Origin of the sequence: Mesorhizobium sp. M0184 (assembly GCF_040322215.1) — a bacterium.
GTDB lineage: Bacteria > Pseudomonadota > Alphaproteobacteria > Rhizobiales > Rhizobiaceae > Mesorhizobium.
The window spans coordinates 217997-333339 of the sequence record NZ_JAMYSZ010000003.1; the positions used below are offsets into that span (position 1 = coordinate 217997).

Here is a 115343-nt window from a genome sequence, read left to right on the forward strand (position 1 = left end):
GCTGGCGAGCATGACGGGTGAGCCGGAGGAGGCGCGGGCAAAGGCGGCGGCAAGCTTTTGCGGCGACAGCGCGGCTTTGGCCACCACGTCGTCGAAGCTCGATTGCCGCGACGCATCAGCGACAAGCGGCACGGTATTGCGCTTGAGACGGGCCGATTTTCCCTGGTGAACGAAGTTCGACGCCGACCGCAGGCAGTTGGCATCGCATCCGTGCTGCAGCAGCTTGGCCGACAGCGCCGCGTTTGCTGCGGCCCACGTCGGGGCCTGCGCCTTTGCAAGGCTGCGGCGAGGATCGGCGAGCGCGATAGTGCGCGGCGCGAGCAGGCTTTGCGGGAGACCGTTGGAAGCGGCGGTGAGCGAGGTTCCCATCGAATAAAGGCCGGCCAGGGTCGCCACCGACCATAAAGCAATGGCTGCGCCGACGGCCGGAACCGCGACCCAGCGCAGGCCGGGCCTCATCGAAGTCAATCCAGTTGCAGGACTGTCACCCCGGGTTTTCGCACTTACAAACGCCATTCAACCACTCTCAATCGGCCGATGCCGGCTAGCGGATTTCGCAGCCGTGACATTCACAGTTCGCCTGGTGCCCCCAGCACGCTTCGCGTCTGTTGCCGATTGATTCAAAAGATGGACAAAGTTGGTTAACCAATCCCTCTACCGACCGCCGATTGGGCGACGGTCACACCGAAAAACGCCCTCCAAAACCTGCATAGTTGGCAAAACTGCCCTCCAATGATGACTTTGCTGCCCGTTTTTGTCGGCCGAGTCAAGAAAGCGAAATGACTAGACCTTGCTGGGCGGAGTCGGCCATGGCTGCGAAAGTGAAGCCGGGCCGACCAGAATCTTGCGGCCGGCAGCCGCCGCCATCAAGCCCCGGCGATCGGTCAAACCGGCGATTATCGACCTGGCACTTGTCGACCTGCCACTCGGGCGAATGAACGTTAACGTCTGAGAATTCGGGATAGCGGCAAGATGTTTGCCGCACAGCAGCTGAATGTCGCCAAGTGCCGGAGCGGGATGTCCAAGACCTAGGCCACAGCCACCACTATGTGAGCCTGGATTTTGGCAGCAACCTCGCCGCTGCCATGCCTGTCTGCAATGGCGGCTGCGGCGTAGTCGGTTGCAGCGTCCAGTTTTCCCGCCTCTCTGGCCTCGATTTCATTGCGAAGGAGAGTGCCCTGGCAATAAGCAACGGCCGGAAGGCGCGGCGAGGAGGCACGGCTTTGTTCGGCCCTCGTCTCGATCACCACACCGGAAAAACCTGCGTCCTCCAGTTCGCTACGGATCAGTGCCGTATCGTGGTAGCCATGCGGCGTGCGTGCCAGAAAGCGCGGCGGATCGTTCGGAAAAATCCTTGCGAGAGCATTCGTCACATCGTCCGCAAATACATTCTCTTCGATGCGATCCCATACGCTGAATAGAAAATGTCCTCCGGGCTTCAGGACTCGCCGGGCTTCGCGATAGGCAGATGAGCGGTTGGGAAAGAACATCGCGCCGAACTGACAACAAACGAGATCGAAGGCCGCATTTTCAAACGGTAGCGCCAGAGCATCCGCCTGACGCCATTTGATGCGATCGTCGGGAGCTTGCCGCGAAGCGGCGTGGTCGAGCATCGGCTGGTTGAGGTCGGTTACGACATAGCTTGCACCGGGCGACAGTTTTGGCGCCAATGCGCGGGTGACAACCCCGGTGCCCGCGGCGGTTTCCAAAACGGCGCTCGGCGACAAGGACGCTGCTCGTCGTGCAAGATCTGCGGCGAACGGCTCGAAAATCAACGGCACCATATAGCGGTCGTAGTTTTCCGGAATTGAGCCAGCGAATACCTTGTCCGTTTCCAACATTGCTATCCCCCGTCGCCCGTTTGATGGCTCGCCAGCATAGCATGGAATTGTTTGCTGTTCGGTCGCATTCGACCGGGAGGCGGTTCGCTCCCGGAAGCTCCGAAACGCCGTGCTGCAATTATCTGCATATGTGTTAATATATTGTGGTCATGCGCATTGGTGCGTGGCCAAACATAAAATGGGAGGATGCGATGAAAACCATAAATCGCAGGTCTGCAATCGCGCTCGGCGTGACGGCGGCAGCGGTAACGCCTTTGTTCACGCTGGCGGCTGCTGCAAAGGTCAAGAAATACGGCCCGAAGGAAGGCAAGGAGATAGCCCCCGGCGTCAGATTGGTCGAGGTCGGCACCGGCAATTCCGATATCCCCGCTTACAAGAGCATCTCAATTGTCGATATAGTCTTTCAGCCCGGAGCAGCCGCCCCTCAAATGGTGATGGACAACGACATGGTCTGCACCATTGCTGCCGGTGAATTCACGATCAAGAAGGCGGACAAGGAATTCAAGCTCAAGGAAGGTGACGTGTACACCTGCTCCAAGGGCAAGACCGACGAGGCAGCCAACACCAGCAAGGTGGTCGGCATCCACCGCATCGCCGTCTTGATACCTGCCTAGGGCATGCCGCCGAAAATCGGGCCCGCGTCCTCCATCAGGGACGCGGGCCTTTTGATGACGTGCGTGGCCTTGAGCGGTTCATCGTTTCACCGCTTCGACCCGGTCGACTTCGTCCAAGTGTGGTGAGGCTCATGCTGTTCATGGTTTTCCTCCGATTTTTACTTATGAGCGGTTCTCCCTCCGCCCGCTTTGAAAGGGTGCGATTATATTAGAGATCGCGCAGGTTTCCGGCTGACTGCTGCATTGGCGGAGTGGCAATCGGCAGCGCGCTGAGCGTTTTGGAGTTCACGAAATGGCCCGGTGCTCTTCCCGAGCTGCCTCCCAGACCTCGCGCGCCGCGTCTGCATTCAGTGCCGCGATTCCCAGGCCGACGATCAGATCCGGCCACGCCGAGCGCCACAGGAAGGCCGTCACCAATCCGGCCAGTATGATCGCAACATTGGCGACCGCATCGTTGCGGGCCGAGAGGAATGCCGCCCTGGTAAGACTGCCGCTGTGATGGCGGTAGCGCGCCAGCATGTAGGCGCATGACAGATTGACCGCGAGAGCGCCCAACCCCGCCAGCGTCAGCGCCGTTGGATGCGGCGGCACCGGCATGTTGAACTTTTCCCACGCGGTCCACAGCGTCGCTAGGCCCGGCACCAGCAGGATAAGCGCCAGCGCCATGCCGACCCGCGAGCGGGCACGCAGCGACCATCCCATGGCGAGCAGTATGAGGAGATTGACCGAGGCATCTTCCAGAAAATCGACGCTGTCGGCGAACAGCGACACCGAGCCAATCGCCAGCGCGACGGCGAATTCAATGCCGAAATAACCCAGGTTCAGCAGTGCGACGACAAGCACCACCCGGCGAAGGCCGTCCGACGCAATGGCTTGCTGCATGGTCTGCCCTAACACGATGCCGTTGTCGCTCTTACCAGCCGCTCTTCCAACGCAACAGCCGCATGGCATTGGCCGTCACCAACACCGTCGCCCCGGTGTCCGCGAGAATGGCGGGCCAGAGGCCGGTGATGCCGGCGATCGTCGTCACCAGGAACACTGCCTTCAGGCCCAACGCAATGGTGACGTTCTGCTTGATGTTGGCCATGGTTGCTTGGGACAGCCTGATCATGGCCGCAACGTCGCCGATGCGTCCATGCAGCACCGCTGCGTCAGCCGTTTCAAGAGCCACATCGGTGCCGCCGCCCATGGCAATGCCGACATCGGCCGAGGCAAGTGCCGGCGCATCGTTGATGCCGTCGCCGACCTTGGCTACCCTAAGCCCCTGCCCCTTCAACTCGCCGAGGATGCGCTGCTTGTCCTCCGGGAGCAGTTCGGCGCGCACCTCGATGCCGAGCTGTTTGCCAATGGCAGCCGCCGTGCGCTTATTGTCGCCGGTTAGCATGACTGTCCTGATGCCTGCATTGGTCAGCGCCTTTAGCCCGGCGAAAGCATCCGGCCGGGGTTCGTCGCGCATGGCAATGAAGCCGGCCAGCGCATTGTCTACAAGCAGCACCGCCACTGACTTGCCTTCATCGTTCAATGCCACGATGCGTGCCGCCTGGTCTGCTGGCAGCAGGTTTATCTCGCCCGCCGCGACTGGCGAGCCCAGAAACAGGTTCTTGCCGCCGACACGACCGATAACCCCTTTACCGCCGATCGCTTTGGCTTCGGCGGCAGGCGGCACGGGAATGTTGCCGGCTTTGGCCCTTTGGAGGATGGCCAAAGCGAGGGGATGGCTCGAGCCGATCTCAAGCGCTGCCGCGAGTGAAAGGATGTCGCGTTCACTGGCACCCACCGCAACGACATCGGTGACCTGTGGCTTGCCGAGCGTCAGCGTGCCGGTCTTGTCGAGCGCCACGGCGTTGATGGTCGCGAGCCCTTCCAGCACCGCCCCACCTTTCATCAGCAGGCCGCGCCGGGCTCCGGCCGAAAGCGACGCCGCGATCGCCGCCGGAACTGAAATGACCAGCGCGCACGGGCAACCGATGAGCAGCAGCGCCAGCCCCTTGTATATCCATTCGTTCCAATCGCCGCCCAAGAGCAGCGGCGGTGTGGTGGCCACGAGCGCCGCGACGGCGACAACGCCGGGCATGTACCAGCGCGAAAAGCGATCGATGAAGCGCTCGGTCGGCGCCTTGTTTTCCTGCGCCTCCTCGACCAGCTTGATCACGCGTGCAATCGTGTTGTCTGCGGCGGTCGCCGTCACCTTGACGCGCAGCACGCCGTCGCCGTTGATAGTGCCGGCAAAGACCGTGTCGCCGACGTCCTTGCGCACCGGCACGCTTTCACCGGAGACGGGTGATTCATCGATGGCGCTCCCGCCTTCGGTGATCTCGCCGTCAGCCGGAATCCGGTCGCCCGGCCGCACGAGGATGATGGCGCCCACAACCAGGCTTTCGGCCGGCACCTCGCGGGTCTGGCCGTCTTTCTCGACGAACGCGGTTTTGGGAACGAGGGCCGTGAGCGCTTGAATACTGGACCGTGCCTTGCCGGCCGCAACCCCTTCGAGCAACTCGCCGATCAGGAACAAGAAGACCACCGTCGCCGCTTCCTCGCCGGCACCGATGATGACGGCCCCGGCCGCCGCCACAGTCATCAGCATTTCGATTGTGAACGGAATGCCTGCCGCTGCGGCCATGGCCGCTCGGCGCGCGATCGGAGCCAGGCCGAGCAGCATTGCGGCGATGAAGGCCCACGGGCCGGTCGCGGGCCAGGCGTAATCAATCGCGAAAGCCACGGCCAAGGCGACCCCGCTGGCGATGGCCAGGCGACCCTTGGCGCTGTCCCACCATAGCTCCGACGCCGGCGCATCATCGTTATCATGTAACCGCGCTACGTTCTCGTCGTGATTGCGCCTTCCGTCGGCATGGTTGTCGGCGGATTGATCGGACGCCGGCGTCCCAGACTTGGAGGTCAGCGGAGCGACGGCGTAGCCGAGGCCGGTGACCTTCCTCTCGATCGCGCCGAGATTGCTTTCGGGAGTATGAGTGACCGTCAGAGTGCCCGCCGAAACGGATACGTTGATGTCCTGAACACCAGGCATCCGCCGCACGGCCGTATCGATTTTGCTGGCGCAACCGGCGCAATCCATGCCTTCCACGCGGTAGCGGGTCTGTTGTTTGGTCGCAGCCATGATGAACCTCTTGTATCTTCGACCGCGACGCTACATCCTCTAGCGACTAGAGGAGCAAGCGAAAATGCCAGCAGGTATGACCATCGGTGAAGCGGCCCGACACAGCGGCGTGAAGGTTCCAACCATCCGCTACTATGAGCAGATCGAGTTGCTTCCTGCCCCTGCCCGCAGCGAAGCCAATCGCCGGCAGTATGAAGCGGCAGACTTGCGCCGGCTCGCCTTCATCAGGCACGCGCGCGAGTTGGGGTTCGGGATCGAAGCCATCAGGGCGCTGCTGACGCTGCAGGATAATCCCAGCCAGCCTTGTGCGACCGCCGACGCCATTGCCCAGGCGCGTCTGGCCGACGTGGTTCAGCGGATACGCAGCCTTACAGCATTGAAAGCCGAGCTGGAGCATATGGTCGAAGGCTGCCGGCACGGAAAAGTCTGCGAATGCCGTGTCATCGAGGTGCTGGCGGATCACGATAAATGCGAGCATGCCCGGCACTGATTGGCTCCCCTTGGTCGCTATGTCACAGCATTGGCACTTGCAAAAACCGTACTTTGCGGTCAGCCTGAGCAGATGTTGGCTCGGCTGTCGCCAAAACATATGCTTGTCACGCTGCTCGCGGTCTTCCTGACCGTGGGGCTCAGCCTGTCCGGTGCACAGGCCAGCATCATGTCGGCAACGATGACGGCCGGCATGGCTGCCGGCGATGGCATGACCATGCCTGCGGGGCCCGGCATGGACAAGATGGCCGATGCCGCCATGAAGGGTGACTGCAAGGGGTGCCTCAAGGGTGCCGGCGGTGACGGCAAGGGGATATACTGCCCGCCGACCTGCATTGCGCCGGCGCTTGCATTGCTGCCGCAGAAGCTCGACATGACGACGACCCCGCTGCCGTCGCAAATATCGCCGCGGCCGGCGCCGTTCCTGCACGGGCGAAGTTCCCTGCCCGACCCATACCCTCCCAGACCCAGCGCTCTCGTCTGACGCCGTTTCAGCCGTCCCACGGCTGATGTCCGGCGTCCGGTCGCCCGCTCGCGTTGATGCGCGACGGGCGCGGACAAGCAATCAGTCGACGCTCGCCGTCGATCGAGATCGCAAGGAACGTAAGGGTGAATAGCAATTCCAGTCTTTTCCTGTCGCGCCGCGGGTTCCTGCTTGCGGCGGCGGGCGTCGCCGTCTCGACGTCGATGCGCCCGGCGCGGGCAGCCGCAGTTGATGAGCGCCGTATCAAGGTCGCGCCGGCCCATGTCCGGTTAATCGACGCAGGTGGCCCGCAAACCACGGTATGGGCCTATGACGGCACAATTCCCGGCCCGACGCTGCGCCTGCGGCAAGGCCAGCCGGTCCGCATCACTGTCGAGAACGGTCTCGACGAGGATACGACCGTCCACTGGCACGGCATTCGCCTGGCAAACGCCATGGACGGCGTGCCGGGCCTGACCCAGAAGCCGATCGGGCCGGGGCAAAGTTTCATCTATGAATTCACCCCGCCCGATGCCGGCACCTTCTGGTATCACCCGCACGCCAACAGCCTGGTCCAGCTCGGCCGTGGCCTTGCCGGCGCACTGGTCGTCGAGGAGGTCGAGCCGGTCGCCGTCGACCGTGACATTCTGTGGCTGCTGCAGGACTGGCGGCTTGCGGCCGATGGGCAGATCGCCGGCGGCTTCGGCAGTGCCATGGATGCCTCGATGTCGGGCCGCGTCGGCAATGTCGTCACCGTCAACGGCACGGGGCCAGGCGATCGGAGCGTGAAGGCCGGCGAGCGCGTCAGGCTGCGGCTCGCCAATGCCTCGCTTGCCCGCATGATGGCGCTGCGCTTCGAAGGCCACCGTCCGGTCGTCGTCGCCATCGACGGCCAGCCCTGCGATCCGCATGAACCGGAGGGCGGTCGCCTGGTGCTGGCGCCCGCCATGCGCATCGACATCGTGCTCGACATGCAGGGCCACCCCGGCAGCCGCCACGCGGTGATCGACGATTTCTACGACGGCCTCGCCTATACGCTGACCACGCTGGCCTATGACGCAGCGCCGCCGCTGAGAACCCATCCGCTCGACACGCCTGTCGGCCTGCCGCGCAACCCTCTGCCCCAGCCCGACCTCGCTGGCGCCGAGCGCCAGGAGATCGTCCTGCAGGGCGGCATGATGGGCGGCGGCAAGCTCAAGGGCGTCGGCGGCATGATGGGCATGGGGATGATGGGCATGAACGGCGGTGCGGCCTGGGCGATCAACGGCATGTCGATGACCGGCGACGGCCATGCCGGCATGGCGCCGCAGTTCACGCTGAAACGCGGTGTGACCTGCCATCTCACCATGCGCAACGAAACCGCCTGGTGGCACCCGATGCATGTCCACGGCTTCAGCCTGTCGGTCATCTCGCGCAACGGTTCGCCGGTGCCGCACCGCCAATGGCAGGACACGGTGCTGCTCGCCCCCAAGGATGTGATCGAATGCGCCTTCGTCGCCGACAATCCCGGCGACTGGATGCTGCACTGCCATGTCGCCGACCACCAGATGGCGGGTCTGATGACAGTGTTCCGCGTGACCTGAAACTTTTTATCCAACCAAGGAGAACTGCAATGAAACTGACCTACCGCCTCGCCGCCCTGTCCCTGCTGATCGCAACGCCGCTGCCCGCCTTCGCCGCAACGATCAACGCCGTCATGTACAAGAACCCGCAATGCAGCTGCTGCGAGTCCTACGCCAACTATCTCGAGCACAACGGCTTCAAGGTCGACATCAAGCCGGTCAACAATCTCTCCCAGATCAGCAGCGATGCCGGCGTGCCGGCCGACCTCGAAGGCTGCCACACGCTGATGGTCGACGGCTATATCGTCGATGGCCTGGTGCCGGTCGAGATCGTCAAGAAGCTTTTGACCGAGCGCCCTGCCATCACCGGCATAACGCTCGCCGGCATGCCGGCCGGCGCCCCAGGCATGGGTGGTGAGAAGCAAGGCCCCTTCGTCGTCTACGCCTTCACCAAGGACGGCAAGGCGCCCACCGTCTACGCGACCGAGTGAGGACATTGTGAGCAAACTGGCCATGGTCCTGGTTGGCATGCTGCTGGCGTTTTCGCGGCCGGTATCAGCCGCTGAGCCGCCGCAGAACTTTGCCGTTCACGAGGCGCCCGTCCCCGTGCCGGAAATCAGCTTCGAGGATGGCAATGGCAAGCCGAAAATGCTTGCGGATTTCCACGGCAAGGTCGTGCTGCTTAACGTCTGGGCGACATGGTGCGCGCCCTGCCGCAAGGAGATGCCGACGCTCGATCGCCTACAGGCCAAACTCGGCGGTCCGGATTTCGAGGTCGTCGCGCTGTCCATGGACCGCGCCGGTCCTGAGATTGTGAAGAAGTTCTTCGCCGACATCGGCATCAAGCACCTCGCCCTCAACATCGACGTCTCGGGCAGGGCCATGTTCGCCATCGGAAGCGTCGGCCTTCCGGCAACCCTGCTGGTCGACCGCGACGGCAAGGAGATCGGCCGGCTGATTGGGCCGGCCGAATGGGACGCCCCCGACATGGTCGACTTCATCCGCAGCCGTATCGCCGCCAAGTGAGAAAGGGACAGATATGTTCGGGCTAAAGGCTCGCTGCGTTGCATCGGCTTTGAACGAATGGAGGTGCTTGCTGCTAAGCGTAATTGCCATTGCGGCGCTGACGGCGGGCTTTTCGTATCAGGCGCAAGCCCACTCGCTCGAAGAAATCGACGCCACGCTTGAGGCCGACGAGAAATATTTCCAGCCGATCGACAAGCCGGCGCCTGATTTCACGCTGCACACCGCCGACGGGCGTGTCGTGCGGACGGCCGATCTGCGCGGCAAGGTGGTCGTCCTCCACTTCATCTACACGTCGTGCCCGGATGTGTGCCCCCTTCATGCCGAGAAGATCGCCGAGATCCAGAAAATGGTGAACGGCACGCCGATGAAGGACCGGGTCAGCTTTGTGACCATCACCACCGACCCGACCAGGGACACGCCGGACGTGCTCAGCAAATACGGGCCGGCGCACGGGCTCGATCCCGTGAATTGGCTGTTCCTGACCACGATGGAGGATCAGCCGGAGGATGCGACCCGCAGACTGGCGGAGGCCTTCGGCCACAAGTTCACGCTGACGGATGATGGTTATCAGATGCATGGCACCATCACCCATGTGATCGACAAGGAGGGCCGCTGGCGGGCGAATTTCCATGGCCTGGATTTCGCGTCGGTCAATCTCGTCACATTCGTCAATGCGCTTACCAACAATGTCGAGCGCCCGCACCATGAGCCGGAAACGGGATGGTGGGCGAAAATCAAGGGCATGTTCTGAGGCATCATTTGCACGTGCCGGCGGTCCGGCGAAACAGAGGGAAGGAGAACCCTGTGACCCACAAGTCCAATCCATTGAGCGGAGCCGTCGGCAAAATGGCCCGTGCCGTCATGCTGGCCGGCGCGACGATCTGGCTCGCGCTCGGTCTCCACAATCAGGCGATCGCCGCGGGCGAGATGTCCCAGGACCAGTTCGACCAGCGCATTCACGACTACATTCTTGCGCATCCCGAGGTGCTCGTGCAGTCGCTGCAGAGCCTCGACGCCCGCCAGCGCGAGGCTGCCGCAAAAGAGGCGAAAGCCGCTTTGACGGACAAGGCGGACGAGATTTTCCGGGACCCGGCGAGCCCGGTCGGCGGCAACGCCGAAGGCGACGTCACCGTGGTCGAGTTCTTCGACTACAACTGCCCCTATTGCCGGCAGGTTGCGCCGATCATGGCGCAAGCAATGGCCGACGATCCGCAGCTCAAGATCGTCTACAAGGAATTCCCGATCCTCAGCACGGATTCCGTATTTGCTTCCAAGGCGGCTCTCGCCGCAGTGCGCCAGGGCAAATACATGGCATTCCACAAGGCCTTGTATGCGGTGAAGACGCGGGTGACCGAAGCGGTCGTGCTGAAGGTGGCTGCCGACGTCGGTCTCGATGTGGCTAAACTGAAGACCGACATGCAGCAGCCCGATATCCAGGCGTCGATCGACCGGAATACGCAACTGGCCCAGGCGCTGAAGATCAGCGGAACGCCAAGCTTCGTCGTTGGCGAGCAGATTTTCCCCGGCGCGACCGACCTCGTAACGATGAAGAAACTGATCGAGCAGGCGAGGACCAGCAAATGAGCCGAATATTTTGCCCAAACCGACGGACGGTTGTTCTGGGGAGCGCCTTTGGCGCCGCTGCGGTCGTGAGCCTGCTCAAGGGGCCGGATTTGGCGATCGCCGCTGAGGATCCCGATCTGGCACGCCGTTTCAGATATCTCAGCCAGAACGGCAACAGCACGTGTTCGACCAAGTTCACGGAATCGATCGCGATCATGCCGGCAATGTCGCGGATCACGGGCTCGTGCTGCAGCCCGATGGAGACGAAGCGCTATGCCGAGCAGGTGAGCGGCCTGGCCAGGTACCGCGAGATTGCGATGATCCCAAGCGATCCGTACGATATTCCGGCCGGCATCGCACAGAAGATGATGCCCTACTACGATGTGAAGCTCTCCGGCGATGAGCAGCAGGCCTACGACTACGCGATGGCCAATTCCAACGAGAAAGGCCCATGCTGCTGTCAATGCTGGCGCTGGAAAGTGTATGGCGGGCTGGCGAAGTTCCTGATCCGCGAGCACGGTTTCACCGGCAAGCAGGTCGTCGACGTCTGGGATCTCTCCGACGGCTGCGGCGGTGGAGAGTAGAGCCGGGCGACGCCTCGGATGCGGTTCAACAAGCGCTCTCAACCTGTTCTAGCTTCTTGAAAGGAGCGCTTGACCTTCCGGTGGCTGGAACGGTTAGGCTCATTGCCAACTTCCTGAGATCGTCCAATGGCGGACCGAACCATGAATTTCGAAAGGCAGCTACTGGCCCTGTTCAGAGAGGCATATCGGCAAGGCAGATCAGATGTCGCGGAGCATTTGCTGCGAGCGCTGGAGGCACTGGATCAAAGCCCTGCCGTTCCCGAGTTACCGCACGGCCAGCATGTTTTGGCCGAAGCCTACTATGAACTCGTTCGTCGATAGCATTGAACATGCCCTGATTGACCGGCAAGCCACCGCCTTCGTGGGCTGATCGAGTTGATCGAGTTCGCCTTGACGGGCGTACATGGCGAACTAATTCCCCTCGCAATCGCCGGTGGCAGCGGCGGCGGGAGGGATGATTGTAATGATGATGGACGGTTCAATGTGGATGATGGGCGGCATGGCGCTCATTTGGGTCCTGGTGCTTGTCACCCTCGTGCTCGCGATCGCGGCGCTGGTCAAATATTTGCGAACCTGACGGCATAGGCAGTCGGGGTCAAAAGAGCAAAAAGGACGGAAAGTTGTAGGCGTCACCGGAAGCAGCAGCGTCATCGGGTCGGCGTCGGAACTGGTCCGGCCCTTCGGCTCTTAACATCTGTCGCCTTCGGCCCTCTCAGGAGTGGCAAATCGCCGGCTATGAGGTCTGGATGGCGAAGCGCAAAGACACGGTTATTGTTACCGGCAGCACCGGCTTCATCGGCTCGGCTCTGGTCAACAGCTTCGCCGACCGGTTTGCTCTCGTCGGCCTCGACCGGGCGGCGACGCGTCAGCCGCCGCCGGCCGCGGAGTGCGTCTGCATCGACCTGACATCGGAGGACGCCGTAGCAGCCGGCTTGGCGCGCGTGCGGACGGCCTATGGCGCCCGCCTCGCCTCGGTGATCCATCTTGCCGCCTATTTCGATCTCACAGGAGAACGGAACCCGCTCTACGAAAAGATTACGGTTGGCGGCACCGAGAAGCTCCTGCGCGCCCTGAAACAATTTGAGGTCGAACAGTTCGTCTTCATGAGTTCGATGCTGGCGCACAAGGCTGGCCGACCGGGCGACATCATCGATGAGGATTGGCCGCTCGAATCGAACCTACCCTACCGCACCTCGAAGATCGAGACCGAGCGCCTGATCCATGAGCAGCACGGGGCGATCCCTGTCGTCTATGCCAGGCCGGCCGGCGTCTATGATGATCTCGGCCGTAACGCATTCCTCGCCAATCAGATTGCGCGTATCTACGAAGAGGATCCGACCGGGCATGTATATCCGGGTGACCTGCGCACCGGGCAGTCGTTCCTGCATCTGGAAGACCTCACCGATGCGGTGGCGCGCCTTATAGATCGGCGGAAGAAACTTCCCACGGAGCTGGCGCTGCTTCTCGGCGAGCCTGAGGTCATGGGCTACGGCGAACTTCAAGCCGAGATTGGTCGGTTGATCCGTGGCGAGAACTGGGAGACACGGGAGGTGCCGAAGGCGCTCGCCAAGGCGGGTGCCTGGGTCCAACAGGACGTGCTGGGCGAAGAATCATTCGTTCGTCCCTGGATGGTCGATATCGCCGACGACCACTACGCGATCGATATCAGCCGTGCCCGCAATGTCCTCGGCTGGCAGCCCCGGCATTCCCTGCGCGAGACGTTGCCGCGGATCGTCGACGCGCTCAAGGCAGATCCCGCCGGCTGGTATCGGGCCAACAAGCTCAACGCCGCCAAGGTGGCCGGCAGCGGAACAAAAGCGCGAGAGAAAGACAAGGCGTTCGAGGCCAAACACGACAAGATGAAACCCGAACACGTGGCCGAGATGGCGGGGATGGGCAAGCAGATGCTCTGGGCTCATTTCCTGGTCATCACGCTTGGCGTGTGGCTCCTCACCAGCCCGCTTCAGTTCGCGCTGTTCGATCCGGCGGCGGCCGGCACTGTGCGTGACGTCACGCAAGAGCGTGGACTGTGGGAACCGGTGCTGCGCAACGCGCTCACCGGCTGGAGCGACATTGTCTCGGGCTTGCTGCTGATGCTGTTTGGCGGGCTCGCACTGTCGCCGCGTTTTTCCTGGGCGCAATGGGGCATGACGATCGCCGGCCTGTGGCTGCTGTTCGCGCCGCTGTTCTTCTGGACGCCGAGCGCCGCCGCCACCATGAACGACACGATCGTCGGCGCGCTGGCCATCGCTTTCTCGGTGCTCGTCCCGATGATGCCGGGCATGAGCCACGAAGGGATGATGGACGAGAGCACCGTTCCGCCTGGCTGGACCTACTCGCCGTCATCCTGGCTGCAGCGCCTGCCGATCATCGCGCTCGGTTTCTTCGGTTTCCTCATCGCCCGCTATCTCACTGCCTACCAGCTCGGCCATGTGGGTGCTGTCTGGGAGCCGTTCTTCCCCGGCGGAGACGGCAGGAACGGCACGGAATTCATCATCACATCCGACGTTTCTCGAGCCTGGCCAGTCGCTGATGCCGGGCTTGGCGCCGTGGCCTATATGATCGAAACCCTGATGGGCGCGATGGGCACGGCGACCCGCTGGCGCACCATGCCCTGGATGGTGACCTTCTTCTTCATCCTGGTGGTGCCGCTCGGCGGCGTCTCGATCTTCTTCATCATCATCCAGCCGATCATGATCGGCACCTATTGCACACTGTGCCTCATCGCGGCGGCGGCCATGCTGGTCATGATCCCGCTGACGCTGGACGAGGTGGTCGCCATGGGCCAGTACATGCTGCGCAGCGTGCGGGCAGACCGTCCGTTCTGGCGCACCTTTTTCCAAGGCGGGCCGGAGCCGAACGGCGAGGCGGACAAGAACGATCCCGGCTTTTCCGCCGCGCTTGCTGCACAGTCCGCCGCAGCCATTCGCGGTGTCACGTTTCCATGGACGCTGGTCGCATGCTGTATCGTCGGCGGTTGGCTGATGGTCTCGCGGCTGGTCTTCGGCACAGCCGGCGCCATTGCAAACAGCGATCACCTCTCGGGCGCCATGATCATCACGATCGCGGTCTGCGCCATGGCCGAGGTGGCACGGCCGTTGCGTTTCCTCAACCTGCCGTTCGGGTTATGGCTGATCGCAGCGCCCTGGCTGCTCGACGGCGCGACCAGAGGTTCGACATTGAACAATGCCGTTGCAGGGCTAGTTGTGATCGGCCTCAGCCTGCCTCGGGGGCTCCGAAGCAAGGAGCACTACGGCTCATGGGACCGCTATGTCGCCTAGACGAAGCCTGGAACCGGCTTGGTCTTGCCGCTCAGTTGCGCGCCCAGCGTCAGTGCCTGCGGGAAATTCCGGACGATCGCCGCCATCAAGGTGGCGCTGCCGGGGCGAAGGGCAATTCCGGCAACGGCCGCGGCGGCGTAGACCCGGGTCGAAAACAGTCTTTTCCAGGCCGCCTCGTAGCGTCTGGCGGCAGCCTCGCGCCCTGCTCGGCCACTTGGCGCGCATTCGAGTTCGCAAGCCAGCAGCCAGCCGGACTGAAGCGCCATCGAGATGCCCTCGGCGATGACAGGATGAGACTCTCCGGCTGCATTGCCGACGCGGAAGATGTCCCCTTCGTAGCACGAGCGAATTCCCGGCCGGATCGGACCTGCGGCAAGCCACGGACCGTCGAGGAGAGCCGGTTCCAGGGCGTCCCGCACGCCCCGGCATGAATTCAGGAGATGCCGGGAGACCGCATCGGCGGCCGACACGTGGCTCCGTTGTTTGGGGCCATATTGTTTACGCAGCCGCGCGAGCATATCGCGCCGGATGCAGCACGAGATCGACAACCGGCCATGATCCGCCGAAACCATGCCGCCATAGCCGCCGGGGAAGGCCAGCAGAGGCATCAAATCCGGCGCCAGGGACGACCCGGTGAAATGCGCCTTGAAGCCGAGTAGGTCCGACGGGCGATTGGCCTTTCCGAGCTGGCTGGGCAATGGTCCCGGTTCCCAGGAGCCGTGAGCGGCGACAATCACCGGCGCACGCAACATCGCCGCTTCATCCCCGGCCTGAATTCGCACCCTTTGCATCTCACCGTCCGGCTCGATGGCGACGGCGCGGCAGGGTTGAAAGATTTCGACACCCGCCGATCGCGCCGCTTGCAAAAGCAGAGAGTCGAGAATGTCCCGGCCGAGCGCCCGGCCGAAGCTGTCTTTCCCACGAGGCCCAGCTCCTGCACGTGGCATTGCCGCCTCGACGCAGGTCTCGCCGGAAAACAGGCCGACGCGGCGGATTTCGGGGCCGGCATTGGCACGCCAGGCATCGCCGATCTCGAGCCGGTCGAGAAGCGCAAGATTGCTTGCCGAGATGTATTCGCCGCAGACCTTGCGGCGCGGAAATGCGCTTTTTTCCACAATTGCCACGGCCCATCCGCGCCGGCCAGCGTGAGCGCGACGGAGGTGCCCGCCGGGCCGGCACCAATGACAATCGCGTCATGAGTCGACAATCGCGTCATGACTCGACACTGGCACTGGCGCCGACGAAGATGTGGGAAAACAGGCCGGCGCGCCGCTCCTCGACCGGTTTGCCGTTGGCCGCAAGCCAGAGACGGGAAAGCTCGCTGCCGCGAAAGCCGGCACGCACGCTTTGCGCCGCGTCGTTTCGTGTGACGTCGTTGGCGCCGATTGCCGGCAGAAGACGGGTCGCGGCCAGCGGCAGTTTCGCCCGCAGCGGCTCTGTCGCGATGAGCAACGGGGCTTTCGGCCTGATCAGCGAAAACAGACGCACGAGCTGCGCATTGTCGAGGTGATGCAGGAACAGATTGACGGTGACGGCGTCGAACGGCGCACCCTCGATCTTTCCTGCCCAGTCGAAGACATCGGCGGTGACGCCTTCGGCCTTCCATCCCAGCCTGTCAAAATCACCGCGCAATTGCGCGGTGACGAGGCCGACGCGGTCGAGCATTACCAGTTCGACCCCGGGCCAATGCGTGGCCATGCGCCGCGCCACCGCCAGCATGAAGGAGCCGTCGCCGGCGCCGATCTCCAGGATGCGGCGTGGCGGCGTTGGCACGAACCTCCTGAGCAACGACGTCATGATCGGCACCTGAAACATCAGCATATTGATGCGCCGAAGGTCGCGGCGCGCGGCCAGCGCTCGCGGATCTTCGGCCGCAAGTCCCTCGAGGATTTCCGGCGCGAGCTGCCGGTGCTCCAGGCCGCTCATGACACCGTTCGAAAGAGCATGGTTTCGGCCGTCAGCCCGGGTCCGAACGACATGCCGCAGCCGAGCAGGCCGGGTGGCGCCTTCAACATCTCCTTCATCACGAACATGACGGTCGCCGACGACATGTTCCCATACTGGCGCAACACCGCGCGCGATGGTTCCAGCGCAGTGGGCTCCAGTTCCAGAGCCCTTTCGACGGCATCGAGAACCGAACGTCCACCCGGGTGCACGGCCCAAAGGTCGATGTCTTTCGCCGATCGGCCTCCGAGGATGGCGGCCTGGCTGTTCCGCAACGCTTCATGAATCGCTGCCGGCACCTGGCCGGAAAGAACCATTTCGAAGCCGTGGTCGCGAATGTTCCAGCGCATCAGGTCCCGCCGTTCCCTCGCCACCAGACAGTGAAAGCTATCGAGCTCGATGCCGGCCGGCTCGGCGGTGACGAGCGTGGCCGCGCAGCCGTCGCCCCAGAGGCAGAACGACAGCAGTTTTTCCAGTTCGGTGGTTTCGCGCAGATGCATCGTGCAGAGCTCGATATTGACCAGCAGGACCTTGGCCTGCTGGTCGGAGCGGACGATGTGGCGGGCCAGCTTGAGCCCGTTGATCGCCGCGTAGCAACCCATGAAACCGATCATCGTGCGTTCGACACTGTCGGGAAGCCCGCAACGCGCGATCAGCTCCAGATCGATGCCCGGCGCCGAAAAGCCAGTGCAGGTGGTGACGATAAGATGGGTGATGCGGGAAGCGTCGTCGCCAAGCTGCAATCCGTCGATGCCCTTTTGCGCCAGAACAGGTGCGGCATCGTCGAACATCGCCATTCTCATGGCCGTTCCGGGAAACGCGCCCCGGATGAAGGTCCCGGCCAGGTCGGCAGTTGGTCCTTCGGGGTCGCACGCCGGCGCAAAGCAGGAATAGCGGTGCTCGATGCCGGCAAGATCGGCCATGCGTTCGAAGATCCTCCGGCGATCGGCCGCGAGCATAGAGGCCGCGAAACGCAGGTAGAATTGATGAACCTCGTGCTCCGGCACCGCCGTCGCGATCCGGTTGATATAGGCGTTGACGGGCATATTCTGTCTCCTCGGCGGGTGCACGGTGTAACGTGCCGCCGGAGGGTCCTTGCTCATCGTTACCCGGTGTCGAACACCGGGTTTTGAGCGCTGTTCGATAAACGTTTCCGAAAACTGATTTCTTCCCGACGGTTCAGTGTGCGCTGTTGGCAGGGAAACGGTTGGAGCGGGCGGGCGGTTGCGTCGGGCATCCAAAATCGCCACATCATGTTGACCTTCCATCTACTGGAAGGTCTATTCCTCCGACAAAGGAGATTTCCGCCATGAACATCGGTATCGCATCCGAAAAATCCGGCCTGCCGGCCAAGACGATCCGTTATTACGAGGACATCGGGCTCTTGCATCCGGCTCGGACAGACAATGGCTATCGCGATTACTCGACGGCCGATATTCACCGGCTGCGCTTCCTGCAGCGCTCGCGAAGCCTGGGGTTTTCGGTCGACGAATGCCGCCAGCTGCTGTCGCTGTACCAGGACAGGGAACGTGACAGCGCCGACGTGAAGGCGATCGCGAAAGCCAAGCTGGTGGAGATCGACAGGAAGATCGCTGAACTGGTCGGATTGCGCGGCTTGCTCCACCATCTGGTCAGTCACTGCCACGGCGACGAGCGGCCGGATTGCCCGATCATCGACGAGCTGGCAGGACAAGGCGTCGCCCAGTGAGGTGGATTGAAAATCGGAGCGGCTGACGTGCAAACTTCGCTGTCATGCCGGCTTGTGCTGCCGCACGACCTTCCATTCATGCCAGATCAGCACCATGACGACAGCATCGAATACGGTCAGGACAAGCAGGCCGAACGAATGGGTGTAGGAGTAGCGGTAGACTTGATAGAACATAAATGCGCCCAGCGCCGCAAGCGATGCCGGATACGACCACAGCTTGCCTCTCAAAAGCCCGACAACGAGCAGCAGTTTTATCAGGCCGTGGCTAAGCAGGTAGAAGGCATAAAACTCCTTGCTGGCGACGGAAAAGTGGCTTGCCATCTGCGACAGATAGCCAGCTATGAAATCGTTCGGATCTTCGATCAATTCCTCTTGGGTGAATGTATTGACCCAGGAGGCAATGGCGTCGGTGGTGACGACATAAAGTAGGATCCCGCCCACGCATTCGATCAGGGCATGCGCCCCTTTAAGCCAGATGCTGAGCTCGAAAATCTGATGGATGCGGCGTTCGTCTACTGCTTTCACAAAATTCACCTTGTGATCGACAACAGCGGAAACGAGAAACGATGGATGCAGCCCTAACCCACTGGATCAACGCGGCAGCCGGGACCAGCCCTTTTCTTGATAAGGCAATGATCGCCGTCTCACAAATCGGCGTTCCGCTGATGGTGCTGGCTGTTGCCCTGCAATGGTGGGCAAAGGCCGACCGCTACCATGTGCGCCATGCTGCCTTGTCCGCCGGCTTGGCGTTCCTGCTCGGTCTGGCGATCAATCAGTTCATTTTGCTATTCGTCCACCGGCTGCGGCCCTACGATGCCGGCGTGACGCATCTGCTGATTGCGCCCAGCGCCGACTGGTCGTTTCCCTCCGACCACGCGACAGCCAGCTTTGCGGTTGTTGCGGCTCTTGCAATGCAAGGTCTGCCGCGCCGGACGCTGGCCCTCTCCATCATGGCATTGCTGATCTGCTGGTCGAGAATTTATATCGGCACTCACTATCTCACCGACGTGATAGGCGGTGCCATCACTGGCGTCTTAGGTGCCGTTGTGGTCCGATTGGCCTATCGCGAGAACTCCCGACTGGACAGTCTGGTCACAAGAATTCTCTAGCTCCTTATGTGCCAACGATGAGACGAGCAGCTATCATAGCGGTCCTGTCGCTTGCCTGCGTCTCTGTCGTGCTCGCCGCCGCCCATTCGGGTCGTGATGCGGTCATCCAGGCTCGCCAGGCCTCGATGAAGGAAATGGCCGCGGCGGCAAAGGCGATCGCTGGGATGTTCGACGGCAAGCAGGCGTACGACGCCGCGGCCTTCAAGGCGGCGGCCGAGACCATCCGCGCCCGCACCGGCCCTGCCCTGATTGCCGAATTCCCAAGCGCGACATTGGGTGCGCCGTCAGGCGCCAGGCCGGATATCGACCCCGCCCGCGCGGAGTTCGAAGAGCTGGCTCGCCACATCGGGACGCTGGCCAGCGCCTTGGCCTCCGACGCCGAGCGGGCGCCGCCGTTTATCACCGACGACATGAGAATGGGTTCCGGCCTGGCGATGGGCGGTGGCAGCCTGCTTGGCAAGCGACCATCACTCGCGGAAGCCGATCCCACTAAATTGCCGGCGGAGCACCTCCTGCATCTCATCTTGCAGGATTGCTCGAGCTGCCATTCGAAGTTCAGGCAAAAGGTCGAGTGATAGCGTCAGCTTCGCTGCAGCTGACCCGCCATGAAATTGCGCCAGCCGCCGAAATGCGAAATCTCCTTTGCATCGGTGAGGCCGGCACTTTCGACGAGGAAGCCTTTCGGCGAAGTTCCGTCATCGAGCAGAAGCGTGCCGATGCCGAGCGGCGGCGGGATCGCGGCGACAAAACGGCCGAAGGCTTGTGGCGAGAGCCGCCAGACTTCGACCTCGATCGCTGTCCCCTTGCCGTTGCAGATCCGTTCGAGCCCCGGTCGCGGCACCGACTGGCCGGCGAGCGCGTAAAGCCGATAGAGCGGCGCCGTTCTTGCAGCCCGGGCGAACATTGCGCCGAGCTGCTGCAGCTGGCTGTTCAGCGCCATCCCCGACAGATGCGCGCCGACCACCGCCAGCTCGATCGTGCCCTCGTCCACGTCGACGCGAACGTCGCCACGCGGCAGCGGCCAGCCTGTAGCGCCCAGCGCAAGGCCGCTTGCCGCATGGACATCGCGCGCAAGCGACGCCGGCAGATGGTCCTTGCCCGCCGCGGCAAGCAAGGTGACGCTCATCGGCAGACCGTCGCTGCGGGTTCCGCTCGGCACGGCAATGCCGCACATGTCGAGCAGATTGACGAAATTGGTGTAGGTGCCGAGCCGGCTGTTGGTGACGATCGGATCGGCCAGCACCGCTTCGACTGTGTAGTGCGTCGGCGCGGTCGGCACGCAGAAAACGTCGACCGAGGCGATGACCGGCGCAAGCCTGGCCTTATAGCCTTGCAGGGCATAGAGCCCGTTGAAAGCGTCCGCGGCGGAAAGTTTTCGCGCACCGCCGATGATCTGCCGCGTCACCGGATGCATGGCGGCCTCGTTGGCATCCATGAAGTCCCTGATCGCGGCGTAACGCTCGGCTACCCAGGCGCCTTCGTAAAGCAGGTTGGCGGTGGCGTAGAAATCGGCGAACGGGATTTCCACCAGCTGGCAGCCCAGCGTCTCCAGCGAGGCAAGGGCGGCCTCGAAACCCGCCTGCATCGCCTGGTCTCCGAAAAAGGTCCAGTCGGCCCTGGCCGGCACGCCAACCGTCAGCACCGGCGGGCGCGCGGCAAGAGCCTGAATGCAGAGGTCGCGCGAATAGGGATCCGCGTCGTCCTTTGCCGCCGCGACCTCGAACACGCTGTAGGCGTCATCGACGGTGAGCGCGAAGACCGAGACGCAGTCGAGCGTGCGGCAGGCCGGCACGACGCCGGCGGCTGATAGCGCGCCGACGCTCGGCTTCAGCCCGACGATGTTGTTGAGGCCGGCGGGTATGCGCCCAGAACCGGCGGTGTCGGTGCCGAGCGCGAACGAGACGATGCCGCGCGCGGTTGCGACGGCCGAGCCGCATGAGGAGCCGCCCGGCACCAGTTTCGGGTCGATCGCATTCCTCGGGATCGGATAGGGCGTGCGCACACCGACCAGGCCGGTGGCGAACTGGTCGAGGTTGGTCTTGCCGACGACCAGTGCGCCGGCGGCCTTGAGCCGCGCGACGACGGTGGCGTCTTTCGCCGGCAAGTAGGCATATTCCGCACAAGCCGCCGTGGTCGGCATGCCGGCAACATCGATGTTGTCCTTGACCGCGAACGGTACGCCCCACAGCGGCTTTGCCACGGGATCGAACGGGCCGAGCTTTTCCGCCTCGGCAAGCAACTCCGCCCTGCTCGCCAGATGGATGAAGATGCCGGGGTCATCGGCCGCCGCGAGCCGCGCATCGACCGCATCGATCATCTCGCCGATGCTGACGCCGGCCTGATAGGCAGCGTGCAGGCTCGCTATGTCGAAGCGGATGTCGCTCATTTGGCCTCGCCCAGAATGACTACCGGCAGGTTCCACTGGATGAGCACCACGCAGCCATCCTTCGTCCACACCGAATGCTCGGTTCCGACCGGGTTCAGGATCACGCTGCCCGCGGCATGATCGCCGTTCTCGTCGCTCTGTGTGCCTTCCAGCACAAGGATCGTTTCCAGCCCGGCATGGCGATGGCGCGGCACGCCGGCGCCGGGCCGGTAGTTCAGGATGGCGACCGACGGTTCCGTCGGTCCGCCCTTGAGCAGCCAATGCGCCGTAATGCCATCGCGGAAAGGCTCGAACGGCAGACCGCGCCAGCCACCATTGAGGAGGCCGGCAAAGGCAAGGTTAGGCATTGGCAATCCCCTCGAGCACCTGGTCCGTCGTTGCCGTCCAGCCGACGATGGCGCCCTGCGCCCTGATCATGGCAAGGGCTGCCGCCTTGAACTCCGGAAAATAGCTCTCAGTGGCATCCTCCGCCAGAAGGCATTCATAGCCGCGGTCGTTGGCCTCGCGCATCGTCGTCTGCACGCAGACCTCCGTCGTCACCCCGGCAAAGACCAGTTGCTGTGCGCCAAGCCGCTTGAGGTCGTCGCCGAAGCTGGTGGCATAGAACGCGCCCTTGCCGGGTTTTTCGATGACGATCTCGCCAGGCAGTGGGGCAAGTTCATCGAGGATCGCCGTTCCCGGCTCCCCGACGATCAGCACACGACCCATTGGCCCGACATCGCCGATCCTGATCGACGGATTGCCGCGATTGCGCTTGGCCGGCGGCAGATCCGAAAGGTCTGCCTTGTGGCACTCCATCGTGTGGATCACCGGCAGGCCAGCGGCGCGAAACCCCTCGATCAGCCTCTTCACCGTCGGCACGATGGCCGTGACCCGGCTGACGTCATTGCCGAGGCTGGCGCCGAAGCCGCCGGGTTCGGCAAAGTCGCGCTGCATGTCGATGACGACCAGCGCCATCGCCTCAGGCTTGAACACAAACGGAAACGGCAGCGCCTCGATCCCAGCCATCAGTGATGTCCCGCCATGTGCTCGCCGATCGTCTGCACGCTCGCCTGCGCGATCGGCGTCTCGTAGACCAGCGCGCCGTCCGACATGACGAAGATGCGGTCCGAGAGCTCGAGCAGCTCATCAAGGTCCTCCGACATAAGGAGCACCGCGGCGCCGGCATTGCGCGCCTTCATGATGCGGGCGCGTATTTCGGCGACGGCGGAGAAGTCGAGGCCGAAGCAGGGGTTCGACACGATGAGCAAATCGACCTCGCCTGTCAGCTCGCGCGCCAGCACGGCGCGCTGCACATTGCCGCCTGACAGCGACGAAATCGGCGAAGCGAGCGAGGCCGTCTTGACCTTGAACTGTTCGACCAGGCGGGCCGCGTAGTCCCTGATGGCACTCATCCTGATCCAGTTGATCGGCTTGCCGGCTTCGTTCAGGTCGAAGGTGCGGAAAGCCATGTTTTCCGCCACCGTCATCCGCGGCGCGCAAGCGTTGCGCAACGGTTCCTCCGGAATGAAGCGGACATTGAGCGTGCGTGCCTCGCTGCGGCTGGCGCCATAGGGCGAGCCCTTCACCAGAACGTCGCCGGCATTGCGTGCCCGCTGTCCGGCAAGGACCTCGAGAAACTCCTTCTGGCCGTTGCCGGAGATGCCGGCAATGCCGACGATCTCGCCGGACTTCACATCGAGTTCGCCGATGTCGATGGTTTTCAGCCCCGTTCGGTCGGGCGCCTTCAGCGATTTCACCGTCAGAACCTGCCGGGCTCCGGCCGGCACCGGAGCACGACTGTCGAGCGCTGCAATCGGCTGGTCGCCGATCATCATCGCCGCCATCTGCTTGTGGGAGAGTTCCGAGACCTTCCCCGTTCCGGTCAGCTTGCCTTTGCGCAGCACCGTGATGTCGTCGGCAAACGCCGTCACCTCATGAAATTTATGCGAGATCATCAGCACCGTAAGGTCGCCGCTCCTTGTCATGTCGCGCACTAGGCCAAGCACCTCCTGCGCCTCGCCGGGAGTGAGCACGGAGGTCGGCTCGTCGAGCACCAGGAAACTGCGGCCGAGATAGAGCTGCTTGATGATTTCGAGCTTCTGCTTCTCACCGGCGGCAAGTTCCGCCACCTTGACATCGAGCGGCAGCTTGAACGGCATCCGCTGCATGAATTGCGCAAGTGCGGCGCGCTCCTTGCGCCAGTCGATGACGCCGGGCACCTTCTCGCGCGAAATGACCAGGTTTTCCGCACCGGTCAGCGACGGGACCAGGGTAAAGTGCTGGTAGACCATGCCCAGGCCGAGCGCTGACGCATCCTTCGGGCTGGCGATCGCGACCTCGCGGCCATCGACCAGCATGTCGCCGGAGGTCGGGTGGTAAAAACCCATCATGCATTTGACCAGCGTCGACTTGCCGGCGCCGTTTTCGCCGAGCAGCGCATGGAACGATCCCGCCGGCACCTTGATCGAGACGTCGTCCAGCGCGGTGAAGGCGCCGAAGCGCATGGCCATGCCGATGGTCTCGACGCCGACGGCTTTCTTGCCGGGGGTTCCGCTCAAAATCGTCTCCTCACGGCAGTTGCGCGACGAAGGACGCCGAGTTCGATACTGCGCCGAACACGCCGCCCTGCATCTTGATCATCTTGATTGCAGCGAGATGGTTGCCATAGTCGGTCGCGCCGCAGCAATCCTCCAGCATCACGCATTCGAAACCGCGATCGTTGGCCTCGCGCATCGTCGTGTGAACGCAGACATCGGTGGTGATGCCGGTCAGCACGATGTTTTCGATGCCACGCTGGCGGAGGATCAGCTCCAGGTCGGTAGCACAGAACGAGCCCTTGCCCGGCTTGTCGATGATCGGTTCGCCCACGACCGGATAGAGGTCGTGGATGATATCCCAGCCCGGTTCGCCGCGCACCAGGATGCGCCCGCAAGGTCCGGGGTCGCCGATGCCGGCATTGATACGGCGTGAGCGCCAGCGCTTATTGGCCGGCAGGTCGGCGAGATCGGGCCGGTGGCCTTCGCGCGTGTGAATGATGGTGTAGCCCTTGGCCCGCATGGCTGCGAGCACCGACTTGATCGGCTCGATCGGCGCCCGCACCAGCGAAAGATCGTAGCCCATATGATCGACATAGCCGCCCGGCCCGCAGAAATCGGTTTGCATGTCGATGATGATCAACGCCGTATTGTCCGGCCGCAGCTCGCCATTATAGGGCCACGGATAGGGGTCGGCGTCGATGTAGCGCTGGGTGATCTCGGCTCTGGCGTTCATCGCAAAAACTCCAGTCATTTGGTGATCGACAACTCGCCTGGCGCGCCGGCAAGCGAGCGGCTCGGCGACGAGGTGGCGATCATGATGATGAGCGTGAGGATGTAAGGTGCGGCGTAGAAGAGATAGTAGCCCTGCGTGACCCCCACCGATTGCAATGCGGGGCCGAGCGCCCCGGCGCCGCCGAACAAAAGCGCCGCGGCAAAGCAGCCAAGCGGGTTCCAGCGCGCGAAGATGACCAGCGCCACCGCCATCAGCCCCTGCCCCGACGAGATGCGTTCGGTCCAGCTGCCGGGATAATAGAGCGACAGATAAGCGCCGCCGATGCCGGCGAGCGCGCCGCCGATGCCTGTCGCAAGCAGGCGCACAGTGTTCGGATTGAGGCCCATGGCGCGCGCCGCATCGGAGCTGTCGCCGACGACGCGCACGATCAGGCCGGCGCGGGTGTTGCGGAAGGCCCACCACAGGAACAGCGCAAGTGCCGCGCCGATCAGGAACAGGACGTTGACGTTGAGCGCGGCCTGCACCTGCGGAATGTTCGACCAGCCACCGAAGGCGATGGCCGGCAGGTTGGGCGCCGAGGGCTGGATGAACGGCTTGCCGAAGAAGAAGGCGAGACCGGAGCCGAACAGCATCAGCGCTATGCCGATGGCGATGTCGTTCACGCCGCGGAATTTGCAGATCCAGCCATGGAACAGGCCGAAGCAAAGACCGGCACCTGCGGCAGCCAGCAGGCCGAGCCATGGCGAGCCGGTCATCACCGCTACCGCATAGGCGGTCATTGCGCCGAAGACAAGCGTGCCTTCGAGGCCGAGATTGATGCGGCCGGAGCGCTCGGTGATGGCTTCGCCCAGCGACACGAAGATGAACGGCGTCGAGACGCGGATGGCGCCGCCAAGAATGGCGAGCGGCACGCCCCACAGACCGATCTCGGTCGCCTCCATCAGCCAGTCCCCTTCATGACGTAGCCCCCTTCAAGAGATCGGGCCTCTTCCACAGATCCGGATTGAAGACCTTGAAGCGGCCGTAAAAAGTTTCGCTGAACAGGATGACGACGAAGAGCATGCCTTGCAGCACCAGCACGGTGGCATCGGGCAAGTCCATGCGGCGCTGGATCAGCCCGCCGGAAGCGCCGACGCCGCCGAGCAGGACGGCGACCGGGATGATGGCGAGCGGATTGTGGCGGGCGAGGAAGGCGACGAGGATGCCGGTATAGCCGTAGCCGGCGGCGAGCGAGGCGTTGGCGCTGCCTTGCACGGCGCCGACTTCCAGCATGCCGGCTAACCCGGCAAAGCCGCCGGCCAGCCCGGTGAAGCCGACGATCAGCGGTCCGACGGCAAGCCCTTGCACCTGGGCCGCCCTGACATTGCCGCCGGCAATGCGAGCGGCAAACCCCCAGCGAGTCTTTTCGATCAACAGCCAGGACAGGACGCAGGCGACGATGCCGACGACGAGGCCCCAGTGCACGTCCATGCCTGGAATGTTGCCGATGCGGTAGGCATCCGCCAGCGGCTCAGTCGAGGGTTTGTTGAGCGAGGCTGGATCGCGCAGCGGTCCTTCGACCAGATGATTCATCAGCGCGATGGCGATATAGGCCATCAGCAGGCTGGAGATGGTTTCGTTGACGGCGCGGTAGTGGCGGAGCGCGCCGACGGCGCCGATCCAGATGCCGCCGGCGACCATGCCCGCCACGCCCATCAGCAGGATGACCAGAAAAGCCGGCGCGCCATTCACTGCGACGCCGATGGCGGCGGCGGCAACGCCGCCCAGCACGATCGCGCCTTCGCCGCCGATGACGACGAGGCCGAGCCGGGCCGGCAGCGCAACGCAAAGCGCTGCCAGCAAAAGCGGCGCTGCCCGCGACAGCGAATTCTGGATCGAGAACCACGAGCCGAAGCCGCCGCGCCACATCGTTTCATAGAGCTGCACCGGCGACTTGCCGACCAGCGCAATGAACAGGCTGAACAGCGCCATGCCGACGATCAGTGCCGCGAGCGGTATGACGAAGGCTTCCGCCCGCCGCGCCACCCATTCGAGCGCCGCCGGATAATTCTTGGCGCCAAACAGCGCCGGTGCGCCCGCAGTGCTGACCGTGTCTGCCATGGCCCCGTCTCCGATCCGGTTCAGGCGGTCGAACCGACGACGCCCTCGACGAGGTAGTCCATGCTTTCGAGCTCGATCGCGGTCTCGGCGAAGGTCTGGCCTTCGGTCGCGACAACAACGCCCTTGTTGCTCTTCAACGGACCCTTGATGACGGAAAACCCGCCTTTCATCATTTCGGCAAGCGTGCCGTCGAACTGCTTGCGGGCGGCATCGCCGACGGCGGGGCCGAGCGGGCTCATCTTGACGAAGCCGTCGGCAAGGCCGCCGCGCGTGAAATTGGGCAGCGGCGTGCCCGCCACCAGATCGTCGACGAACATCTTGTAGACCTTGGCCCAGTTCCATTCCGCGCCGGTCAGGTATTTTTCCGGCGCCAGCGGGCTCTGGTTGGCATGATAGCCGCAGACGAAGGCGCCACGGCCGGCCGCCGTCTCGACCACCACCTTGGGGCTGTCGACATGGCAGGTGATGACGTCGGCACCCTGGTCGACCAGCGCATTGGTGGCCTCGGCCTCCTTGACCGCCAGCGACCACTCGCCGGTGAAGATCACCTGGCAGGTGATGGTCGGGTCGACCGAGCGCGCGCCGAGCAGGAAGGAATTGATGTTGAGCAACACCTGCGGGATCGGCTTTGCCGCGACGAAGCCGAGCTTCTTGGTTTTGCTGGTGTGACCGGCGACGACGCCGTTCAGATACTGGCCCATGCCGATATAGCCGAAATAGGAACCGGCATTCATCGGATGCTTGTCCTTGTTCCACATGCCACCGCAATGGCGGAACTGCACGTCGGAGAATTTCGCGCACATGGCCAGCATATGCGGATCGAAATAGCCGAACGAGGTCGGAAAGATCAGCGACGCGCCGTCGAGATTGATCATCGATTCCATCGTCTTCTGGACGTCAACCGTCTCCGGCACGTTCTCCTCTTCGACGACGGAAATGCCTTCGATCCCCTTCAGCGTGGCGGCGCCTTCGGCATGCGCCTGGTTGTATCCGTAGTCGTCCTTTGGCCCGACATAGATGAAGCCGACGGTGGCCGTCGCGGCGAAGGCCCTGCTGATCGGAAACGATGCGGACGCAAGGCCGAGCGCCGCTCCGGCGGCGGAGGTTTTGAGCAGGTCGCGGCGGCTAAGCATGAATCTCTCGGACATTGAATGCTCCCTCTGTGGGGCCTTTGGGGCCGGTTAACACCTCAATGAAAGAAGTGTATGCAATCAGCATGCCAGTTTCAGAAATGAGATTTATTCAGCAATATCAATGAGTGTGCCGGTGTGGACTGCACAAAGCCGTAGCAATTGCATACACTTTTTGCCTCCAAAACCGCCAATTTGACATGAAGGCTAAAACATAGGCATACAGAGATGCGGAGGAATCGAAGCCGGTGAGTGGCTTACGGCTGCGCGAAAAGACTGGACGGAGGAGACGTGTCGGGAAAGCGCAATTTGATCAGGTCGGGCACGACCGTCGATCAGATGGTGAGGGCGATCAGCGACCGGATCGTCACCGGTTTCCTGCGCCCGGGCGAAAAGCTCGACGAGGCCTCGCTCGCCGCCCGCTTCGACGTCTCACGCACGCCGATCAGGGAAGCGCTCAGCCGGCTCAGCGCCATGGGGCTGGTCGAAAGGCGGCCGAACCGCGGCGCCACCGTCGCCGTGGTGACGCAGGAGCACCTCGCCTCGATGTTCGAAAGCATGGCCGAGCTTGAAGCGATCTGCGCGCGGTTCTCGGCCGAGCGCATGACCGCTGGCGAGCGCCGCACGCTGGAGGCCGAGCACCAGGCCTCGGCGCGCTTCGTGCAGCTCGGTGCCGAAGAAGAGTATGAGCTTTTCAACACCGAATTCCACACCCGGCTCTATCGCGGCGCCCACAGCAAGCACATTTATGAACTGACCGTCATGACCCGCGGCCGCCTGGCGCCGTTCCGGCGCGCGCAATTCATGCTGCCCGGGCGGCTGGCCCAGTCCTGGCAAGAACATGACGCCATCGTCACCGCAATCATGCGCGGCGACAGTGCGGCGGCCGGAACAGCCGCCAAGGATCATGTCTCGATCGTCAGCGAGGCGAGCGCCGTCTTTGCGATCGGCGATCGCCCCAAAGGCAGGACCGAGCCGTTCCCGACATCGGCTTCCTAACCGTCAATCGACCAGCACGGCGACCACGGCAGCGCAGTCGCCGGCCTTGACCAGCCCCGGAAAATGCCGCGCCGCCAACAGACCGGACATTTTGGCCCGGATCTCCTGCGGAGCGCCGCCGGTGCGGCCTATGGAATGGATACGTGCCAGCACCTGGTTCTCTGCCACCGGCTCGCCGAGATCGATCATGGTTTCGATCATCCCGTCGTCCTCGGCGAACGAGAAGCAATCGCCGGACGGCATGTCGAGCCAGCGGGTTGGCTGCATCTCGACCGCGCCGGCGACGATGCCGGCATGGCGCAGCACATTGAGCACGCCGCGACGTGCGATCCGCACCGTTTCCGCGCGCGAAGTCCCGCCGCCGCCAAGCTCGGTGGTGATGAACAGCTTGCCCATCTCTTCGGCGGCAGTGTCGAACATGCCGACCGCGTCGATCTCCAGCATTTTCATCGACCATGGTGCGGAGAAGGCTTCAACCGCAGCGAAACCCTTCGCTTCCAGCACCTTGTCGGGCCGGACGTGGGCGGCGCAGAACGGCACGAAGTCGAGCGTCTTGCCGCCGGAGTGGAAGTCGAGCGCGATGTCTGTACGGGGCAGAAGCTCGCGCTGGAAATAATCAGCGATCTTCTCGGTCACCGTGCCGTCGGGCCGGCCGGGAAAGCTGCGGTTGAGATTGCCCTTGTCGATCGGCGAGGTGCGCGTGCCGGCGCGGAACGCCGGATAGTTCATCGCCGGCACGATGATGATCGTGCCGCTGACTTGCTTCGGGTCGAGCGTACGGGCGAGGTCATAGAGCGCCAGCGGCCCCTCGTACTCGTCGCCATGATTGCCGCCGGTGAGCAATGCGCTCGGCCCCTTGCCGTTGCGGATGACGCAGATCGGGATCATCACCGACCCCCAGGCGGAATCGTCGCGGCTGTAAGGCAGGCGCAGGAAACCGTGCTGCACGCCGTCGCGCTCGAAATCGACGGTCGGCGTGATCGGTGACGGGCGAAGGCTGGACATCGGACTCAATTCTTCACCACCAGTTTGCGCGGCACATTCGCCAGGCACTCGACGCCCGTCTCGGTGATCAGGATGGATTCGGTGATTTCCAGCCCCATCGTCTCAAGCCACAAGCCGGTCATGAAATGGAAGGTCATACCGGGCTTCAACTCGGTGCGGTCGCCTGGACGCAGGCTCATCGTGCGCTCGCCCCAGTCAGGCGGATAGGAAAGCCCGATCGGGTACCCGGTGCGGTTGTCCTTGACGATGCCGTACCGCTTCAGCACCGCGAAGAAGGCGTTGGCGATGTCCTCGCATGTGTTGCCGGGCTTGGCGGCGGCAAGTCCCGCCTCCATGCCTTCCAGCGTCGCCTTTTCTGCATCGAGGAATTCCGGCGTCGGTTTACCAAGGAACACGGTCCGCGACAGCGGGCAGTGATAGCGGTTGTAGCAGCCGGCGATCTCGAAGAAGGTGCCCTCGCCCGATTTCATCGGCCGGTCGTCCCAGGTCAGATGCGGCGCCGATGCGTCGGCGCCTGACGGCAGCAGCGGCACGATCGCCGGATAGTCGCCGCCGATGCCGTCGACGCCGCGCGTGCCGGCATCGTAGATCTCGGCGACCAGGTCGCATTTGCGCATGCCGACCTCGATCTTATCGACGATGCGCTGGTGCATCGCTTCGACGATGCGGGCGGCCTTGCGCATGTAGTCGATTTCGGTCGGGCTCTTCACCGCGCGCTGCCAGTTGACGAGTGCCGTGGCGTCGACGAAGCGGGCATTGGGTAAGTGCTTCTGCAGCGCTGCGAAGGCAGCGGCCGAGAACCAGTAATTGTCCATCTCGACGCCGATGCTGAGCTTGCCCCAGCCGCGATCGGAGAGCACGCTGGACAGAAAATCCATCGGATGGCGCTCGGTCGACTGCACATAGTGGTCGGCATAGCCGATGATGTTGTCGTGCGCGAGATAGGCGGTGCGCTTGGCGCCGTTGGCGTCCTGGCCGCGCCCGTACCACACCGGCTCGCCCGACGGCGGCACGATGACAGCCTGGTGCACGTAGAACGACCAGCCGTCGTAGCCGGTCAGCCAGGCCATGTTGGACGGATCGCTGACGATCAATAGATCGACGCCCTTGGCCTCCATGACCTTCCGCGTTTTGGCGAGGCGCTCCGCATATTCGCCGCGCGAGAATTTCAAATTGGGCTGCATTGTTCTTGGTCCTCGTTTGTTGGGCCTTGCGGCCAGCATCAGCTTTCGAAAATCGTACCGGTCTTGGCTGCACGCGCACGGTCGCGGGCGAGCGTGGCGATCGCCGTGTCCTGCACGCCGGTGCCGGTCAGGTCGGCAATGGTGATGTCGCTGTCCGAGCGCCGGCCATGCCTTTCGCCGGCGATGATGTGGCCAAGCTCGGTGATTTCGGCATCGGACGCCATCACGCCCGCCGCGATAGCATGGTGCAGTTCGCCCAGCCGGCGCGTCTGTTTGGCGCTATCGGCGACGTAGAGATCGGCCATGCGCAGGATCGCCGGCGCGATCTCGTTCTTGTGCTCGGCATCCGAGCCCATGGCAGTGATATGCTGGCCGGCGGAGACGAAGCCGGCCTTGATCAGCGGCTCGGTCGACGGCGTCGTGGTGACGATGATGTCGGCATCGGCCGCAGCCTTTGCCGCGTCGGGCTCGGCGTGAACGGCGATGCCCAGTCTTTCGGACAATGCGTCGGCCGCGGTCTCGGCCTTGGCGGCATCCCTTGCCCAGATGCGAGCCTCGGTGATTGGCCGCACCAGCATCAGCGCCTCGAGCTGCAGTCCGGCCTGAACACCGGCGCCGAAGATCGCGGCAACGGAGGAGTCCGGCCGCGACAGATGTTTGGCGGCGACCGCACCGGCGGCGGCCGTGCGGATGTCGGTGAGATAGCCATTGTCGAGCAGCAGCGCTTCGACCAATCCGGTTTTCGCCGACAGCAGCACCATCATGCCGTTGACGCTGGGCAAGCCGAGCTTGGGATTATCGAAAAAGCCGGGGCTGATCTTGATCGCAAAACCGTCGATACCCGGTACATAGGCGGTCTTGACGTCGACCTCGCCGCGATGCTCTGGAATGTCCAGCCGCAGGATCGGCGGCATCGCCACCGGCAAGGTAGCGAGCGCCCGGAACGCGTTCTCGACGCAGGCGATGGCATCAAGATCGAGCTTCACGATCTCGCGCAATTCAGCTTCGGTGAGGATCGTCATCCGGCTCATGCTGCGCTCTCCGCAATTGCTTCGCCGCAGATGATCTTGCGGTGCAGTGTCATATCGATGTTGCGGCCGGACAGCACGAGCACCGTCGGGCCGCTCGCCCTGACCTTGCCGGCAAGCACGGCTGCGATGCCGACCGCGCCGGCGCCTTCGACGATCTCGCGCTCCTGTTCATAGGCATGGCGGATGCCGGTGGCGATCTCGCCCTCGCTGAGCAGGATCACATCGTCGAGCAGGTCGCGGCACATGGAAAAGGTCAGCCGGTTGTCGAGGCCTATGCCGCCGCCGAGGGAATCGGCCAGTGTCGGCAGTTCCTCGACCAAAACCGGATGTCCGGCGTCGAGGCTCGCCTTCATCGCCGCACCGCGCGCCATTGAAACGCCCATCACCTTCGTCGCCGGGCTGACGCCCTTCACGGCAGCAGCTACGCCAGCCGCCAGCCCACCGCCGGAAAGCGGCACCAGCACCAAGGCGGCGTCCGGAACCTGTTCGATGATCTCCAGCCCGAGCGTGCCTTGCCCGGCGACAATGGCAGGATGGTCGAAGGGCGGCAGCATGATCAGCCCCTCTTCCGCGACCAGCCGTTCGACCTCCCGCTGCGCATCGTCCTGGCTGTTGCCGACGATGCGGATCTCGGCGCCGAGCCGACGGATCTCGTCCAGCTTGTTCTGCGGCACCAGCCGCGACATGCAGATCGTCGCGTCGATACCTTGCAGTCGAGCGGCATAAGCCAGCGCCCGGCCGTGGTTGCCGGTCGAGGCAGCGACGACGCCGCGCGCCTTCTCCTCTTCTGTCAGCGAAGCGATAGCGTTCGAGGCACCGCGCAGCTTGAAGGCGCCGGTGGTCTGCCGGTGTTCGAGCTTGAGATAAACAGGAGCGTCCAAGTGCTGGGAAAGACTCCGGGAAGTGACGGTCGGCGTACGCTCGACCTTGTCTGCGATGCGCTCGCGCGCGGCGTGGATATCGGAGAGGCTTATCCTGGACGTGGTCATGGCTTATCAATCAGTTCAGCGGCAGCGTCATCAGACGGCCGAATTCAGGGCGCGGCTCGTCGTCGTCGCAAAGCCGCAGGCAATTCCAGGCTGTCGCCTGGTTGCTGGTGACGACAGGACGGCCGATGGCTTCTTCCATGCCGACAACTGCCGCCGCGGACCGCAGTGCCGTGCAGGAGACAAACAGCGCGTCCGAGTGTTCGGCCATCGCCTCGCGAGCCAGATCGACCAAGGATTTCGGCGCAATCCGCGCCATCTCGCGATCATCCTCGAAGCCGAGGCAAGTGAAGCTAGCGATCTCGAAACCATGCTCGGTGAAATAGGCCGCCATCGGCCGGCTGGTCTCGACCGTATAGGGCGTGAGGATGCTGATCGTCTTGGCGCCCAGCGCCTTCAGGCCGCGCACCCCGGCCATCGGCGGCGTGACCACCGGCACGCCGGGCTTGGCGGCCTGCACCGCCGCCTCGATTTCGGCATCGCCGATCACGACGGAAGCTGAGGTGCAGGAATAGCAGATCGCATCGAGCGGCTCGTCGGGCAGGATCAGGGCCGCGGCCGCCGTCAGTGACGGCTGCATCTTGCGCAAATTGTCCGGCGTCGTCGGGTTGGCGTAGGGGATGCGCGCGACATAGACGCCGATACGATCGCTTGCCACCATGCGGTGAAAATCCGGTTCGCTCGTATGGTCGGTGGCAAGGATGATCAGGCCGACCCGCTTTTCCAGCGGACGCGCATCGAGCGGCGGCCGGGCCGGGCGCAGGCGGATTTCGGGTGCAGCGCTCATCTTTCGATCCGCCCATAACGGTGTTCCAGCCAGCGCAGCAGCACCACCGAGAACAGGCTGATGGCGAGGAAGAAGGCGCCGACCAGCGTGATCGGCTCGATATACCGATAATAAGTATTGGCGACGCTCTTGGCCTGGTTCATCAGTTCCAGCACGGTGATCGCCGACAGCAGCGGCGTCTCTTTGAACATGGCGATGAAATAATTGGCAAGCGCCGGGATCATAGGCGGGATCGCCTGCGGAATGATGATGTGCGTCCAGGTCTGGGTGGCGTTCAGATTGCAGGCCTTGGCCGCTTCCCACTGGCCGCGGGGCACATTGTCTATGCCGGCGCGGTACACCTCGGCCGTGTAAGTGCCGTAATGCAGCCCGAGACCGATGACGCCCGCCACCAGCGGCGGCAACAGGATGCCGAAATCCGGCAGCACGTAGAAGATGAAATAGAGCTGCACCAACAGCGGCGTGCCACGGATGAACTCGGCAAGGAAACCGACGGTGCGCGACAGAGCCCTGTTCGGCGACCGGCGCGCCAACGCGATGCCCAGCCCAACGATGGCCGCCAGCACCGAGCCGAGCAGCGTCGCCAGGATGGTGATCTTCACCCCCTCGATCAGCGTCGGCAGGATCTGCCGGACAAAATCCCAATCCCATTCCATTAGCAGGGACGATCCATCATACGCGCACCCCGTCGAGGCCACGCGCCATGCGGCGTTCCAGCGACCGCACGCCCCAGGAGATGAGCAGCGCCAGGACGAAATAGATGACGAGGATGGTGCTGAACGGCACCAGAGTATTGCCGGTCTGCGAGCGTACCACCTGCGCCTGGAAGGTCAGGTCGGCGAGCGAGATTAGCGAAACGACGGCGGTGGCCTTGAGCAATTCAATGGCGTTGTTGCCAAAGGTTGGCAGCATCACCAGAAGCGCCTGCGGCAGTATGATATGGCGCATGGCTTGCCAGCGGCCGAGATTGAGGGCGGTGCAGGCCTCATATTGTTCGCGGCCGATAGACTTGACGGCGCCACGCACCACTTCCGCCGCATAGGCGCCGACATTGAGGCCCAGCGCCAGCACGCCGGCCTGCAGCGGCGTCAGCGAAATGCCGGCAAAAGGCAGCACGAAATAAGCCCAGAACAGCTGCACGAAAATCGAGGTGCCGCGGAAGAACTCGATATACGCGGTGGCCAGCGCGCGTAGCACGAAAAACCGCGACAGCCGCCCCAGTCCGGCAAGAAAGGCCATGACCAAGGCCAGCACCGACCCCATCAGCGTCAGCTCGATGGTGACAAGCGCTCCTTGCAATATCAGGCCGAAATAGCCGGACCATTGGGTCATTGGGTCGAAAGTTTCCGCGTTGAATGTCTAGCGACACGTTGGTTCCAGCGTCCTTCTCCCCGTTCACGGGGAGAAGATGCCGGCAGGCAGATGAGGGGCAGCGCGAACCAACCGGAGTATGGCGCCGCCCCTCATCCGGCCCTTCGGGCCACCTTCTCCCCGTGAACGGGGAGAAGGAAGAACGCACCTACTTCGCCGAGCAGAGCTTGTCGCGGCTCGTCGACATTGCCGCCGCCGCCGAGAAGCCGTAAGGCTCGATGATCTTGGCGAACTCGCCGGACTTCTTCAGTTTCGCCAGCTCGACATCATAGGCGTCGCGCAGCGCTTCGTCGCCCTTCTTGAAGGCCGCGCCGTCGCAATAGACCGGCGCACCGACCACCGGCGCGATGACTTCGAGGTTCGGATCATTGGCTTTCTTGACCAGGTCGTTGATCGACAGCACGGGCAGCGAATAAGCATCGATGCGGCCGTCCTGCAGCATCTTCAGGCCGCTCTGGCCGTCCGGCACGACGATGACGCGCTCGCGCGGCACACCTGCGGTGAGCGCAAGCTTCTCTTCGGTGCCGCCACCCGGTGCGCCGATCGTGGCGCTCGCGTCCTTCGCGACGTCCTCGTAGCTCTTGAAACCCTTCGGGTTGCCCTTCTTCACCAGCATCGCCTCGGCGTCGCACAGCACCGGTTCCGAATAGGCGACCGCAGCACAACGTTCCGGCTTCATGAACAATCCGGCGGTGACGACGTCGAAACGGCCGGCCTGCAGGCCGGGAATCATCGCGCCATATTCCGAGATCGAGGCGACGATATCGTTGACGCCAAGGCGCTTGAAGATTTCACGGGCAACGTCAGGCGCCGCACCCGAAACCTTGCCGTCGGCAGCGACCGCCGTATAGGGCGGCTCGTTGGCGATGGCGACGCGGGCAAAGCCTTGCGCCTTGAGCTCTTCGAGCTTGCTGTCGTCGGCCGAGCCGGCCGTCGAGGCGGCCAGCACCGCCGTCAGCGTAATACCGGCGACGCCGGCCAAAATGGCAAATTTCTTCATTGTTCCCAACTCCTTGTTTGTCTGTCTTCTTGGCTTGTTTGAGGCGTCGCCGCCTCGCATGGCAGTCAGACCCGATGTCCGGCCGCAATGATCTTCTTCAGGAAACCTTGCGTGCGCTCCTGTTTGGGATGGCGGAAAATCTCGTCGGGCTTGCCCTCCTCGACTATTCTGCCGCGATCGAAAAACAGCACCCGGTCGGCGAAGTCATGGGCGAAACCCATCTCGTGGGTGACCAGCAGCATGGTCATGTCGGTCTCGGCGGCGAGCTTGCGCATGACGTTGAGCACCTCGTCGACGAGTTCCGGGTCGAGCGCCGAGGTGACCTCGTCGAACAGCATGATCTTCGGCGACAGCGCCAGCGCCCGCGCAATCGCGACGCGCTGCTTCTGGCCGCCTGAAAGCTGCGCCGGCATCGCCTTGGCCTTGTCGACCATGCCGACCATGTCGAGCAGTTCCATCGCCCGCTTTTCGGCGGCGGCCCGCGGCACGCCTTTGGTCAGCATCGGTGCCAGCGTCACATTGTCGATGACGCATTTGTGCGGAAACAGATTGAACAGTTGGAAGACCATGCCGATCTTCTGGCGCATCTTTGCCAAATGTCGTTCATCGGCCGTCAGCAGCCGGCCGTTACGCTCCATGTGGTACAACTGTTCGCCGTCGACTTGGATGTGGCCGCTGTCGATACGCTCTAGCGTCATCAGGATACGCAGGATCGTCGTCTTGCCCGAACCAGACGGGCCGATTAGTGCCAGCTTCTCGCCGGGCATGACTTGCATCGAGAGGCCGTCCAGCACCTTGAAGGTGCCGAAGCTTTTCGAAATATCGTCGATCTTGATGATGGGCGCCGACAATGAATTTCCCGTGCTGGAGAAGCTATGCCTTTAACGATGCGGATCGCGGCAAATCATGTCAATCAAGAAAATAATATCATGACAATATTTCGGATTCCGCACAATTTCCCGCCATTTGTCGCCTAGATCGCAAGCAGGAGATGCTCGGGATCGCCGAGCAGAAGCTTGGTGACAACGCCGAGACCGGCACGCAGTTCCCCCTCCGTGGTCGAGCCCAGCGAAATCCGTACGGCTGGATGCCAAGGCATCTGCGAAATGCGAAACGACGTGCCGGGCGCGATCGCCACGCCCTGCAGGCGGGCCTGGGAAACAAAGCTTTCCTCACCGCGGTCATCGGGCAGTTGCAGCCAGACATGCAGCCCGTCGCGATGAGCGCGATAGTCCACTCCGGCAAGCACCTCGGCGGCTATGTCCAGACGCCGCCGCAAAGCCAGGCGCTGCCATCGCACGAGTTCCATCGCGGTGCCGTCGGTCACCCATTTGGTGGCGATCTCGGCCACCAACGGCGTCGCCATCCAGTTCGAGACGAGATGGCGGTTGGCGACCGCGGCGACATAACGATCGGGCGCCGCGAGATAGCCGATGCGCAGGCCCGGCACCACGATCTTGGTGAAGGAGGTGACGTAGAGCGTGCGCTCGGGCGCGAAGGCGGCTACCGGCGGCGGCCGGTCCTCGACCAACGGGCCGAGGACGTCGTTTTCGATAATGGCGATGTCATGCCTGCGCGCAACGGCGGCAATCTGTTCGCGCCGGCCGGCATCCATCAGGGTGGCCGTAGGGTTGATCACCGACGGCTGCACGAACACGGCGCGGATGTCCGACAGCCGGCAGGCCTCGTCCAGCGCTTCCGGGATCAGCCCATTGTCGTCGATCGGCAAACCCTCAAGGTTGAAGCCGAGATAACGCGCCAGCGGGATCAGCGTGTGGTGACCGATCGCCTCGGTGGCGACGGTCGAGCCGGGCGGCGCCACGCTCATCAGCGCCACTGTCATCCCTGCGGTGGCACCGTTGGTCAGGCTGATGTTCTGCGGCGACGCGTCGAGGCCACAGAGGCGTAGCCACTCGACACCCACCGCGCGGTGGCGCGGGAACACCATGTTCGGCCTGAACGACAGTGCCGAGCTCGACGGCAGGTTTTCGGCGAGCCAGCCCAGCGCCTGCCTCAGCCGCTCCAGATGCATCGGTTCGCAGACCGGCTTCAGGATGGAGAGATCGATGACCTCGCCCAGCCGCTCCGGCAGATAGGGGGGCTCCGGCTCGCGGCGCTGTGTCTGCACGAAGCTGCCGCGGCCGACCTCGCCGGACACCAGCCCGCGGCGGATCAGCTCCTCATAGGCGCGGCTGACCGTCTGCACGGAAAGTTGCAGATCGTCAGCCAACTGCCGGTGCGTAGGCAACCGAGCGCCATTGGCCAGGCGCCCGTCATGGATGGCGCGCGCGAACTGGTCGGCGAGCGATTGATAGGCCGGCCGCCGGATAAGAGCGGGATCTGGTCGCCAAAATGTCATGACTTATTAGAGATCAAAATCAGTGCAATTGACAATCGAAATAATGCGCCGTCATGGTGTCCGGCACTGGAAGTGGGCGATCATGGCTGCAGCGAAACTCGATCCGATCGATCTGAAAATCCTCGACGCCATCCAGCGCGACGGGCGCATCACCAAGCTGGCGCTGGCCGAGAAAGTCGGCCTGTCGCCGACGCCTTGCTGGATGCGGCTGCGCAAGCTGGAAAAGGCCGGCATCGTCTGCGGCTATCATGCCAGGATCGCCATGCGCGCCATCGCGCCGGTCGCTACCGTGCTGATGGAGGTGACGCTGGCTAGCCACCGCCAGGCCGATTTCGACCGTTTCGAGCGCGTCATCCGCAACATTCCCGAGATCGTCGCGTGCTGGTCTGTCGGCGGCGGCGTCGATTACCTGCTGAAAGTCATGGCGCGCGACATCGACGCCTATCAGCGGCTGGTCGACACTCTGCTCGAGCGCGAGATCGGCATCGACCGCTATTTCACCTATATCGTCACCAAGACGGTGAAGGAGGAGAGTGTGCTGCCGGTGGCGGACCTGTTGCCGGCATCTTCCTGATACCGGAGAGATCGTCTGGCTGGGCAGGGCAATAGAGACAATCTCTCTACGTGCAGGCACGCAAACAGCCTCTCTGTTTGCGCGGCAGAGATAGTCTTGCGGCATCACCCGAACCGGGAGCCCGATGATGTCCGCACATTTTGCCCGCTCGCACCGCCATGAAGCACTTGATCGCCTTGCCGACCGGCGGCTGCTGCGCGAACTCGCCTATGTCGCTGGCCACTGGACGGCGAGCGAGACCGCGGAGAGTTTCGAGGTGACCGATCCGGCCACCGGATCCACCGTCGCTTTCGTTGCCGCGCTCGATGCCCGGCAGACCACATTGGCGATCGATGCGGCATCGCGCGCCTTTCCTGCCTGGCGCGCATTGCTGCCGCAGGAACGGTCGAAAATCTTGCGAAAATGGTTCGATCTGATCGTCGCCGCCAAAAATGACCTGGCCCTGCTGATGACGCTAGAGCAAGGCAAGCCGCTGAAGGAATCGCGCGGCGAGATCGACTACGCAGCCTCTTTTGTCGAATGGTATGCCGAGGAGGCCAAACGTCTCAACGCCGAAAGCGTCACCAGCCATCTGCCAAATGCCGAGATGGTGGTGCGACGCGAACCGCTTGGTGTCGTCGGCGTTGTCACGCCGTGGAATTTTCCCACGGCCATGCTGACCCGCAAGGCGGCGGCCGCGCTCGCCGCCGGCTGCACCATCGTCGCGCATCCTTCCTCGGAAACGCCGCTGTCGGCACTGGCGCTAGCCGAACTTGGCGAGCGCGCTGGCGTGCCGGCTGGCGTGTTCAACGTTCTCACCGGCAAGGCTTCGACCATCGTCGGGCGGATGTGCGAAGACCCGCGCGTTCGCGCCATGAGCTTCACCGGCTCGACCGAGATCGGCAGGTTGATCGCCGCGCAAAGTGCGCCGACGATGAAGCGTCTGGTCATGGAGCTTGGCGGTCATGCGCCTCTGATCGTCTTCGCCGACGCCGATCTCGACAAGGCTGTGACCATCGCCGTCGACGCTAAATTCGCGACCTCCGGCCAGGACTGCCTCGCCGCCAACCGCATCTATGTCCAGCGTCCGATATACGATCGGTTCTGCGCTGCTTTCGCTAAACGCGTCGAGGCATTGCGGGCCGGCAATGGCCTCGCTGACGACACCGAAATCGGACCCTTGATGCACGAACGCGCCGTCAAGAAGGTCGAGGAGCAGGTGGCCGATGCGCTCGCCAAAGGCGCGCGTTGCCTGACCGGCGGCAAGCGCCATCCTGCCGGGCCGCTGTTCTACCAGCCGACCCTGCTCGCCGACGTTGGAGACGACGCTTTGATCATGCGCGAGGAGACCTTCGGTCCGGTTGCGGCAGTGACGCCTTTCGACAGCGAAGAGGAAGTCGTCGCCCGCGCCAATGCGACAGAGTACGGCCTGGTCGCCTATGTCGTGACTGAGAATGGCGGTAGGCAATTGCGCATCGGCCGCGCGCTCGACTATGGCATGGTCGCCATCAACCGCGTCAAGATCACCGGCGCGCCGGTCCCGTTCGGCGGCGTCAAGCAGTCCGGCATCGGTCGCGAGGGCTCGCGTCACGGGCTCGAAGCCTTTACCGACTTCAAATATCTCTGCCTCGACGTGGCGTAACGCCCCGTCAGGCTTTTGCTTTCAAGGAGTAAAAAATGCTCGACCAGTCCAACGAACTCGCCGCCTGGGATCGCGATCATTTCTTCCATCCCTCGACCCATATGGGCACGCACGCACGCGGTGAATCTCCGACGCGGGTGATCGCCGGTGGCGAAGGCGTCACCATCTGGGACAATAACGGCAAGAAGAGCATCGATGCCTTCGCCGGGCTCTACTGCGTCAATGTCGGCTATGGCCGCCAGAAGATCGCCGACGCGATCGCCGCGCAGGCCAAGAATCTCGCCTATTACCACGCCTATGTCGGGCACGGCACCGAGGCATCGATCACCCTTTCCAAGATGATCATCGACCGCGCGCCCGAGGGCATGTCGAGGGTCTATTTCGGCCTCTCCGGTTCCGATGCCAACGAAACCAACATTAAGCTGATCTGGTACTACAACAACGTGCTCGGCCGGCCGGAGAAGAAGAAGATCATCTCGCGCTGGCGCGGCTATCACGGCTCCGGCATCATGACCGGATCGCTGACCGGCCTCGACCTGTTCCACAACGCCTTCGACCTGCCGCGTGCGCCGGTCCTGCACACCGAGGCGCCCTACTACTTCCGCCGCGCCGACCGCTCGCTGAGCGAGGAGCAGTTTTCGCAATACTGTGCCGACAAGCTCGAGGAGATGATTCTCGCCGAAGGGCCGGAGACGGTCGCCGCGTTCATCGGTGAGCCTATCCTCGGCACCGGCGGCATCGTGCCGCCGCCGGCCGGCTACTGGGAGAAGATCCAGGCGGTGCTGAAGAAGTACGACGTGCTTCTGGTTGCCGACGAGGTCGTCACCGGCTTCGGCCGGCTGGGCACCATGTTCGGCTCCGACCATTACGGCATCAAGCCCGACCTGATCACGATCGCCAAGGGCCTGACCTCGGCCTATGCGCCGCTGTCGGGCGTCATCGTCTCAGACAAGGTCTGGCAGGTGCTGGTGCAGGGTTCAGACAAGCTCGGCTCGCTCGGTCATGGCTGGACCTATTCGGCGCATCCGATCTGCGTGGCCGCCGGCGTCGCCAACCTGGAACTGATCGACGAGATGGACCTGGTGCGGAACGCCGGCGAGACCGGCGCCTATCTCCGCGCCGAGCTGACGAAAGCCGTCGGTGGCCACAAAAATGTCGGCGAGGTACGCGGCGACGGCATGCTGGCGGCAATCGAGTTCGTCGCCGACCGGGACGACCGCGTGTTCTTCGACGCCTCGCAAAAAATCGGGCCGCAGGTCGCGACCACCCTTGCGGAAAGCGGCATCATCGGCCGCGCCATGCCGCAGGGCGACATTCTCGGTTTCGCGCCGCCGCTCTGCCTCACCCGCGAAGAGGCCGACATCGTCGTGTCGAAGACGGCCGATGCGGTGAAAAGCGTGTTTGCCAACATCTGAAGAACCGACATGAATGCCATGACCAAGACCCTCCCCGCCAGCATGGCCGCCGTGCAGCTGATCGGTCACGGCGGACCGGAAAAGCTCGTCTACCGCACCGATGTGAAAGTGCCCTCGCCCGCCCGGGGCGAGGTGCTGGTCAAGGTCACCGCTTGCGGCATGAACAACACCGACGTCTGGGTGCGCCAGGGCGCCTATGGAACGGAGGAGGATGCCGCCGCTGTGTCGACCTGGCGTCGTCAGGGCAATACGCTGAGCTTCCCGCGCATCCAGGGCACCGACACGGTCGGCAACATCGTTGCCGTCGGCGACGGCGTTTCGCCAACCCGTATCGGCGAGCGAGTGATGGTCGATTTCTCGATCTACAACCGTGACGACGATTCACTCGCCGACATCGACTATATGGGCCACGGCCGCGACGGCGGCTATGCCGAATATCAGGCGGTGCCGGCAGAGAATGCCCATGTCGTCGACACCGATCTGAGCGATGTCGAGCTTGCCACTTTCTGCTGCGCCTATCTCACCGGCGAGCAGATGTTGGAACGCGCCGCATTGAAAGCCGGCGAGCGTGTGCTGGTCACCGGCGCCTCGGGCGGCGTCGGCTCGGGCATCGTGCAGCTGGCGCGGGCGCGCGGCGCCATTCCCTATGCGGTTGCCGGCAAGGGCAAGGAACAGGCCGTGCGTGACATCGGCGCCGAGGCGGTGATCACCCGTGGCGTTGCCGATCTGCCGGCCGCCGTCAGCGCGGCGACCGGCGGCCAGCCGATCGACGTGGTAGCCGATCTGGTCGGCGGCGCGATCTTCAACGACCTCCTGCGCATCTTGAGGCCGGAAGGCCGCTATACCACGGCCGGCGCGATTGCCGGCCCGGTCGTGCAGCTCGATCTGCGCACCATGTACCTGAAACAGCTGCAACTGCATGGCTCGAGCCAGGGCACACGCGCGGATTTCCGCCGCATCGTGCGCTACATCGAGGACAAGAAGATCCGGCCGCTGGTCGGCGGCGTCTACAAGCTGTCCGATTTCCATCGCGCCCAGGCGGATTTCATCGCCAAGGATTTCGTCGGCAAGCTGGTGGTCGTTCCGGATGCGGCCGCCAAAATAGCGCGTCGACCACAAACGCCTATGACAGGCTCGGGCCGTTCGTGGACGCGGTGAGGTCGAGCGCCACATCCAAGCAGCGTTTTCGTGATGGCTTTGTTTATCTGAATGAGCAAAACCCATTCTGATTTGGCTGCACGCCGGCAACAAGGATTCCTGACCTCTCCTGCGGCGTTATAAGGTTTTCGCGATTTTCTTATAACCCCCGCTTGCGTCCCTTGAGGTCATGGCGCTATAAGAGAACCGCATTTTTCTTATAACCGGAGCCGCCCGACATGAAGACGGTCGACCTCGTTTACCGCACGATGTATGCGGAACTCGTCCAGCGATCCTTGGACGCAGCCTTCGAAACGGATTTCCCTACGACGGGCAATCTCGTCAAGGTGCCCGTCAAGGGCAAGGTATACTGGTATTTCGAGGAAACGCAGCCGACGAAGACGCGACGGTATGTCGGGCCTGACAGCGATCCCGAGATTGCAAAACGCGTTGAATCCTTCCGTCAGATCAAGGACGACCTCCGCGCCCGCAGGAAGCTGGTATCCACGCTCGTGCGCGAGGCAGGGCTGACAGAACCCGAAAGGTTCACCGGGGATGTCGTCGAGGCGCTGGGGAAGGCTGGCATCTTCCGCTTGCGCGGCGTCCTGGTCGGCACAGTCGCCTTTCAGTCCTACGCGGGCTATCTGGGCGTGAAGCTGCCCGGTGCAGCGTTGCAGACGGGCGATGCAGACTTCGCCCTATTCCATTCCGTGTCGGCCGCGGTCGAGGACAGCCTGCCGCCCATCCTCGAAATCTTGAGGGAGATCGACCCAACCTTCAGGGAAATCCCTTACAGATCAGATCCCGGACACGCGACGCAATTCGAGAACGCAGTCCGATACAAGGTCGAGTTCCTTACACCGAACACGGGCAGCGATGACTACGCCGATCATGCAACCTCGATGCCGTCTTTGGGCGGTGCATCCGCGCAGCCTCTTCGGTTTCTCGATTTCCTGATCCACGAACCAATCAGAACTGTGCTGCTGCATCGATCGGGAGTGCCTGTCGTGGTACCGTCGCCCGGACGATATGCGGTTCACAAGCTGATCGTTGCCTCGCGCCGACAGAACAACGCAAACGGCGTGGGCAAGCGGGAAAAGGATGTCCGCCAGGCAGCACTTCTGGTCGAGGCACTGGAAGCTACCCGTCGCCAGGACGATCTCGCCGTCGCGTTTTCGGAAGCGTGGGACAGGGGGAAACATTGGCGTGAAGCGATACAAAAAGGACTTGGCTTGATTCCCCAGAAACAGCGTGGCGACGTCGAGGCGACGATCGTCAACGCACTTTCAGGAATCGGCGAGGAACTGGAAGGATTCAGCGGCTCATCTGCGAAAACAAAGCACGGAGACTAAACGGCAGCAACGGGTGTGGAGGGTAACCTTCTGCCAGCCGTCGCCGAGGCGTTTTTGTTTTCAGGTTTCAAAATCGACTTTGCCTATTCAGCTCTGCGATCGGACCTGCTTGGCGGCAGCCTCGAGCGACCGTTCAAACGCGTCGATCACCTGGTCGACCTGCGGCTCGGTGATGATCAGCGGCGGGCAGAAAGCCAGCGCATCGCCCATATTGCGCGAGATGACGCCGTTCTGCTGCATGAAGCCGTTGACGAGCCCGCCCAGCGCGCCGGCCGTCTCCCACGGCGTCTTGTTCGCCTTGTCGCTGACCAGCTCGACCGCCGCGATCAGGCCGACGCCGCGCACCTCGCCGACAAGCGGGTGCGAAGCGAGCGTGCGCAGCCGCTTCTGCAAATGCGCGCCGACCGCACGTGCATTGCCGACAAGGTCGCGCTCCTCGATCAGCTTCAGGTTCTCGAGCGCGACCGCTGCCGCAACAGGATGGCCGCCGCCGGTGAAACCGTGGCCGAAGGTGCCGATACGGTTGCTCTCGTCGGCGATCGGCTCGAATACCTTGTCATTGATCAGCAGGGCTGAGATCGGCAGGTAGGACGAAGAGATCTGTTTCGACAACACCATGATGTCGGGCCTGATGCCGAAGGTCTGCGAGCCGAACATCTCACCTGTTCGGCCAAAGCCGCAGATCACCTCGTCGGCGATGAGCAGGATGTCGTATCTCGATAGCACCGCCTGTATCTTCTCCCAGTAGCCGGCCGGCGGAACGATGACGCCGCCGGCGCCCATGATCGGTTCGCCGAAAAAGGCGGCGATGGTTTCCGGTCCTTCGGCGAGGATCAGCTTTTCCAGCTCGTCGGCGAGCCGCGTCGAAAACAGCTCTTCGCTTTCACCCGGCAGCGCCTCGCGCCAATGGTGCGGCGTCGAGGTATGCAGCACATTGGCAATCGGCAGGTCAAAGGAAGTGTGGTTGTTGGGCAGTCCGGTCAGACTTGCCGAGGCGATGGTGACGCCGTGATAGCCCTTCTTGCGGCTGATGATCTTCTTGCGCGCCGGCTGGCCGAGCGCATTCGACCGGTACCAGATCATCTTCATGGCCGAATCGTTGGCCTCGGAGCCGGAATTGGTGAAATACGCCTTGCTCATCGGCACCGGCGCCATCTGCACCAGTCTCTCGGCGAGATCGATCAGCGGCGAATGCGATTTGGAGCCGAAATCGTGATAGTAAGGCAGCTTCGACATTTGCCGTACTGCCGCATCGACCAGCCGCTTCTCCGAAAAACCGACCGCGACGCTCCAAAGCCCGGCCATCGCCTCGATATAACGGTTGCCGGCGAGGTCCTCGACATAGATGCCGTCGCCCTTCTCGATAATGAGCGGCCCCGATTCCTGATGCCTGCGCGCATTCGTATAGCCATGCATGTGAAAGCTTATGTCGCGGGCTTCGGGAGAATTCGGTCGTGCGTCCATGATGGCTCCTGTGCTACACGCGGAAACAGTCCCGCCGCCGGTCCGCCTCGGCAGGTCCCCGTGCATTATGCCGTTTGATGCATCTTTCTCGAACGGTATAGTGTCAAGCGCTTTCGACAGGGCCAGCGGATGGATGGACGCATGCAGAACTTCGGCTTGACCTGACCGTGGACCATGTCGACTGCATTGTCGCCGGCGCCGGCGTTGTTGGCCTGGCGATCGCGCGAGAGATGGCGCAGCGCGGCATCGATACGCTGGTCCTGGAAGCCGAGAGCGCTATCGGCACCGGGACAAGTTCGCGCAATTCCGAGGTCATCCATGCCGGCCTCCATTATCCGGTTGGATCGCTGAAAGCCCGGTTCTGCGTGGCCGGCCGGGAAAGACTCTATCGCTATTGCGAGGAGCGGGCGATCCCGCACGCGCGCTGCGGCAAGCTCATCGTTGCCACAAATGCCGAACAGGAGCCGGTGCTCGCCTCAATCCGGGCCAATGCACGCGCTTGCGGCGCCGGCGACCTGTTGCGCTTGAGCGAAGCCGAGGCGCATACGCTGGAGCCCAGCCTTAAGTGCACGGCGGCGCTGCTGTCGCCCGCCACCGGCATCATCGACAGCCATGCCCTGATGCTCGCCCTGTTGGGCGACGCCGAGGAGCACGGGGCGGCACTTAGTCTCAACACGCGCATCGCCTCCGGCCGCATCGAAGCAGGCCGCGTCGTGCTCGAGACGGTGGACGCTGCCGGCGGCGAGCGCTTCGAGATCGCCACTCCGCGTTTCGTCAATGCCGCCGGGCTTGGCGCCGCAGCACTTGCCGGTTCGCTTGAAGGGCTCAATCAGCAATTCGTGCCAAAGCTCCATTATGCCAAGGGCAATTATTTTTCGGTGGCCGGCCGGGCGCCGTTCTCGCGATTGGTCTATCCGGTGCCCGAACCCGGCGGGCTCGGTGTTCATCTGACACTCGACTTTGATGGCGTCGCCCGCTTCGGGCCGGACGTCGAATGGACCGATCAACTCGACTATCGCGTCGACCCGGCTCGTGGCGAGCGCTTCTACAGCGAGATCCGCAAATACTGGCCGGACCTGGCCGATGGCAGCCTGCAACCCGCTTACAGCGGCATCCGGCCAAAACTGTCCGGTCCCGGTGAGGCCAATGCCGACTTCGTCGTCCAGGACGTGGCGGTGCACGGCGTGGATAGCCTGGTCAACCTGTTCGGCATCGAAAGCCCCGGCCTGACCTCCTGCCTGACGATTGCCGACCATGTCGCGCAGTGCCTCGCGCCGAAGTTGTAGCGTGCGGCGCCCCGCACCGCGATCTGCACTGTATCAAGGCGCATTGCGTGAACTTTCAGACGCAAGTCGCCTATGAGGCACATCGCGCACTTGCAGCACGCTCCGCGCTCTGATTCCCTGCATTCTGGGCTGTCCTGATTCGCACTGCCCGGTTCAGAGTTTTCGCAGTGCGCCCGGGACAAGCTTCCAGCGACCACTCGGCGTATCCAGGGAGAACGGCAATGAACACCGCGACGAGGCCGGTAATCTCGGAGATGAGGCCCAAGATCACCGTCGTCGGGGTCGGCGGCGGCGGCGGCAACGCCGTCAACAACATGATCGCCGAAGGCCTGCAGGGCGCGGAATTCATCGTTGCCAACACCGATGCCCAGGCCCTTGCCATGTCGAAGGCAACGAGGCTGATCCAGTTGGGGGCTCATATCACCGAAGGTCTCGGCGCCGGGTCCCTGCCCGAGGTCGGCCGTGCCGCAGCCGTGGAATCCATCGACGAGATCATGGATCACCTTGCTGGAACGCATATGTGCTTCGTGACCGCCGGCATGGGAGGCGGAACCGGCACTGGTGCCGCGCCTGTTATAGCGCAGGCAGCGCGGGCAGCCGGAATACTGACCGTTGCCGTCGTCACCAAGCCATTCGTCTTCGAAGGCAGGCGCCGCATGTACGCTGCCGATGAGGGCATCGAGCGCCTGCGCGAAAGCGCCGATACCGTCATCGTCATTCCCAACCAGAACCTGTTCAGGATCGCCGACGCCAGAACCACGTTCGCCGACGCCTTCGCCATGGCCGACCGGGTCCTCTATGCGGGTGTCGGCTGCATCACCGATCTGATCGTCAAGGAAGGCCTGATCAATCTCGACTTCGCCGATGTGAAGTCGGTGATGCGCGACATGGGCCGCGCCATGATGGGAACCGGCGAAGCCGCCGGAGAAGGCCGCGCCAAGAAGGCAGCGGAAGCGGCAATCGCCAACCCGCTGCTCGACGAAGCTTCGATGATGGGCGCCAAGGGCGTCCTTGTCTCGATCTCGGGCGGCATGGACATGACGCTGTTCGAGGTCGACGAAGCCGCTACCCGCATCCGCGAGGAGGTCGACAACGATGCCGACATCATCGTCGGCGCCATCTTCGACAAGGCACTCGCCGGAAAATTCAGGGTGTCGGTCGTGGCGACCGGCTTGCGGCGTGGCTTGGAGATTCCACTGCTTGCCGAACCGGAAGTTCGCATGAACTGAACGCGTATCGCTGCAACTCGCTCAGCCGACTGCCAGCCTCGCGTCACCAGGTCCGCGCGCCGTCGATGACTTCGATGGCGCGTGCAGCAAAACGGCCGGCCAGCGGTGCCACGTCGGCCGCATCGGCCGCAACCGCGCTGCCGGCCAGCACGCGGTCGGCGATGCCGACGAAGATCACGGCAAAGCGGAACATGGCAAACACCAGATGGAACCGCTGCAGCGGCGCCGTCGGCACGGCGTGGGCGAAGTAATGATCGAGGAATTCGCGCTGTGTCGGAATCCCGAGGGCTGCCTGATCAAGGCCGAGGATGCCGCCATATTCGTCCGATGAGGAATGCCAGGGCATCGAGCAGAAGCCGAGATCAGCAAGCGGATGGCCGAGGGTCGATAACTCCCAGTCGAGTATGCCGATCACCTCGGGCCGCTCGGGATGGAAGATGAGATTGCCGAGACGGAAATCGCCATGCGCGATCGAAACGTGGCCGTCATCTGGCGGAAGATGTCGCGGCAGCCATTCGGCGACGGCTTCGAGCGCGGCAATGCGCTCGCTCGGCGATTCCCGCAACTGTCTGGTCCAGCGCGCGATCTGTCGCTCAAAATAGTTCCCGGGACGGCCGTAGTCGCCGAGCCCGACCTCTTCCGGCCGGACTGCGTGCAGCTTTGCCAGCGCCTCGGCCATGCCGAAATAGATGCCGCGCCGCTCGTCCGGCGCCAGTCCCGGCAACGAGCCATCGTGGAACACCCGGCCGTCGAGCCGCTGCATCAGATAGAACGGCGTGCCGAGCGGCTCGTCGCCGTCGTGATAGAGCACCGGCCGCGGCACCGGCACCTTTGTCGATGCTAGCGCCTCGATCACCCGGTACTCGCGATCGACCGCATGAGCGCCGCGCAGGATCGGTCCCGGAGGTTTCTTGCGCAGAACCATGCGGCGGCCGCCATAGTCGACGAAATAGGTCGGGTTGGATTGGCCGCCGACGATCCGCTCAAGCGACATTTGGCCATCGCCAAAATGCGCTCTCAGAAAATCCTCCAGGCGTACCGGATCGAAATCCATCCTCATTGCCGGCTCAGCGGTTCCCGCCGCGACCTGTTTCGTCTTGTCTGCCGGCTTCGACATGCCAGCGCCAGAAGCCCGCACCTTCCTCATTGAGAAAGCGGTTGAGCACCATCTTGTGGACCTCGTCGGCGCCGTCGACCAGGCGAGCCTGGCGGGCGTAGCGGTAGATCCATTCGAGTACAGTGTCTTTCGAATAGCCGCGGGCGCCGTTGATCTGGATCGCCACGTCGGCGGCGTCATGCAGCACGTTGGCGACCTGGATCTTGGCCATGGAGACCTCCTTGCGGGCAAAGCCGCGGCGATCGAGCTCCCAGGCCGCCTTCATCACCAGCAGCCGCCCGATCTCGATGCGCATGGCAAGGTCGCCGAGCATCAGCTGGATACTCTCACGGTCGGCCAAAAGCTGCCCGAAACCGCTACGCTCGGCGGCATAGGCGCGCGCGATCTCGATGCAGCGCTTGGCAAGACCGAGCCAGCGCATGCAATGGGTGAGCCGCGCCGGACCGAGCCGGACCTGGGTAACCCGGAGGCCGCTGCCTTCGCCGGCAAGCACGTCCTCGACCGGGACTTCCAGGCCGTCGAACTCCAGCTCGCAATGGCCGCCATGTTCTTCCGGTCCCATGATTTCGATGCGCCGCACGATCCGCCAGCCCGGCTGGTCCTTGTGGAACAGCAAGGCCGAAAGGCCGTGACGCGGATCGTCCGAAGTGCGCGCAATGAGAATGAAGTGGCTCGCCTCTTGCGCGCCGGTGATGAACCATTTGCGGCCTGTGACGACATATCTGTCGCCGCGCCGTTCGGCTCTGGTCATGATCATCGACGGGTCGGAGCCGCCGCCCGGATGCGGTTCCGTCATTGCGAAAGCCGAACGCACCTTGCCCTCGACGATCGGCTTCAGCCATCTTTGCTTCTGCTCCGGCGTTCCCAGTCGTTCCAGCACCATCATGTTGCCATCGTCGGGGGCCGCGGAATTGAACACGACCGGACCGAAGATCGAGCGGTTCATCTCTTCATAGCAGACGGCCATATCCACCTTGGAAAGGCCGGCCCCGCCGGTCTCGGGTTTCAGCTGCAGGCACCACAGGCCGGCTGCTTTCGCCTTGCCCCGCAGCGTTTCAAGCAGCGGCAGCGCGATATTGCCATGGCCGTCATAGCAAGCCTTGTCAGCCTCGAGCGGCAGGATTTCGCGCTCGACGAAATCGGCGATCCGGCTGCGGAAGGCCTCGGTTCGGACGGAAATGTCGAAATTCATGACGCTCACAAGGATGAAACGAGATGCCGCCATCGGCTCCGATGGTCGCGCCGGTAGTGTAACTGCCGTCGTTGAATGCGAGCAACAGCAGTTCGCCGGCCGTTCCTTGCGCACGTTCAAAGCGCCGGTTCGATATGGATCGATGCCGGCGTGCTGCCGATGGCGGTCGAATTCCACGATCAGAGAGTACTCAGGTTTCGTATGGCTAACGTCCGCGACAATGCTCAGATCAATTCGAGGACAGCGCAGCCATAGCCGTCCAGCGTCAACACTCCGGAGACAGGTGCTTCGCCATCGAGCAGGTTGCTGCCGAAGGGAACGCCGGTTACCGCAACGGGCGTGTCTTTGATGTTTTGCACGAACAGCAGCCGGCGTTCGTCATTCTCGCGCATCGTGACCTCGACGCCGTCCGGCAGATCCGGAACCAGAGGCTCCACATTCGCATCCACGAAAGTGCGCGTAGCGAGTTGAGCTGTCAGCTCCGGGGTTAGATAAGTGCCGACATAGAGCACACGGCCCTTGCCGACGGCGCGGGAGGTAATTGCAGGCGTTCCCGCCGCGTAGCGGTTCGACCAAATCCCTACAATTTCGACTTCCGGTTCGACTGCGAGGTTCTCATAGAAATAACCGGCATCGAACTCGTGGTTTCCAATGGTAAAACGACGGATACGGCGGCTGGATTCGGCCGGTCTGTCGGGAGGAATGACGAGCCCGCCGGAGCGCGACATGGTATTGAACAGGCCATTGGCCCCAGGTGCCGCCAGCCGCCCGAAATCCTCGACGCGAACGCCGGTCAGCTTCGACAGCGACCGGCCCGGCGCTGTGTCGCGGATGACGTGGTTGTTTTCGTCGCGGGTTCCCGTGCGCGCGCCGATGATGACGGTACCGCCATTTTCGGCAAAGACTTGCAGCCGCTCGGTCCAGCTGTCCTTCCAGATCACCCAATGCGGCACGTAGAACACCTTGAGCTTCGACAGATCGTCTTCCGGGTGGATGAAGCCGCAGGCGATGCCGCGGTCATAGCAATACTGATGCAGCAAGGTTGCATCATCCTGCGGACTTGGCAGGCCGATGGGGAAGGTCTTGTGGGCTTCCTGATTGTCGAAGTCCGAGCCGGCGATGCCGACATCCATCCGCACATGGGTGCCTAGGATCTTGTCTTTAAGCGCCGTCATCTCGGTGGCGAACTGCCTGGCTTCATCATAGCGGCGGCGAGCGACATCATCGTGATCGATGATGCCCATCCAGTATATCTCGGCGCCGAAATGTGCGGGACGCCAGCGGAAGAACATGATCCCATCGGCGCCACGCGCAACCGACGACATCGCCATGCGTCGCATTTCGCCCGGCTCCGGCGTCAGCGTGCAGAAGCCCGGCTGGGCGCCAAAACCCGACTGTTGTTCCGGCACTATGTAGTTGCCGGAAAATCCCCTGCAGATGTCGAGATGCAGCGCCTGGATCTTGGCGTGGTTGCCTAGGCGAAAGAACTCGTCATAGAGGAACGGATAGATGTCGTAGCCGACGAAGTCGAGATCGGTGGAGAATTGGCCACGAAAGTCGATGTCACGCAATCCGCCGAGATTGTGGAAAATGAACCAACTGGCATTCGCTTTTCTCAGGATCTCGACCTGGTCGTGCTGGAACCGTGCTGTCGAAAAGGCGAGAAAACGGTGGTAGTCCTGGAGGTGACCGGGACCGGGAAAGGACGGGGAAAAATCCAGCGGGAAGACAATTTCGCTGAAATCGCCGTAAGCCGTCGCCCAGAAATCGCCACCCCAGGCGAAGTTCAGCCTGTCTATCGTCTTGTAGGTTTCCTGGAGATAAGCCTGGAATTCCTTCAATGCCGACGGCGAATAGGATTCCGGCATGCTGGTGTTGAGTTCGTTGTCGGTCTGCCAGCCTATGACATTTGCATTGTCGCGGTAGTGGTCCGCCATCGCCCTGGTAATCTTGCGGCTATAGTCGCGAAACACCGGGCTGCTGGTGTCGGCATACTGGCGCGAGCCGTGGCCCATCGACCGGCCATTTCCATCAAGCCGCAGGATTTCCGGATGCTTTGCGGTCAGCCAGCGCGGCGGGGTGGCGGTCGGCGTGCACAGGATCGTGTTGACGCCGTGACGCGCCAGCCCCTCGATTGCCCGGTCGAACAGGTCGAAATCGAAGGTGCCTTCACGCGGTTCGAAAATGTGCCAGGCGAATTCGCCGAGGCGGGCGACGTTGAAGCCGGCCTCGGCCATGCGCCGGGCGTCATTGTCCCAGTAACTCTCGTCCACATGTTCGGGGTAGTGCGGCGCGCCGACCAGAAAGCGGTCGGTCTGGATCGTGCGCCAGACCGACAGGGCGCGGCCTTTTGAAGTCTTGTTCACGAAGGATACTCCTGAAGATCAGTCGGTGATGGTGGATTTGCGGGCACTGATTGTCCGCTCATCGACAGAGGAAAAGAGATAGACGTCACGCGGCTCGACCTTGAAGCCGACGGTCGCATCGGCAGCGACGGCACTCGCATGGCCGATCTGGACGGTGACGTTGCCGCTGCCGCTTTCAGAACTGACGCATTGCAGCGGGCCGGCGTCGGCATAGAGGATGGTCTCGCGGCCGAGATGCTCGACCAGCCGCACCCGTCCTGCAAAACTCGCTGTCCCTTCCGCGGCCAAGCTGATGCTCTCCGGCCGAATCCCCATCGTCACCCTATCGCCGACCTGTACGGATGCCGCTTCCGTCAGTTCGACAGTCAAAGGAGAAAGACCGGCGGTCGACAGCCTGGCGGCGCCGCCGGAGACAGCGGCGACGGTCACTTCGAAAAAATTCATCCGGGGTGCGCCGAGGAAGCCCGCGACGAAAAGGTTGGCCGGATTGCGGTAGAGTTCGAGCGGAGCGCCCACCTGCTCGACCGAGCCGCGATTGAGCACGACGATACGGCTCGCCATTGTCATCGCCTCGGTCTGGTCGTGCGTGACATAGACCATGGTGGCGCCGAGCCTGGCGTGCAGATCGGAAAGCTCGACGCGCATCTGCGTGCGCAGCGCTGCGTCAAGGTTGGATAGCGGTTCGTCGAACAGGAACACGTCGGGCGAGCGGGTTATGGCACGGCCGATCGCCACACGCTGACGCTGGCCGCCGGAAAGCTGTTTCGGCCGCTTGTCGAGCTGGTCGGTAATGCGAAGGATCTTGGCGGCTCGCAGCACGGCGGCATCGATCTCGGCCTTGGGGCGATGCGCCATGCGCAGGCCGAAACCCATGTTCTCGGCGACCGTCATATGCGGGTAAAGCGCATAGGACTGGAAGACCATGGCAATGCCGCGCTCACCCGGCTCGGTGGTGGTGACATCACGGCCGTTGATGAGAATTTCACCGGTCGAGACGGTTTCAAGCCCGGCGATGATCTTCAACAGCGTTGACTTGCCACAGCCGGACGGCCCGACGGTGACAATGAACTCGCCCTGTTCGACGCTGAGATCAATGCCGCGCAGCGCGTGGTAGCTGCCATAATTCTTTTGTATCTGCCGGAGTTCAAGACTGGTCATGGAGCCCTGCTTGCGAAATCAGTTTCGGATCGGGTGGGCGACGCCTTGAAGCCATGGTCGCTCATCCCTTGACCGCTCCCATGGTGAGGCCGGTGATGAAGTGCTTCTGCATTAGGAAGAACATGGCAACCGGCGGCAAAGCCACGACGATGGTGCCGGCCGAGATCAGGTTCCAGGCCGAAACCCATTCGCCGCGCAGGTTGGCCAGGCCAGCGGTTACCGGTTTGACGGTATCGCTGATGGTGAGCACGACCGCCCAGAAATAATCGTTCCAGATGAAGGTGAAGAGCAGGATCGCCAGCGCCGCAAGAGCCGGCCGCACCAGCGGCACCACGACATGTACCAATGTCTGAAACGGTGTCGCGCCCTCGGCCCTGGCGGCCTGAAACAGTTCTCCCGGCAACGCGGCGATGAAGTTGCGCATGAACAGTGTCGCAAACCCGGTCTGGAAGGCGATGTGGAAGATGATCAGGGCGGCCATCGTGTCGTAGAGGTTGAGCCGCACCATGAGATCGCGCACCGGGATCATCATGATCTGGTGCGGCAGGAAGTTTCCGCCGACGAACAGGGCGAAGACGAGCATGTTGCCGCGAAAACGGTAACGGGCGAGCACGAACCCGGCGAGCGTGCTCAAGATGAGAACGCCCATCACCGAGGGGATGGTGATCGTCAGGCTGTTGAGGAAGTAGCGGGCCATCGGCGTCTGGGTGAAGACCGCCGTGTAGTTGTCGACCAGGCCGAATTGGGTCGGCCAGCCCCACAGATTGCCGCCCATGACATCCTGCGTAGAGCGGAACGAGGTAAGGATGATGGCAAAGAGCGGCGCCAGCCAGACAATCAGGATGCCGACCACCAGCACGACATAGAGGCCACGCTGCCAAATAGCAGTCTCGGGAATCGGGCGGGGAAACATCAGCCGCCTCTTTCATCGGCGCGGATCATCCGCGTCAGGTACCAGGCGATGAAGACCGCCATGATCACGAACAGCACCGAGGCAATGGCCGCGCCATAGCCGAAGCGGTAGGAAAATATGGACTGCTCGAACATCTGATAGGCAAGCACCTCGGACGAACCGAAGGGGCCGCCGCTGGTCATCACCGAGACCATGTCGAAGGAACGCAGTGCGCCGACGACGGTGACGGCGATGGCGATAAAGGTGACCTGCGTCAGCTGCGGCAACACGATGTGGCGCAGCATGTTCCAGCCCCTGGCGCCGTCAACCCGCCCGGCGCCGATCAGGTCCTCGCTGAGATTGTTGAGGCCGGCGAGATAGAGCACCATGCAGAAGGCGATCTGCGGCCACAACGCTGCGATCACGACAGCGAAGGTGACGAAATTTTCATCCGACAGCACTGCCGGGGCGGTCGCGCCGAAGGTGCGGAAGATCAGGGCGAGAAGTCCGAATTCCGGCGTATAGACCCAGGTGAAGACAACGCCGACGGCAACCGAAGCCAGCACCAGCGGAATGAAGAACAGCGATTTGAGCAGGCGCATGCCGCGGATTTTCTGGTTGACGAGCAGCGCGATGGCGAGGCCGAGCGGCGGCGCCAGCATGAACATCACCAACCAGATCAGATTGTTCTTCAGCGAAACATAGAACTGCGGGTCGGCGAACAGTTCGCGGTAGTTGCCGAGGCCGATCCAGACCATCGGGCTGAAGCCGTCCCATTCGTGCAGGCTGATCCATAGGCTCTCGACCGCAGATGCCAGAATGACGACGGAAAACAGCACAGCGGCGGGCAGAATCAGAAGTGTCGGTGTCAGCCACCAGCGATGGCGGCGCCAAACCTTCGTCATTTTGGGAGACCTCATTCACGGAAAGCATCGGGGAGCAGAGCACGAACCCCGCTCCCCTCCGCTGGGAGGCGCTAGATCTTGAAGATCCGGCGACGGGTTCCCTCGAGACGCTGAAGAATGGCGTCCCGGCGCTCCGGCTTGGCCATGAATTCCTGGAAGCCGACCAGGCCGGCCTGGGCCATGTCGGGATCGGTATCGCGGTCGTAATATTGCGATGTGCCGGCCACCGTCTTCAGGCTTTCCACGGCTGCGTTGACCAGCGGATCCTTGCTGGCCGGAAGGTCGTTGCGCGGCGGAACGTTGCCGCCAGGTTCCAGATAAGGGCCGAAATTTTCCGGCTGGTAGAAGAAGGCGAGGAACTCGCGGGCACCCGCCTTGTTCTTGGCGTTGGCCGGGATGTGGACCGAATTGACCGAGAATTCTTCGTAGCGGTCGAGGGCGCCGTCAATCTTCGGGAAAGGGGCGAATGTCAGCTGCTCGAGATCCTGCTCAGGGAAAGTAGCTTTCACGAAGGCGCCGAGGTTCATCATGCCGGCCTTCTTCTGGGCGAGGAAGGCGCCAGCCTCCTGCCAGCCGAACGACGTCTGATCCGGCGTGAAGAAACCCTGCCTGATCAGCTCTTCCCAGTGGTCGAAAACGGGCTTCAGCGCCGGGTCGGTATAGGCCATCTTGCCGTTCATCAAGGCGAAGTGCTTGTCGAGACCGTTGATCCGCAGGTTCATCTGATCGAACCATCCGGCCGCCGGCCAGAGTTCCTTGGTGCCGATGCTGACGGGGATTAGGCCTGCAGCCTTGGACTTCTGGCCGTAAGCGAGGAATTCGTCCCAGGTCGCCGGTACCGTAAGTCCGTGCTCGGCAAAGACGTCCTTGCGATAGAACATGCCCCACATCGTGCCGCCGGTCGGCAGTCCATACTGCTTGCCGTCGACCGTGACGGCACCGGTGGTAGCACCCAGCACGTCCTTGTACTTTTCCTTCTCGAACAGATCCGAAATGTCGTCGAACAGGCCGCGGTTGACGAAGGCACGCATGCGGTTTCCAGAGAACCAGAAGCAGACATCCGGCGCGCCGGCCACAAGGTAGTTGCGGATCGCGGTCTTGTGGGCCTCGTGATCCATATTGTTGATCACAACCTTGGTGCCGGACTGCTTCTCGAAGTCGGCCGCGATGCGCCGCAAGATCCGCAGGGCATCGGCATTGTTTTCGTCTGAAATGATGGTGACTTCGCTCGACTGGCTGAGTGCCGGCATCGGGAAGCCCGCGAGAGCTCCAGCGGAAATGCCCCCAGCTCCCTTCAGGAAATTGCGCCGCGTCGACGGCTTTTCAATCCACTTGAACGTCATTGTTACTCCTCCCGTGTTGTCAATTCTCTACTGGCACACCGGCCGGCGCGGTTGTTCTTCTCAACGGCGCGGCTCACCTCCCGGGCAAGAGAATATGCTTGCCCGCTCCTTCAGAGCGCGGTGACATTGCTAACCGGATTAATTTCGCTGACCCCCGGTTCGGGTGTTGAACAGTCGGGCAAACTTATGCATATGTTTTCTCGAGAGGCAATAATTAATTTACAAAATTAAGAAAGCGGATCCGTGAAGCTCAAGGGTGACCCGAGCACGACTCGGGCGATGAACCGCAGACTGATCCTCAATCTCTTGCGGCAGGAAGGTCCGCGCAGCCGGGCCGATATAGCGTCCGTTACCGGCCTTAGTCCGGCAGCGGTCACCTTCGTCGTGGCCGACCTCATCGAGGAGGGCCTGCTGATCGAAGGCAAGACAGTCGTGGGCTCGGCCGGGCGCCGCCCTATCCCGGTGGATATCAACTATGCCAACGGTCTTGCCATAGGCTTCAAGCTGATGGTCGGGTCGGTCGAATGCGTGGTCACCGATCTTGCGACCAATCCGTTGGGCTCGATGCGTGTCAAGCTCTCGGACAGCGATCCAGACCGTATCATAGCGACCTTGGCCAAGGCGGTGCCGGAGCTGATTGCGATTGTCGATCGGCCCGGCGCCAGGCTTGCCGGGATCGGCGTTTCAATGCCTGGCGTCATAGACAACCAGAAGGCTGTGTGTATCCGCAGCAATCGCTACAACTGGGACAACGTTCCCCTTGGCCCGATGCTGGCCGAACGGGTAGACGTCCCCGTGTGGCTTGAGGACGACACCAATGCCTATGCCATTGCCCAGCAACTCTTCGGCCTGGGACGGCAGCACCGCAATATGGCTGTGCTGGCGATCGGCGTCGGAATCGGCTGCGCGCTCGTCTTCGATGGCAAACTCTATCGCGGCGCGAACGGTGCTGCCGGCAAGTTCGGCCACACCTCATATGAGGAGAACGGCCGCCTTTGCGAGTGCGGAAAACGCGGCTGCTTGATGGCCTATTACGCCGAGCCGGCGATCCTGCGCACCTGGCGCGAAGCCACCGGGCACGACGAAACGGATAGCAAAGTCAGCCTTATGGCAGCCTTGGCAGACCGCGAACCGCGAGCCGTCGCCATTCTCGAAGAAGCCGGACGTGGCATCGGCCGGCATCTCGCCAACCTTGTCAACATCACCGACCCGGAGGTCATTGTCGTCGGCGGTGAAGCCGTGTCGTTTGGCGATGCGCTGTTTGGCCCAATGCGGCTGACGCTTGGGAAAAATACCTTTCGCGCGGCACCACCAATGCTGCTGGACTGGGAGGACAATTCCTGGGCAAGGGGAGCGGCTGCTCTCGTAACGCAGAAGCTCTTTGATTTCGAAACATCTGCCGGCAACGCCGCTCCGCTTTCAAAGCCGGCCCTATGGTCGGCATAGGCGAGTGAAATAGACAGCCCTGCGCCTCAGGCCGCTCGAACGCTGCGCGCTCCACGCGCCCATGCCGGCAGCCAATCGCCATGCGCAACCAGCAAGTCATCGACCAGCGACCATATCTGGTCGAGGTCGAGCTCGGCCGCCGTGTGCGGGTCCATCATCGCCGCGTGATAGATGTGCTCGCGGTTCTCGGTCACCAGCGCCTGGACCGTCAGCTCCTGGACGTTGATATTGGTGCGGATCAGCGCGGTGAGCTGCACCGGCAGGTCGCCAATGAACGTGGGTTGAATGCCGGAGGCGTCGACGAGGCATGGCACCTCGGCCGCGCAATTATATGGCAATGACGTGATGCAGCCATTGTTGCGGACGTTGCCGTAGATCACCGACGGCTCGCCGGTCCAGACCGAGTTCATGATCGAGGACGCGTATTCCCTCGACTGCTCGACCTCTATTCTGTCAGCCGAGCGATAGGCTTCCGCTTGCCCCTTCCAGCGTTCGATCTGCTCGATGCAGCGCTTCGGGTATTCGTCGAGCGGGATACCGAATTTCTCGATCAGATCCTCGCGCCCGTCCTTGATGAAATAGGGCGTGTATTCCGCGAAATGTTCGGAGCTCTCGGTGACGAAGTAACCGAGGCGCTTCAGCATCTCGTAGCGCACTCTGTTCGGGCAGCGCGGGTTCCACCCAGGCTTCGGCGCCCGCCCTTCGCTGTAGGCGCGCAGCAGATCCGGATAGAGATTGCGGTAGGAGCCATCAGGCTGGCGATGCTCGAACTTCAGGTAGAAGGCCATGTGGTTGATGCCGGCCGAGCGGTAGCGAATCTCCTCGTAGGGAATGTCGAGATCGTGCGCCAGCTCCATCGCCGTGCCTTGCACCGAGTGGCAGAGGCCGACCTGCTTGATCTCGGGGTATTTCTCCGCGATCGCCCAGGTGTTGATCGCCATCGGGTTGACATATTGCAGCAGGATCGCCTGCGGGCAGATCGCGAGCATGTCCTCGCAGACCTTCCAAAGATGCGGCACGGTTCTCAAGCCACGCATGATGCCGCCGACGCCGAGCGTATCGGCGATGGTCTGGCGCAGCCCGTATTTCTTCGGAACTTCGAAGTCGGTGACGGTGCAGGGCTCGTAGCCGCCGATCTGGAAAGCGACGACGACGAAATCGGCGCCCGCCAGCGCCTTGCGCTGGTCCGAATAGGTTTCGGCCCTGGCCTTCACGCCGAGCGTCGAAATCAGCTTGCCGACGACGATTGCGCTTTCCTCGAGCCGTTGCGGATTGATGTCCATCAGCGCGATCGTCGAGCCGGATAAAGCCGGACGCTGCAATATGTCGCCGACGATGTTCCTCATGAACACCGTCGAGCCAGCTCCGATGAAAGCGACCTTGGGATTTCTTGCCACAACAACCTCCGGCATAAGCAATTAGGCTACCTCGAAAGCGGCTTTGACCAGCCGTTCGGTGTAAGCGGTCTTGGGATGGGACAGGACTTCGTCGACCGGCCCCTCTTCGACGATCTTGCCGTGCTGCATGACGATGACGCGGTGGCACAGCGCCCGCACGACCTTGAGGTCGTGCGAGATGAAGATGTAGCTCAGGCCCCGTTCGCGCTGCAGCTTGCGCAGCAATTCGATGATCTGCGCCTGGACCGAGAGATCCAGCGCCGATGTCGGCTCGTCGAGTACGATGAATTCCGGTTCGAGCGCGACGGCGCGGGCAATCGCAATACGCTGGCGCTGGCCGCCGGAAAACTCGTGCGGGAAGCGCGAGAGGATATCGCCGGGCATGCCGGCGCTGATCAGCGCCTCGCGCACCCGCTCGATCCGATCGTTCCTGGTGGCGCCCATGCGGTTGACGACCAGCCCTTCCTCGATGATCTGGCCGATCGTCATGCGCGGGTTGAGCGACGAGAACGGATCCTGGAAGACGACCTGCATGCGCGACCGCAACGGCCGCATCTGCGCGCGCGAACAGCCATGGATCGGCCGGCCATCGAAATAGATCTCGCCGCTGTCCGTGGTGTTGAGCCTGAGCAACGCCTCGCCGAAGGTGGTCTTGCCCGATCCGGATTCGCCAACGAGACCCAGCGTCTCGTGCCGCCGAAGGGTCAGGCTGAGGCTGTCGACGGCGACGAGTTCGCGCAGGTCCGGCCTCATGAACGTGCCATGCCGCAGCATGAAGGAGACGCGCACATTCCTAGCTTCAAGAATAACGTCGGCGCCTTCCGGCAACGGATTTGCCTGGCCGCGCGGCTCGGAGGCAAGCAGGTGACAGGTGTAGGGATGCTGCGGATTGGCGAACAGCTTCTCCGTCACATTGTGCTCGCGCATCTCCCCATGCTGCATGACGTAGACATAGTCGGAGAACTGCCGCACCACGGTCAGGTCGTGCGTGATCAGGATCACTGCCATGCGTAGTTTCTTCTGCAGGTTTCGGATGAGATTGAGGATCTGCGCTTGAACCGTGACGTCGAGCGCCGTCGTCGGCTCATCGGCGATCAGCACATCGGGATCGTTGGCCAGCGCCATGGCGATCATCACACGCTGGCGTTGGCCGCCGGAAAGCTGGTGCGGGTATTGTTTCAGCCGCGCCTGGGGCTCAGGAATCTGTACCTGCTGCAGCAGCTCGAGCGCTCTTGCTTCGGCCTGCCTGCGGCTCATCTTGCGATGCACCCGTATCGCCTCGACGATCTGGCTGCCGATCGTGTAGATCGGGTTGAGCGAACTCATCGGCTCCTGAAAGATCATCGAGATGCGGTCGCCGCGCAGTTTGCGCCGCGCACGCTCGGAAAATTTCAGGATGTTGGCCCCGTTGTATTCGACAGTCGATTTCGGCGACACGACTGCGCGCTTCGACAACAGTCCCATGACGGTGCGCGCCGTGACCGACTTGCCCGATCCCGACTCGCCGACAATGGCGATCGTCTCGCCGCGATAGAGCTGGAAGGAGATGTCCTTGACGGCTTCGATCATGCCGTGTTCGACCTTGAAATCGACGGCGATGTTGCGGGCATCGATGACCGGGTTTTCCGAACGGCCGTCATGATCGAGTCGGACAGGCGGTGCAAAGGATTTGACGAGCGCGTGTTGTATCATGTCACGCTCAATACGGATCGACCGCATCGCGCAGTCCATCGCCAAGCGCGTTGAACGCGAAGACGGTGACAAGCACGAAGCCGACCGGTGAGAGGATCCAGGGATAGGTGCCGATGACCGAATAGGTCGCGGTGTCTTGCAGCATCAGGCCCCAGGAGATCAGCGGCGGCTTCACCGCGAAGCCGAGAAAACCGAGGAAGGATTCGAGCAGGACCACACTGGGGATTGCCAACGTGACCGCAACGATCACGTGGCTCATCACGTTTGGAAAAATGTGTTGCATGATGATGCGGCCATCTGTGGCGCCGACCGCCATCGCCGCACGAACGTAGTCGATCCGCGCCAGTGCCAGGGTCTTGCCGCGCACTTCGCGCGACATCTGCGCCCAGCCGAGTGCCGACATGACGACGATCACGAAGGCCAGGAAGACATTCGTCGGCGCCGTCACCGGAACCAGCGAGGTGAGCGCCAGATAAAGCGGCAATTGCGGAAACGCGAGCACCAGTTCGACGAAGCGCTGGACCCAGACATCGAATGTGCCGCCGAAATAGCCCGACACCATGCCGACCGTCGTGCCGATCACGGTGACGATGAAGACCACGGTCAATGCGATCATCAACGAGATGCGCGAACCATAGATCGCACGAGCCAGCACATCGCGGCCGAATTTGTCGGTGCCAAGGAAGTGCACCGGCTGGCCGTCGGTCGAGCCGAAGAAGTGCCGGTTCGCGGGAAGCAGGCCGAGCAGTCTGTACTCCGCTCCCTTGACGAAGAAGCCGAGCAGCCGCGGATGGTCGTAGTCCGGCCCGACGACGGGTTGGAAGGTGACCGGGTCGAGGTCTTCCGAATCCGCCAGGGCATAGACGCGTGGCTGGAAGACGAAGTTGCCGTCCTTGTCATGGAAGCTCATCATCTGCGGCGGGGCGAAGCCGACATCGGTCACCTTGGGATCCATCGGTGCGAAGAAGTCGGCAAACACAGCCAGCAGCACCAGAAACGCGACCAGGATGAGCCCGGCCATGCCGGTCCAGGACCGTTTCAGGCGGCGCCAGACGAGTGCGATGTAACTCTCATTGCCGCGCGGCTTGATCTTGGCCGGTTCCTCGGCAAGTGGCGGCAGCGAGGGCTCGAAAGCAAGCATCTCAGGACCCTGCATATTGGCGCACACGCGGATCGAGCATGACGAGCAGCATGTCGGCGATGATGTTGCCGACGATCAGCGTCGCCGACAGCACCATCATGAATGTCGCCGTGACATAGACGTCGCCGACCGCCATCGAGCCAACGATCGCCGGGCCGACGGTCGGCAGGGCAAAGATGATCGCGGTCTCGATCTCGCCGGTCAGCATATAGGGCAGCACCACGCCCTGATACATGACCAGCGGATGCAGCGCATTGGGCACCGCATGGCGCATCACGACCGCACCGCCGCTAAGGCCCTTGGCGCGAGCGGTTTCGACATATTGCGCGTTCAGCGTGTCGAGCAGATTGCCGCGCATCACCCGCATGTTGTAGGCGAGCCCGCCGAAGGTGGCGATGGCGACAACCGGCCAGACATGCCGGACGAGATCGACGAACTTCGCCCAGGACCACGGCGCCCCGCCAAATTGCGGCGAAAAGAAGCTGCCGATCTCGGAAACGTTGAACTGGAAGACCAGCAGATAGACGATGATCAGCGCCATCAGGAAGCGCGGCACCGTCATGCCGAGGAAGGAAATCGCTGACAGCGTACTGTCGATCCAGCTGTACTGCCTGGTCGCCGCCCATATGCCGAAGGTGATACCGAGGACCGAGGCCAGCAGATGGCACACCAGCGCCAGGAGCAGCGTGCGCGGCAGGCGCTCGCCCACCACATCGGCCACCGGCTTATTGTAATAGAGGCTGTAGCCGAAATCGCCGCGGGTGATGATGCCGCCGATCCAGTTGAGATACTGGACGGGCAGCGGCTTATCGAGACCATGTTCTATCCGATAGGCCTTGGCCTGCGCGTCGGCCTCGGCGAATGAGGCCCCGCCCTGATTGATCAACTGCGAGCGGATGTAGTCGGCATAGTCGCCCGGCGGCGCCTGGATGATGGCGAAGGTGACCAGGCTCAGAATGGCGAGGACCGGGATCGCCGACGCTATGCGCGTGAGCAGGAATCGCAACATCGGTCGGTTCGCTTCCTTGTCTGGCCGGTCGCTCTCTTTGAGCGTACGGAGGTTTGCTTTGTCCGGCCGCGCCAACTGGGGCGGCCGGAGTTCTCAGTCAGGGGAGGTAAACCTAGTTCATCGGGCCCTTGTCTCCGGGCTTGCCGGGAAGCTCTTCGGGGAACAGCTCGTACTTGGCCTGCTTGTCGGCAGCGACAAAGACCCGCTCGCGGACGATCGAATCCTCGGCCCAGTTGAACATGAAGATCGGCGTGCCCTGCGGGATGTTGGAGAAGCGTTTGTTGATGATCAGCGCGCCGGGATATTCCGTCAGGCCGACATTGTAGACGTGCTCGGTCGAGATCTTCTGGAAATCTCTCATCAGGCTGGCGCGCTCGTCATTGTCCGCGGACGAGACAAATTTGTTGACGATGTCGACGAGGTCCTTCTCGAAAGGCATCATATCGACCTCGCCGTTTTCCGGCGCACGATGGTCCCAGCTAGTCCGTGGACCGACCGGGGCCAGTTGATCGGTATTCTGGACGACGGAAGTCAGCTCCTGATCGTTGCGCCGTACCAGCCAGTCGAAGCGGCCGGAGTATTGCGAGGCATCGCGCTGGGTGCCGTTGAGTCCGTTCAGCACGATCCGCAGCCCTAGCTTTTCCATCTGGGCGACTACACCTTCGGCAAGGCTCTTGTCGGTGGTGTAGTCGTTGTTGACGAGCATCACGATCTCGACATTCTTGCCGCCGGCGGTACCTGCAGGAAAATTGACGAAGCCGTCGCCGTCCGTGTCCTTCAGGCCTGCCTTGGCGAGTTCCGCCTTGGCGCCTTCGAGATCGAAGGGGTAGTAGACCGTCGACTTCCGGTCGTAGAAGCTCGTGCCCGAGGATAAGCCGCCCGGATAGATGGCAGTGAACGGACCCTTGACCAGCGAGTCGCCGAGCGCCTTGCGGTTGAGCGCCATGGTGACGCCTTTGCGGAAGTCCTCGTTGCGGTTCAGCTCGCGTATCGCCTGTCCGCGCTCGTCGGGGTTGCCCCAGCCATTGGCTGAGAAATTCATGCGCAGATTATAGCCGATCAGCCGCGCGCCGAACGCAAGCCGTGCCGGTGCGTCCTTTTGCGCCGCGCGCTTCAGCGAGGCGACGAAGTTCTCCGGCTGCTCCAGATTGGAGAAGTCGCCGGCTCCCGCGACGGCCTGAACGTCGCGGTCGGCCCAGGTCGACAATTTGTAGTGCAGTTCATTGAGATACGGCAGTTGGTTGCCCTTCTCGTCGACCTTCCAATAGTACGGATTGCGACGCATGACGATGATGTCGTCGGGGCGGTATGCCACCGGCACCCAGGCGCCCATCACCGGCATGTTCATATATTCCGGCGGGAACGCGTTCTTGAACTGCTCGTAGGTGTTCTTCGAATATTTCGGATGCTGCGGCTTGAGGATATGCGACGGGCCCGGACAGAAGGTGCCGTAAGCCATGGCGTAAAGATATTGTTTCGGAAAGGCGTCCTTGAACGTCCACTCGACGGTGTAGTCGTCGATTTTCTTCAACGTCGTGCCGACGCCGAAGGTCTCCTGCGTCGCGCCGTTCAGCGGCGACACATTGGGGTCGATCACCTCGTCGTCCCAGTAGAACATCACGTCGTCGGCGTTGAACGGAACGCCGTCAGACCATTTGGCGCCTTCGACCAGATGCATCGTCAGCGTGTGGCCGTCCTTCGACCAGTCCCAGCTCCTGGCGAGGTTCGGCAGCGGCTCTGTATCCTTGGCCTCGACCTGGAAGAGCGGGGCCGTGCGCGTCAGGCATTCGGAAAGACCGATGTCGATGCCGCCCCAGCCTTGTGTCTGGCCCGCGCCATAATTCCAACCCTCCGGCCGGCCGCCGATGACATGACGCATCGTATCACCGTAGACACCGACACCGTCCGGCATATTGCCGGTCTTGAAGACCAGCGGCTCCTTCGGCAGCCGGTCCTTGACCGGCGGCAGCTTGCCTGCCTTGACGTATTTGTCGGTGACCCAATCGGGTTCGTGGTATTCCGGAAGTGCCTTGAACTCCAGGATGGAGTCGCGCGCGACGTATTTGATCTTTCCCTCGGCGGGAAATTGCGCGGGCACCGGCGGCACGGTCGGCTCGGATGCATACGCGTTCAGCGCCGAGGCCGAGACGCTAAGCGCCAGCCCGGCGAGAATGCCAATGTTTCGAAAATTCCTCATCGTCTCTCCTCCCTGTTGTTCAGGAGCGCGTTGACGCCGCTCCATTTCTCCTCGAACGAATGTACAGACGGGTGCGGAAAATCCTCCCGAAAGCTCGCCGCGATCCACCCGGTGAAATTCACACGGCCTGCTTGAGAGCCGCTTTTTCCGCACGCAACTCCTCGATCGAACGGACGTCGCGCCGTGCCGCGCCAGCCCATTCGCGGGTCTTGACCCTGGATTTCGAAAGCCGCTCCTTTGCAGCCGGCACGGCGCCCGCATATTGAGGCAGCCAGCGGGCCTGGGCGACGACCATTTCGTCCACCATTTGCCAAACCTCTTCCGGCGTCGAAACCGCGCCGACCAGCGGATCGTGCAGGACGGCGAGCTTCAGCAGGTCGATATCGCCGGAGATCGCCGCATGAACCGACATGCGCTGGACGTTGATCGAGGAAGTGCAAGTGGCGGCGCAGGCCTCCGGCAGCGTGATGCCTGCAGCCATGTTGATGCCGAAGCGGTCGACGAAGCCGGGCGACTCGATGATCGCGTCTTGCGGCAGGTTGGTGATGATGCCGTTGTTCTTGACGTTGAAATGGCCGCGATAAACGCGGTTCGTCTCCAGCGCCTCGAGAATGTGGCTGGCATGCTCGTTGGAGCGCTTGGCGGGGTCTATCGGCCTGGCGGCGGATTCCAGAAATTGCGGGAACTCCGTTTCGAACCAGTTGCGTGTTTCGGTCGAATAACGAAGGTAGCCGCCGGTCTCGCCGTGGATCCAGTCGGACATGTCGATCCAGCGGGTGATTTCGTCCGGCCGCTTGCGATACCAGGGCAGGTATTCGGAAAGATGGCCGTTGCTTTCGGTCGAATAGACGCCGAAGCGCTTCAGGACATCGATGCGCAGCTTTTCCTGCTGCGAATAGACCGGATGCGCCTCGAAGGCGGCAACCAGCTCGTCCTTACCGATCTTGCGGCCGTTGAGACGCAGGTCGATGAACCAGGTCTGGTGATTGATGCCGGAGCAGACGTAGTCGAGCTCGGTGCGCGACTTGGCGCCGAGCACTTCGGCGATCTGGTCGGCGCCATGCTGGACACCGTGGCAGAGGCCGACGGTATCGACCCTGCCATATTCGATCGCCGCCCAGGTGTTCATGGCCATCGGATTGGCGTAATTCAGGAATTTCGCCCCAGGCTCGGCGACTTCGAGGATATCCTTGCAGAAATCGAGGATTACCGGAATGTTGCGCTGGCCATAGAGGATGCCGCCGGCGCAGATCGTGTCGCCGACGCACTGGTCAATGCCATACTTCAAGGGAATGCGGATGTCGTCCGCATAGGCTTCGAGACCGCCGACGCGAACGCAGCTGATGATGTAGCGGGCACCCTCGAGGGCAGCACGGCGGTCTGTCGTTGCCGTAACCTTGGTCGGCAGCCTGTTGAATTCGACGACCCTGTCGAGGATCGACTTGATCATCTGGAGGTTGCGCTCGCTGAGATCGGTCAATGCGAATTCGACATCCCTGAATTCAGGAACGCACAAAATGTCTGTGAAGAGCTTCTTGGTGAACCCGACGCTTCCCGCACCGATGATAGCGATCTTGAAACTCATCAGCCTCACCTCGACCTGATCGAACGCTGGGGCAAAGGCGGCGAAAAGAGGCCTGGCCCGCCTGCCACGCTATGCAGGCTGGAATCCAGCATTTCCTCCCATCCGCTCTTTGACCGCGGTTTCTTTTGCTTTTCTCAAGGGATTATGCGCCTTATTCGGCACGCGACCAGAGAAGGATTATGCTTTTAGGGGTAATTTTGTGCTGCGGAACTTGATCGACATCGGGCCGGCGGGCAGGACGGTATCGCTGCCGCGCGGGCGCCAGCGCCTACACACCATGCCGACAAGCACCGGCTATGAAGTGCGCGAGAACGAGGTCTACGACTGGGATGGGCGCAAGCGCGGCCTGACGCCGTTTACCGTGCTCCAGCATACGATCAGCGGCGCCGGCCGATTGCGCTACGAGAACCGGAACTACCGCCTGCAAAAGGGCGACACTTTGCTGGTTCTCGTGCCGCACAACCACCGTTACTGGCTGGCCAAGGGCGAACGCTGGGAGTTCTTCTGGATATCGATGAACGGCGAGGAGGCACTGCGCATCCACAAGTCGATCCTTGCCGCCGTCGGTCCGGTGCTGCGGCTGCAGCCCTCGACGATCGATCATCTGGCTGATTGCAGTGTGCGCCTGATCACGGGCGCGGTCTCGCCGGGAGCCGCCTCGGCCGTCGCCTATGAAGCAGCCATGGCGCTCTACGACGATGTCTTCGGCTCGCATGCCGTCACAGACGACAAGAGCGCCATGCAGCCGGTCATCGATCACATCAGGGCCAATCTCGACAGGCCGCTCCGCGTTGCCGATCTCGCTGAGATCAGCGGCCTGAGCCGCGCGCATTTCTCGCGCTGCTTCGCCGAGAGTGAAGGTCTTCCGCCCGCCGAATTCGTGCTGCAGCAGCGACTGCAGCGCGCGGCGAAGTTGCTCACGAAGGCCGATTTCCTGCCGGTCAAGGAAGTCGCCATCATGTGCGGCTTCGAGGATGCCAATTACTTTTCGAAGGTCTTCCGCCGCCTCTACGGCATCAACCCGACGCAGTTCCGCACCAACGGAATGTATGCCAGCCTGGGAACCGCCCGATAGATTGGCACCGCGCGTGGCGTCGGAAGCGGGAACGCTTTTGCTTCCCCTTGGTTTAGGACAAGAGAGCCTGATCGCCGCTGCCGCACCCCCGCTCTTGGCGGAGATCAGGTCACAGTTGTCAGGGGAGTGACCGATGAACAATCCCGATCCGAATAACCCGAATCCACTGCCGGACAATCCCAATCCGGAGCCGGCCCGGCCGCCTGCCCCGCCGGAGACTCCGCCGGGAGAACCTCCAGGCGTACCCCCGCCCTCGCCGGATCCAATTCCGACGCCGGACCAGGAGCCGATCGGAGTTCCTCCCGGCACGCCTTCCGAAATTCCTTCGGAACCGACCTTTCCCGGGCCGACCGCCTGAAGGGCGGTCGGGTGGAGGATGGCAAGGGTGATTTCGGCGAAGCGCTCGAAACGGGTCTTGCCATGGAACGTTTTGCGCTGGCGCTCATTCACCCTTTCATCATGGAAACCGGCGGCGGGCCCTGCAACCAAGGGAGGTTAAAATGAAAGTCGGCAACTGCATGACAAAGGACGTCGAGATCGCCAGTCCGCAGCAAACCCTGCGCGATGCGGCAGAAATGATGGGTCGCCTCGACGCCGGCGCAATGCCGGTGGGCGAGAACGATCGGCTTGTCGGCATGGTAACCGATCGCGACATCGCAATCCGCGGCGTCGCCCAAGGCAAGACACCTGACGCCAAGGTACGGGAAGTGATGAGCACCGAGGTCAGGTATTGCTTCGAAGACGAAGACGCGGAGGATGTTCTGCGTAACATGGCTGACCTGAAAGTGCGCCGCTTGCCGGTGCTGAACCGCGACAAGCGCCTGGTCGGCATCGTTTCGCTGGGCGACCTCGCCACCAACAGCGAGACGGCGACAGCAGGTGAAGCGCTGAGCGGCATCTCGCAACCCGGCGGCGAGCATTCGCAAACGATACACTGACGGCGCACCACCGGCCGGCCTTTGCTACGACCGAACCGCCGGCTGGATAGACGCCGGCCTGCCGGCGAAACTGTTCAGAGCGAACTGGACTGCAACCCGACGAGGAGCAAGCCATGATTACGATGAAGGCCGTCCGAATCCACGATTTTGGTGGACCGGAGGTTCTTTCGCTGGACGCGGTTCCGTTGCCTCAGCCGCATGACGACGAGGTCACGCTCAAGGTCTACGCGGCAAGCGTCAATCCCGTCGACTACAAGGTTCGCGAGGGCTCTTCGGGCGCGGATCTGCCCGTCACGCTCGGCCGCGACGTATCCGGCGTGGTGGAACTGTGCGGCACGCGGGCCCATACGCTGAAGAAGGGCGATCCGCTATATGCCATGCTCGGCAACGACCGCGGCGGCAACGCCGAATATGTCGTCGTCAAGGCAACGGAGGCGGCGGCGAAGCCGCAACGCTTAAGCCACGCCGAAGCCGCCGCCGTGCCACTTGCGGGCCTTACCGCGTGGCAAGGCCTTTTCGATCACGGCGGCCTCAAATCCGGGCAGCGGGTCCTTATCCATGGCGGCGCCGGCGGCGTCGGTCATCTGGCGGTGCAGTTCGCAAAGGCCGCGGGCGCGTTTGTCGCGACGACCGTGTCCGCGCAGGATTTCGATTTCGTCCGCGCGCTTGGCGCCGACCAGGCGGTCGATTACAAGAACCAGCGCTTCGAGGAGCTTGTCGAGGACGTCGACCTCGTCTTCGACCTGGTAGCGGGTGAAACACAGGACCGCTCGTGGGACGTGCTCAAGCCCGGCGGGACGCTCGTCTCAACGCTTTCCGAGCCGTCGGCGGAGAAGGCCCGCCTGCATCGGGCTCGCGGCGTTTCCTATTTGACCAAGCCGAACGCGGCGCAGCTTGCCGAGATCAGCCGCCTCATCGACGCCGGGAAGGTCAGGCCATTCGTGCAGGCAATCTATCCTCTTGAGGAAGTCGCCAGGGCCGAGGAACAACTCGAGAAGCAGCACACGCGCGGCAAGATTGTGCTTCAGGTAGCTGCCTGAGCACCCGCCGAACAACAGGCCGCAGGCCAGTTTGCGGAGTGCTCGGACACAGGCCGTTTTCTGCTGTCCAGAAGCCCGGCGGCCGAGAGTTTGACACAGGACGGCCCGCCGGGCCTGGCCGGCTTAGACAGGTGCCGGCTGAAGCAGCATGCGCCGGGTTTGCCGGGATGCGCAAATCAAACAAATCAAGGAGATGCAACGGATCGTGAGGCACGTCGGGACGACACCGTCGCACGGCCGACGTCAGTTAACTGCGAAGCGAAGGACACAGCGTTTACCGACAGGCGAGCCAGGTTCCTACCGGCCGCAAGCCGCAAAAACCGCTTCAAACTGTCGGAAACCGGCGATAGGTTCGAACCATGTCTCAATCCGCCAATCCGATCTCCATTGCCCGTCGCGATCAGATGTTTCCAGTGCTGGCTGAGGCGGACCTGGACCGCATGGGCCGTTTCGGCGAAGCCGTGTCCTATGCTGCAGGCGAACAGATCGTCAAAGCTGGCGAGCTGGCGCCCGGTCTGATCGTGGTCCTGTCCGGCAAGGTGGATATCATCCAGGGCGGCAGCTTCGGCCGGCGCGAAACCATCGTCACGCATCGTGCGGGCAATTTCGTCGGCGAGTTGGCGCAGCTTTCAGCCCGGCCCTCACTGGTGGATGTGGAGACGGTCGAGCCGGTCGAGGCGCTCGTCATCCCCTCGCAAAGGCTGCGGGATCTGATGGTGCAGGAAGCAAACCTCGGCGAGCGCATCATGCGGGCGCTGATCCTGCGCCGTGTCGGCCTGCTCGAGAGCGGCACAGCCGGACCGATCATTGTCGGACCGGTCGACAGCGGCGACGTATTGCGGCTGCAAGGTTTCCTGGCCCGCAGCGGTCAGCCGCACCGGGTTCTCGATTCTGCTACCGATACCTGCGCCAGGACGCTGATCGAACGCTTCCATGTCGATATCCACCATTTGCCGATTGTGCTCTGTCCGAACGGCAAGCTGCTGCTCAATCCCGGAGAGAACGAGCTTGCCCGCTGCATCGGCCTGGTGAGGCCGATCGACTCCGGCAAGCTGTACGACGTGGCCATTGTCGGCGCCGGACCGGCCGGCCTCGCGGCGGCCGTCTATGCGGCTTCCGAAGGGTTGTCGACGATCGTGCTCGATTGCCGTGCCTTTGGCGGACAAGCGGGCGCCTCCTCGCGCATCGAGAACTATCTCGGTTTCCCGACCGGCATTTCGGGAATGGCGCTGATGGCGCGCGCTTACAATCAGGCGCAGAAATTCGGCGTCGAGATGGTGATACCGGACGAGGCGAAGCTGCTGGGCAGCGCAAGCGACGCGTCCGGTGCCCACTACACGCTCGCCGTCGGCGGCGGGGAGACCGTGCGGGCACGGTCGGTGGTGATCGCCAGCGGAGCGCGCTATCGCCGCCTCGACATGGCAAACCTGGCGCAATTCGAGGGAACCTCCGTGCATTACTGGGCTTCGCCGATCGAAGCGCGGCTTTGCGCCGGGCAAGAGGTAGCCCTGGTCGGCGCCGGCAATTCGGCTGGTCAGGCTGCCGTCTACCTGGCGGCGCATGTGAAGAAGGTATGGCTGCTGGCGCGCGGCAGCAGCCTCGATGCGAGCATGTCGCGCTATCTGGTGGAGCGCGTCAGGGCACAGCCGAACATCGAAGTGCTGGCTGAGACGCAGATTGCGGCACTGGAAGGCGACGACGGCAATCTTAGCAAAGTGCGCTGGCGCAACCGCGACACCGAGACAGCACGTCCGATCCGCCACCTCTTCCTGTTCATCGGCGCCGATCCGAACACCGACTGGCTGGCGCAATGCGGCGTGGCATTGGACGCGAAGGGCTTCGTTCGCACCGGGCCTGACATTGGCCAGGAACGTGGTGCACTGGAGACGAACCGCGGCGGGGTGTTCGCCATCGGCGACGTGCGCTCCGGGTCGATCAAGCGCGTCGCCGCTGCCGTCGGCGAAGGCGCCCAGGTGGTTGCAGCGCTGCATGCATATCTCGCGCGAAACGGCAGTCTCGCCGTGGCGCCACAACTGGTCAGGAGCGTATGATGGCAGACGAATGCAGGCACGCCGGGGACATTCGCGACGTGACACCGAGCACGCTCGGCTGCGAGGAATGTCTGAAGAGCGGTTCGCAGTGGGTGCATCTGCGGCTCTGCCGCACATGCGGCCATGTCGGCTGCTGCGACGACTCGCCCAACCGTCATGCCACCAAACATTTTCGGGCAACCGGCCATCCTGTCATCGAAGGCTACGATCCGCCGGAAGGTTGGGGATGGTGCTACATCGACGAGATCTTCCTCGACCTCGGCGACCGCACCACGCCGCAAAACGGTCCGATACCGCGCTTCATTTGAGCTTTTTGCGAGCGGGCCACTACAGCAATTCCAGGAAAAGTGTGAACGGTTTTCGTCCGGAATTGCGTCAAAACAAAAGATGGAGCTGTTCGGCGTTTCCGTGAAACGATGGACCGTTCTAAAGCATGTCGCGCAAAAGTGTGCAGCGGTTTTGCGATAACGACATGTATAAAACAAGAATCTAAAGCGCGTTGCATGAGACCGATCGAACGCGACGCGCTTTAGTCCAAGGCTGCTTCGGCTTGAGTGGGCGTATCGCGTCCCTCTGGTGGTGCCGATGAACGCTCGCGCATATGCCTGACGGTCTGAAGAACACGATCGGCAAGAAATGCAAGCGCGCCCTGTGCCGTGCGCGTCCCGATGACGGATTCCAGCGTAACCGCCTGCGTTGAGAATTTGTGTTTGAACGACTCTGCGCCACAGAGGAAATCGACCATGCTCAAGCCGTGATCGATCGACCACTGCACGTAATCCATCAACAGGATCACACCCGGCGATGCCCGGCCGAAATCCGGATCGAACGTCGTCACGAAGGCCATCATCATGTCGTGCTGGACGAAGTTGATCGACACCGCGACCATCACGCCATTGCATTCGAGGACGAAGATATGCAGCACGCCGGCGCGCGCCAACGCATCGACGAGCGCGGCGAGTACCGGCACGCCCTCTTCGAAGAGGTCTGATTCACGCATGCGCTCGGTCAGCCATTTCCGCTTCAAGGCCGCGAGGCGCTCCAGTACCGGTTGCAGCGGCTCGTCGGGCGCAAGCAGGCGAAATCTCACCTCTCCGGTTTCTTCCAGCGCCTTGATGCCGCGCCGATAGTTCTGGCGCGTCTTTTTCGACTGGTCCGCCAACCATGCCGCTCCGCTTTCCCATTGTCCGGCAACGCGATAGCTGACTTCCGTTCGGTGAAAGTGACGAAGCCTGATGCCGCCGGAAGCTCCCGGCGCGAAAATTTTGCGGGCCGCCGCATCCGGCGAGAGACGGCTGATCAAGGCAAGATCGAAGCCACCTGCATCGCAGAGTTGGGTCCATAGCTCCTGCAGCGCCGATAACGAGCATTCCGGAGCAACGAGAATATCCCCATAGTCGGTATAGCTGCCGGCCGCCCATTCGAGAAACCGCAGCCCCCTGCGCCTGCCGATCGCGAGCGGAACGACAGCAACGAGCCTCTCGCCCTTCCAGACCAGGCCGATCCGCAACGCGCGCTGGTCACGGCGTTGTACGGTACTCCACCATGCCGAAATCCAGGCATGGCTTTGAAAGATCAGCCCGTCGGTACGATGCCAAAGCTCCATCCAAGCGGCTTCGACCGCAGCCAGGCGATCCGCCGAACGGACGATTTCCAGGCGCTCCGCGCCTAGGACGTCGATGGAAACAGCGGTGTTCATGAAGGAGAACTGTCCTGTGGCTGCGCGACCACATTGGGCCGTCTGTGAAACAGTCGCATGACATGCCTTGCCATCTTCTTGAGCGGCAGGATGTAGAGCCCAAAGAGCGACTGGTAATCGCGCACATCGCGATCGACCAGGCCAAATTTCAGGTCTTCCTCCGGCTCCGGGACAAATTGCGTTCCGAATAGACGATCCCAGAATGAAAAAAGCAGGCCGAAATTCTTATCGTAGTGACGCGGGTCGATGCTGTGATGCACCTGGTGCCAGTGCGGACACAGGATGATGTTGTTCAACGGGCCGAACGATATCTTGAGATGGGTATGGCGAACAAAGTCCATCATCAGGATGTTGCGGATGACGTAGACGTTGATGCCGAAAATAGCGACCTCTACCGGATCGAGTGCGATCAGGCTCCAGACACCGAAGCAGATGCCCGGGATGACGCCATCCCACATACGGTTCATCAGATCGTCCAGCGGATGAACCCGGTCCTTGGTGATCCCCACCATCACCTCGGCCGAATGATGTACCTTGTGCAATTCCCACAGGAACGGGAAACGGTGCTGGGCGACGTGGTAGAGGTAGTATGAAATATCATAGGCGACCAGCATGGTTGCGGTGAAGATGACGATCGTCACCGGTCCCGCCGGGCCGCCGAGAAGCGGCGCGTGGATGTTAAGGAGCCAGCCAATTGCCTCGCGTGTACCATAGCCAACCGCGACGACGAAGGTGACGCCGGCAGGAATGAGCAGGAAAGGCATCATCGCCCGTTTCGTGATCCAGAACAGGGCGTCGGCTCGCGCCGACGGGTGCAGGATGACTTCCTGTGGGAAGGCGAAGTCGAAAAAGTCCCTGAGGGACTTATGTTCGGCAGTTCGCCAGTAGGCGATCACCGCGCTGCCCAGTGCGGTGAGGAGAAGCAGGCCGAGCGTGGTCAGATTGACGTTCGAAAGCTTTTCCACAATCGCTCTGGCAAATTCGGAAAACATTGATGCAGCGGCTCCTGGTCGTAAGAAGGCAGTCTGGGGTCGTAAGAAGGCGATCTGGCGAATAGCAAAGCACAAAATTCCCGCCAAACTCGCTACGCCGCCTGCAACCAGTGGCTGTTGCGGGGCGCAGCGGGCAAAGCAGGCTGGATGGTGCGAGACTAGCAGATCAACGGTAACGAAACCGCTAAATGTCCAAACGTAATTAATGTCGAATACGGCTGGAACTCGCCCGGCAACTCTACGTTGGCACCGATTTTTGCTGTTGCGGCGGGTGAATTGGGGCAAGATGGATATCGATCCCGGCTTCGCCCACTTCACCGTGCCAGGCGAGGCGTTCGGCTTGCTGCCTGGTGCCAAAACGCAGTGAAACCCAACCGCCTTGGCCCGGCATGTCACCGCCGGCGCCGATATCGAGCGCAGCATCAGGAAAGCGGATGGCCAACAGTACCTCGTCGCCGCGCAATACCGTGACCGTCTCTTCGTGCCGGTCGGCATGGAGGCCGGCGGCCAGTTGGAAGACGATCTCGGACTGGCGCCTGCCGCCGAGCAGTTGGTCGGTGATGAGGATGCCATCGGCCTGGCGCGCCAAAGTGCGCTGATGCACGACGCCGAAGCGGCTTCTATAGCCGTCATGCCGGGCGCTCAGCCTCCAGTGCGGTCCCGGCTCGCTCTCCACCAGCGCTGCGACTGCCTTGTGCGACCAGTTGAAATTTCCAGCGATGGTGCTTTGGCTCTCGCCCTCGATGTTCAGCGTGTTGTGCGCCGGTGTGGAGCGAAACCAGTCGCGCCATGCGCCTCCCGAACCGTAGAGCCAGGTGCCGGGATCGACCAGCACCGGCTCATCGTCGATGCACAGGGTGAGCGACAGCGCGTCGGCATGGCCGTGCGCCGCTATCGAGAGATAGCCGAGCGGCCCATGGTCGAACGTCAGTTCGACATTGCGGCCATTCATTGCTCCGCGCCAGACGGAGAGCCCGCCTTGCGTGAATGTCTGCAAGCCATCCACCGCGGACGCCGGGCCTGACGGCGCACCAAAGAAAAGCGAACGAAAATCGTCAGGCTCCGGCGCGTTGCCCGGCGTCCCCAGTAAGCCGTGGATGGCGGCTGCGACGGATCGGATATAGTTCGGCTCGTCGCCCAGCTTCAGCACATGGCCCTCATCGTCGTCGCCGAAGCGGGCGGCTTTCTGTGGCAGCCAGCCGACGAAATTGGCGAAGGCGCCCAGACGCGCTTCGACGGCCGAGGGAAACGGCGTTCCCGCCTGGCGTGCCGCGGCGGCGCACAGCAAGATGAGTTCGGCGCTGAAGGCTGCATAGGTCGGCGTTTGCTCGGCTCCGGCGCCGTCGGCAAGAATCTGCTTGTGCGTCTCATTTAAGAGGGCGCTGCGGGCAATTTCGGATTCGGCCCCGAGCGCCAGGCCAACCAGATATTCGCCAGCCAACTCTGCGACGAGATGGTTGTTGGCGGAGGAATATCGCGACGGAAACCGCGGCAGCCAATAGGCGCTTGCCGCGAGTATCTCACCAGCTTTCCGCAGCGTCGCCGGGTCAAGCCGGTCACCGATAAGGTCCAGGGTGACGATCAGGCTGATGGCTCGCAGCGCTACTTCGATGCCGGAAGCCCAGCCAATGCCTCGGAACGGCGGATTGGCGGAATGCCAACTGCCGATTGCCGCCTCAATGGCACTCCGGGATCGATTGTCCTCGCTGAGGAGCAGGTGTGCAGCCAGTACTGGCAATTGCTGCAGCCGGTTGACCTCCCAGACATATTTTATATCGCCAAGGTCGCCGCCATCGCGAAAATCGATATCGAAAGTATGAGCCTCGGCGCCAGGCCAAAGCCTGCCAGTTACCGGATCAAGACGCCAAAGCTCAGCAGGAAACAAAAGATCGGGCTCACGCTTTGGCCATGTCCGCCCGAGTGCCGAAAACCGGCCATGAAGTGCCTCTTGCGCGGCCGCCGCTATGGCCTGCCGTTGAGCGTCGGTCGCTGCCAGCGCAGCATGGCGAAATCCGGGCAGCACTGGATGCAACTGCGGCGATGGATAGCGCTCCCACCCATCATCGCGACGGCGCGACGCGATCCTTCGACGTTGCTCGCCCAGCCGGTGCAACACCTCGGCCGGTCCCATGCTGCGCAATCGGTTGATGTACCAGCCGATTCTCATGCACGCCCCGTCAACGTTTCGGTCCTTGTATACCATGCCGTCGAAAAGCTGCGGGCCGGCAATCTTCTTTCCCGTTCGTTGCGGTTAATATCTCCCGCGAGCATGCGGAGGGAGCGATGCGAAAAGCGGTGTATGTTGTTGCCTGGGTGCTCGCCTTGCTTGTGGCGGCCGAGGCAGAGCCCATCCCTCTCAAGCGCGGCGTTGGCGTGCATCAGTGGCTCAACTGGTCGCCGGTGGAGAAAGACGGAACCTACGTTTGGCCGCCCTATCGCAGTGAAAAGGAGTGGCTTGCGGAAAGCAGGCCGCTCACCGACTGGCCGGCCGGGGAGGTGTTTGCCTACATCCGATCGATGGGCTTCGACTTCGTCCGGCTGAGCGTCGATCCCGGCCCGCTGCTTGCCAGCGGGGACGCCAAGCGGCAGCAGGCGCTGGACATACTTGCCGCCGCCGTCGAGCGGATCACGTCGACCGGCCTCAAGGTGGTTTTCGACCTGCATGGCGTCACTCAGATTCCCGACTACAGCATGGAGATGATCTATGGCGGCGCCGACAGCGAGGGCGTTGCCCGCTATCGTCAAATGGTTGTGGCGGTCGCCGCCATGCTGGTCAAGATAGGGACCGACAAAGTCGCCCTCGAACCTTACAACGAGCCCGCATACTACCCTTGCGATGCGAGCGGCAGCGATCACTGGCAGCGGATCATGGCAGGGACCGTCCACGACATTCGAGCGGTCAGCAGCGAACTTACCATCGTTGCAACCGGCGCCTGCGGCGGCAGCATTGCCGGATTGGTCAACCTCAGCCCCAGCTTTGATGACCCAAACCTCTATTACAGCTTCCATATGTATGAGCCGCACAGCTTCACCCACCAGCGGCCCGATGACACGATCAGCTTTGCTTCGGGACTTCCCTGGCCGGCCGACAGCAGTACACCCGAAGTGGTGACCGAAACCCTTAGAGCGCGGATGGAAGCTGCCGGCTTGAGCAGGGTCGAGCAGGTCATGAACATGGCCACCGCGCGCCAAGCAATCGCGAACTATTTCGAGCAGAACTGGGGCCAGAGCCAACTGGAGGCGAGCTTTCGCCAGGCTGTCGACTGGGCTGAAGGCCATGGCATTCCCAGCCGGCGGCTCTTCATGGGCGAATTCGGCGCTATCCTCATGTCCGCGGACGGCCGCATGGGCGCCTTTGAGGCCGACCGTTCGCGCTATCTCAAGGCAGTGCGCCGAGAGGCCGAACGCTTCGCGATCCCATGGTCTGTCTGGGAGTTCTCCAATCCCTATGGGATGAGCCTCATCCCGCCCGATGGCCCCCCGGTTCCCGACCCGGAGATGCTGCAGGCATTGGGCCTGCCATAGGTGCCGTCACTCCCTCTCACCGGTGAATAGCCGGCGGCGAACCTTGACCGCCGGGCCTGATCGAGGAACGGCCTGTGGCAGCTTTTCTCGCGGTTGGGTTGTGTTGGCACGAAGTGTTTAACACATTTGTTGTACTGAAGTGAGGAATGCGCGCGCCTAGGGGGAACGATGTGTGGAATTGCCGGATGGATCGGTCGAAGGGCTAAAAATCCACAAGAGCGGGCCGCCAGAATGTCAAACGCATTGCGGCATCGCGGTCCCGATGCCGAAGGCACCGAGATATTGGACCTGAATACCGGCGAGCAACAATTGGCATTGGTCCATCGCCGCCTGGCGATCATTGACCTGGCGCCCGAGTCAAATCAGCCGATGCAGATTGAGGACGGTCGTCTCAAAATAATTTTCAACGGAGAGATATATAACTACATCGAGTTGCGCCAGGAACTGATCGGCCTTGGCCATCATTTTCGAACGCGCTCCGATACCGAGGTGCTGCTCCGAGCCTACGATCAGTGGCGCTTGTCAATGTTCGACCGGCTGAGCGGCATGTTTGCCTTTGCACTCTGGGATGCTCAGAGGCAGGAATTGATCCTCGGCCGGGATCCCTTCGGGGAAAAGCCGCTTTACCTCATGCAAAGCGAAAGATTGCTGCTGTTTGCCTCGGAGATCAACGCATTGTTGTCGGCGCAGCAAGATGCGCAGCAACTCGATCTGGATGCCGTGGACGAGTATCTGAACTGGCGTTATGTGCCGGGACCACGCACGCTTTTTAAACAGATTCGCAAGCTCAATCCCGGAAGCTATGCTGTCTGGTCGCAGGGGGTAGTCAAGGAAACGCGTTACTATACGCCTCCGGACCAGGCGGCCCTGACCGAACGGATCGACCGAAAAACCGCCAAGCGGCGATTTCTGGAACTGCTCGACCATTCCGTCGAGATCAGGATGCGCAGCGATGCACCTTTTGGAGCCTTTCTCTCCGGAGGACTCGACTCCTCGGCTATCGTCGCCCTGATGGCCAGGCATAGCGCCACGCCCATTCGCACGTTTTCCGTCGGGTTCGACGAGGCAGCCTATAGCGAACTTGGATTCGCCCGGCGCGTTGCCGATCATTTCAAGACCGATCATTGCGAACTTGTCATCCAGCCAGGCGATCTGATGGATCACCTGCCCGCGATGGTTCGCCAACGCGGGGGACCTGTTTCGCAAAGCAGCGATATTCCAATTTACCTGATGTCGGAGCGCGCCTCGCAGGACATCAAGATGGTGCTCACCGGAGAAGGAGCCGACGAGCTTCTCGGCGGCTATCCCAAGCATCGCGCGGAATCACTGGCCGGGATCTACCAGTCGCTTGTTCCAGCCTCGCTGCACGATAACGTCCTTTCCCCTTTGGTACGCGCCATGCCGGGCGCGTCGGCCAAGGTCGATACGTTTGCCCGCACCGCGGGCGAAAGGGACTTTGCCGCCCGGATGGTCTCCTGGTTTGGAGCCGTTTCGGCGCAGCAGCGCGCTTGCCTGATCGGCGCGTCCGCAAATCGACGTTATGAGCGCAACGACTTTCCGTTCTCGTCAAGCGCTGCGGCCTCCCATCTTCGCCGCGTGCTGTTTTTCGATCAGACATCGTGGCTGCCTGACAATCTCCTGGAACGAGGCGACCACATGATGATGGCCGGTTCAATCGAAGGAAGAATGCCGTTCCTCGATCGCGACCTGGTTTCATTCGTCAGCAAATTGCCCGATCGCTACAGGCTGGGTTGGTTGCACAGCAAGCAGATCCTGCGCGACAGCATGGCCAATATCCTCCCGGAGGAAATTCTCAGCCGCCGCAAGGTCGGGTTCAAGGTACCGGTCGCCGAATGGTTTCGCGGATCGATGAGGAACTACGTGCATGACCATCTTTGCTCGCCTCACTCCGTCATCCGCAGCTATTTGAGCCCGAAACAGCTTGATCAAATCGTCTCGGAACACACCACGCGTGCTGCAGACCACGAAAAGCTGATATGGGCGCTGTTGAATTTGGAGATATTCCACCGCGAATTCAGGCTCGATGCGCCGCCGCGATCGTCGGCCTCAGCGCTTGACCGGTTGACGGCTTGACGCGGCCGACCGCCAGACATCGCAGATTGCGCCGACAAACGGGGCGAGCTCAAGCCGTTCCCGATGCACGGCCATGGCACCGGCACCAAGCTTTGCCCGCAGTGCCGGGTTCTCCACGAGGCGGCTCAGCGCCTCGGTCAACGCTGTAACATCACCTGGCGGCACCAGCAGCCCGGATTGCCCGTCGGTGATTATGTCTTCGACGGCGCCAACCGGGGTCGCCACCACCGCCAAACCGGCTGCCATGCCTTCGATCACCGACATCGGCAGATTTTCGGCGAAGGATGGAAGAACCAGAATATCGGCCGAAGAAATCAGCGATGCGACATCGTCCGGTCCCACCCAACCCGGAAAGGCGATCCGGTCTGCTATCCGCAGCGCGGCTGACTTTGCCCGTGCCGCCTCGACTTCGCCATCGCCGGCAATCGTGGCGCGCCAATTCTTGACAGAGCTCATGCGGTGCAGTGCCTCGAGCAATTGCGGTACGCCCTTGCGGTCGCCGATGCGGCCCAGGAACAGGATATGCACATGGTCGCCGCCGCCGACATGCGCCAGCGACGGGACTTCGGTCGCATTGGGCACGATCACGATATTGCCGGCTGCGCCCGGCGCCCGGCTGGCGACGAAATCGCGCCAAAGCCTGCCCAAAACGATCACCCGATCGGCATGCTCGAACAGAGCTTTGATACGGCGGCTTATGAAACCGCGGTCGGCTTTCCAGAATGTCTGATACTGCGCCCCGTGCAAATGCAGGACATAGGGTATCGACAGCAGCCGTGCGCAGGCGGCGATCACCATCTTGCGGTAGGTGCTGCCGGAAACTGAGATGTTGATATGAATGACATCGGCGCGTCCAGCCAGACGCGCTTTAAGCATCCGTAAGCAAAAACCGAGCATATAGAAGATCGAAAGTCCGACATGCCCCGGGCCACGACTGGCAAGGAAGCACACATCGATGTCGGCGATTTCTTGCCGTTCGAACTCCTGCTTCAGCGCCCCCATGATGCGGTCGATGCCGCCCTGCCCCGAAACGCCCGAGGGCGTCGCGACCAGGACATGTATTTTTCGATCGGATATGAGGCGCTGCAACATGATGGTACTCTAAATAACACGGTCCGGGTAACTGCAAAGCAAACGTTCCCGATAAGGTTTACGGCAAATCTTTTAGTTTAAACTGAATCTGTTCACCCTTCGGCGTCATCGGGCTGGATTTTCCGCCAGTCGGCGGCTAGTCGAAGGTGAGTTTTCCAGGGACACGCCCTTGCTGCTCCGTTCCACGCTCATTTATGCTCCGGCGATCCTGCTGACGCGAATTTCGGCTCTGCTCCTGCTGGTCGTCGTGACGCGTCTGATCGACCAGACCGAGTATGGCCTGCTCACCCTGGTGGTGACCGTCGGGGAAATGACCGACATTGCCGTCACCAACTGGCTGCGCATCGCCTTGCTCAGGCTTGGTGGCAAGGGCGAAGTCAGCCGCGGCAGCCTGATGCTGGCCGGGCAGGTGTTGCTTGCCACCACGGCACTGGCGCTGGTCATATCGGTAGGCGCGTCGGCGGTGATCGTGCCTGAACGCTGGGTCGAGTTCGCGATCGCAGTCTGCGGCTATCTGGTCGCCGGATCCATCAGCCGTTTCGCGTTGACGGTGCTGCAGATGCAGCAGCGCCATTCGGTCTATTCGATGCTCGAAGCCCTGCGTGCCCTGCTGCAACTGGCGTTACCGATCGGCGCTATCCTTGTCTTTCAGGATAGCTTTCTGACGGTGTCGCTCGGCTCGAGCCTCGGCGCCTTGATTGCCGGCATCGTGGCGGGCATCATGGCATCGCGACGGCTCGTTGCCGGTCCGCCGCGCTTCACCCACAGGGACTTCTTTGCGCTCGGTGTGCCGCTGATCATCATGGCGCTGGTTGGCTTCGGGCTCAACAGCGCGGAGCGTCTGTTCCTCAAGTTCTATTACGATGCCAGCGCCGTGGCGATCTTCGCCGCAGCCTATGCGCTGGCCCGCCAGCCGATCGATATGGTCGCCAACGCCATCAACATGGGCGCCTTTCCCGAGGTGGTTAGCCGGTTCGACGAGGATGGGCCCGCGGCATCGGGTCGGTTGCTGTCGCAGTTAATGGCCTTGATGATGCGGCTTTGCCTGCCGATTGCAGCGATGTTGGTCGCGCTCAGCAGCGATATCACCGAGCTCATGCTGCCCTCGCAATATCACGGCCGCTTCGGCCTGCTGTTTCCGATCATTGCCTTCAGCGTGCTGTGCGCCAACCTCACCAGCTTCGTCTATGGCGTCGTGGTGCACGCGCACAAGCGGCCGTGGCTGCTGATCATCGCCAATCTCTTCGGCTCGGTGGCAACAATCGCATTGTCCCTGCTGTTGATCCCCCCGATGGCGGAGATCGGCGCCGCTTTGGCGCTGGCGGGCGGATCGGTGGTGGGCTCCATAACCTGCATCATCATCAGCGAGCGGCTCACGCCGGTGCCGGTGCCGTGGCGCGACATCGGTGTTTCGGTGATCATCTCGCTCAGCACGGGGGTGGCCGCCAAGCTTGCCAGCATGGTGGCCGGCGATGTGCCGGCAATCTTCTCGCTTGTCGCCGGTGGCACCGCCGGCGCTGCGGTTTTCTTCGGGCTGACCTCGTTATTCCACCCTGCGGCAGCGACGCAATTCGTCGCCCAGCTGCGAGCGCGGCTACGGATCGCGTAAAGCGAAGTCCAGGGTCAACGCCTGTTTTGTGGGGGAACGCGAAACTATAAACCGGCGTTTCGGCGCCAGCGACGCTCCCAGAACTCTCGGCACAGCAGCCCTGCATAGGCAGTGTTGGTATCGTAGTAGCGGCGCCACAAGCGTCGCGGCTCCTGGACGACACGGAACAGCCACTCCAGGCCGGCCGCTTGTATCAGCTTCGGCGCACGGGCAACCTTGCCGCCATAGACGTCGAAACTGCCGCCTACGCCCATCACGAAGCTTGAGGCGAGTTCATCGCGGTAGCGTTTGAGAAAGCGTTCCTTGCGCGGTGTCGGCATGGCCACCAGCAGGCAGTCGGCGCCCGAGGCGTTGATCGCCGCGACGATCCCGGCCTCGTCCTCCGGCTTGAAATAGCCGTTGCGCATTCCCGCTATGACGAGGCTCGGATGGTCCTTGGCAAGTCTCACTACAACCGCGTCGAGAACGTGCTGTTCGGCCCCCAGCAGATACGGCCTGAATCCACGCTTCGCGCAGAGGCTCAGCAGATTGATCATGATGTCGACGCCCGCCACCCGCTCGGGCAGCGCGACGCCGCACAGACGTGCACCCCAAAGCACGCCGATGCCGTCGACATTGACCACGTCCGCCCCGGCCACGTCCTCGCGCAGCTCGGCATTCTGGCGCATGGTCACCAGTTTGGCGACGTTCACGACCACATGATGCAGCGGCCGCCCCAGGGTCATCGCCTCGTCGGCGATGGCCAGTGTCTCGGCCATGGTCAGCGCATGGATCGGTGCACCAAGGAACTCCCGGCGCCGTGATGCCAACAGGGAATGCTGCGCCCATGCCGGGGCGTGCGCGTTCATGCGGCCTGCTCCCTTGCAAGCGTCACTTGTGCGACCTCTGGTTTCTTGCCTTCGATGCGGGCGTCGGGCTTGCGTGCCTTGCGCCACGTCCACAGACCCCTCGTATCGACGAGCTTCTTGTCCTTGAGCGCTTCGGGGTCGACCAGATTGAACTGCCGATGGTCGACCAGGAGGACGACGATATCGGACTTGTCGATGGCCGAAAGTGCGTCGGTGAACACGATGCCCCTACCCTCGAGCTCATGCGGCAGCGCATTTGTGTTGGGTTCAGCCGCAATGATCTTCACATTGGGGATATCGGACAGAAGTTTCACCACCTCGACGGCCGGGCTCTCGCGCAAATCGTCGATGTTGGCTTTGAAGCTGAGGCCAAGACAGGCGATCGTCTGTTTGCGGGAGGGATCGAGCAAGGCCTCGATATCCCTGACCACCGACATGGGCCGTTCGGAATTGATCCGGCGTGCCGAAGCCATCAGCCGCGTGCTGTTGGGTGCGGCGTCGATGATAAAATATGGATCGACCGCAATGCAGTGACCGCCGACGCCCGGGCTCGGCTGGAGGATGTTCACGCGAGGGTGCCGATTGGCGAGATCGATCACTTCCCAGACATTGAGCGACAGATCCTGGCACACTGCAGCAAGCTCGTTGGCGAAGGCGATGTTGACGTCGCGGAACGCGTTCTCGGTCAGTTTCACCAGCTCAGCACTTTCGGCCGTCGTCATGAACAGGTCGCCGGTGACGAAGGTTGAATAGAGTGCCGCCGTCCGTTCCGACGATTTGCGGGACAGCCCGCCGATCGAGCGATCGTTGTTGATCAGCTCGGTCAGCACCTTTCCCGGCAGCACACGCTCGGGCGAATAGGCGACCAGCACATCGGCGTCTTCGCCATGCTGGACAGGAAATTTGAGATCAGGCCGCAGCTCGGCAAGCAGCCCGGTCATGATACGCGTTGTTCCCACCGGCGATGTCGATTCCAACACCACAAGGTCTCCCCGCTTCAGCACCGGGGCGATGCTTCGTGCCGCCGCGAGCACGTAGGTCACGTCCGGCTTATGGTCGTGGGTCATCGGGGTCGGCACGGCGATGATATAGGCGTCCGCCGGCTGCGGCGTGCTGTAGGCCATGAGCTTGCCGTTCGCGACGACCTTCTGAATCAGGCCGTCAAGGTCCGGCTCGACGATGTGGATTTCGCCGCGGTTGACCTTCTCGACCACCGCTCCGTTGACGTCGACGCCAATGACGTTGAGCCCGCGGCTGGCGAAAATGGCGCAGGTCGGCAGGCCGATATAGCCCATGCCGATTACGGAAACGGTTCTTATTTCAGCCATGATGCAGCAGTTCCTCAACAATCCGGTTACTGGCCCGGCCATCGCCATATGGGTTGTGTCGTTCCGCCATGCCGAGATAGGCAGCCCGATCGTCGAGCAGGCGATTGGCGTTGAACAGGATTTTCTCGACATCGGTCCCGACAAGACGGGCGGTGCCGGCCACGATCCCCTCGGGTCGCTCGGTATTTTCGCGCATCACCAGCACCGGCTTGCCGAGCGAAGGCGCTTCTTCCTGCACGCCGCCGCTATCGGTAAGCACCAGATAGCTCTGCTTCTGCAGGTACAGGAACGGCAAATAGTCCTGCGGCTCGACCAGATGAATGTTCGGCACGCCTTCCAGCTCTGCGCTGACCACCGAGCGCACATTGGGGTTTGGATGGACAGGGTAGACAATCTGCACGTCTCCGCGCGCCGCCAATCCCTTCAACGCCGTACAGATGCGCTGGATGCCGCCGTCGAAATTCTCGCGGCGATGACCGGTGACGAGGATCATTTTCTTGGAAGGGTCAAGGAAAGGGAAGCGGGCAGCGAGCTTCGCGTTCATCAGCCTGTCGGCATCGATCGCGCTTGAAAAATGCAACAGCGTGTCGATCACCGTGTTGCCGGTCACGAAGATCGTGCTTTCGGCCTTTCCTTCGGCGATGAGGTTGTCGCGCGCCTGAACGGTCGGCGCAAAATGCCAGGTGGCGATGTCGCCGGCAATCTTGCGGTTCAGTTCTTCAGGAAACGGCGAGTTGATGTTGTGGCTGCGCAATCCTGCTTCGACATGAGCGACCGGGATGCGCTTGTAGAAGGCAGCCAGGGCCGCGGCCATCGCCGTGGTGGTGTCGCCCTGCACCATGACGATATCGGGCTTCGCCTTGTCCAGCACCTCGGCCATGCCCAGGAGCACGCGCGAGGTCACATCGAACAGCGACTGGCCGGGCTGCATGATGTTGAGATCGTGATGCACAGGCAGGCCGGTCAGCTCGACAACCTGATCGACCATTTCACGATGCTGAGCGGTTATGCATATTTCGGTGATGAAGCCTGGATGAGCAAGGGCGGCACGCGCCACTGGAAAGCATTTGAGTGCCTCCGGCCTCGTGCCGAACACGATCAGCAGTTTCTGCCCGGACGGCAGTTTTGGACGTGAAAGGACGTTCATTGCTGATCCTGATCGCCTGCAGCCTTCGGGACATGCCGACTATTGCCCGCAAGAGCCATAATAGCGCCGGGAAGCGCCTTCGTGATCTCAATTCTTAATATATGATTAACAACCAAGGCCGCGTTCTCCCGGCTTAACTCTTGTGAAAGGTTGGGCTGACAAGTAGTCTACGGTAGTAGTCTTGAAAAAGAATATATTGGATTGACTAATATTTTAATCATCGGCCACGCCGACGCATCCCGGCGCTGGGAAAATGAGCTTCTGGCGCGGTTGAGTGCGGCTGGACATGCGGTTTCGAGTAGCCGCGCGCCGACGCCTGAACCCAATGCGCGCGGAATGGATAATGTGCTGGCGCTCGAGGGCCGGCGCTTCGGCCCCTCACTGGCAAGCCGTTCCGAGCCGTTGCGATCCGGCGATACCGGCCCAGTCGATCTTATAGTCGATCTTACCGCTACCGCCGCACGACGGGGCACGCCTGTCCTGACGCTCGAATTTTGCGGCCACAGCAGCTTTGCCGCGGGCATGACCGAGATGCTGGCGAGCAGGCGGTTGCCTGAACTCACCGCGCGCCTCGACGGCGTTGCCGTCGCCAGGGCGCGGCCGATGATCAGCGACCGGTTGTGGCTGTCCCGGATCAGCAACGACCTGCTCGCCGGCGCCATCTCCCTGATTGCCCAATGTGTCGCCCGCTTTTTCGCGGGCAAACTTGCGCCGATTATTGAGAGCCCGGCGCCGCCCCTGCAGAAAGGCAGATTTATCAGGCACTATCTGCCCTTTTTCAGCAGGGGGTTGGTCGACCGCGCCGTGCAAAAACTGCGACGTGGTCGGCGCCCCTTCTATTGGCAGGTTGCTTACCGGCTGATCGACGGTCCAGGCGTCGCCGAAACCGGACAGCTGGATGGCAAGCCGTTCACCGTGCTTGCCGATGACGGGCAGCGATTCTACGCCGATCCGTTCGTCCTCGAGCGCGACGGCCGCCACTATCTTTTTGTTGAGGACTTTCCCTACGCCACCGGCCGCGGCGTGATTTCTGTCGCCGAACTTGGCACCGACGGCACTTTCGGCGTGCCGAAAGTGGTGCTGGAGGAAGCGCATCACCTGTCATATCCGCAGGTGTTCGCTCACTCCGGCGAGATTTTCATGATCCCTGAAAGCGCTACGGCGCGAGAACTGGTGCTCTACCGTGCCGTGCAGTTTCCGGATCGCTGGGTACGCGATACGGTGCTGATGACGGACAGGGATTTCAACGACGCCACGCTGCTTGAATCCGACGGCCGCTTCTGGCTGTTGGGGACTGAGCGGTTCGGTCACGGCAGCGCATCCGACACGATGGCCGTCTATTCCGCTCCGGCGCTGCGTGGACCCTGGGCTGCGCACGCGCTCAATCCGGTCGCCGTCGATCACTCGGCCACTCGGCCCGGCGGCGCCTTTATCCGCCAGGACGGCTCGCTGCTGCTGCCGGTGCAAAACGGCTCGAGAGCCTATGGTGGCGGCCTCGGCTTGATGCGGCTGGATCGGCTTGACGATTTCGACGTCCGTTTTGAACTGCCCCGCCCCATCGAGCCGGGGCCGGCATGGGCTCGGGCGGGCATCCACACGCTCAATCGCGCCGGCCGTGTCGAGGTCGTGGACAGCGCCGGCTGAGCGGATCCGAGGCCCGTGCTTAACGGATCTCAGTCGGCTTCAATGCAGCGACCGAAGACTGGTCCCTGTAGGCAAGCAGCAACACCACGATGATCGTCATGTCCGGCGTTTTTGACGAAAGCGCGTTGTTTGACAGCGCGGCAAGCAAGAACGTTATGGTGCCGATCCATGCCGGCAGCGGCGCCCCGCGCAGCAGCCGGAAGACGAACCAGAATATCAGCGCTGTAAACAGCAGGGCTATGGGCAGGCCGAAGAGCAAGATAATTACCACCGGCGCGCTTTCGATGTAGGGCAGATGCAGCTTCTGCCGGACGATCGCCAGCAGGTCGTCAACGTTCATGCCGAACAGGATGTCGTTCCAGCTGACCAGTCCGAACACCTGATAAATGGTCACCCGGGCCATGAAGTTTTCGTCGAAGATGGTGTTGCTGAACCGATTCAGCAGACCGCCCGCAAACAGTACCGCTACGAGCACCGCGCCACCCGTCACGGTGAACATCAGCACGACAAATTTGGCCTGCCGCTCATATTTGAGCGACAGGCCCGGCCAAGGCACGAACAGCAGCAGAATGAGGATTTCGCCGGTGGCGAGCATCAGCGCGGCGCGAGCGCCCGATGCAGCGCAACCGATGAACAACAGGAAGATCGCCATCACCCGCGCCCATATGCGCCAGTGCGTCAGCGGCACGAATCCGATGGTTGTGGCGCAGAGCGCGCCCAGTGCCAGCGGATGGGCCGACAGGCCAGTTGGCCTGAATTGCAGTTCGTTCAACCCATAGGGCAACAGCCGATGTTGAGTCACCGCCTCGATGGTGCCGATGACAGCGCTCAGGATCGCCATTCCAAGCACGACGTCCCCCAGCGCCCGCCGCACCTCTGCATTCAATGCCAGCATCAACAGGCCTGTGGCGCCGGCCACCAGATAGGTATCGATGATGAACCCGGAGGAGCCCGCACGGCCGGTAACGAACAGATAGGGCACCAGCGCGAACATCAGCACCGAATAGCGGATCAACGCCTTGAATATTCCAATTTCGTCGCCGTGCAGCAGAAACGGCCGGCTGAAAAGAACGATAGGAAGCAGCAGGATGATCGCATAGGTGCCGAAATGCAGCTTTTCGTAGAACGAGCCTCCCTGGGCCGTATAGTCGACGACCATGTTCATCACTTGCGGCGACACCGTAAAGCGAAGCAGGAGCGCGAACGCTGCGCATAGGAAAAACAGCAGCGACAGCGCGTTGTGACGGCGCGCTCGACCGGACAACACTCGTTCCGAAGCGGCAGCGGGATAGCTCATGGCCCATCCAAATGGCGATATTCGAACGGCATTCTGGGCGACGAAATCCCTTCAGCGTCCGCCAAGCGGACCGTGTGAACGGCAAAATGGGCCAACTTGGAAAATAAGATGTTAACGATGTTTCTGTAGAGCAGGCCAAGCGTAATGATTTAACAAGGGTTGTCACCATGTCTGCCGGTTCCGGCACACCCCCTATCTCCGCGACGGCTTCCAATAACAGTGCATTCGAGCGCATCGCCAATGCACGGCGCAGGGCATTGCTGCAACAGCATGGCCCAGTCGCGGCGCTAAGCTCCGCGCCGGTGACGCCGCAACCTCCAGAGCCTGTCGCGACTGTGACCCTGGACAAGATCGGCGATTTCCTCGAGCTCGATTTTCGACGCCTGTTCGTGTGGCTGCGGGCCGGCCTCGCCCTGGCCTTCATGCTGGCGGTAATCGGGGGCATTGTCGGTGGCGCGTATGCATTGCTGAGCAAGCAGCGTTACACCGTCACGACCGAGGTTCTCATCAACCCATCCAATTTGCAGGTTGTGGAAAACGACCTCTACTCGCAACCGGGCCAGGTCGATAGCCAACTGCTCAGCACGCGCAGCAAGCAGCGCATCCTGACCTCGGGCAACGTGCTTTCCCGTGTGGTGGACGAACTGAATCTGACTCACGATCCGGAGTTTTTCGATCCGGACCGGAGCACATCCTCATCTGGCGCTGTGGCGAAGCCCGACCCGAGGCTCATCGCCTTGAAGAACCTGGCGGACCGGGTAGACGCCATCGCGGACCCGACCTCGTTTGTCACAACCCTCTCGGTATCTGCGGAAACCACCGCCAAGGCGATCCTGATCTCGCAGGCCATAGTCAAAAACTTCCAGGAAGAACTGGCCAAGGCCGAAGCTGCCGGCGCCAGCCGTGCCGCGGCTGCCCTTGACAGCCGGCTTGGCCAACTCAAGAGCGACGTGCAGGCAGCCGAAGAGAAGGTCGAGAGCTACAGGCGCAGCCACAACCTGTCATCCAGCAATGGCCAGCTCGTCAGTTCGCAGACGCTGACGCAGCTCAACGGCGAAATCGTCGATGCGCAATCGCGCGTGATCGCCGCGCAGGCAAGTTACGACGCCCTGGTTGCCTCCGGTATCAATGGAGCCAATCCCGACCCCACGGTTTCGGAAGCGCTCGCAGCGCTGCGCGACAGGTCAAACAGCCTGCGGCAGCAGATCGATTCACAGTCGATGACATTCGGTCCTCGCCACCCGACGATTGTCAGGCTCCGGACAGAACTCGAGACCGTCAACTCGCAACTCCGGGCCGAGTTCTCCCGCACCATCGGCACGGCAAAGGCCAGCCTGGACAAGGCCAGGGCCTCGTTGGCTTCTCTCAACGCCAGGATGAACGATCTGAAGAGCAATGTTTTCACCGACAGCGAGTCCGAAGTCGCCCTGCGTGAACTTGAACGCGATGCCGCCTCGAAGAGAGCCGTCTATGAGAGCTTCCTGTCACGTGCGCGCCAAATCAGCGAGCGCGAGCAGATCGACACCACAAACGTACAGGTGATTTCGACCGCGGTGCCCCCGCCAGCGCGCTCATGGCCCCCGCGCACTGTCCTGGTGGCAGGCGCAGGAGCGTTCGCAGGCTTTGCCCTGGGCATGCTGCTGGCCATCGGGATGGGCATCATCCGGGACATGCGCCGGCCGCCGAACCGATCAGGCCTTGCCGCCGGCCGAGCCTGAAGCAAGGCATGGTGAAGCGCATCGTTTTCCACATCGCCAGCCTGAGGGGCGGCGGCGCCGAGCGTGTCTTCGTCCTGATGGCAAATGAACTGGCGTCGCGTGGCCACGAGGTCACGCTTTTTACCTGGAACGCGCAAGGCCCTAACGCCGCGCTGCGTTCCGCTGCCGTGCATCTGGTCGACTTCGGCCTTCTCTTGCGCGGCGAGGGTTACGCCAAGTCGGCGACGCTGAAAGGCATAGTGCGAAGCGCAAATTTGTTCCGCCGCCTTGATCCTGATGCGGTCTATAGCGCCCCGGAATTCGCCAATCTGGTGATGGCGCTGTCACTCATGTTGGCCAGAAGCCGGGCAAAATTCTTTCCAAGTTTCCATGCCGCCGCCTCGCTGCCTGCCAGCGGCCTCGGCGCGAGGCTGGCGATCTGGCTTTCCGCGCTGGTTGCAGCGCGTGCAACCAAAGCCATCGCCGTTTCAGCGGGTGTCGGCCGTGACATCATCGCCCGCGGCTTTCCCGAATCCAAGGTCGTCGTCATTAACAACCCGCTGCCGCCGGCTGAAGCACCGCAGGGGAATTCTTATGCCTGGCAGGCAGCATTGGCGGCGATGGGCGATGTGCCGGTCATTGCCACCGCCGGGCGCCTGGTACCGGTCAAGGACCACCGGACTTTGCTGCGGGCCTTCGCTGCCTTGCGCGCCGGCCGCCCCGCCCGGCTTGTTATCTTCGGCGAAGGTCCGCTGGCTGCCGAATTGCACGCCTATGCCGAAGAGACCGGCATAGACGGGGACGTGCTCTTTGCCGGCTATGTCAACGATCCCGCGGCTTGCTATGCCGCGGCTGATCTGTTCGTTCTGTCATCGACCAGCGAGGGCTTCGGCAATGTGCTGGTCGAGGCCATGGCCGCCGGTGTCCCGGTAATCTCCACCGATGCTCCGCATGGCCCGCGCGAAATACTCGGTGACGGCCGCTTCGGCACCTTGGTGCCGGTCGGTGACGCCGCGGCCCTGGCGAAGGCGATGGCCGAGATGCTGGACCACCCCACCCCTGCTGCCGTGCTGAAAAACAGGGCGGCGGATTTCACAGTCGACAAGATTGGCGATCAATACGAAGCGTTGCTCTAGTCATTACGCACTGCCAGTAGATCGCGGTGGGATGCGGTCGACGTGGTCGGGCTTTGATTGCGATAATCTCTTTACGGGCTGGGGCGCAACGAATTTATCGTGAGACATTCCCTCGTTCCTTGAGTTGTTGGGCGAGGAAATCCTTGACCGAATCGAGAACCGCATCCCGTTCATGAGATACGCCTGGCAGCAAATCGAAGCGCACGCGCGCCCCCGCCTCCTCGAACGATCGACACAATGCCATGAGGCGTTCCGGCCGTGTCCGCCCCGCATCGTTGGCGCCCGGCATCCAATGGGTGCTGCCTTGGACATGAGTGATTTCCCAAGTCTCCAGGTCAGCGTCGCCGACGATCATCTGGAAAGGCACTTTTGCCAGCGCTGCGGCATCGAAGGTGATGCCGAACTTCTCCGGCAGATCGCGAATGCCCACCCACCAGTCACGCGTCGGATCGAGCAAGGTCACCGAGCCTGGCGCGCCGATTGAGGCCGCCCAGAGCCTGTCGGGATGCAGAATAGCAAAACGATGCGTGAAATGCCCGCCGCCGGAAAATCCGAACATGGCAAAGCGGCTCCAATCCTGACTGTATTTGGCGCTGACCTCCTCAACCATGGCGAGCAGCACCTGATCGTAGCGTATGTTGCCCTCGAGCAAATATTTGTATCCGCTGCGGGCATCATCCCCGAGAACGCCGATTGGAAACAGCGGACACAAAACGGCGCAGCCGTTCCAGCGTCCGAACTCGGAAAACGCATCGCGGAATCCAAGAAAAGAGGTGCGGCCGGTGCCATGGACAGCGACCATCAGATCGACTTTGGCCCCTTCCCCAACCGCGGGAGGCACATACAGGCAATAGTGAAAGCGCGGGTCTGATTTGGAAGCAAAGATGGCGGTCGCGGCAAGGTCATAGGTAGCGCGACCGCGATCCGCGACAGGCCCCCTGGCAACGCTTGTCAAATCGATAACTCCTTAATAGGCCCGGCATTCCGGCAACAATATACCGGTCGGCCGACCGCGTGAACTGGAGGCGCCTCCAGGCAGCCGCGAGGAGGACCTCGTCGTGCATCGGAAGCAGGGCGCCGGCGGGGCGATCAGGGGCAAAAAGAATGCCTCCGCCAACGCCTCGGGAAGCCGCCATTAACTTTTCGTTAACCATGCCGGGCTAGCCTTAACCAATCAGTAAGGACTCGCCTCTGTGACCTGCGTCGCTCCCATCCAAAACAAGTCCATACGCTTTCGAGCGCGCTCGTTTGTAGCCTTCACCCTCACCCCTGAGGCCCCGCTAGGGGAATGGCTGCAAAGCCTCGATCACTGGACCGAAAACTCTCCCGGCTTCTTTGCCGGCCGCCCGGTCGTGCTCGATCTGAATATACTCAAGCCCGAGGTGGGCGAGATGCGGGATCTGGTCTCACAGCTCGCGGAGCGCGGGATTCGCATTTACGCGATCGAGGCCGATGGCAATGTTGCTCTCGGTGCCGATCTGCCGCCGCTCCTCGTTGGCGCCAAGGAGGCCACCGCCGACGCGCTTTACGTGCAGCCGGACCCGAAGGCCGCAGCTGAGGCCAAGACGGAAGAGCCGCAGGCGCCGAACTCATTGATGATCAAGGCACCGATCCGCTCCGGCCAGTCGATCTTTCATCCCGATGGCGATGTGGTCATTGTCGGCTCCGTCAGTTCCGGTTCCGAGATCATCGCCGGAGGATCGATCCACGTCTACGGCACGCTGCGTGGACGTGCGTTCGCCGGCGCCACGGGAAATTCCGCGGCTCGCATCTTTTGCCGGAAAAACGAAGCCGAACTTCTGGCGGTGGACGGCTGGTACCGCACTGCCGAGGAGATGGACGCCTCCTCGCGAGGAAGGCCGGTACAGGCCTTTCTCGAGGACGGCGCACTTTGCGTCGCACCGCTCAACTAACAACATTGGAGGCACAAATATGGGCAAGGTAGTGGTTGTCACATCCGGCAAAGGGGGTGTCGGCAAGACGACCTCGACGGCCGCTCTCGGCGCCGCGGTCGCGAAAACCGGCAAGCGGGTGGCTCTCGTCGATTTCGACGTCGGCCTGCGCAACCTCGATCTGATCATGGGTGCCGAGCGGCGCGTTGTTTTCGATATCGTCAACGTCATTCAGGGAACCGCCAAGCTTTCGCAGGCGCTGATCCGTGACAAGCGACTCGAAACGCTGTTCCTGCTGCCGGCCTCGCAAACGCGCGACAAGGATGCTCTCACCGAGGAAGGCGTCGCCGACGTCATCGACAAGCTGCGCTCCGTTTTCGACTACGTCTTCTGCGACAGCCCGGCCGGCATAGAGCGGGGCGCGCAACTTGCCATGCGCTTTGCCGACGAGGCGGTAATCGTCACCAACCCGGAAGTGAGCTCGGTCCGCGATTCCGATCGCATCATCGGCCTGCTCGACTCCAGAACGATGAAAGCCGAGCACGGTGAATCGATTGTCAAACACGTCCTCGTCACGCGCTACGATGCTGCGCGCGCTGCCCGCGGCGAGATGCTGAGCATCGATGACGTGCTCGAGATCCTGTCGACGCCCTTGCTGGGAATAATTCCCGAGAGCCAGGACGTGCTGCGCGCATCCAATGTGGGCGCGCCGGTTACGCTCAGCGAAAACACTAACCCCGCCGCACGCGCCTATATCGACGCGGCAAGAAGACTCGAGGGCGAGGACCTGCCGGTCATTCTGCCTTTCGAACGGAGGGGCCTCCTCGACCGGCTGTTGGGAAGGAGGGCAGCATGAACCTGCTCGATATCTTCAAGCGCCGCGGCAGCGCGCCGGTGGCGCGCGAGCGCTTGCAACTGCTGTTGGCCTACGAGCGTCGAAGCCGCAACCAGCCCGATCTCGTCTCGGTGTTGCGCGAGGAGATCATGGCGGTGATCGCCCGGCATGTTCAGGTCGACCAGGATTTCCTGCAGGTGAGCATGGATCACGGCGAAACGACGTCGAGATTGGAGATCGACATCCAGATCCCCAACAAGGTCGCAATGCCCATGGCCGCGGCGTTCTAACGGAATCCTCCGGCCAGGGCTTGCGTCGGCTGCTGCCGAGGTTGCGGCGCCGTGGTTGGCGTGTTTGACCCGGTCGCCACCGGCAAGTTCTCGCAATTCGAGGACAATAACCACTCCCTCACCAAAACCCCGCGGCCGTTTCCAGCCGCGGGGGCCTTGGGAGGGCCTTTCGAAACCCGTGATCAAATGTTGGCGAGCAATTCGTTGACGCGGCTTTCCATGTCGGCAAGCGCGGTATCGACGTCCTTCTGGCCACTGATTGCTGCACTCATCTCTTCGCCGATAATGTCCTGGATCGCAAACTGACGCTGTACGGCGGACGGCAGCGGCTTGCCGAGATCAGCGACCGCAGAGATCGTGTTGCGATGCGGCAGTGCCTTGAAAGCGTCCGAGGTGATGACGGCCTTGTAGGCCGGCAAGTGGCCGGTGCGCGACCATTCGAAGTCGTTGTCGGCGAAGAACTTCAGGAATTTACCGATAGCCGCGATCTGTTCAGGCGTGCGGTCTTTCTGCGAAACGGCCCAGGTGTGGCCGTCGGCATATTGCGCATGGGCGCCGCCAAACAGCTGCGGATACGGATAGACCGCATAGCCGCCCTTGTTGAGCGCCGTACCCTTGGTCTCGGACTGGGCGTTGTAATCGCCGACCACCCAGGTGCCGTTAAGGTGGACGCCACCCTCGCCGGCAAGGAAGGCGTTGATCGAGCCGCCATAATCGAGATCCTCGGTGGTGTAGCCCTTCTCGAAGATCGCCTTGTACATCTCGACGACCTTCTTGGCTTCCGGCGTATTCAACTTCACGTGCTTCGGATCGGCAAAGAAATCGGAATCCTGCTGGAAAAGATAGGTGTAGAGGTTGCGTGTGTAGAGTGCAGTCTCATTGGTCAGGTTCTGGACGAAATAAGGCTTGCCCGTCTTCTGCTTGAACTGTTCGGCCTGGGCGAGCAGTTCCTCGGGCGACTTTGGAAAAATCGGCGTGCCGTCGGCATTGACGAGGCCGGCTCGTTTGAAAAGATCCATGTTGACGTGATAGAGCATCGTCCAGCTGTCGATCGGCAGGCCATAGACCTTGCCGTCTTTGGTGGCGCCATTGCGTGCCGCGTCGGTGAAGGCGTCGGGTGTCACGCCGACCGACTTCAAGAGATCGTCGAGCGGCATCAACAGGCCCTTCGACTGATAATCCGACAGTACGGATTCATGGATCGTGACGATGTCCGGAGCGTCGCCTGAAGCGAACTGCGCGGTCAGCTGATCATAGCCGGGCCATTCCACGGTGGTGACGTTGACATGGACATCGGGATTGTCGGCGTTGAACTTGTTGATTAGCGAGGTGATGATGCCACATTCGCCAACGGCCTTGGTGGCATCGGTGTTGGTGCCGAAATCGGCATCGCAGGCGCCGAAAAAGCGCTGCACGCTCAGCTCCGTGGCCGCGAAGCTTGGACTTGCGAGCATCATTGCGCCCGCAGAGACTGCGGCAAACAGTATTTTCTTCAGTTTCATATCAGTTCCTCCTACTGAGTTTCCGCCGCTCCACCCTGGATTGGCTTTCGTGCTTCAATTGCTGCGCATTCCCCCGGCCGTCAGGCAATCTTCGTTATCTCACCGCAGCGCCGGAGACCGCCGTGACGATGTATTTCTGGAAGAACAGGTAGACGATCAGGATCGGTGCACCGGCGAACACCGCCTGCGCCATCAGGAAGCCGATGCCTTCGGACTGGGCGAAGTTGGTCTGGGTCGAGGCCATGCCGACCGTCAGCGTGAACATGTCCTTCCTCGTCGCCGAAATCAGCGGCCAGAAGTAGTCGTTCCAGGCCCCGAGAAAGGTGAAGATGCCGAGCGTCGCCTGCGCAGGCAGCGTGAGCGGCAGAAGCACCTTCCAGAAAATTCTGAGCCGGCTGGCGTTATCGAGCATGGCGGCTTCGTCCAGCTCCTTCGGGATGGCCTTGAAATACTGGGTCATCAGGAAGACACCGAACGGAGCCGAAAGGCCCGGCAGAATGAGCCCTTGATAGGTGTTGTGGAACTTCAGCATGCTGAAGATCTGGTGACGGGCGACAAGCACGGCCTGTTCCGGGACCGCCAGACCGAACAGCACGATCACGAACAGCACGTCTCGGCCGGGGAAATTCAGCCGTGCAAAACCGTAGCCGGCGAGCGACGACAGGATCAACGTGCCGAGCGTCAATCCGCCCGAGACGATGATGCTGTTGCGCACCCAGATGAACACGGACGAGGTGCCGACGGTGTTGATGTAGTTCTTCAGCGTATAGGGTGCGTGAAACACCGAGTTCGGATCGGCCATCAGCTCCGTATTGTCCTTGAGTGACAGGCCGATGACCCACAGAACCGGCGCGATCATGACGATCGAAAGCAGGATGACCAGGGCCAATAACAAATGGTCGCCAAATGCCCGGCCCTTGATGGAGGCTGCTGGGGCGCTCATGCCTGGTCTCCCCTGCTGCGTGTCACCAGGTACTGGGCCATGGCCGCGACCAGGATGAGGATGAACAGGATTTCCGATGCAGCGGCGCCCAGGCCGAGATCCCAGCGACGGAATGCGGTATCGTAGATATAGAGCACGATCGGCTTGGTCAGATTGTTCGGACCGCCGCGCGTCATTAGCCAGGCCTGGCCGAAGAGCTGGAATTGCAGCACGATCTGGATGATGATCACCAGGATGAAGGTCCGCTTGATCGACGGCAGCGTGATCGACCGTAGCGTCTGCCAGCGATTGGCATTGTCCAGCGCTGCCGCCTCGTAAATGTCCTGCGGGATCTGCTGGAGTGCTGAGAGAAAGAGCATCATCGGCAGGCCGATGCACCACCAGATGGTGGCAATGGCGATGCCGACCATCGCCAGGCTGGGATCGGAAATGAAGGCCGGAGCCGTTGCGCCGAACCATCCGTAGATCGTCGACAACAGGCCGACATTCGGAATGAAGACGATGCGCCAGATCAGCGTGACGATGGTGACCGATAGCACCGACGAGGAAAAGAACAGCGTCCGCAAAACCGCGGCAGCGCGCGTGCGGCGGTTGAGGCAAAGCGCCAGGAAAAGGCCGATCAGCGCCAGCGTCGGCACCGTCAGAAGCACGAAATAGAAGGTGTTCCAGATCGATTGCAGGAAGACCTTGTCGTGATACAGCCTGGAGTAATTGCCGAGACCGACAAAATTTCCGGACGAGAACGTGTCGGCCTTGTGGAAACTCAGCCACATCCCCCAGAGCAGCGGGAAGAGCAGCAACGTGGTGAAGAAGAACAAGAATGGCGCAACGAAAATGACGTTTCGCCATTGCGGCGCATAGATGTCGGCGGTAGGGGCTCTGACGCCGACAGCAAGCGTCGCGGTCGGGGACATCGCCAGCCGGTCAGCCATCTCAGGCCTCCCTCGCATGCCAGGCGCGGCCGGTCTCGTTGAACAGATGCGATTTCTGGCCATCAAAGGCGAGCCCGATTCTGTCGCCGACGGCGACGCGGCTGTTGCCGGTATCCGAGCCGACGATCTGCTGGCCATCGCCCAGCCGCGCGTAGATCAGGGTGCGTTCGCCGAGCCGCTCGAGCACATCGACCACGCCGCCGGCATTGCCCTGTCCGGCGGCAACGATGCGCACGTCTTCAGAACGGATGCCGAAAGTGTACTTGCCATCGGTCAGTTGGCTGGAGGCGATCTCGGTCTGCACCGAGACGCCGTCCGCAAACCTGGCCGTGGCGTTCTTGCCGTATCTGTCAAGCGTCGCATCGACGAAGTTCATCGCCGGCGCGCCGACGAAACCCGCGACGAATTTGGTCGCCGGGCGCTCGTAGATCTCCATCGGGGTACCTATCTGGTCGATCTTGCGATTGTTCATGACGACGATGCGGTCGGCCAGCGTCATTGCCTCGACCTGATCATGGGTGACGAAGATCATCGTCGATTGCAGCCGCTGGTGAAGCTGGGCAAGCTCGATGCGGGTGCGGGTGCGCAACGCGGCATCGAGATTGGAGAGCGGCTCGTCGAACAGAAAGGCCTTCGGCTCCTTGACGATCGCACGGCCGATGGCGACGCGCTGGCGCTGACCGCCGGAGAGCTGGCCCGGCTTGCGATCGAGCAGATGCGGCATTTCCAGCATGCGGGCGGCTTCATTGATGCGCGCCTCGATGACCTTGCCTGGTACGCCGATATTCGCAAGGCCGAAGGCCATGTTGTCGCGCACCGTCATATGCGGATAAAGCGCATAGGACTGGAACACCATGGCAATGCCGCGCTTGCCCGGTGGCAGATGATCGATGCGCTCGTTGTTGATGGCAATCTCGCCGCTGTCGACTGCTTCGAGCCCGGCAATCATTCGAAGAAGCGTCGATTTTCCGCAGCCGGACGGGCCCAGGAACACGATGAATTCGCGTGCCCTTATGGAGAGCGACAGATGATCCAGCACCGTCATGGCACCGAACTGCTTGCTTACGTTCCTGATCTCGATATCGGCCGTCACGTCGACGCTCCTCCTCAGCGTTTGCGCTTTCTCGATGATCCGCCTGAACTCAGAGCCTCAGGCGTATGACCTGGTAGGAATAGGCCGGCAGTGACAGGCTCAGCTTGCCGCCGGCGAGCGAGGCGCCCTCACCCTTCCTGGGGCCGACATTGCCAGGGTTTTCGGCCGAATTGACGGCTTTCAGATCGGCGTGTGCCATCACCTGGTGATTGACGATCTCCGCCGCGCCGAAGCCGGTGAGGTCGACCACTGTTTCGATTGCCTCGCTCGAATGGCGGTTGACGGCGAAGAAGGTGACGTGGCCGGTTTGCCTGTCGTGCACGCCGGCAACATCGACATAGGCGACGTCGCCCGCAACGCTGGATTTGTAGGTCGGGCTTTCCACCTTGAGATCCAGCGCATTGCCGCGACCATAGTTAGAAGCAAACAGATAGGGATAAAAAATCGTCTGCCGCCATGCCGGGCCATTCGGAACGGTCATGATCGGCGCGATGACATTGACCAGTTGTGCCAGGCAGGCGATCTTGACGACATCGGAACGGCGGATGAAGGTGTTGAGGATCAGGCCGACCTGCAGCACATCCTCGAAATTATAGATGTCTTCGAGCAACGGCGGGGCGAACGGCCAGCCGTTGCTGCCGCCGAGTATCTTCCTGTCCTGCTCCTTGGAATGGTACCAGACGTTCCATTCGTCGAACGAGATGTAGACCTGCTTGTTGGAGCGCTTCTTGGCCTTGATATACTCGATGACGCCGGCGACCGAGACAATGTAGTCGTCGAGCTTTTCGCTCATGGCGAGATAGTTCGGAGCGTCGTTGGCTTCGTTGTCGAAATACATGTGCAGCGAGATGTAGTCGACCTCGTTGTAGGTATGGTCGAGAACCGTCGCTTCCCATTCAGGGTAGGTCGGCATCTTGGCATTCGAAGAGCCGCAGACCACCAGCTCGAGTGACTTGGAGAAGGCGCGCATGGCCTTGGCCGTCTCATGCGCCAGCCGGCCATACTCGTCCGCGGTCTTGTGGCCGATCTGCCAGGGGCCATCCATTTCATTGCCGAGGCACCAGAGCTTGACGTCGAACGGCTCCTTGCGGCCGTTGGCGATGCGCCTGTCGCTCCATTTGCTGCCGCCGGGATGGTTGGCGTACTCCAGCAGATTGCGGGCTTCGTCGAGGCCGCGCGAGCCGAGATTGACGGCAAGCATCATCTCGGTGTTGGCGGAGGTGCACCAATCGGCAAATTCATGCAGGCCGACTTCGTTGCTTTCCGATGTGTGCCAGGCGAGGTCGAGGCGCACTGGGCGCTGTTCCTTGGGGCCAATGCCGTCTTCCCAATTGTAGGCCGAGACGAAATTGCCGCCGGGGTAGCGGACGATCGGAACATTGAGTTCCCTGACGAGGTCGATGACGTCCTGACGCATGCCGTTGGCATCCGCTGTCGGATGGCCGGGCTCATAGATGCCGGTGTAAACTGCCCGCCCCAGATGCTCGATGAAGGATCCGTAGAGCCTCGGATCGATTTCCGAGACGACATAATGCGGATGAGCCGTAACGGCTGCCTTCATGCATTCCTCCCATCGATATCACAAACGATGATTTAAATCATCTTGTCCGATATCAAAGAGGAATTGGCAGCCCTTCGTCAAGCCAAAATACCCAAATGTAGGACAATTAGACGAACACTTTGGCACAGCAGAAAGCCAGATAGTTGAAATTGCTGCATTATCTTCAGAACCCGGTTTCATGATATAAACCAGTTTTGATCCTGAGCAGGATGTCCTGATCGTAATTTCCAAAGCCCTTGCCGAAAATATTGATCCCGCCGGGGCGCTTGGCGTCGTCCTTGACGCCGATACGGACGCGGATTGAATGATGGCTCTTCAGATCGAGTGCGGCGAGGCCGGTTTCGGAAATCCTGAGGCCGTCGACATAGGTGCCGTCATTGGCAATTCGCCAGTTCTTCAGCTTACCGTATTGCGAGCCCTTGAGCTTCCACCAGGAGGGCGTGAAGACGCCGCGCTTGTCGCCGAAATCCCCCGGCGACGTCCAGGTGCCGACATCGACGCCATTGATCGTCAGCGTGATGTCCGAGGGCCAATCGGCGCTGGTGCCCGGCACTTCCGAAGACAGCTCTATCGCAACTTCGAGTCCGGTGATCTCGGCATTGGCGAGCTTGGCATTGTTGGGGAACTGGTATTCGACAAAACCGCGCGTGAACCATAGCAGACCGGCTTTCATGCGGTCCGGATCGAGGAAAGTGTTCGGCACATCGAGCAGACCGATGATGCCGTCCGGCGAACATAGGCCGCAGGGCGCGGTAACATCGAAGCCGGTATAAAGCCCGATCGGCATCGACACTTCGATCGCGTCGTTCTTGACCGCACGATATTCGCTCTTGAACACGACGAGCACTTCTTCCGCCGTCGGATAACAGATTTTCTGACTGCCTTTCTTCGCTTTCAGGTTCTCGGTGCGGATCAGCCCCGCATCCTCCAGCACCTGGATGTTGGTCGAGACGGTCGACTGCGGAAGCGACAGCACGGCGGCGATTTCGTTGACATTCATCGGCCCCTTCTCATGCAGCAGTTTCAGCATCGAGATCCGCGCCGAGGAGGCAAGCCCCTTGAGCACGGCAATGCCTTCCTCAGGTTCAATCACCAGAAAATTGCGACTCATGAAATTGCCCGGCCCATGTAAAATCTATATCCGAAATTACCCTGTATATCGGGATATCTGATTTAATCAATGTGCAGGCGGAACGCCGGGCAATTTGTTGAATCCGGCAGGGCGAGGGTCGCGCGGTGGCCCTGCACAGAATTTGTGCAGGAGCCATATGCAGAGTGGACACCTGAACGCCGATCGCCCAATCTAGTCCGGAGCCGAGCCCGGTGATGGCGGCTTTCACATAAAGTGGTTGGACGGGTCGTGACCAAAGGGTGGAAATTATACGATCAGCGACTGGCCTGGGTCCTCGTCGCGCCTGTGCTTTTACTGCTTACCCTGCTTCTGCTGCTGCCGATCGCGATGATGACGGTCTACACGTTTTTCACCTTCGTCACCGCGGGGGTGGAGTCGGCGGTGCTGACCTTCGACAACTGGAAGGAATTCCTCATCGACAGCTACTATCACGGTTTTCTTTGGAAGACCGTTCGCGTCGGCGCCATCACCGCTGTGATCTGCGCGATCCTTGGCTATTTCCCCGCCTATTTCATCTGGGCCACGACCTTCAGGCACAAATGGCTGTTGTTGCTGCTGCTCATCGTGCCGTTCTGGATCAGCTTCACCATCCGGACATTCTCGTGGATCCATATTCTCGGCGAACAGGGGCTGATCAACGTCGTGCTCATCAGGCTGGGGGTTATCAACGAGCCGTTGCCGATGCTCTACACCGAGGGCGCCGTCATCATGGGGCTGCTGCATTTTCTGCTGCCCTATATGATCCTGAACGTCTATGTCAGCCTGGAAAGCATCGACCGCACGCTGATCGCCGCCGCCCGCTCGATGGGCTGTACCAGCGCGCAGGCGTTTCGCGAAGTGACCCTGCCGCTATCGATGCCGGGGCTGGGCGCCGGGCTGCTGCTCTGCTTCGTGCTGGCGGCCGGCTCCTATGTGACGCCGCAGCTGCTCGGCGGCAGCCGCGATGCGCTGTTCGGCAACTTGATCTACGACACCATCATGGGGCAGCTCAATTGGCCGATGGGCGCCACGCTTTCCATCGTCCTGTTCGTCCTGCTCGGCGCGGCCGCGGCCGCCTACAGCCGCTATATGGGCCTATCGCAGATCATGAAGGGCCTCAGTGCATGAGAGCGGATCATCCCGATCGCGAAGGCAGATGGGCGTGGCGGCTGACCGGCGCGATCACGGTATGCGTCTACGTCTTCATGTTTGCGCCGATCCTCGCCACGGTCGTGCTTTCCTTCAACGCCTCGATGTTCGGCGGCTTTCCCCTCACCGGCTTCAGCCTGCGATGGTACGAAAAGCTACTCACCAACGAGCCGGTTCTCGACGCCTTCCGGACATCGATGTGGATTGCCCTGGTGACGGCAACGGTGACGACGCTGCTCGGCATCATGGCGGCATTGGCGCTGGTGCGCTTCGAGTTCCGTGGCAAGCAGGCGATCAACACGCTTGTCATTCTTCCCGCGCTGGTCCCCGAAACGATACTCGGCGTCGGCCTGCTGGTCATGATCAAAGCCGTCGACCAGCCGCGCAGCATGACGCTGCTGGTGCTCGGCCACATTCTGCTCACGCTCCCCTATGTGGTGCTGATCGTCCAGGCACGCATGGTCGGCATAAAACGTTCCTATGAGGAGGCGGCGCTTTCGCTCGGGGCGCCGCGTGTGTCGACATTCTGCGAAATCACGCTGCCGCTGCTCATTCCCGCAGTGCTTGCCAGTGTTCTGCTCGCTTTCACCATTTCGTTCGACAACACCTCGGCCAGCCTGTTCTGGCGGCCGGCGGGCGTCGAGACCATGCCGACGCAAATCCTTTCGATGCTGAAGATCTCGATCAGCCCTGAGGTGAACGCGCTGGGCACCGTCATGATCCTTTTGACGGTCGGCATTCCCTTGGCTGGCGGGCTCATCCTGCAAAGCCTCACCTGGTTCAAGGCAAGCAAGTGAAGATGAAAATGGGAGAATGGAAATGAAACTGACAACCGCCAAACGACTGGAACGGCTCAACGAACGCTATGCCAATGGCGACATCAGCCGGCGATCATTCCTGACGCTGACGGCCGCCGCTGCCGCCGCCACCGGGCTTTCCATGCCCTGGATGGGACGGGCGCTGGCCGCGGTTTCGGAAGTGCGCTTCGACGGATGGGGCGGCGTGGTGCAGGAGGCGATCGATAAGTACGCGTTCCAGCCTTACACCGCCAAGTCCAAGGTCAAGGTCGTCCAGGGCACCTTTGGCGACGAGAACGAGATCATCACCAAGATCAAGACGTCGAAACCAGGCGACTTCCAGATCGTCCATTCTTCCGGCGTCAACTACTACATCAAATACGTCAATGGCGGTTTCAATTCGGAGATCAACGAGGCGAACATTCCGAACATGGCGAATGTGCTGACCGCCATGATCGAGCCGTTCCGCAAGATCACGCCGAAGCTGTCGGCAGTGCCATATGATTACGGCACCACCGGCATCGCCTACAACAACAAGGTCATCTCGCCGGAGGAAGCCAAGGAAAAGGGCGCCAACCTGCTTACCGACAAGAAATATGCCGGCAAGATCGGCGGCTACGCCGATATGACGACGCGCGTCTGGTATGCGGCGCTGCAGACGAAACAGGACCCCAACAACATCCAGGACATGGACGTCGTCTGGGCCAAGGTTCGCGAGACCCGCGACCTGGCCAAGAAATTCTGGAGTTCCGGCGCGGAACTGATGGACCTCCTTTCGCGCAACGAGATCGTCGTCACCGATGCCTGGTCAGGACGTGTCGCCGCCCTGCAGCAGCAGGGCCAGCCGATCGGCTATCTCGACCCTGCCGGCTCATACGCGTGGATGGAGGATATGCTGGTGCTCAAGGGTTCGCCGATGGCCGAATGCGAGGAACTGATCAACTTCATGCTGGATCCGGCCACGTCGATCGCCGTCGCCGAGGGCCAGAACTATCCGCCGTCGCTTGACCCGACCAAGGTGAAGCTGACCGACAAGATCGCGGCGCTTCCGGCCTTCGACCCAACCGGATCGATGAAGTCGCTGACCTTCGCCGATCCGCTCTACTGGGCGAAGAACGAAGACGCATGGACCAAGCAATGGGACAGGGTGTCGAAAGGTGCATGACGACAACAGCCACGACCAGCAGCCCCGGCCGGCTTCGGCCGGGGCTGATCTCGACCCGCTCGCCCAGGGCGAGAGCCAGCCGATAGGAAAGCCTGCGGTCGAGTTTCGTGACATCGATATTTTCTACGGCAAGTTCGCAGCGGTTCGCGATTTTTCGCTGGCGATCCGCAAGGGCAGTTTCGTCACCTTGCTTGGGCCGTCCGGGTGCGGCAAAACGACGATCCTGCGCTCGATCGCGGGCCTGGTCGACATCTCCAGTGGCCAGATCTCGATCGGCGGAAAGCGGGTCGACGACATCCCGATCTATAAGCGCAACATTGGTCTGGTGTTCCAGAACTACGCGCTCTTTCCGCACAAGAACGTCTTCGACAACGTTGCATTCGGCCTGAAATACCGAAACGTGCCGAAACCGGAAATCGTGCGCCGGGTCAAGAAGGCGCTGGATATGGTGCGGCTGCCCGGCAGTGAGACAAAGCTGCCGTCGCAGCTCTCGGGCGGCCAGCAGCAACGCATCGCACTGGCCCGCGCCATCGTCTTCGAGCCGGAAGTGCTGCTGCTGGACGAGCCCTTGTCGGCGCTCGACGCCAATATGCGCGAGGACATGCGCGTCGAGATCAAGAAAATCCAGAGGGAGACGGGCATCACCGCTATCTTCGTGACGCACGACCAGGAAGAAGCCTTGTCGATGTCCGACCACATTGTCGTGATGAACGCCGGCCTGATCGAGCAGATCGGCTCCCCCACGCAGGTCTATGACCAGCCGGCCACCGCTTTCGTCGCCAATTTCCTTGGCAAGGCCAACATGCTGCCCGGCAGCGTGACAGTGATGGACGGCAAGATGGCGACGATCGCGCTGGCCACCGGCCATGTCGTAAAGGCGGCCGCGCCGAAGGCGCTCGCGACCGGCAGCGCGGTCACCGTCGTCGTTCGCCCGCAGAAGCTTACCGTCGGTACCGCCGGTGCTGCCAACAGGCTGGCGGGACGGATCGTCTCGACCTCCTATCTCGGCGGCAATGCGGTCTACGAGATCGACATCGGCGCCGGCACGCTGGTGCGCGCCAACACGTTGATCGACGGCCAGCCGCTGCGTGAAGGCGAAGCGGTCGATGTCTGCTTCGACCCGCTGGGCTGCGTGCTTCTCGACGCGCAAGGCTTACGCATCGCCTAGCGAGGCGGAACTGAGCCGTTCAGTCTTTCGCGTCACCCTTTGGCCCGAGAAACCGCGCATAGACCTCACCGACAATACCGCGCCGGAAAACCAGCACGCAGACCATGAAGGTCAGGCCGGTGGCGATGGTCACCGGAAAGTTCGAGGTGGCGAGCGTGTTTTCCAGGCCGACGACCAGACTGGCGCCGATGATCGGCCCGGCCATGGTGCCGATGCCGCCGAGGAGCGTCATCAGGATCACCTCGCCCGACATCTGCCAGGTGACGTCGGTGAGCGTGGCAAACTGAAAAACGATCGCCTTGAGCGCGCCGGCCAGCCCGGCCAATGTTGCCGACATGACGAAAGCCGCCAGCTTGTAGTTGGCGACGGAATAGCCCAGCGAAATGGCCCGGCTCTCGTTTTCCCGGATGGAACGCAGGATCATGCCGAAAGGCGAGTTGATGATGCGCCAGATGGCGAACACGCCGATCAGGAAGACCGCCAGCACGAAATAATAGATGTTCATCGAGACGTTCAGGTCGAGCATTCCAAGCAGCCTGCCGCGCGGCACGCCCTGGATGCCGTCCTCACCTCCGGTGAACGGCGCCTGCACGCAAAAGAAGAAGAACATCTGCGACAGCGCCAGCGTGATCATGGCGAAATAGATGCCTTGCCGGCGGATGGCAAAGAAGCCCATCACAAGGCCGAGCAGCGCAGCTCCCAGGACACCGAGCAGGATGCCCGCTTCCGGCGGCCAGCCCAGACCTTGACCGCGTATGCGGTGAAATAGGCCCCCCGCCGAAGAATGTCGCATGGCCGAAGGACAACAGCCCGGTGTAGCCGAGCAGAAGGTTGAAGGCGCAGGCAAACAGCGCAAAGCACAGCATCTTCATCAGGAAGATCGGATAGACGAAGAAAGGCGCCACCAGCAGCGCCAGGATGCCGAGCCCGACCAGCGCCCATTCAAGCCGTGCCGAATTCTTGGCACGCATCTCGCGAAGTGTCAGTTCGGCCATCTCAGGCATCCCTTCCGAACAGGCCGGCTGGCCGGACCAGAAGCACGATTGCCATGATGACGAAGACCACCAGATTGGAGGCTTCGGGATAGAAGACCTTGGTCAGGCCTTCGGCGAGGCCAAGCATGTAACCGGTGACGATCGCCCCGAGGATCGATCCCATGCCGCCGACCACGACGACGGCGAAGACGACGATGATGAGGTCAGATCCCATCAGCGGGCTCACCTGATAGATCGGCGCGGCGAGAACCCCTGCAAGCCCGGCAAGAGCGGCGCCGAGGCCGTAGGTGAGGGTCAGCAGCAACGGCACGTTGACGCCGAAAGCCTGCACCAGCCCGGGGTTCTCCGTCGCCGCGCGCAGATAGGAGCCAAGCCTGGTCTTCTCAATCAGCGCCCAGGTGCCGAAACAGACGATCATCGAGGCGACCACCACCCAGCCGCGGTAATTAGGCAGGAACATGAAGCCGAGATTGGTTCCCCCGGAGAGCAGCGGCGGCACGGAATAAGGACTTCCCGATACGCCATAGTAGTAACGGAACACCCCTTCGAGCACGAGCGCGAGGCCAAAGGTGAAAAGCAGCCCGTAGAGCGGGTCGATGTCGTAAAGTCTCGACAGCGCCAGGCGCTCGACCACGACGCCGAAGCCGCCGACGATCAGCGGCGACAGGATCAGAGCCGGCCAGTAGCCGATGCCAAATCGGGCGAGAAGCAGGTACCCGACGAAGGCGCCGAGCATATAGAGCGCGCCGTGGGCGAAATTGATGACGCGCAACAGGCCGAATATGACAGCCAGGCCCAGGCTCAACATTGCGTGGAACGAGCCGTTGATGAGGCCGACCAGCAATTGGCCGAGGAATGCCTGAACGGGTATTCCGAAGATCATCGCAACATAGCGTCGGATCGTGCGGCGTCCAGATCGGCCTCTATTCTCGCCGAAGCGACGATTACGGCTGAACGGTCCTGATCCGATATCGCTGAACGAGAATTCCCGTCGTCAACCGCCGGCTGGATGATGGCAAGCAACCAGGCGGCCCTCGCCAGTGCTTTGGAGAAGCGGGCGCTCGCTGCGGCAGATCGGGGTGGCAGCTGGGCAACGGGTGTGGAACCGGCACCCCGAGGGTGGGTTCATCGGGCTGGGCAGATCACCCTTGAGCACCAGCCGGCCGCGCCGCGCCCGGTCGATGCTGGGTATCGGCACGGCGGAACGCAGCGCCGCGGTGTAATGATGTCTGGGCGCCGCAAAGACCTCGTCGGTCGGCCCGCTCTCCACGATCGATCCCAGATACATCACCGCCACACGGCTCGAGATTTGACGCACCACGGAAAGATCGTGGGCGATGAACACATAAGTCAAGTTGAACTCCTCGCGCAGGTCGGCGAGCAGATTGACGATCTGCGCCTGGATCGACACGTCGAGCGCCGAGACCGGCTCGTCGGCCACGATCAGCCGTGGCCGCAGCGCCAGCGCGCGGGCGATGCCGATACGCTGGCGCTGGCCGCCGGAGAATTCGTGCGGGTAGCGCGATGCGTGCTGGGGCGACAAGTCGACCCGGCGCAGGAGCTCGGCCACGCGGTCCGCCATTTCCGATGCCGAGAGGCGTTCATGGATGCGGAACGGATCGGCCAGCAGATCGCCGACCCGCCGGCGCGGATTGAGCGAAGCGCTGGGATCCTGAAAGACCATCTGCATCTGCCGCCGCAACGGACGAAGCTGGCGCTGGGAGGCGTCGCTGATGTCGCGGCCCTCGAATTCCAGCGACCCCGAGCTGATTTCGGTCAGACGCACCAGGCACCGGCCAAGCGTGGATTTGCCGCAACCGGACTCGCCGACGATGCCGAGGGTCTCCCCGGGCCAGATGTCGAGCGACACCGTATCAACCGCATGCACGATCCGGCGCTGCGCCGGGAAGATCGAGCGGCCGACGCTATAGCGCTTCGACAGGTCGCCGGCACGAAGCAGCGGACGTTCGCGTGGCATGGCATTCATCGTTGCATCTCCACCACGCCGCCAGGCCTCTGGGCAGCGAATTGTGTGCGCGTAGGCTCCGGCAACAGGCACGCGGCGCGATGGCTCTCGCCTTGCATGATCGGCAGTTGAACCAGACAGGCGTCATGGCGAAAGGCGCAGCGGGGGCTGAAGGCGCAGCCTTTCGGTAGGTTGGAGAGCGACGGCGGAATTCCCGGAATGGCAGCGAGCCGGGCTGGACGTGGTCCCTCTATCGGCGGGATCGAGCCGAACAAGCCCCATGTGTAGGGATGCAGCGGCGCCCGGAACACGCTGCTCTTGCCGCCCTCCTCGACAAAGCGTCCGCCATACATCACCAGTACCCGGTCCGCGACTTCGGCGACGACGCCAAGATCGTGCGTGACCAGGATCACAGCGGAACCGAACTGGTCGCGCAATCGTCCGATCAGTTCGAGGATCTGCGCCTGCACGGTAACATCGAGGGCTGTAGTCGGTTCATCCGCGACGAGCAGCGCCGGGTTGCACGAGAGCGCCATGGCAATCACCGCGCGCTGGCGCATACCGCCGGAAAGCTGGTGCGGGTAGCTGTCGATGACCCGACCCGAATTTGCGATGCCGACCGCATCCAGCAATTGCACGGCCCTCGCCCGTGCCGCTTTCGCCGACACTTTTTCATGCGCGCGGACCTGCTCGCCGATCTGGTTGCCGATCGTATGCACCGGGGTGAGCGCAGACATCGGATCCTGGAAGATCATCGCGATCTGGCGGCCGCGAATGGCATCGAGCGCACGCCGCTTGAGCCCGATCAGCTCCTGTCCCATGAAACGGATGGAACCGGAGACGATAGCGTTGGGGCTGTCGATCAACCCCATAATGGCGAGCAAGGTCTGGCTTTTGCCCGAACCGGATTCGCCGACCACACCGATGATCTCGCGCTGCTCGACAGAGAACGAAACACCTCCCACCGCGCGCACCAGGCCCTCGTCGCTGCGGAAGGAGACGGCGAGGTCCTTGACCACCAGAAGAGGAGCATCAGCCGACATCGCGAGCCCTCGGGTCGATGAAGACGAAGACCACGTCGACGACGAAGTTTGCCATCACCACGAAGAAGGCGGCGTAGATCACCGTGGCAAGGATCATCGGCAGATCGAGCGTCTGCAGCGCCTCGTAGGTCAGTTTTCCGACGCCCTGCAGTCCGAAGACCACTTCGGTCAGCAGCGCGCCGCCACCGACCAGGGCACCGAAGTCGAGGCCGAACATGGTAACAAATGCGACCAGCGAGGTCCTGAGGCCATGATGCAGCACCACCCGCCGCTCGCCGATCCCCTTGGCTCGGGCGGTGCGGATGAAATCCTCCTGCATCATCTCGATCAGGCTTGCCCGCAGCACCCGGCCGTAGAGACCGACATAAAGGGTTGCCAGCGTGAACCACGGAATGACGAGCGCCTTGAACCAGCCCCAGGGATTCTCGGTCAGGGGGATGTAGCCGAGCGGAGGAACCCAGGAAAACAGCCAGCTGTCGTGCCAGCGGCTTTGCGTCAGCAGGTTGGCGACCTCGCCCAGCCAGAAGACCGGGATCGACACGCCTACCAGGCTCAGGGTCATCAGCGCGCGATCAATGAATGTACCGCGCGTTGCGCCTGCGATCACACCGACGATCAATCCGCCGAGCACCCACAGCACTGCCGCGCCGCCGACCAGCGAAAGCGTCACGGGAATGGCGCTTATCACGGTCGGAATGACGCGCTGCCCGCGATTGACGAAGGAGGTGAGATCGCGGCTGACGAAAAGCCGGTTCATCATCAGCCCATATTGCACCGGCAATGGCCGGTCGAGACCGAAATCGTGGCGCACCTGGATCAGCGTCTCTTGCGAAGCATTGCGGCCGGCAATGCGCGCCGATGGATCAGCGCCAGGCGTCGCAAAGAAGATCAGGAAAGCGACGACGCTGATACCGAACATAACCAGCACCATCTGGCCAAGCCGGAAGCCGAGCGCGGCAACCACTAGACGCCCCTCGGCGAGGATTTCGGATCGAGCGCGTCGCGCACGCCGTCGCCCAGAATGTTTAGGGCCAGCACCGTGATCACAATGGCTAGCCCCGGCGCCAGTGCCACGACCGGCCGCGAATAGAGCAGGCCCTGGCCGTCCTGGATGATCGTGCCCCAGCTGGCATCCGGCGGCTGCACGCCGATCGACAGGAACGACAGCGAGGATTCCGTCATCATGTTGAGCGCCAGGATCAACGGCACGAAAACGATGATGCGGGTCACCACATTGGGCATGATGTCGCGCAAAAGGATGCGCCAGGGCGATGCGCCAAGGCCGATCGCAGCGGTGACGAATTCGGCATGCATTAAGGTCAGGACATGGCCGCGGATCGGCCGCGCCACATAGGGCACATAGACGATGCCGATGATGAAGACCGGTAGCCACAGGCTGCCGGAGCGGATTTCGAACGGACCGATCTGGATACTCTGCGCAATCAGCACGATCGACAACGAAATCGCCAACAGGAAAATCGGAAAAGCCCAGAGCACGTCGAGAATGCGCGACAGGCCGATGTCGACGATGCCGCCGAAGAAGCCGGAAACGACCCCCAGGAATGTCGCGAGGACAAGGCACAGCACGGCTGCAGCACCCGAGATCAACAGCGAATCCCGTCCGCCGTAAAGCAGCCGCGCCGCGACGTCACGGCCCTGGTTGTCGGCACCGAGCATATAGGGGCCGATGCGCCAGGTCGGCCCGACCGGCGTCATGCCGAGGCCAAGGCCTTCGGTGGAGGGCTGCAGCACCGGCTGGGTCACCCCATCGACGACGATCTCGCCATTGAGATTGGTCACAAATGGATCGGTGCCGGAGACGTATCGCGCATAAAGCGGCGCCGCGAGCGAGGCGATCACGATGACGACGAGCACGGCGAAGGCAGATATTGCCGAACGATCGCCTTTCAGCTTGCGCCAAGCGGTGCGCCACGGGCCATCGGTGGCCCGGCGAACCGGGACGGCAGGCTGGTCCGCAATGACATTGACCATGAACAGGATTGCCTGGGAAAAATCGCGGCCTGGAAGATGCGCTGATCCGCTGGAAAAGGAAATGCGACGGAGAGCCAGCGGCACTCCGTCGCATTGGCTCCGGTCGGCTATTCCACCCAGGACTGGCTGACAATCCAGTAGAATTGCGGGCTGAAGGTGAAGTTCTTCAGCCTGGAAGAGATCACATCGACGCGCTTTGGCGTGAACAGGACAGCGACCGGAGCCTTGTCCGTCACAGCCTTGTCGATGGCGGTCCAGAGTGTCGCGCCCTTGGCCGGATCGGCGATGGTGGCTGCCTCTGCCTCGTCCATCGATGCGTCGATCGACTTGTCGCAGAACCCCGAAATATTGACCGAGGCGTCGGAGCCCGGCGTAAACGAGGCACAGCTGAACAAGACCTGCAGGAAATTCGATGGCGCCGGGTAATCCTGGAACCATTGCGAGATCGAAATCTGCACCTTGTTATTGGTGTTCTGGATGTAGGTGAACTGTATGTTCTGCGAGATCGGCTTGACCGACGTCTTGTAGCCAAGCTGGTTGAGCACATCCTGCAGGTAGACGCCGATCGCCTTGGAGACCGTGGTGTCCTCGGTGATGATCGTCACCTCCTGACCTGCGGTTCCCGATTCCGCGACCAATTGCTTGGCCTTGTCCATATCCGGCGCCGACCACTTCTCACCTGGATTGGCGGTGAACGGGCAATAGGCTGCGAATGACGGGAAGCCCGGCGGCAGGATCTGACAGGCCGGCTGCGCCAGATTGCTGCCGCCGAACAGCTTGACGATCGCGGCGCGGTCGATTGCGAAGTTCACCGCTTGGCGAACGCGGATGTCGTTGAACGGCGCCAGATTGGTGTTCATCGGCGCATACCACATTGCCGTCAGCGGGTGAACCGTGACCTGCGCGGCATATTTGGTGCCGAGTTCGGCGAGACGGTCGGACGGCGGTGGGTCGAACATCCAGTCCGCCTGGCCATTCTCGACCGCCGTCACCGCCGCCTCGTCGGTAAGGCCGAATTCATAGTCGATCTCGTCCGGATATCCGGCCGGCTGCGCTTCCTTGCTCCATTCCTTGAAGTGAGGATTGCGCACAATCTTCATTAGCTTGTTGGGGTCGTAGCTGGCGATCATGTACGGTCCGGTACCCGGGATCGGATCGGTGCCGGCGTCCTTCAGCGGCGCGCTCGCCGGCAGGATCGACGCGTGTGGAACGGCCAGCTTCTGCAGGAACTCGGCATCCGGCTGGACCAGGTTGAAGGTAATGCTTCCGGCCGCATCGTCGACCGACAGG

At 62.2% G+C, this 115343-nt stretch carries 102 protein-coding genes and 1 pseudogene (2 of these 103 running past the window's edge); 41 read left to right on the top strand and 62 right to left on the bottom strand.

Translation table 11 applies throughout. The annotated features are described in order from the left end of the window. A protein-coding gene (locus NKJ23_RS06180) for a DUF2778 domain-containing protein (protein ID WP_352679122.1) crosses the window boundary here: on the bottom strand, positions 1-459 show its 5' end (the start). 1092 nt of this gene lie to the left of the window's left edge; only the first 459 of its 1551 coding nucleotides appear in the window; its start codon is at positions 457-459; the stop codon falls past the left edge of the window. Between the two features lie 569 nt (positions 460-1028). Continuing rightward, positions 1029-1841, bottom strand: a complete 813-nt coding sequence (locus NKJ23_RS06185) for a class I SAM-dependent methyltransferase (RefSeq protein WP_352679124.1) — start codon at positions 1839-1841, stop codon at positions 1029-1031. 191 nt (positions 1842-2032) lie between these two features. On the opposite strand from NKJ23_RS06185, the gene NKJ23_RS06190 reads away from it, so the two are divergent. After that, on the top strand, positions 2033-2455 hold the full coding sequence (locus tag NKJ23_RS06190) for a cupin domain-containing protein (RefSeq protein WP_031211929.1): 423 nt from the start codon (positions 2033-2035) through the stop codon (positions 2453-2455). 285 nt (positions 2456-2740) lie between these two features. Here NKJ23_RS06190 and NKJ23_RS06195 read toward each other — a convergent pair whose 3' ends face one another. Together NKJ23_RS06195 and NKJ23_RS06200 are read right to left on the bottom strand one after the other, a co-directional pair. Next, positions 2741-3337: a cation efflux transmembrane domain-containing protein gene (locus NKJ23_RS06195; protein WP_352679126.1), complete on the bottom strand. Its 597-nt coding sequence runs from the start codon at positions 3335-3337 to the stop codon at positions 2741-2743. A 31-nt stretch (positions 3338-3368) separates the two neighbouring features. Further along, positions 3369-5570, bottom strand: coding sequence for a heavy metal translocating P-type ATPase (locus NKJ23_RS06200; protein WP_352679128.1), 2202 nt, complete (start codon positions 5568-5570; stop codon positions 3369-3371). Positions 5571-5646: 76 nt separating this feature from the next. Here NKJ23_RS06200 and NKJ23_RS06205 point away from each other — a divergent pair, with 76 nt between their 5' ends. From NKJ23_RS06205 to NKJ23_RS06245, 9 genes are all read left to right on the top strand, one after another. Continuing rightward, positions 5647-6060, top strand: coding sequence for a MerR family transcriptional regulator (locus tag NKJ23_RS06205; protein WP_352679130.1), 414 nt, complete (start codon positions 5647-5649; stop codon positions 6058-6060). Positions 6061-6159: 99 nt separating this feature from the next. Further along, the gene (locus tag NKJ23_RS06210) at positions 6160-6543 is read left to right on the top strand and encodes a hypothetical protein (RefSeq protein WP_352679132.1); all 384 of its coding nucleotides are present in this window, start codon (positions 6160-6162) and stop codon (positions 6541-6543) included. A 125-nt stretch (positions 6544-6668) separates the two neighbouring features. Then, positions 6669-8105, top strand: coding sequence for a multicopper oxidase family protein (locus NKJ23_RS06215; protein ID WP_352679134.1), 1437 nt, complete (start codon positions 6669-6671; stop codon positions 8103-8105). A gap of 29 nt (positions 8106-8134) precedes the next feature. Beyond that, positions 8135-8575, top strand: a complete 441-nt coding sequence (locus tag NKJ23_RS06220; RefSeq protein ID WP_352452325.1) for a DUF411 domain-containing protein — start codon at positions 8135-8137, stop codon at positions 8573-8575. Positions 8576-8582: 7 nt separating this feature from the next. Beyond that, complete coding sequence (locus NKJ23_RS06225) at positions 8583-9110, top strand: redoxin family protein (protein WP_352679137.1); 528 nt, start codon at positions 8583-8585, stop codon at positions 9108-9110. A 67-nt stretch (positions 9111-9177) separates the two neighbouring features. After that, positions 9178-9861 (top strand): SCO family protein, encoded by a 684-nt coding sequence (locus tag NKJ23_RS06230; RefSeq protein ID WP_352679139.1) that lies wholly within the window; start codon positions 9178-9180, stop codon positions 9859-9861. 53 nt (positions 9862-9914) lie between these two features. Further along, positions 9915-10694, top strand: coding sequence for a DsbA family protein (locus NKJ23_RS06235; RefSeq protein WP_352679140.1), 780 nt, complete (start codon positions 9915-9917; stop codon positions 10692-10694). After that, positions 10691-11257 (top strand): hypothetical protein, encoded by a 567-nt coding sequence (locus NKJ23_RS06240; RefSeq protein ID WP_352679141.1) that lies wholly within the window; start codon positions 10691-10693, stop codon positions 11255-11257. Before NKJ23_RS06235 ends, NKJ23_RS06240 begins: the two co-directional genes overlap by 4 nt. A 746-nt stretch (positions 11258-12003) precedes the next feature. Continuing rightward, the gene (locus NKJ23_RS06245; protein ID WP_352679143.1) at positions 12004-14538 is read left to right on the top strand and encodes an NAD-dependent epimerase/dehydratase family protein; all 2535 of its coding nucleotides are present in this window, start codon (positions 12004-12006) and stop codon (positions 14536-14538) included. On the opposite strand, the gene NKJ23_RS06250 is transcribed toward NKJ23_RS06245, so the two are convergent. The 3 genes from NKJ23_RS06250 to NKJ23_RS06260 all read right to left on the bottom strand — a co-directional run bounded on the left by NKJ23_RS06250 (position 14535) and on the right by NKJ23_RS06260 (position 17528). Beyond that, the gene (locus NKJ23_RS06250) at positions 14535-15662 is read right to left on the bottom strand and encodes an NAD(P)/FAD-dependent oxidoreductase (protein ID WP_352679146.1); all 1128 of its coding nucleotides are present in this window, start codon (positions 15660-15662) and stop codon (positions 14535-14537) included. The two genes, NKJ23_RS06245 and NKJ23_RS06250, sit on opposite strands and share 4 nt — an antisense overlap. Positions 15663-15750: 88 nt before the next feature. Further along, on the bottom strand, positions 15751-16464 hold the full coding sequence (locus NKJ23_RS06255; protein ID WP_352679148.1) for a methyltransferase domain-containing protein: 714 nt from the start codon (positions 16462-16464) through the stop codon (positions 15751-15753). Next, the gene (locus NKJ23_RS06260; protein WP_352679149.1) at positions 16461-17528 is read right to left on the bottom strand and encodes a type III polyketide synthase; all 1068 of its coding nucleotides are present in this window, start codon (positions 17526-17528) and stop codon (positions 16461-16463) included. The genes NKJ23_RS06255 and NKJ23_RS06260 overlap by 4 nt, the downstream gene beginning before the upstream one ends. 263 nt (positions 17529-17791) lie before the next feature. Here NKJ23_RS06260 and cueR point away from each other — a divergent pair, with 263 nt between their 5' ends. Then, positions 17792-18190 carry a Cu(I)-responsive transcriptional regulator gene (gene cueR / locus NKJ23_RS06265; protein WP_352679152.1) on the top strand — a complete coding sequence of 133 codons (399 nt, stop codon included), beginning with the start codon at positions 17792-17794 and terminating at the stop codon, positions 18188-18190. 42 nt (positions 18191-18232) lie between these two features. Here the strand turns inward: cueR and NKJ23_RS06270 are convergent, their stop codons facing one another. Beyond that, the gene (locus tag NKJ23_RS06270) at positions 18233-18715 is read right to left on the bottom strand and encodes a DUF2127 domain-containing protein (protein WP_352452336.1); all 483 of its coding nucleotides are present in this window, start codon (positions 18713-18715) and stop codon (positions 18233-18235) included. Between the two features lie 41 nt (positions 18716-18756). On the opposite strand from NKJ23_RS06270, the gene NKJ23_RS06275 reads away from it, so the two are divergent. Together NKJ23_RS06275 and NKJ23_RS06280 are read left to right on the top strand one after the other, a co-directional pair. Next, entirely contained in the window at positions 18757-19299 is a 543-nt protein-coding gene (locus NKJ23_RS06275) for a phosphatase PAP2 family protein (RefSeq protein WP_352679153.1), read from the top strand. 17 nt (positions 19300-19316) lie between these two features. Next, entirely contained in the window at positions 19317-19874 is a 558-nt protein-coding gene (locus tag NKJ23_RS06280; protein WP_352455393.1) for a cytochrome c, read from the top strand. A gap of 5 nt (positions 19875-19879) precedes the next feature. Here the strand turns inward: NKJ23_RS06280 and atzF are convergent, their stop codons facing one another. Genes atzF through NKJ23_RS06320 form a run of 8 tightly spaced genes read right to left on the bottom strand, consistent with a single transcriptional unit; the run spans position 19880 to position 28185 of the window. Then, positions 19880-21685, bottom strand: a complete 1806-nt coding sequence (atzF, locus tag NKJ23_RS06285; RefSeq protein WP_352679155.1) for an allophanate hydrolase — start codon at positions 21683-21685, stop codon at positions 19880-19882. After that, entirely contained in the window at positions 21682-22032 is a 351-nt protein-coding gene (locus NKJ23_RS06290) for a cupin domain-containing protein (RefSeq protein WP_352452340.1), read from the bottom strand. The genes atzF and NKJ23_RS06290 overlap by 4 nt, the downstream gene beginning before the upstream one ends. Next, complete coding sequence (locus NKJ23_RS06295) at positions 22025-22693, bottom strand: cysteine hydrolase family protein (RefSeq protein ID WP_352452341.1); 669 nt, start codon at positions 22691-22693, stop codon at positions 22025-22027. Before NKJ23_RS06295 ends, NKJ23_RS06290 begins: the two co-directional genes overlap by 8 nt. Beyond that, positions 22693-24225 (bottom strand): ABC transporter ATP-binding protein, encoded by a 1533-nt coding sequence (locus NKJ23_RS06300; protein ID WP_352679159.1) that lies wholly within the window; start codon positions 24223-24225, stop codon positions 22693-22695. Before NKJ23_RS06300 ends, NKJ23_RS06295 begins: the two co-directional genes overlap by 1 nt. 10 nt (positions 24226-24235) lie before the next feature. Continuing rightward, positions 24236-24937, bottom strand: a complete 702-nt coding sequence (gene biuH / locus NKJ23_RS06305; protein WP_352524927.1) for a biuret amidohydrolase — start codon at positions 24935-24937, stop codon at positions 24236-24238. A gap of 14 nt (positions 24938-24951) precedes the next feature. Beyond that, positions 24952-25878 carry an ABC transporter permease gene (locus NKJ23_RS06310; protein WP_352524925.1) on the bottom strand — a complete coding sequence of 309 codons (927 nt, stop codon included), beginning with the start codon at positions 25876-25878 and terminating at the stop codon, positions 24952-24954. Positions 25879-25891: 13 nt separating this feature from the next. Next, positions 25892-27037: an ABC transporter permease gene (locus tag NKJ23_RS06315; protein ID WP_352679161.1), complete on the bottom strand. Its 1146-nt coding sequence runs from the start codon at positions 27035-27037 to the stop codon at positions 25892-25894. 20 nt (positions 27038-27057) lie between these two features. Continuing rightward, positions 27058-28185 (bottom strand): BMP family ABC transporter substrate-binding protein, encoded by a 1128-nt coding sequence (locus NKJ23_RS06320; protein ID WP_352679164.1) that lies wholly within the window; start codon positions 28183-28185, stop codon positions 27058-27060. A gap of 321 nt (positions 28186-28506) precedes the next feature. On the opposite strand from NKJ23_RS06320, the gene NKJ23_RS06325 reads away from it, so the two are divergent. Then, positions 28507-29166, top strand: coding sequence for a GntR family transcriptional regulator (locus NKJ23_RS06325; RefSeq protein ID WP_023677208.1), 660 nt, complete (start codon positions 28507-28509; stop codon positions 29164-29166). A 3-nt stretch (positions 29167-29169) separates the two neighbouring features. Here NKJ23_RS06325 and doeB read toward each other — a convergent pair whose 3' ends face one another. From doeB to ehuR, 10 genes are all read right to left on the bottom strand, one after another. Further along, positions 29170-30171 carry a N(2)-acetyl-L-2,4-diaminobutanoate deacetylase DoeB gene (doeB, locus tag NKJ23_RS06330; RefSeq protein ID WP_352679166.1) on the bottom strand — a complete coding sequence of 334 codons (1002 nt, stop codon included), beginning with the start codon at positions 30169-30171 and terminating at the stop codon, positions 29170-29172. Positions 30172-30176: 5 nt separating this feature from the next. Further along, positions 30177-31355 (bottom strand): ectoine hydrolase DoeA, encoded by a 1179-nt coding sequence (gene doeA, locus NKJ23_RS06335; protein ID WP_023677206.1) that lies wholly within the window; start codon positions 31353-31355, stop codon positions 30177-30179. A gap of 38 nt (positions 31356-31393) precedes the next feature. After that, on the bottom strand, positions 31394-32386 hold the full coding sequence (locus tag NKJ23_RS06340; RefSeq protein ID WP_352679169.1) for a cyclodeaminase: 993 nt from the start codon (positions 32384-32386) through the stop codon (positions 31394-31396). Beyond that, positions 32383-33375, bottom strand: coding sequence for a hydroxyectoine utilization dehydratase EutB (gene eutB / locus NKJ23_RS06345; protein ID WP_023677204.1), 993 nt, complete (start codon positions 33373-33375; stop codon positions 32383-32385). Before eutB ends, NKJ23_RS06340 begins: the two co-directional genes overlap by 4 nt. Positions 33376-33385: 10 nt before the next feature. Continuing rightward, positions 33386-34159 carry an ectoine utilization protein EutA gene (gene eutA / locus NKJ23_RS06350; protein ID WP_352679172.1) on the bottom strand — a complete coding sequence of 258 codons (774 nt, stop codon included), beginning with the start codon at positions 34157-34159 and terminating at the stop codon, positions 33386-33388. Then, complete coding sequence (ehuD, locus tag NKJ23_RS06355; RefSeq protein ID WP_023677202.1) at positions 34156-34815, bottom strand: ectoine/hydroxyectoine ABC transporter permease subunit EhuD; 660 nt, start codon at positions 34813-34815, stop codon at positions 34156-34158. Before ehuD ends, eutA begins: the two co-directional genes overlap by 4 nt. A gap of 16 nt (positions 34816-34831) precedes the next feature. After that, positions 34832-35491, bottom strand: coding sequence for an ectoine/hydroxyectoine ABC transporter permease subunit EhuC (ehuC, locus tag NKJ23_RS06360; protein ID WP_352452349.1), 660 nt, complete (start codon positions 35489-35491; stop codon positions 34832-34834). A gap of 187 nt (positions 35492-35678) precedes the next feature. Continuing rightward, complete coding sequence (gene ehuB / locus NKJ23_RS06365) at positions 35679-36530, bottom strand: ectoine/hydroxyectoine ABC transporter substrate-binding protein EhuB (RefSeq protein ID WP_352452350.1); 852 nt, start codon at positions 36528-36530, stop codon at positions 35679-35681. A 65-nt stretch (positions 36531-36595) separates the two neighbouring features. Beyond that, positions 36596-37381 (bottom strand): ectoine/hydroxyectoine ABC transporter ATP-binding protein EhuA, encoded by a 786-nt coding sequence (ehuA, locus tag NKJ23_RS06370; protein ID WP_352679175.1) that lies wholly within the window; start codon positions 37379-37381, stop codon positions 36596-36598. A gap of 122 nt (positions 37382-37503) precedes the next feature. After that, a complete protein-coding gene (gene ehuR / locus NKJ23_RS06375; RefSeq protein ID WP_352452352.1) occupies positions 37504-38889 on the bottom strand; it encodes a MocR-like ectoine utilization transcription factor EhuR in 1386 nt (461 codons plus the stop codon). A gap of 82 nt (positions 38890-38971) precedes the next feature. On the opposite strand from ehuR, the gene NKJ23_RS06380 reads away from it, so the two are divergent. From NKJ23_RS06380 to NKJ23_RS06400, 5 genes are all read left to right on the top strand, one after another. Next, positions 38972-39463, top strand: a complete 492-nt coding sequence (locus NKJ23_RS06380) for an Lrp/AsnC family transcriptional regulator (protein WP_352679178.1) — start codon at positions 38972-38974, stop codon at positions 39461-39463. A gap of 127 nt (positions 39464-39590) precedes the next feature. Beyond that, positions 39591-41084, top strand: a complete 1494-nt coding sequence (locus NKJ23_RS06385; protein WP_352679181.1) for an NAD-dependent succinate-semialdehyde dehydrogenase — start codon at positions 39591-39593, stop codon at positions 41082-41084. Between the two features lie 35 nt (positions 41085-41119). Further along, positions 41120-42499 carry an aspartate aminotransferase family protein gene (locus NKJ23_RS06390; protein WP_352679184.1) on the top strand — a complete coding sequence of 460 codons (1380 nt, stop codon included), beginning with the start codon at positions 41120-41122 and terminating at the stop codon, positions 42497-42499. A gap of 9 nt (positions 42500-42508) precedes the next feature. After that, a complete protein-coding gene (locus NKJ23_RS06395) occupies positions 42509-43657 on the top strand; it encodes an alcohol dehydrogenase family protein (RefSeq protein WP_352679187.1) in 1149 nt (382 codons plus the stop codon). Between the two features lie 218 nt (positions 43658-43875). Beyond that, on the top strand, positions 43876-44988 hold the full coding sequence (locus tag NKJ23_RS06400; RefSeq protein ID WP_352679189.1) for a nucleotidyltransferase family protein: 1113 nt from the start codon (positions 43876-43878) through the stop codon (positions 44986-44988). Between the two features lie 87 nt (positions 44989-45075). On the opposite strand, the gene NKJ23_RS06405 is transcribed toward NKJ23_RS06400, so the two are convergent. Continuing rightward, positions 45076-46452, bottom strand: a complete 1377-nt coding sequence (locus NKJ23_RS06405; RefSeq protein ID WP_352679192.1) for an aspartate aminotransferase family protein — start codon at positions 46450-46452, stop codon at positions 45076-45078. 167 nt (positions 46453-46619) lie between these two features. Here NKJ23_RS06405 and NKJ23_RS06410 point away from each other — a divergent pair, with 167 nt between their 5' ends. Both NKJ23_RS06410 and ftsZ read left to right on the top strand, forming a co-directional pair. Then, positions 46620-47738 (top strand): NAD(P)/FAD-dependent oxidoreductase, encoded by a 1119-nt coding sequence (locus NKJ23_RS06410; RefSeq protein ID WP_352576438.1) that lies wholly within the window; start codon positions 46620-46622, stop codon positions 47736-47738. Positions 47739-47959: 221 nt separating this feature from the next. Beyond that, complete coding sequence (gene ftsZ / locus NKJ23_RS06415; protein ID WP_023677189.1) at positions 47960-48967, top strand: cell division protein FtsZ; 1008 nt, start codon at positions 47960-47962, stop codon at positions 48965-48967. Between the two features lie 43 nt (positions 48968-49010). Here ftsZ and NKJ23_RS06420 read toward each other — a convergent pair whose 3' ends face one another. The 7 genes from NKJ23_RS06420 to NKJ23_RS06450 form a co-directional block, all read right to left on the bottom strand. Further along, entirely contained in the window at positions 49011-50027 is a 1017-nt protein-coding gene (locus NKJ23_RS06420) for a phosphotransferase family protein (protein ID WP_352679371.1), read from the bottom strand. 7 nt (positions 50028-50034) lie between these two features. Next, complete coding sequence (locus NKJ23_RS06425; RefSeq protein WP_352679374.1) at positions 50035-51276, bottom strand: acyl-CoA dehydrogenase family protein; 1242 nt, start codon at positions 51274-51276, stop codon at positions 50035-50037. Between the two features lie 224 nt (positions 51277-51500). Next, a complete protein-coding gene (locus NKJ23_RS06430; RefSeq protein WP_352679195.1) occupies positions 51501-53642 on the bottom strand; it encodes a beta-galactosidase in 2142 nt (713 codons plus the stop codon). Positions 53643-53660: 18 nt separating this feature from the next. Further along, complete coding sequence (locus tag NKJ23_RS06435) at positions 53661-54800, bottom strand: ABC transporter ATP-binding protein (protein WP_352679198.1); 1140 nt, start codon at positions 54798-54800, stop codon at positions 53661-53663. A gap of 61 nt (positions 54801-54861) precedes the next feature. Next, on the bottom strand, positions 54862-55713 hold the full coding sequence (locus NKJ23_RS06440) for a carbohydrate ABC transporter permease (protein WP_352452362.1): 852 nt from the start codon (positions 55711-55713) through the stop codon (positions 54862-54864). Then, positions 55713-56597, bottom strand: coding sequence for a carbohydrate ABC transporter permease (locus tag NKJ23_RS06445; RefSeq protein ID WP_352679201.1), 885 nt, complete (start codon positions 56595-56597; stop codon positions 55713-55715). The genes NKJ23_RS06440 and NKJ23_RS06445 overlap by 1 nt, the downstream gene beginning before the upstream one ends. A gap of 71 nt (positions 56598-56668) precedes the next feature. Further along, on the bottom strand, positions 56669-57940 hold the full coding sequence (locus NKJ23_RS06450; protein ID WP_352679204.1) for an ABC transporter substrate-binding protein: 1272 nt from the start codon (positions 57938-57940) through the stop codon (positions 56669-56671). 243 nt (positions 57941-58183) lie between these two features. Between NKJ23_RS06450 and NKJ23_RS06455 the strand changes: the two genes are divergently transcribed. Beyond that, positions 58184-59386, top strand: coding sequence for an ROK family transcriptional regulator (locus tag NKJ23_RS06455; RefSeq protein WP_352679207.1), 1203 nt, complete (start codon positions 58184-58186; stop codon positions 59384-59386). Positions 59387-59412: 26 nt separating this feature from the next. On the opposite strand, the gene NKJ23_RS06460 is transcribed toward NKJ23_RS06455, so the two are convergent. The 6 genes from NKJ23_RS06460 to NKJ23_RS06485 form a co-directional block, all read right to left on the bottom strand. Continuing rightward, positions 59413-60783, bottom strand: coding sequence for an alpha-glucosidase/alpha-galactosidase (locus tag NKJ23_RS06460; protein WP_352679209.1), 1371 nt, complete (start codon positions 60781-60783; stop codon positions 59413-59415). A 21-nt stretch (positions 60784-60804) separates the two neighbouring features. Further along, positions 60805-62472, bottom strand: coding sequence for an ABC transporter ATP-binding protein (locus tag NKJ23_RS06465; protein ID WP_352501439.1), 1668 nt, complete (start codon positions 62470-62472; stop codon positions 60805-60807). Between the two features lie 10 nt (positions 62473-62482). Beyond that, the gene (locus tag NKJ23_RS06470; RefSeq protein ID WP_352467677.1) at positions 62483-63616 is read right to left on the bottom strand and encodes an ABC transporter permease; all 1134 of its coding nucleotides are present in this window, start codon (positions 63614-63616) and stop codon (positions 62483-62485) included. 1 nt (position 63617) lies between these two features. Beyond that, positions 63618-64625 carry an ABC transporter permease gene (locus NKJ23_RS06475; RefSeq protein ID WP_031211897.1) on the bottom strand — a complete coding sequence of 336 codons (1008 nt, stop codon included), beginning with the start codon at positions 64623-64625 and terminating at the stop codon, positions 63618-63620. Between the two features lie 112 nt (positions 64626-64737). Next, positions 64738-66822 carry an ABC transporter substrate-binding protein gene (locus NKJ23_RS06480; protein WP_352679212.1) on the bottom strand — a complete coding sequence of 695 codons (2085 nt, stop codon included), beginning with the start codon at positions 66820-66822 and terminating at the stop codon, positions 64738-64740. Between the two features lie 118 nt (positions 66823-66940). Then, on the bottom strand, positions 66941-68407 hold the full coding sequence (locus tag NKJ23_RS06485; protein WP_352679214.1) for an alpha-glucosidase/alpha-galactosidase: 1467 nt from the start codon (positions 68405-68407) through the stop codon (positions 66941-66943). A 199-nt stretch (positions 68408-68606) separates the two neighbouring features. Here NKJ23_RS06485 and NKJ23_RS06490 point away from each other — a divergent pair, with 199 nt between their 5' ends. From NKJ23_RS06490 to NKJ23_RS06515, 6 genes are all read left to right on the top strand, one after another. Further along, entirely contained in the window at positions 68607-69482 is an 876-nt protein-coding gene (locus NKJ23_RS06490) for an AraC family ligand binding domain-containing protein (RefSeq protein ID WP_502897782.1), read from the top strand. A 369-nt stretch (positions 69483-69851) separates the two neighbouring features. Further along, entirely contained in the window at positions 69852-69986 is a 135-nt protein-coding gene (locus NKJ23_RS06495; protein WP_352472518.1) for a hypothetical protein, read from the top strand. Further along, positions 69983-70420, top strand: coding sequence for a CBS domain-containing protein (locus NKJ23_RS06500; RefSeq protein ID WP_352472517.1), 438 nt, complete (start codon positions 69983-69985; stop codon positions 70418-70420). Before NKJ23_RS06495 ends, NKJ23_RS06500 begins: the two co-directional genes overlap by 4 nt. A gap of 113 nt (positions 70421-70533) precedes the next feature. Then, positions 70534-71460, top strand: coding sequence for an NADP-dependent oxidoreductase (locus tag NKJ23_RS06505; protein WP_352449638.1), 927 nt, complete (start codon positions 70534-70536; stop codon positions 71458-71460). A 359-nt stretch (positions 71461-71819) separates the two neighbouring features. Continuing rightward, entirely contained in the window at positions 71820-73511 is a 1692-nt protein-coding gene (locus NKJ23_RS06510; protein ID WP_352679221.1) for an FAD-dependent oxidoreductase, read from the top strand. Then, positions 73508-73819: a UBP-type zinc finger domain-containing protein gene (locus NKJ23_RS06515; protein WP_352679224.1), complete on the top strand. Its 312-nt coding sequence runs from the start codon at positions 73508-73510 to the stop codon at positions 73817-73819. The genes NKJ23_RS06510 and NKJ23_RS06515 overlap by 4 nt, the downstream gene beginning before the upstream one ends. A gap of 221 nt (positions 73820-74040) precedes the next feature. On the opposite strand, the gene NKJ23_RS06520 is transcribed toward NKJ23_RS06515, so the two are convergent. The 3 genes from NKJ23_RS06520 to NKJ23_RS06530 form a co-directional block, all read right to left on the bottom strand. Next, complete coding sequence (locus NKJ23_RS06520; protein WP_352679227.1) at positions 74041-75210, bottom strand: GNAT family N-acetyltransferase; 1170 nt, start codon at positions 75208-75210, stop codon at positions 74041-74043. After that, positions 75207-76202, bottom strand: a complete 996-nt coding sequence (locus tag NKJ23_RS06525) for a sterol desaturase family protein (protein ID WP_352679376.1) — start codon at positions 76200-76202, stop codon at positions 75207-75209. Before NKJ23_RS06525 ends, NKJ23_RS06520 begins: the two co-directional genes overlap by 4 nt. A 238-nt stretch (positions 76203-76440) precedes the next feature. Next, positions 76441-78369 (bottom strand): heparinase II/III family protein, encoded by a 1929-nt coding sequence (locus NKJ23_RS06530; protein WP_352679230.1) that lies wholly within the window; start codon positions 78367-78369, stop codon positions 76441-76443. A 116-nt stretch (positions 78370-78485) separates the two neighbouring features. On the opposite strand from NKJ23_RS06530, the gene NKJ23_RS06535 reads away from it, so the two are divergent. Both NKJ23_RS06535 and asnB read left to right on the top strand, forming a co-directional pair. Then, complete coding sequence (locus NKJ23_RS06535; RefSeq protein WP_352679233.1) at positions 78486-79727, top strand: glycoside hydrolase family 5 protein; 1242 nt, start codon at positions 78486-78488, stop codon at positions 79725-79727. Positions 79728-79895: 168 nt separating this feature from the next. Then, positions 79896-81821 (top strand): asparagine synthase (glutamine-hydrolyzing), encoded by a 1926-nt coding sequence (asnB, locus tag NKJ23_RS06540; protein ID WP_352679236.1) that lies wholly within the window; start codon positions 79896-79898, stop codon positions 81819-81821. On the opposite strand, the gene NKJ23_RS06545 is transcribed toward asnB, so the two are convergent. Beyond that, a complete protein-coding gene (locus tag NKJ23_RS06545; protein ID WP_352679239.1) occupies positions 81795-82913 on the bottom strand; it encodes a glycosyltransferase family 4 protein in 1119 nt (372 codons plus the stop codon). The two genes, asnB and NKJ23_RS06545, sit on opposite strands and share 27 nt — an antisense overlap. Positions 82914-83082: 169 nt before the next feature. Here NKJ23_RS06545 and NKJ23_RS06550 point away from each other — a divergent pair, with 169 nt between their 5' ends. Further along, entirely contained in the window at positions 83083-84522 is a 1440-nt protein-coding gene (locus NKJ23_RS06550; protein ID WP_352679242.1) for a lipopolysaccharide biosynthesis protein, read from the top strand. Between the two features lie 44 nt (positions 84523-84566). On the opposite strand, the gene NKJ23_RS06555 is transcribed toward NKJ23_RS06550, so the two are convergent. Genes NKJ23_RS06555 through wecB form a run of 3 tightly spaced genes read right to left on the bottom strand, consistent with a single transcriptional unit; the run spans position 84567 to position 87845 of the window. Beyond that, positions 84567-85370: a WecB/TagA/CpsF family glycosyltransferase gene (locus NKJ23_RS06555; protein ID WP_031211886.1), complete on the bottom strand. Its 804-nt coding sequence runs from the start codon at positions 85368-85370 to the stop codon at positions 84567-84569. Continuing rightward, positions 85367-86698, bottom strand: coding sequence for a UDP-N-acetyl-D-mannosamine dehydrogenase (gene wecC, locus NKJ23_RS06560; RefSeq protein ID WP_352679244.1), 1332 nt, complete (start codon positions 86696-86698; stop codon positions 85367-85369). Before wecC ends, NKJ23_RS06555 begins: the two co-directional genes overlap by 4 nt. Beyond that, entirely contained in the window at positions 86691-87845 is a 1155-nt protein-coding gene (wecB, locus tag NKJ23_RS06565; protein WP_352679247.1) for a non-hydrolyzing UDP-N-acetylglucosamine 2-epimerase, read from the bottom strand. The genes wecC and wecB overlap by 8 nt, the downstream gene beginning before the upstream one ends. A 336-nt stretch (positions 87846-88181) precedes the next feature. Between wecB and NKJ23_RS06570 the strand changes: the two genes are divergently transcribed. Beyond that, positions 88182-89489: a glucosamine inositolphosphorylceramide transferase family protein gene (locus NKJ23_RS06570; protein ID WP_352679250.1), complete on the top strand. Its 1308-nt coding sequence runs from the start codon at positions 88182-88184 to the stop codon at positions 89487-89489. A gap of 19 nt (positions 89490-89508) precedes the next feature. Here NKJ23_RS06570 and NKJ23_RS06575 read toward each other — a convergent pair whose 3' ends face one another. Further along, positions 89509-90786, bottom strand: a complete 1278-nt coding sequence (locus NKJ23_RS06575) for a VpsF family polysaccharide biosynthesis protein (protein ID WP_352679252.1) — start codon at positions 90784-90786, stop codon at positions 89509-89511. Between the two features lie 167 nt (positions 90787-90953). Here NKJ23_RS06575 and NKJ23_RS06580 point away from each other — a divergent pair, with 167 nt between their 5' ends. Further along, a complete protein-coding gene (locus tag NKJ23_RS06580) occupies positions 90954-92504 on the top strand; it encodes a GumC family protein (protein WP_352647583.1) in 1551 nt (516 codons plus the stop codon). Between the two features lie 8 nt (positions 92505-92512). Beyond that, positions 92513-93619, top strand: coding sequence for a glycosyltransferase (locus NKJ23_RS06585; RefSeq protein WP_352569036.1), 1107 nt, complete (start codon positions 92513-92515; stop codon positions 93617-93619). Positions 93620-93713: 94 nt separating this feature from the next. Here the strand turns inward: NKJ23_RS06585 and NKJ23_RS06590 are convergent, their stop codons facing one another. After that, positions 93714-94574, bottom strand: coding sequence for an alpha/beta hydrolase (locus NKJ23_RS06590; RefSeq protein WP_352679256.1), 861 nt, complete (start codon positions 94572-94574; stop codon positions 93714-93716). Between the two features lie 238 nt (positions 94575-94812). Here NKJ23_RS06590 and minC point away from each other — a divergent pair, with 238 nt between their 5' ends. Genes minC through minE form a run of 3 tightly spaced genes read left to right on the top strand, consistent with a single transcriptional unit; the run spans position 94813 to position 96636 of the window. Beyond that, positions 94813-95532: a septum site-determining protein MinC gene (gene minC, locus NKJ23_RS06595; RefSeq protein ID WP_352569034.1), complete on the top strand. Its 720-nt coding sequence runs from the start codon at positions 94813-94815 to the stop codon at positions 95530-95532. A 19-nt stretch (positions 95533-95551) separates the two neighbouring features. Beyond that, complete coding sequence (gene minD / locus NKJ23_RS06600; protein WP_352679259.1) at positions 95552-96367, top strand: septum site-determining protein MinD; 816 nt, start codon at positions 95552-95554, stop codon at positions 96365-96367. Further along, positions 96364-96636: a cell division topological specificity factor MinE gene (gene minE, locus NKJ23_RS06605; protein WP_023677151.1), complete on the top strand. Its 273-nt coding sequence runs from the start codon at positions 96364-96366 to the stop codon at positions 96634-96636. The genes minD and minE overlap by 4 nt, the downstream gene beginning before the upstream one ends. Before the next feature lie 182 nt (positions 96637-96818). On the opposite strand, the gene NKJ23_RS06610 is transcribed toward minE, so the two are convergent. From NKJ23_RS06610 to NKJ23_RS06635, 6 genes are all read right to left on the bottom strand, one after another. Further along, positions 96819-98138 (bottom strand): ABC transporter substrate-binding protein, encoded by a 1320-nt coding sequence (locus tag NKJ23_RS06610; RefSeq protein ID WP_352679262.1) that lies wholly within the window; start codon positions 98136-98138, stop codon positions 96819-96821. A 94-nt stretch (positions 98139-98232) separates the two neighbouring features. Further along, positions 98233-99081: a carbohydrate ABC transporter permease gene (locus NKJ23_RS06615; protein WP_352569032.1), complete on the bottom strand. Its 849-nt coding sequence runs from the start codon at positions 99079-99081 to the stop codon at positions 98233-98235. Next, on the bottom strand, positions 99078-99995 hold the full coding sequence (locus NKJ23_RS06620; protein ID WP_502902503.1) for a carbohydrate ABC transporter permease: 918 nt from the start codon (positions 99993-99995) through the stop codon (positions 99078-99080). The genes NKJ23_RS06615 and NKJ23_RS06620 overlap by 4 nt, the downstream gene beginning before the upstream one ends. 19 nt (positions 99996-100014) lie before the next feature. Next, entirely contained in the window at positions 100015-101106 is a 1092-nt protein-coding gene (locus tag NKJ23_RS06625; RefSeq protein WP_352679267.1) for an ABC transporter ATP-binding protein, read from the bottom strand. 49 nt (positions 101107-101155) lie between these two features. Continuing rightward, entirely contained in the window at positions 101156-102667 is a 1512-nt protein-coding gene (gene arfA, locus NKJ23_RS06630) for an arabinosylfuranosidase ArfA (RefSeq protein ID WP_352569029.1), read from the bottom strand. A gap of 163 nt (positions 102668-102830) precedes the next feature. Beyond that, positions 102831-103778 (bottom strand): ArsR/SmtB family transcription factor, encoded by a 948-nt coding sequence (locus tag NKJ23_RS06635; RefSeq protein WP_352679271.1) that lies wholly within the window; start codon positions 103776-103778, stop codon positions 102831-102833. A gap of 249 nt (positions 103779-104027) precedes the next feature. Between NKJ23_RS06635 and NKJ23_RS06640 the strand changes: the two genes are divergently transcribed. Genes NKJ23_RS06640 through NKJ23_RS06655 form a run of 4 tightly spaced genes read left to right on the top strand, consistent with a single transcriptional unit; the run spans position 104028 to position 108057 of the window. Continuing rightward, positions 104028-104906, top strand: a complete 879-nt coding sequence (locus tag NKJ23_RS06640) for an ABC transporter permease (protein ID WP_352679274.1) — start codon at positions 104028-104030, stop codon at positions 104904-104906. Then, positions 104903-105724 carry an ABC transporter permease gene (locus NKJ23_RS06645; RefSeq protein WP_352679277.1) on the top strand — a complete coding sequence of 274 codons (822 nt, stop codon included), beginning with the start codon at positions 104903-104905 and terminating at the stop codon, positions 105722-105724. The genes NKJ23_RS06640 and NKJ23_RS06645 overlap by 4 nt, the downstream gene beginning before the upstream one ends. A gap of 22 nt (positions 105725-105746) precedes the next feature. Next, positions 105747-106889, top strand: coding sequence for an extracellular solute-binding protein (locus NKJ23_RS06650; RefSeq protein ID WP_352501366.1), 1143 nt, complete (start codon positions 105747-105749; stop codon positions 106887-106889). Beyond that, on the top strand, positions 106882-108057 hold the full coding sequence (locus NKJ23_RS06655) for an ABC transporter ATP-binding protein (protein ID WP_352679280.1): 1176 nt from the start codon (positions 106882-106884) through the stop codon (positions 108055-108057). Before NKJ23_RS06650 ends, NKJ23_RS06655 begins: the two co-directional genes overlap by 8 nt. A gap of 19 nt (positions 108058-108076) precedes the next feature. Here the strand turns inward: NKJ23_RS06655 and NKJ23_RS06660 are convergent. From NKJ23_RS06660 to NKJ23_RS06690, 7 genes and pseudogenes are all read right to left on the bottom strand, one after another. After that, positions 108077-109052: pseudogene (locus NKJ23_RS06660) on the bottom strand (branched-chain amino acid ABC transporter permease). Position 109053: 1 nt separating this feature from the next. Further along, the gene (locus NKJ23_RS06665) at positions 109054-109935 is read right to left on the bottom strand and encodes a branched-chain amino acid ABC transporter permease (protein WP_352679283.1); all 882 of its coding nucleotides are present in this window, start codon (positions 109933-109935) and stop codon (positions 109054-109056) included. Between the two features lie 111 nt (positions 109936-110046). Next, entirely contained in the window at positions 110047-111039 is a 993-nt protein-coding gene (locus tag NKJ23_RS06670) for an ABC transporter ATP-binding protein (protein ID WP_352679286.1), read from the bottom strand. Continuing rightward, positions 111036-112061 (bottom strand): ABC transporter ATP-binding protein, encoded by a 1026-nt coding sequence (locus NKJ23_RS06675; protein ID WP_352679288.1) that lies wholly within the window; start codon positions 112059-112061, stop codon positions 111036-111038. Before NKJ23_RS06675 ends, NKJ23_RS06670 begins: the two co-directional genes overlap by 4 nt. Next, positions 112051-113025, bottom strand: a complete 975-nt coding sequence (locus NKJ23_RS06680; RefSeq protein WP_352679291.1) for an ABC transporter permease — start codon at positions 113023-113025, stop codon at positions 112051-112053. The genes NKJ23_RS06675 and NKJ23_RS06680 overlap by 11 nt, the downstream gene beginning before the upstream one ends. Next, positions 113025-114053 (bottom strand): ABC transporter permease, encoded by a 1029-nt coding sequence (locus NKJ23_RS06685; protein WP_352679293.1) that lies wholly within the window; start codon positions 114051-114053, stop codon positions 113025-113027. Before NKJ23_RS06685 ends, NKJ23_RS06680 begins: the two co-directional genes overlap by 1 nt. A gap of 107 nt (positions 114054-114160) precedes the next feature. Beyond that, positions 114161-115343, bottom strand: partial view of an ABC transporter substrate-binding protein gene (locus tag NKJ23_RS06690; RefSeq protein ID WP_352635886.1) — the 3' portion only. Its footprint extends 491 nt past the window's final position; only the last 1183 of its 1674 coding nucleotides appear in the window; its start codon lies off the right edge, out of view; it ends in the stop codon at positions 114161-114163.

Excerpts from the sequence above, each read along its gene's own strand:
- NKJ23_RS06185 (WP_352679124.1), bottom strand. The coding sequence starts at position 1,841 with ATGTTGGAAACGGACAAGGTATTCGCTGGCTCAATTCCGGAAAACTAC.
- NKJ23_RS06190 (WP_031211929.1), top strand. The coding sequence starts at position 2,033 with ATGAAAACCATAAATCGCAGGTCTGCAATCGCGCTCGGCGTGACGGCG.
- NKJ23_RS06195 (WP_352679126.1), bottom strand. The coding sequence starts at position 3,337 with ATGCAGCAAGCCATTGCGTCGGACGGCCTTCGCCGGGTGGTGCTTGTC.
- NKJ23_RS06200 (WP_352679128.1), bottom strand. The coding sequence starts at position 5,570 with ATGGCTGCGACCAAACAACAGACCCGCTACCGCGTGGAAGGCATGGAT.
- NKJ23_RS06205 (WP_352679130.1), top strand. The coding sequence starts at position 5,647 with ATGACCATCGGTGAAGCGGCCCGACACAGCGGCGTGAAGGTTCCAACC.
- NKJ23_RS06210 (WP_352679132.1), top strand. The coding sequence starts at position 6,160 with ATGCTTGTCACGCTGCTCGCGGTCTTCCTGACCGTGGGGCTCAGCCTG.
- NKJ23_RS06220 (WP_352452325.1), top strand. The coding sequence starts at position 8,135 with ATGAAACTGACCTACCGCCTCGCCGCCCTGTCCCTGCTGATCGCAACG.
- NKJ23_RS06240 (WP_352679141.1), top strand. The coding sequence starts at position 10,691 with ATGAGCCGAATATTTTGCCCAAACCGACGGACGGTTGTTCTGGGGAGC.
- NKJ23_RS06245 (WP_352679143.1), top strand. The coding sequence starts at position 12,004 with ATGGCGAAGCGCAAAGACACGGTTATTGTTACCGGCAGCACCGGCTTC.
- NKJ23_RS06255 (WP_352679148.1), bottom strand. The coding sequence starts at position 16,464 with ATGAGCGGCCTGGAGCACCGGCAGCTCGCGCCGGAAATCCTCGAGGGA.
- NKJ23_RS06260 (WP_352679149.1), bottom strand. The coding sequence starts at position 17,528 with ATGCCCGTCAACGCCTATATCAACCGGATCGCGACGGCGGTGCCGGAG.
- cueR (WP_352679152.1), top strand. The coding sequence starts at position 17,792 with ATGAACATCGGTATCGCATCCGAAAAATCCGGCCTGCCGGCCAAGACG.
- NKJ23_RS06275 (WP_352679153.1), top strand. The coding sequence starts at position 18,757 with ATGGATGCAGCCCTAACCCACTGGATCAACGCGGCAGCCGGGACCAGC.
- NKJ23_RS06280 (WP_352455393.1), top strand. The coding sequence starts at position 19,317 with ATGAGACGAGCAGCTATCATAGCGGTCCTGTCGCTTGCCTGCGTCTCT.
- atzF (WP_352679155.1), bottom strand. The coding sequence starts at position 21,685 with ATGAGCGACATCCGCTTCGACATAGCGAGCCTGCACGCTGCCTATCAG.
- NKJ23_RS06290 (WP_352452340.1), bottom strand. The coding sequence starts at position 22,032 with ATGCCTAACCTTGCCTTTGCCGGCCTCCTCAATGGTGGCTGGCGCGGT.
- NKJ23_RS06295 (WP_352452341.1), bottom strand. The coding sequence starts at position 22,693 with ATGGCTGGGATCGAGGCGCTGCCGTTTCCGTTTGTGTTCAAGCCTGAG.
- biuH (WP_352524927.1), bottom strand. The coding sequence starts at position 24,937 with ATGAACGCCAGAGCCGAGATCACCCAGCGCTACATCGACGCCGACCCC.
- NKJ23_RS06310 (WP_352524925.1), bottom strand. The coding sequence starts at position 25,878 with ATGGAGGCGACCGAGATCGGTCTGTGGGGCGTGCCGCTCGCCATTCTT.
- NKJ23_RS06315 (WP_352679161.1), bottom strand. The coding sequence starts at position 27,037 with ATGGCAGACACGGTCAGCACTGCGGGCGCACCGGCGCTGTTTGGCGCC.
- NKJ23_RS06320 (WP_352679164.1), bottom strand. The coding sequence starts at position 28,185 with ATGTCCGAGAGATTCATGCTTAGCCGCCGCGACCTGCTCAAAACCTCC.
- NKJ23_RS06325 (WP_023677208.1), top strand. The coding sequence starts at position 28,507 with ATGGTGAGGGCGATCAGCGACCGGATCGTCACCGGTTTCCTGCGCCCG.
- doeB (WP_352679166.1), bottom strand. The coding sequence starts at position 30,171 with ATGTCCAGCCTTCGCCCGTCACCGATCACGCCGACCGTCGATTTCGAG.
- doeA (WP_023677206.1), bottom strand. The coding sequence starts at position 31,355 with ATGCAGCCCAATTTGAAATTCTCGCGCGGCGAATATGCGGAGCGCCTC.
- NKJ23_RS06340 (WP_352679169.1), bottom strand. The coding sequence starts at position 32,386 with ATGAGCCGGATGACGATCCTCACCGAAGCTGAATTGCGCGAGATCGTG.
- eutB (WP_023677204.1), bottom strand. The coding sequence starts at position 33,375 with ATGACCACGTCCAGGATAAGCCTCTCCGATATCCACGCCGCGCGCGAG.
- eutA (WP_352679172.1), bottom strand. The coding sequence starts at position 34,159 with ATGAGCGCTGCACCCGAAATCCGCCTGCGCCCGGCCCGGCCGCCGCTC.
- ehuD (WP_023677202.1), bottom strand. The coding sequence starts at position 34,815 with ATGGAATGGGATTGGGATTTTGTCCGGCAGATCCTGCCGACGCTGATC.
- ehuC (WP_352452349.1), bottom strand. The coding sequence starts at position 35,491 with ATGACCCAATGGTCCGGCTATTTCGGCCTGATATTGCAAGGAGCGCTT.
- ehuB (WP_352452350.1), bottom strand. The coding sequence starts at position 36,530 with ATGAAGAAATTTGCCATTTTGGCCGGCGTCGCCGGTATTACGCTGACG.
- ehuR (WP_352452352.1), bottom strand. The coding sequence starts at position 38,889 with ATGACATTTTGGCGACCAGATCCCGCTCTTATCCGGCGGCCGGCCTAT.
- NKJ23_RS06380 (WP_352679178.1), top strand. The coding sequence starts at position 38,972 with ATGGCTGCAGCGAAACTCGATCCGATCGATCTGAAAATCCTCGACGCC.
- NKJ23_RS06385 (WP_352679181.1), top strand. The coding sequence starts at position 39,591 with ATGTCCGCACATTTTGCCCGCTCGCACCGCCATGAAGCACTTGATCGC.
- NKJ23_RS06390 (WP_352679184.1), top strand. The coding sequence starts at position 41,120 with ATGCTCGACCAGTCCAACGAACTCGCCGCCTGGGATCGCGATCATTTC.
- NKJ23_RS06395 (WP_352679187.1), top strand. The coding sequence starts at position 42,509 with ATGAATGCCATGACCAAGACCCTCCCCGCCAGCATGGCCGCCGTGCAG.
- NKJ23_RS06400 (WP_352679189.1), top strand. The coding sequence starts at position 43,876 with ATGAAGACGGTCGACCTCGTTTACCGCACGATGTATGCGGAACTCGTC.
- NKJ23_RS06405 (WP_352679192.1), bottom strand. The coding sequence starts at position 46,452 with ATGGACGCACGACCGAATTCTCCCGAAGCCCGCGACATAAGCTTTCAC.
- ftsZ (WP_023677189.1), top strand. The coding sequence starts at position 47,960 with ATGAACACCGCGACGAGGCCGGTAATCTCGGAGATGAGGCCCAAGATC.
- NKJ23_RS06420 (WP_352679371.1), bottom strand. The coding sequence starts at position 50,027 with ATGAGGATGGATTTCGATCCGGTACGCCTGGAGGATTTTCTGAGAGCG.
- NKJ23_RS06425 (WP_352679374.1), bottom strand. The coding sequence starts at position 51,276 with ATGAATTTCGACATTTCCGTCCGAACCGAGGCCTTCCGCAGCCGGATC.
- NKJ23_RS06435 (WP_352679198.1), bottom strand. The coding sequence starts at position 54,800 with ATGACCAGTCTTGAACTCCGGCAGATACAAAAGAATTATGGCAGCTAC.
- NKJ23_RS06440 (WP_352452362.1), bottom strand. The coding sequence starts at position 55,713 with ATGTTTCCCCGCCCGATTCCCGAGACTGCTATTTGGCAGCGTGGCCTC.
- NKJ23_RS06445 (WP_352679201.1), bottom strand. The coding sequence starts at position 56,597 with ATGACGAAGGTTTGGCGCCGCCATCGCTGGTGGCTGACACCGACACTT.
- NKJ23_RS06450 (WP_352679204.1), bottom strand. The coding sequence starts at position 57,940 with ATGACGTTCAAGTGGATTGAAAAGCCGTCGACGCGGCGCAATTTCCTG.
- NKJ23_RS06470 (WP_352467677.1), bottom strand. The coding sequence starts at position 63,616 with ATGCTTGCTTTCGAGCCCTCGCTGCCGCCACTTGCCGAGGAACCGGCC.
- NKJ23_RS06475 (WP_031211897.1), bottom strand. The coding sequence starts at position 64,625 with ATGTTGCGATTCCTGCTCACGCGCATAGCGTCGGCGATCCCGGTCCTC.
- NKJ23_RS06480 (WP_352679212.1), bottom strand. The coding sequence starts at position 66,822 with ATGAGGAATTTTCGAAACATTGGCATTCTCGCCGGGCTGGCGCTTAGC.
- NKJ23_RS06485 (WP_352679214.1), bottom strand. The coding sequence starts at position 68,407 with ATGAGTTTCAAGATCGCTATCATCGGTGCGGGAAGCGTCGGGTTCACC.
- NKJ23_RS06500 (WP_352472517.1), top strand. The coding sequence starts at position 69,983 with ATGAAAGTCGGCAACTGCATGACAAAGGACGTCGAGATCGCCAGTCCG.
- NKJ23_RS06505 (WP_352449638.1), top strand. The coding sequence starts at position 70,534 with ATGATTACGATGAAGGCCGTCCGAATCCACGATTTTGGTGGACCGGAG.
- NKJ23_RS06510 (WP_352679221.1), top strand. The coding sequence starts at position 71,820 with ATGTCTCAATCCGCCAATCCGATCTCCATTGCCCGTCGCGATCAGATG.
- NKJ23_RS06515 (WP_352679224.1), top strand. The coding sequence starts at position 73,508 with ATGATGGCAGACGAATGCAGGCACGCCGGGGACATTCGCGACGTGACA.
- NKJ23_RS06520 (WP_352679227.1), bottom strand. The coding sequence starts at position 75,210 with ATGAACACCGCTGTTTCCATCGACGTCCTAGGCGCGGAGCGCCTGGAA.
- NKJ23_RS06525 (WP_352679376.1), bottom strand. The coding sequence starts at position 76,202 with ATGTTTTCCGAATTTGCCAGAGCGATTGTGGAAAAGCTTTCGAACGTC.
- NKJ23_RS06530 (WP_352679230.1), bottom strand. The coding sequence starts at position 78,369 with ATGAGAATCGGCTGGTACATCAACCGATTGCGCAGCATGGGACCGGCC.
- NKJ23_RS06535 (WP_352679233.1), top strand. The coding sequence starts at position 78,486 with ATGCGAAAAGCGGTGTATGTTGTTGCCTGGGTGCTCGCCTTGCTTGTG.
- asnB (WP_352679236.1), top strand. The coding sequence starts at position 79,896 with ATGTGTGGAATTGCCGGATGGATCGGTCGAAGGGCTAAAAATCCACAA.
- NKJ23_RS06545 (WP_352679239.1), bottom strand. The coding sequence starts at position 82,913 with ATGTTGCAGCGCCTCATATCCGATCGAAAAATACATGTCCTGGTCGCG.
- NKJ23_RS06555 (WP_031211886.1), bottom strand. The coding sequence starts at position 85,370 with ATGAACGCGCACGCCCCGGCATGGGCGCAGCATTCCCTGTTGGCATCA.
- wecC (WP_352679244.1), bottom strand. The coding sequence starts at position 86,698 with ATGGCTGAAATAAGAACCGTTTCCGTAATCGGCATGGGCTATATCGGC.
- wecB (WP_352679247.1), bottom strand. The coding sequence starts at position 87,845 with ATGAACGTCCTTTCACGTCCAAAACTGCCGTCCGGGCAGAAACTGCTG.
- NKJ23_RS06570 (WP_352679250.1), top strand. The coding sequence starts at position 88,182 with ATGGATAATGTGCTGGCGCTCGAGGGCCGGCGCTTCGGCCCCTCACTG.
- NKJ23_RS06575 (WP_352679252.1), bottom strand. The coding sequence starts at position 90,786 with ATGAGCTATCCCGCTGCCGCTTCGGAACGAGTGTTGTCCGGTCGAGCG.
- NKJ23_RS06580 (WP_352647583.1), top strand. The coding sequence starts at position 90,954 with ATGTCTGCCGGTTCCGGCACACCCCCTATCTCCGCGACGGCTTCCAAT.
- NKJ23_RS06585 (WP_352569036.1), top strand. The coding sequence starts at position 92,513 with ATGGTGAAGCGCATCGTTTTCCACATCGCCAGCCTGAGGGGCGGCGGC.
- minD (WP_352679259.1), top strand. The coding sequence starts at position 95,552 with ATGGGCAAGGTAGTGGTTGTCACATCCGGCAAAGGGGGTGTCGGCAAG.
- minE (WP_023677151.1), top strand. The coding sequence starts at position 96,364 with ATGAACCTGCTCGATATCTTCAAGCGCCGCGGCAGCGCGCCGGTGGCG.
- NKJ23_RS06610 (WP_352679262.1), bottom strand. The coding sequence starts at position 98,138 with ATGAAACTGAAGAAAATACTGTTTGCCGCAGTCTCTGCGGGCGCAATG.
- NKJ23_RS06615 (WP_352569032.1), bottom strand. The coding sequence starts at position 99,081 with ATGAGCGCCCCAGCAGCCTCCATCAAGGGCCGGGCATTTGGCGACCAT.
- NKJ23_RS06620 (WP_502902503.1), bottom strand. The coding sequence starts at position 99,995 with ATGTCCCCGACCGCGACGCTTGCTGTCGGCGTCAGAGCCCCTACCGCC.
- arfA (WP_352569029.1), bottom strand. The coding sequence starts at position 102,667 with ATGAAGGCAGCCGTTACGGCTCATCCGCATTATGTCGTCTCGGAAATC.
- NKJ23_RS06635 (WP_352679271.1), bottom strand. The coding sequence starts at position 103,778 with ATGAGTCGCAATTTTCTGGTGATTGAACCTGAGGAAGGCATTGCCGTG.
- NKJ23_RS06645 (WP_352679277.1), top strand. The coding sequence starts at position 104,903 with ATGAGAGCGGATCATCCCGATCGCGAAGGCAGATGGGCGTGGCGGCTG.
- NKJ23_RS06650 (WP_352501366.1), top strand. The coding sequence starts at position 105,747 with ATGAAACTGACAACCGCCAAACGACTGGAACGGCTCAACGAACGCTAT.
- NKJ23_RS06665 (WP_352679283.1), bottom strand. The coding sequence starts at position 109,935 with ATGATCTTCGGAATACCCGTTCAGGCATTCCTCGGCCAATTGCTGGTC.
- NKJ23_RS06670 (WP_352679286.1), bottom strand. The coding sequence starts at position 111,039 with ATGAATGCCATGCCACGCGAACGTCCGCTGCTTCGTGCCGGCGACCTG.
- NKJ23_RS06675 (WP_352679288.1), bottom strand. The coding sequence starts at position 112,061 with ATGTCGGCTGATGCTCCTCTTCTGGTGGTCAAGGACCTCGCCGTCTCC.
- NKJ23_RS06685 (WP_352679293.1), bottom strand. The coding sequence starts at position 114,053 with ATGGTCAATGTCATTGCGGACCAGCCTGCCGTCCCGGTTCGCCGGGCC.